Genomic DNA, 113,457 nt, shown 5'->3' on the forward strand with positions numbered 1-113,457 from the left:
GCCGACGTCATCGCCAAAGTGCCCGCCATCGAATCCGCCCTCGGCACCCGCCCCGGCGCCGTCCGCGTCGAACAAGACCCCGCCCACGCCGGCCGTTGCACCATGCGCGTGCTCGCCATCGACCCACACGCCGGCGCCATCCCCTGGCCCGGCCCCACCACACGAACCCTGGCCGACCCGATCGAACTCGGCGTCTTCGAGGACGCGACACCTGTCCGCATCCCGTTGCTACGCCGACACGCACTTATCGGCGGCACTACCGACTCCGGCAAGAGCGGCGTACTCAACGTCGTCCTCGGCAACCTGGTCGCCTGCGAAGACGTCGTGCTCTGGGGCATCGATCTCAAAGGCGGCATGGAACTCCGGCCCTGGGCACCCTGCCTCGCCAGACTCGCCACCACGCCCGACGAAGCGACTCAACTGCTCGCCGACGCCGTCAGCGTGCTCGACGCCCGCGCGCACGCCTCCAGCCACGACAACACCCGCGTCTGGGAGCCCAGCCCTAAAGCTCCCGCGCTAGTGATCGTCATCGACGAGTACGCCGAACTCGCCGACACTGCACCAGCCGCAGTCATCCACGCCGAATCCATCGCCCGACGCGGACGCGCGGTCGCCGTCGACCTGCTCGCCGCCACTCAACGCCCGACGCAGAAGGCCATGGGCGGGGGAGCGCTGCGCTCCCAGATGAGCGTCCGCGTCTGCCTCCGCGTTCGTGAACGCCGCGACGTCGACCTCATCCTCGACAAAGGCATGCTCACCGCCGGCTGGCACGCCCATTCCCTCGACGCACCCGGCAAGTTCTACGTTCTCGCCGACGGCCACAACCAACCCCGCCGCGCCCGCGCCTACCTCGTCACCGATGACCACGTCCGCGACACCGTCACTCGCTACGCCGACCAGCGACCCGACCTCGACCCGCTCTCGCGCGCAGCACTCGACCGACAACCGAAGGCCATCGACCCACCCCGTGCCCAGCCGTCCGACCCGGAACGCACGCTCACCATGGCCCTCGACCAGGCACCCGACGGCGGCCTGACCGTGCCCGAACTCATCGACCTCACCGGCATGAAACGCACCTGGATCTACGACCGCCTCCAAGCCCTCGCCGCCGCCGGCCGCGCCCAGCAAGTCACCCGCGGCCACTGGCGAGCCTGACCCGAACGTCCGCGCGGACGTCCGTCCGTCACGCGCGCGTCTGCGCACATCAACGCGCGGACGGACAACGGACGGACGACCGCGCGGACACTCCGAAGCGAGCAGAAGGGAGGCCCGACGATCACCACCGAAGACCTAACCACTGAGGGGAGAAATCGCAGCATACGAACCGCCATGACACTCGAAATCAAGAATGGCCAGCTCAAGACGTCCCTAGAAGTCCCGCTCTCCGATACTGCCGCAGATGCGCTGTGGCGCATCATCCAGCGAGCCCGGAACACTCGGCAGACATGAGGTTCGCCTTCTACGGACGTGTGTCGACCGAAGACCAGCAGGACCCGCAAGCCTCCAAGGCCTGGCAGCTCTCACGAGCCCGCAGCCTCATCGAACCGACAGGCGGCGAGATCGTCACACAGTTCTTCGACGTCGGCCTGTCGCGGTCGCTGCCATGGAAGCGACGCTCGGAAGCGCTCCGGCTGCTCGACGCGATCAAGAGCGCCGGCCGCGACTTCGACGCCGTGGTCATCGGTGAACCGCAACGCGCCTTCTACGGCAGCCAGTTCGGCATGACCTTCCCGGTCTTCGTGCACTATGGCGTCGGACTCTGGGTGCCGGAGGTCGGTGGCGCCATCGACCCCGGTTCCGACGCCCACGATCTCGTCATGGCGCTCTACGGCGGCATGAGCAAAGGCGAACGCAACCGCATCAAAATCCGCGTCCGCTCCGCGATGAAGGCACAGACCGAGCTCGAAGGGCGATTCCTGGGCGGGCGCCCGCCCTACGGCTACCGGTTCGCCGACGCCGGCCCGCATCCCAACCCCGCCAAAGCCGCTCAAGGCAAGCGACTGCAACGCCTCGACCCCGACCCGGTCACCGCACCGGTCGTCGAGCGGATCTTCACCGAATACGTCGCCGGTCGCGGCATGACCTCGATCGCCCGCGGCCTCACCCAGGACGGCATCCCCTGCCCCTCCGCATACGACCGCGCCCGCAACCCGCACCGCAGCAACGAGGTATGGGAGACCTCCGCCATCCGCGCGATCCTGCTCAACCCGCGCTACACCGGTCACCAGGTGTGGAACAAACAGCGCACCGACGAAGTCCTCCTCGACGTCGAAGACATCGCCCTGGGCCACGAGAACCGGCACCGCTGGAACGACCCCAGCGACTGGATCTGGTCAAAGACCCAAGCCCACAAGCCGATCATCACCACCGACCTCTACGAGCGCGCACAACAGAAGATCAAGACACGAGGCGCGCTCGGCGAGATCGGACGTGCACCACGACGAAGCGTGCGCCCCTACCTCTTCCGGGGCCTCATCACCTGCGGCATCTGCGGTCGCAACATGGTTGGCAACCCCAACCACGACAAGCTCTACTACCGCTGCAAGGCGTCCCGCGACTACGTGCGCCAACACCAGATCGAGCACCCGCCCGTGCTCTACCTGCGCGAGGACATCATCACCGAGCCCATCGACCGCTTCCTCCAGCAGGAACTACAAGGCGACACGCTCACGACGAACCTGCGCGCAATGGCCGACGCCCAATACCGAGCCGACCTCGCAGCGCATTCCGCCGACGATGAGGCAGACAACCTTGCCCGGACGATCGAGGACTGCGATGCCAAGATCGAGCGCTACCGAGCCGCCCTCGACGCCGGCGGCGACCCGGTACTCATCGCCGGCTGGATCACCGAGACATCAGCCATCCGCGCCGCTGCGGCCACGACAGCCCGGCTCAGCACCGCACCGCCACAACGACTCACCGACGACCAGATCACCGCGATCGTCGACAGCCTCGGCGGGCTGCTCAAGATCCTCCGCAAGGCCGATCCGAGAGACAAAGCCGAACTCTATAGCCGTCTCGGACTGCGCATGACCTACCAACCAGGCCCAGAAACACTGAAGGCCGAGATCGTCTCCGACGACTTCGGCCGTGTGCTTAATGTGTGTCCGAGGGGGGACTTGAACCCCCACGCCCTATACGGGCACTAGCACCTCAAGCTAGCGCGTCTGCCATTCCGCCACCCGGACCTGCTGGCGAAGAACCTAACAACCCCCGACCGCGCCCTCAAGCAGGGGGCCCACCCGACGCCCCCGGGTCTCGTGATAATGCCTCCAGGCCGTCCAGGATCAGGTCCAGGCCGAACGTTACCTCCGGCTCTCCGGGGTGCCCGCCCGATGCCACAATTCTGGTCAATTCGGCCATGTGGGGGAAGCCTTCCAGGAGGTGCAGGTGTGCCCCCGCCACCTCCGCATAGTCCTTCTGCTCTATCGGGAAGCTCAGCTTTCGCAGGGTGAAGCCGTAGATGAAGCTGTCCATCGTGTTCCACGCATGATCCGCCAAGCCCCAGGAGAAGCCTGCATCCCGCAGGACGCCGAGGGTGAAGTCGATGTAGCGGATCATCGCGGGGCCCGAGTTGGTGCGGGACATCAGCAGCGCCGGGGCCCACGGATGGCGCATCAGGACCTCGTGGGCGGCCAGGCCGCGCTGCCGCATCGCTGACTTCCAGTCCCCGGTCACGGCCGGGAGGGTGATTTCGCTGATCACCAGGTCGGTGATGCCGGCCAGGACGGCGTCCTTGTTGGCGACGTGGCGATAGAGGGACATCGCTTCGACGCCCAGGGACTGGCCGAGGCGGCGCATGCTGAGTGCTTCGGTTCCGCCTGCGTCTGCCAAGGTCAAAGCCGCATTGAGTACGCGTTCCGCGCTCAAAGTTCTGCCTGTCATCGATCCGTCCCGGGTGGGGGTTGCGTTCGCCTGTCACTGTAGCTTACAACGTAAGCTTACGGTGTAAGCAGGAGTGGAGGAAGCATGCGGGCGCTGGTGCAGAGCGGGTTCGGTTCGCCGGGTCAGGTCGTGCTCAGGGAGGTGGTGACTCCGGAGCCGGGGGTTGGAGAGGTGCTTGTTCGGGTGCACGCGGTCGGGCTCAATGCGGCTGATCGTCTGATGTTGCGCGGTTTTCCGTACGCAATCCGGGTTGGAGCCGGCGGCTTCCGCAGGCCGCGCCCGGGGTTCGTGGCCGGGCGCGCGCTGGCCGGCCGGGTTGTTGAGAAGGGTGAAGGGGTGACCGAATTCGACATCGGTGACGACGTGTTCGGGGAGCAGGCGGGCGCGCTTGCTGAAATCGTCCGGGTGCCGGCGGGACTACTCGCGCGTAAACCCGTCGAGTTGAGCTTCGTCGAGGCGGCGGCGCTGCCGTTGGGTGGGACAACCGCACTTCAGACGCTTCGGGATGCCATCCGGATTCAGGCCGGGCAGCGATTGCTCGTGACGGGGGCGGCTGGCGGGATCGGGACGTTCGCGGTGCAGATCGCCAAGAGCATGGGTGCGCACGTGACAGCTGAATGCGCTGGCCGCAACGTCGACAGACTGAAAGCGATCGGGGCCGACGAGGTCCGGGACTATGCGGCGGCGGGTGGACCGGGGGAGGGGTACGACGCGATCTTCGACCTTGCCGGGAACCACTCGATCAAGGAATTGCGAGGTGCTCTGAATCCTGGCGGTGTGCTGGCGCTGTCGGTGGGCACGGGCGGCCGGCTGCTGGGTCCCGCGCGCCGGATCCTGGGAGCGAGTGTCACCGGCTTGTTCTCGGATCGGCGGTTGAAGACGCTGGTAGGCCGCCCGAACAGGACTGACTTACAGGAAATATCGGAAATGTCGGTTAGGCCGGTCATCGACTCCGTCTATTCGTTCGAGGACGCGGCTGAGGCGATGGACCGGATCGATCGAGGAAAGATCGCCGGGAAGGTCGTCGTGGAGGTCGTGCCGGCGGGCTGAGGGACGGGCGGGCTGAGAGACCGGCAGGCTGAGAGACCGGTGCGCCGCTTCAGCCGAACGGAGAATGCGGCCCTCTACCGGCGGGGAATCGCCCCGGAATGATGCGAGAATGCCGCCATGGACGACCTGCGAACCAAAACTGAGGATGAGGTCCGGACCGATGCCGTGATCAGCCGCCGGGGGTTCTTCGGGCGGACGGTCGGACTCGCCGGTGCCGCCGGGGTGCTGCTGGCGCTCACCGGCTGCCCGGGTGGCGACGGAGATGACGACGACGGTGACGACGGGGACGACGACGACTAGAACTTCGGGGCGTCCGGCGCCTCCAGCAGGCCCAGCCGGAGCGCGGTCATCAGGGCTTGGGCCCGGTTGGCCGCGCCGAGCTTCTCGTACAGCTTGGACATGTGCGTCTTCGCCGTCGACTCGGAGACGAACAGCTGCTTGGCGATCCCGGCCACGCTCATGCCGTCCGCGAGCAGCCGCAGCACCTGCGCCTCGCGAGGGGACAGCTGCGGCCCGGACGGGGCGAGCCGGCGCTTCATCGCCTCGGCCATGTCGGCTGCGGTGAACGCGTTCGGCGCCACCGCTGCGTGGCGGGCGGCGGCCACCACCTCCTCGGCGGTCGCGGTCTTGGGGACGAACGCGCTGGCACCGGCTTCGAGGGCGCCGAACAGTTGGTCGTCACCGGCGTACATGGTGAGCACCACGATGGCCATCCGCGCACTGTGCCGGCGGATCGCCCGGGTGGCCTCGAGCCCGCTGCCGTCGGGCAGTCGCAAATCCATGATCATGACATCGGGCTGGAGCATGGCGGCCAGCCGAACCGCCTCGGCGGCGGTCGCGGCCTCACCGATGATGACGAACTGCCGGTCCCGCCCGAACGCGTGCCGCAGCCCGCGCCGGATCAGGTCGTGGTCGTCCACGATGACAACGGTGGTGCGGCCGTCGGAAGCGCGGGGCGGGGTGGGCGACCACTCAGCCGACGGCGGACCCGACTGGGCCGGGAGCTGTGCTGTCAGGTCGCGGCGCTGGGCTGACCGGGGTGGCGGTTGAGCGGAGGGCGGCGACCCCTGGGCTGACCGGGGTGGCGGTTGAGCGGAGGGCGGCGACCCCTGGGCTGATCGGGGTGGCGGCTGGGTTGACCTGGGTGGCGGCTGGGCTGACCGGGGTGGCGACCCCTGAGCTGACCGGGGCGACCTCTCACCCGACGATCCCGGCGGCGGGGACAGGGACGGCGGCGGGGACAGCGACAGCGGCGGGGAGGGTGGCGGTGACGACGGCGGTGGGGATGGGGCAGGGCGTGGTTGGGCCGGTGCCGTGGTCGCAGCCGGTAAGCGAAGTCCCATCCTGGCCCCGTTCGTAGGCTTCTGTCAGCCTATCCCCGCCCGCCACCGAGAAACGACGTGTCAGCGTGGTGTTACCAGACCAAGGTCGTACGCGACGATCGTCGCCTGCACCCGGTCCCGTGCTCCGATCTTCGCCAGCAGCGCGTTGACGTGCGCTTTGACGGTGCCGGTCCCGATGCCGAGGACGTCGCCGATCTCCGCGTTGGACAGGCCGCCGGCGAGTTGGACGAGCACCTCCCGTTCACGCGGGGTGAGCAGGGTGAGTCGCGGATCGTCCGGCTGGGCGGACGACACCGTACCGCGGGCGAACGCGTCGATCAGCCGCCGCGTGACGGTGGGGCTGAGCATCGCGTCGCCGCCGGCCACGACACGGATCGCGGCGACCAGTTCGGCCGGGTCGGAGTCCTTCAGCAGGAAACCGGAGGCGCCGGCGCGCAGGGCCTGAAATACGTACGCGTCCTGATGAAAAGTGGTCAGCACCAGAACCCGGGGAGCTGTCGTCTCGGCGGTGAGGCGGGCCGTCGCGGTCAAACCGTCCATTCCGGGCATCCGTACGTCCATCAGCACGACATCCGCCCCCACCCGAGCCGTCAGCTCCAGGGCGCTCTGACCGTCACCGGCCTCGCCCACGACCTCCATGTCGCCCTGCGAGGCAACGATGGCGCACAGCCCAGCGCGCACCATGAGCTGGTCGTCAACGACGATCACCCGAATGGCGATGACGACACCTCCGGCGACGGCTTGTCCGCGCTTCCCAGATCATCGAGCAGCTCACGCATGGCGGCCAGGGCACCCTTCCCGGCCTCGAGCACCCCGTCCAGATCCGCGCGTTCGGCGGCGAGCGGCACCCGCGCGGCATGCGACAGAACAGCGGCGTGCAGTCCGGCGGCCACCCGGGCTCGCTCGTCGCGGGTGCGGAGTTCGGCCTGTGCGGTGACGGCCACGACCGCGCCCTCCTCCCGCTCGAGTCGTCGCTGCCGGCGCCGCCGCGTCGCACGCCCGGCCAGCCAGGCGGCACCCATCGGCAGCGCCAGAATCACCGCGGCGATCACCGTCAGGAACCCGGCCGCGATCACGAACATGATCGGTCCGAGCCGGGGCTGTCCGAGATTGACCAGCACGGACAGCGTCAGCGCGGTATTGACGAGGGAGACGACCGGGGCGATCCACGTCAGCCCGGGGCGGGAACCACGGGAGGCGACGGCGTAGACGGCGGCCAGATCGGCGCCCACGCTGAACAGGAACAGGTAGGTGTCCTCGTCGCTCATCACGCCGGTGACCAGCAGCAACGGCCCCAGCCAGGTGGTGGCCGTGACGATCGCGAACACCAGCCACGGCGCGCGCCGCCGCCACATCAGGGGCGCGGCGTGGGCGATCACGGCAAGCAGCACGAGCGCGGTCGCGGCCGGGGACTCGGTCGCCAGACCGGCGACGCCGGCCAACGGCAGGGCCAAAGTGATCATAGCCAGCGCGGCGTCCAGCACGGCCTGGCTGCGGAGCAGGCTCCTTTTCAGGGGTACGCGCAAAGCACGCGGAAACACAGCCCGCACCCGCCATCCACCCCCGTCACGCGGCCCCGCCTCCACCGTCCCGCCCAGCGCCACCGCCCGCTCCCGCATCCCCGCGATCCCACGCCCCCCACCGAGCCCGGCCGTCCCTTGCTTGGCTGTCGCCGTCCCGGCCGGGCCGTTGTCCTCCACCACCAGCTCGATCTCCGTCGCTCGGCGAGTCAGCCCGATCCGAACCGTGGCCCCCGGCGCGTAGCGCAACGTGTTCGTCAGCGCCTCCCGAGCAATCCCGCGCACCGCCTCAGCGACCCCCGCCGGCGCACCCACCAGCTCCGCCTCACCCATGCCCGGCGGTTGCGCCCCGGCTGTGCCTGGCGGTTGTTGCTCGGCTGTGCCTGGCGGTTGCTCCCCGGCTGTGCCTGGGGGTCGGCCGCCTGTGCCTGGGGGTCGGCCGGCTGTGCCCGGCGGTTGCTCCCCGGCTGTGCCCGGCGGTTGGTTCCCGGCTGTGCCCGGCGGTTGGTTCCCGGCTGTGCCTGGTGGCGGTTCCTCGGTGAGGTCGAGGAGGACTGTTTGGCCCAGGTGGCGGAAGTCGTCGGCCAGGTCGGACAGGGTGGGGGTGGGGTCGGGGGTGAGTTCGCCGTAGGGGAGTACCGCCACCAGGCGTCGCAGGTCGGTCAGGGCCTCATGGCCCGTGCGGGCGGCGAAAGTCAGGGCCTCGGTGCGCAGTTCGGGGCGTTGGGTGCCGAGGAATTGGGCGGCTGAGGCCTGTACCACGATGGAGGTCAGGTGGTGGGCGGTGACGTCGTGCAGTTCGCGGGCCAGGCGGCGGCGTTCCACCTCGGCGGCCTCGTGGCGGGCGCGTTCGGCTTCGGCGAGGCGGCGGGCGGCGGCTTCGCGGTCGGCCAGCCAGCGGTGACGGATGCGACCGGCGGCGGCGACGATGCCGTACGTGGCGCCGCCCACGACGACGTCCAGCGGGTCCGAGCCGGTGAGCAGGACGTCGGTGACCTGCCAGAGGGTGAGTCCGGCGACGGCCAGCGCGGTGGTGCGGCGGGAGCAGTGGGCGGACAGGGTGAACAGGGCCACCAGGTCGGCCAGTGACATGACCAGGAGGGTGTCGCCGGGGACGAAGAAGACCTGCTCGGGTGCTATCCAGCCGCTCAGCGTGACGGCGGCGGTCACGGTGACGAGGACGGCCACGGGGCGGTTCCGGCGCAGGAGCAGGGCAGCCGTGATCACGAGGATGAGCAGGACGAGTGCGGTCACCCGTACGGTAAAAGGCTGCGTGAGAGAAACGCCTGGCCAGACCACCAACTGGGTTGCCGCCAGCAGTGTCGGCGGCAACCAGATCCCCCAGCGTGCCATCGCCGGACAGCTTACGGGTAAGGCGGTCTATACCTCAGGGTAGAGACGGGAATCCGGCTCCGGCCGGATGTCCGCGGCGGGCGCGGTGGCCAGACTTCGAGCATGCTGAATTCGCCGCCGCCGCTCACTCCCTATCACCGGCTCGCCCGCACCGCCTCGCACCGCTGGTGGCGCCCGGTGCTCGGCACGCTCTTCATTCTCGGGGCCGCGGTCGTCCTGATCGTCGGGTTCGTCCTGGTCACCGCACTGATCGGCTGGCTGGCGGGACGGCCCGAGGTGGACGGCATGCCCAGTTTCGGGCCGCTGGCCGACCTGGCCCTGTCGTTCGCGAGCATCGCGCTCCTGCTGCCGGTCGTGCTGCTGGCGGCGTGGTGGATCCAGCGGCGGCCGCCGGGGACGCTGTCGTCGGTGACCGGGCGGCTGCGGTGGCGCTGGCTGGGGATCTGCCTGCCGGTGGCGTTCGTGGCGATCGTGCTCTTTCTCGGGGGCGGGCTGGGTCTGGCGGCTGTCACGGGCACGGACACCGGGCTGGGTGATCCACTCGCGGGGTGGGGGACGTTCCTGGTCTCGACGTCGGTGCTGCTGCTGGTGGTGCCGTTCCAGGCGGCGGCGGAGGAGTACCTGACGCGGGGCTGGCTCCTGCAGGGCGTGGGGGTGTGGTTCGTGGCGCCGTGGGTGCCGATCGCGGTGCAGGCGCTGGTGTTCGCGGCGCTGCACGGGTGGGGGACGCCGTGGGGCTTCGCGGACCTGCTGATCTTCGGGGTGGTGGCCGGGTGGCTGACGGTGCGTACCGGCGGGCTGGAGGCGGCGGTCGCCCTGCACGTGATGAACAACCTGGTCAGCACGGTCATGGCCGCGGCGTGGAACGACCTCGGGGTGGACGAGACGGCGGCGGACATGCCCTGGCAGTTCGCGGTGGTGGATCTGCCGGTTCTGGTGGGGTTCGCGGTGGTGATCCTGTGGCTGGCGCGGCGCCACGGACTCTCGACGGCGACTGCCGCGCAGCCTCGTGAGCTGGTCTTAGCCGGGTCTTAGCGTTCGCACAGCGTGGCGATATCCGCGGTCGGGTGATCGTGAGCGGGTCAGATCGACTGGGAGGTTGGAAAAGATGAACAAGCGTACGCGGACCGGTGTGGTTGTCGCGGTGGGGGCGCTGGCGGTGATGGGGGTCGCGGGGACGGCTCTCGCCGGGGACACCAGCCCGTCGGTGTCGGCGAGCCCGTCGGACGACTCGGTCACGAGCTCGCCCTCGCCGTCGTCCACGTCCTCTTCCTCGCCGTCGTCCGGACCGTCGGCTTCGGCGGCGGGTGGGATCAGCCTCGAGGATGCCAAGGCGATCGCGCTGCGAGCGGCCGGTGGGGGTTACGTCGAGGACACCGAGCGGGAGACGGAGCACGGGCGTCAGGTGTGGGACGTGGAGGTCGTCAACAGCGGCGTCGAGCACGACATCGACGTGGACCTGAACACCGGCGAGGTGCTGCGCCACAAGCAGGACGACGACAACGACCGGGGCCGGGACGACAGCGACGACGACGATGACAACGGTGGTGACCGTCATGGTGGCCGCGATGACCGTGACGACGACTGATCATCGGTAGGGGAGAGGGCGCATCCCGAGGGTGCGCCCTCTCTTATTGCTCCGGCCGGGGAACGGGCTGGAACGCCACATCGGTCACGTCGGCGGCCAGCTCGGTGAAGTCGGTGCCGTAGGCGGCGGGCTCGACCACCCGCAGCACCAGCGCGAACGGCCGGTCGGCGCCGTAGGTGCGGCCGAGCTCCGGGTGGTTCGCGGCGAGGTAGCGGGCGGCGGCCAGGTTGCTGCCCGCGCTCAGGCCGCCGAGGAAGAACACCGGGTGCCCGCCGGCCGGTCCCCAGAACCGGGCGAGCAGGACGTAGCTGGTCTCGGGGCTGAGAACGTACTCGGTGTCGCCGACCGTGAACGACATTCGGCGCTTTCCCTCGTCGAAGTACTCGTATGTCACGCCGCGCAGGATCGTGCGCACGTGGGTGGCGCTGCGCGGGCTCGCCTCGCCCGGGCCGCCCACGCAGAACTCGGTGAGCCGTCCGATCTCGCCGGACGGCTGGTTGTCGCCGACCCGGTCGGCGTGCGCGCCGCACTCCCGGGCGATGGTCGCCAGCTCGACCAGCGCGGCGACGTCGCGGCGGTGGACGCTGAACTCGCGCGGCGACGACGCGTGCCGGGACACCACCAGCAGGCAGCTCCCTCCGGCGGTGAGGCCGAAGAAGGCACGTTCCCGGTTCAGTTTGCGGCGGCGTACGAGGAACCCCGCGAGCCAGACGGCCGTACCGGCGATGACGCTCGCCAGCAGATTGATCAGAAGGTCGCCCACGCCATGATGATTGCCGATCCCGTCGACGCGCCGTCGAGCGGACCGGTGCGGGAAGCGACGATCATGTGGACGTCGCGAGCCAGGGCTCGATCAGGGCGGGGTCGGCGACGAAGGCGGTCACCCGGGCACGTTCGTCCGGGGTCAGGCCGAGGACGCGCAGGCGTCCGCCCCACTCCGGCACGCGGTCCGGTTCGTCGAGTGCCAGCGAGAGTTCGATGAGCGCGGCCAGTGCCATCGCCTGCTCGACGGCCGGGGCGTCCGGGTTGCGGCGCAGGCCCGAGTTCAGCGCGCGGAACGCGGCGCGGTCGTCGGTCTTGAACTCGCGCAGGATCCGCGCGTTGTCGAGGACCTTGGCGAGGCCGGTGAGCTGCTTCGACCCGCCGTACTCCAGGCCCTCGGGCTCGTCGCGCCGGATGAAGACGATCGAGTTGCCGGACGGGTCCATGACGGTGAAGCGGGAGGCACCGGCCCGGTAGCGCGTGATGCGCGGCAGCCCTTTCGACAGGACCTTGCCGTAGGTGCCGCGCATGGCCTCGGTGAAAGCCGAGTGATAGGGGGCGACGTCGTCCACCATCACCAGGCAGCCGCCGGTCCGCTCCTGAGCGGCGTCGGCACCCTCCGCCGGCCGCCCGTAGTGCAGCTCGAAACCACTCCAGCGAAAGGCCAGATAAAGGTACGGCCGATGCTGCTCCCAGGTCACCCGGAAGCCGAGGGCACGCCAGAAGGTCAGCGTCTCCTCCGGCGCGAGGCAGGGCAGCAGCGGCACGATCGTCTCGTTCGGTCGAACCGGTTCGGCGGTCATCGTCGGCACCTCGGTCGCTCGGCGGCAGTGGCGAGGCCGAAGTCTTCCCGAACGTCGTGAAGTGCGCATATAGGTTGGCACAAACCTGCGCTGACCTGTCAGGAGGTGGGGAGACGCAACCGGACCACGGCGCCGCCCCCCGGGGCGCCGGTGATCTCGAACCGGGTGGCGATCCGGCGGGCGATGTCGAGGCCCAGCCCGGTGGACCCGCCCGCCGACGCGCCCCGGCGAGCCGCGGACGGGGCGAACCCCGGGCCCGCGTCGGCGATCTCCAGGACGCCGTCCGTGCTGAGGGTCACCGAGAGGGCGGTCCCGTCGGGCGTGTGCGCGAACACGTTCCCCAGCAGCGCGTCCAGGGCCGCCGCCAGATCCTCGCCCGAGACCGCCACCGGTACGGGCTCCGCTTCCGGCGGGAGGGCACGCGACAGCGCCCGCCCGGTGTCCTCGGCCAGCACAGCCCAGAACGCGACCCGGTCCCGCACCACGGCCGCCGCGTCGCACGACGCCACGGCCGGCGCCACGTCCCTGCGGCGCGCCTGCTGGATTACCGCGGTGACAGCGCGCGCGACCTGATCAGCAGCGGACGCGACGCGCGCGGATTCCTCCGGATCCCGGAGTGATTCGGCCTCCAGGCGCAGCGCCGTCAGCGGCGTCCGCAGCCGATGCGAGAGATCAGCGATCTGTTCCCGCTCGGCGGCGAGTAACTCCTGGATGCGGCTGGCCAAATGGTTGAGCGCGCCCGCCACCTCCCGCAGCTCGCGCGGGCCGGACGGATCGGCGCGGGCCGTCAACTCCGCCCCGGCCAGGCGATGTGACACCTCGGAGAGCTGGGTGATCGGCGCCGTGATCGTGCGGGCCAGGCGGTCGGCGACGAGCAGGCCGAGCAGCACGAGGGCCAGGCCGAGGGCGGCGAGGGTGAGCCAGGCGCGGGTCACGCCGCGGGTCAGCTCGGCGTCGGTGACGACGGTGCGCACCACGGTGGTACCGCCGGCGCCGAGGACGGGGACGGCGACTTCCTGACCATCATCGGTCACCACGGTCAGGGCGCGTCCGCTTTCCGCGGCGAGGCGGACCGCGGCGGTGGGCGCGGCGGGCGTGCCGAGCACGCTTTCGTCGGGCAGAAAAACCGTCACGGGTACGGGCTGAGCCGTCACCGCCAACCGTAATGCCGTCACGTCCCCCGCCCCGGCGACCGGCACGATGGTCTGCACCACGTCGTCCGCGCGGCTCAGCGCCCGGTCCTCGGCCACCTGCCGCACCAGGACCGCGAGCGGCACGAGGAAGGCCAGCAGCACGAGCAGCGTCGTCCCGGCCACCAGCAGCGTGAGGCGCTGTCTCATGCCGGCTCGCTCAGACGTACGCCGACGCCCCGCACCGTGTGCAGATAACGCGGCTCCTGAGCGGTCTCGCCCAGTTTGCGGCGCAGCCAGGAGAGGTGGACGTCGACCGTCTTGTCGGCGCCTCCGTACGGGACCTGCCACACCTCGCTCAGCAGCTCCCGCTTCGTCACCACCTGGCCGGGCCGCTGGGCGAGATGGTGCAGCAGGTCGAACTCGCGCGGGCTGAGCTCGACCTCGGCGCCGTCGAGCGTGACGGTACGCGCGGCCGGATCGATCCGCAGACCGCCCACATTCAGCTCCGGCGCCTGCCCAGCCGTGTCCGCCCCGCGCCGCAGTACCGCACGGACACGCGCGTCGAGCTGGGCCGCGGTGAACGGCTTCACCACGTAGTCGTCGGCGCCCGCGTCCAGGAGCCGTACCATCTCGGTCTCCTCGTCCCGGGCGGTGGCCACGATTACCGGCGTCCGGCTGACCGCCCGCAGCATCCGCAACAGCTCGCGCCCGTCGAGGTCGGGCAGGCCCAGGTCGAGGACGATCAGGTCGGGGCGCTCGGCGAGGGCGGTCTGCAGGCCCTCCATGGCGGCACCGGCGGCGGCCACCGCGTGGCCGCGTTCGCGGAGAGCCCGCAGCAGGTTGTTGCGGATCGCGGGGTCGTCCTCGATGAGCAGCAGTCGGGCCACGTGCTGCACGTTATCCGGGGTCAGGGCCGTCCCGGTAAGTTCTTAACCGTCCCTTATCCCTGCCGGGTGCTCGCCTTAGCGCGCCCCGCCCCATAGTTGACGGTGTGCGAATCTTCGACCGCCGACCGCTGCTGATCATCGCGGGCTGGCTGCTCGCGGCCGCGCTCGCGGTGGCCGTCGGCGTCGTGGGCATCGGCCTCGTCGGCGCCGGCCTGACCTCCCGCCAGGGCGCCCCGATCACCGAGACCCAGGCCGAACGCGAACTCACCGCCCTCCGCGCCTCAGCCCAGGCCGCCGCCGCGCCCGGCACCGCCACCAGCCGCGGCCCCGGCGAAAGCGCCGGCCCAGGCGGCGACCCGGGCGCCGGATCGAGCGCGGGCCCAGGTGTCGGGTCGAGTGCCGGCCCGGGATCCACGCCCTCCGGGTCATCGAACGCCACCGTTGGGAACGCGAGCAAGTCCTTCCCCACCCGTGGCGGCACCGTGGTCGCGGACTGCTCCCGCATCATCTCGATGTCCCCGGCCCAGGGCTTCGCCGTCCACGAGCAGGACGACGACGAGGGCGAGTTCCGCTCGTCGACCGACCCGCACGACCGCATCGAGGTCGACCTGGAGTGCGTCGCCGGGCTCCCGGAATTGCGCGTCCAGGCGAAGATCGAGGACTGAGGCCCGCGCCAGGCCGGTGACGGGGTCACCGGCCGCTCACCGGGACAGGTTGCGCGCCGTCTCGAAGAGGATGGAGTCCACCCATTTGGTGTGGCTGGGGTTCTCCACCATCGAGCATCGCCGGAAGGTTGCCTCGACGAGGCGGGGACCACGCGCGGCGCGAAGGTGCCGGTCGAGGATGGCCCGGCATTCCTGGCCGACGTCAGAAACGCGGTCGTCCTTGACGAGGTCAGCCTTGTTGATCGCGACGGTGAGCGACCTGAGCCTGTTGTGGTCCCGGGCAGCGTTGGCCCAGCGCTGGTCCAGCCGGCCGATGAAGTGCTCGAGCCAGGTGGCGGTGGCCATCGGGTCGCCCGCCCTGTGCAGCGGCGCCGATGCGTCGAGCACGATGACGATCGCATGCGGGTTGATGTCGAAGACAGGCTCCGACTGATCGGGAAGTAGGCCGGGGAGATCAACGAGATTTCTGACGATCATCTCGAGATTGCGCCGTTCGCCGATGGCGACATCGAATCGCCCGCTGGCCGAGGCGGAATACGTGGTCGGCGTTTCGTGGGCGTGTTCGAACGCTCCGTAGTGCAGGTAGTCGGCGAACGTCGTCTTTCCCGATCGCGCCGGCCCGGCAACCGTGATGGTTCGCCCATTGATCATCGATCGGAGCAGCCTCATTCCGGCCGGGGCCCCTCGTTCCACAACCAATCGTGCCGCTGCTACCGCCGGCCCGATCTCAGAACCAGTCATTCCGTCCTCGCAAATTGATCAGCGGTAGGTCTGCCGGCGTCACCGGGGAGTTCGGGAAATGAGCCCTCGAGGTGACTGCAAATCACGCTAGAGGCCGTCAGGTGGGGCATCCAGCGGGAGTTGTCCACCAACGGTGGACAACTCGGCTGTGGACGGCCGCAGGTCCACTCGGCGTGGATCCGCCGGTCCTCGAGCGGCGCGTACATTGGCCGCCATGGTTGAGGACGACGACGTCGACGACGTCAGCGCAGTGAATCTTGAAGAATTGGAAGGCCGGGTCATGGGTGCCGCCGTCCGGCACGCCAACTCCGCCTCTCTGGCGTGGCCCTACGCCGCCGAGTCGCACGACTCAGCCGATTTTGCCGTGCGCCGGGCAATTGTCCAGGCCGCCGGCGGAGCAAGATTCACCATCGAGGAGCCGATATTCGGCAACGCCGACCCGGAGTACTCGTTGTTGATGGTCAGGTCCGCGATCAAGGTCAAGGAATCGGCCGAGAAGACCCTGAATCAATTGGTTGCCGAGGCCAAGCGGGCCGGTGCCACGTGGCAGGACATCGGAGACGCCATGGGCACGGGCAAGACGGCCGCGCAGAAACGTTTCGGCGCTTCGGTCCCCAGCAACCGAGATCTCGAGGTGGAGATCCTCCGAGGCGCCATGGCGCGCGGGGCGATCGCGGGCTGGTCGGGATTTCTGGACCCGCCGGAGGACGAAGAGGGCGACCCGTCCCCCATGTACATGCTCTATTTCTCCTTTCAGAGGCTGCTGCGGCTGTTCATGCAGATCGAGGATTATGGTGCGAAGGTTTCGGAGATAATCGAGGAGTACGACCTCGACTACCGCAAGGGGCTCGACGTCGGGATGCGCGACAAGCTCGTGTCGATCTATGTGAGCCTGCGTGACGCCTGCCGTCTTCTCGTGCGGGAGGACGTGATGAGATCCGCGCAGATAGATCTCGATGACGGCCGCGGCGGGGCATCCGACCTCTCCGTCCACGTCCACCTCTGCAAGGCGACGGTGGACGCCCTGATCGCCCGCAGGTACCTGGAGATCGCGCTCAAGAATTTCTACCGCGATCTGGAGCCCTTCGCTGACAGCCTCATCGAGGCGGGCAGAAGCATGCAGTCCTGCGCCCAGATACTCTTCCTGCCCCAATGCCAGCAGTTCCTCGGAGTGATCAAGCAGACGCTCATGGACAACGACGAGTGGTTCGAGTCCGAGAAGACGAGCCACGAGGACCCTGACGTGATCGCTGAGCGGAGCCAGCGGTTGTGGCGCGCCTACTACCGCAACGACGAACAGGCGTTGAAGGAGATCGCCGAGGAGCTCAAGCTCTGGCGAAACCGGGGCGAGGAGTCGGCCTGACAAGGGCTGGCACCATGAACCACACGATGATCGTGACCAAGCGGGCGGCGAGCGATGTACACCCGAGAGGAACGGCGATGTTCGCGACGCGTACGAAAAAAGGGTTTTTGTCCTTGATGGTGGTCGCTGTCGTGGCCGGGGTGGTCTGGTTCGTGCTGCGGCCCGGTGCGGAACCGATCCCGGCCGGGCAGGCGCGTGACCTGGCCGCGCGCGTCACCCCGATGATCGAGCAGAAGCTGACTGCGGAGTGGCTCGGCGGCGCGGCCGGTCAGCGGGTGGCCTGTGCTGTGCGGCCGTTCGGCGTCGAGCCGCGTGAGGGTGAGGCCGAGACGGCCTATGTGTGGACGCTCTGCGCCACGCTCGGCACCGAGGTCCGCTCGGAGTCGTCGGTTCCGATGGCGGTGCACCTGGACACCGGGAGCATCGAGGCGCCCAGCGAGGGTGGATACGGTGAGCAGATCGAGCGGATCTTCCCCGAGCGGCTGCACGACGAAGCCACCGGTACCGAGCTCGTCGCCGGGCTGGACGCGGTCCTGGAGCAGCGGATTCTCAGTCTGGATCGTCCCTGACCCGGGCCACCAGCTGCGTCGGGTTGACGAATCGCAGCGCCACCACCAGCAGAACGAGCATCATCGCGCAGTAGATGACGGCCATCGCGTCGACCGACTGCTGTGCGCGGATGCCGGCCGCTGACATCGAGTAGAACAGCGCCACCACCAGCGTCTGCGAGTCCGGGCCGGCGGTCAGGAACGTCAGCTCGAACATGCCGACCGTGCGGACCACGACCAGGATCGCGGACGCGAGGATGCCGGGGATCAGCAGCGGGGCGAGAATGCGCAAGAACACGTGACGGGTACGGGCACCGTGCACCCGGGCCGCACGCTCGACAGCCGGGTCGATCTGCTCGATGAACGGTGTCATCGTGAGGATCACGAACGGGATCGACGGGACCAGGTTGGCCAGCACGACACCGGAGAGGTGACCCGCGAGGCCGTATTTGTAGAGCACCGTCGCCAGCGGGATGCCGTAGGTGATCGGCGGCATCAGGATCGGCAGCAGGAACAGCAGGAACAGGATCCGGTTGCCGGGGAAAGCACGACGGGCCAGAACGTACGCGGCGGGCACTCCGACCAGGACCGAGATGCCGGCCACGAGCAGGCAGACGACGAGCGTGACCGTGAGTACGGGAAGCAGCGTGAAGTCGTCCCAGGCCTGGCCGTACCACTGGGTGGTGTACGCCTCCGGCAGCCACGAGTCGAACCAGCGCAGCCCGAACGAGTTGACCACGACCGAGCCGATGACGCCCGCCAGGCCGAGGAAGAAGATGACGACCGCGCCCCAGACGAGCCAGGCCGCGGGGCTGGCGACGATGGCGCGGCGGGGGCGGGCGGCGGCGCGTGGGGAGTCGAGATTCATCCCTTTCCTCCCGCTGTGGAGCCGGTGTAGAGCAGAGATCGCAACCCCAGGACGATCGCGATCACGATCAGCTCGACGAGGCCCATGATGATCGCCGCGGCCGACGCGGCGGCGTAGTCGTAGCGCACGTAGGCCGCCTCGTAGGCGGCGATCGAGATGACCCGGGTGGTTCCGGACGGGTCGCCGACCAGGATCGCCGACGGGAACACGCTGAACGCGAGCACGAACGTCAGGCAGAACGTGGTGGCCAGCCCGGGTGCCAGCAGCGGCAGGGTGATCCGGAAGAACCGCTGCCGCCAGCCCGCGCCGAGGGTGGCGGCGGCCCGTTCCAGGCTCGGGTCGATCCCGGACAGGTACGAGAGAACGAGCAGGAACGCGAACGGGAAGCCGGTGATCACCAGGGAGAGGAACACTCCCCAGTAGTTGTTGGTGAGGCGTACCGGGGTGTCGGTCAGGCCGGTCGTGAGCAGGAAACGGTTGAACCAGCCGGCCGGGCCGAGGAAGTTGAGCAGCCCTTCGGCGGTGAGCACGGTGCCCAGGGTGATCGGCACGACGAGGACCGTGGTGAGGACGCGTTTGCCGCGGAACCGGCCGCGCATCCGGTACGCGATCGGCACCGAGGCCAGGACGTTGAGCAGTGCGGCGGGCAGCGCGATGTACAGCGTGGTCGCGATCGTGTCGCGCTGGTAGGCGTCGGTGAAGAACGCCTGGTACGCGGCGAGCACCCCACCCTCGGCGGGCTGCAGGGAGACGGCCAGGCCGTAGCCGAACGGGTAGATGAACAGCGCGACGACGAAGACGGTGGCCGGGACGAGCAGGAGCATCTGGGTGTCGACGCCGCGCTCGGCCAGGCGGTGGCGCAGCGCCACTGTCGAGGCGGTCACGGTGCGTCCCCCGGGAAGATCAGCAGATGCTCGGACGGGAACCCGATCCGCACCTTGTCGCCGGGTGCCAGGCGCTGGCCGGTGCGCAGGTGGATGACCAGACCGGCGGAAGTGCGCACCTCCGCGGTGAACTCGCGACCCTGGTACTCGACGACCTCGACGGTCGCCTCCAGGTCGCCGGTCAGCGTGACGTCCTCGGGGCGGATGCCGGCCACGACCCGGGACCCGTCGCTGACCTCGCCGACGACGGTGCCGTTCAGGCGTACCCCCAAAGAATCGAGCGTTGCGGAAGCCGCTCCGGAAGCGTGACCCGGCAGCAGATTGCGGAAGCCCATGAAATCGGCGACGTGCCGGTTGGCGGGACGCGCGTGCACCTCCTCCGGGCTGCCGATCTGCTGCACGCGCCCGGACCGCAGCAGCACCAGGCGGTCCGCGAGTGACAGCGCCTCCTCCTGGTCGTGCGTGACATAGACCGTGGTCAGGCCGAGTGTCTGGTGCAGCCGGCGGATCTCGGTGCGCATCTCCAGGCGCAGCTTCGCGTCGAGGTTGGAGAGCGGCTCGTCCATCAGCACCAGCGACGGCTCCACCACGATCGCGCGGGCGATCGCCACCCGCTGCTGCTGCCCGCCGGAGAGCTGACCGGGCAGCTTCGTGGCGTGTTCCTCGAGGTGGACGAGACGGATCGCCTCGGCGGTGCGGCTGCGTGCCTCGGAACGCGCGACTTTGCGCATCTGCAGACCGAAAGAGACGTTTTTCTGGACGGACATGTGCGGGAACAGCGCGTAATTTTGGAACACCATGCCGAACCCGCGTTTTTCGACAGGCAGCGTGTCCAGGCGTTCGCCGTCGCGCCAGATGCTGCCGCCGGTCAGCGGGAGCAGGCCGGCGAGGCAGTTCAGCGCGGTGGACTTGCCGCAGCCGGACGGGCCCAGCAGGGCGATGAACTCGCCCCGCCGGATCTCCAGGTTCAGGTCCACCAGGGCGTCCGCACCGGCGAACCGGCGGGTGACACCGTCCAGGCGGAGGGTCTCGAAGCGGGTCACTTCTTCACCTTCGAGCCGCCGATCTCCCGGTCCCAGCGGTCGAACGCGGCGACCAGGTCCTTCGCGTCCAGCGGCACCTCGGTGGGGTTGTCGGCGATGAGCTGCTCGTACTCGGGGCGGCCGAACTCGGCGAGCGCGGCCTGGCTGTCGGCGGGCGCCATCGACAGCGGCACGTCCTTGATCGCCGGGCCGGGGTAGAAGTAGCCCTTGTCGTACGCCTTGGCCTGCTGCTCCGGGGTGAGCATCCAGTTGAGCAGGGAGAGCACGGCGGCCTGCTTGTCGGTCGACGTGCCCTTCGGTACGACGCCGTAGTGCGCGTCGGTCACCCAGTGGAACCCCTCGAGGGTGCCGGTCTTCGCCTCCTTGGGGACGGTGCCGAGAACCCGCGGGTTGATGTCCCAGCCGGTGGTCGAGGCGATGATCTTCGCGGAGCCGTTGGCCAGGTTCTTCATCGTGTCGGTGGTGCCGGACGGGTAGAGCGTGATGTAGGCGTCGAGCTCCTTCAGGTACGCCCACGTCTTTGACCAGCCGTTGACCGGGTCCTTCGGGTTCGTGTCGCCGAGCAGGTAGGGCAGGCCCATCAGGAAGGTGCGGCCGGGGCCCGAGTTGGAGGGGCGGGCGTACTGGACGGCGCCGGGGTTCGCTTTCGCGTACGCAAGAAGCTCTTCGGTGTTCTTCGGGGGTGTCGGCACGTTCTTGGGCAGATATTCGATCAGCGGCCCGGAGGGGTAGTAGGTGACCGTGACGCCGAAGTCGCCGGCGAGCTTCTGCATGGCGGCGGCACCCGGAAGATAGTTCTGCATGCCGGTCAGCCGTGCGGCGTGGGTGGGCAGCAGTTGTGCCCAGAGTTGCTGGTCGATGCCGCCGGCCAGGCCGTCCACACCGGTCAGGACGAGGTCGATGTCGACTCGGCCCGCGTCCTGCTGAGCTTTGACCTTGCCGACGAGTTCCGGGGCGGTGGCCTTGGTGTAAGTAGCCTTCTCCACTACATCCGGATTTTTCGCAATAAAGTCGTCTATCATGCCCTGGGTCAGCTGGAGGTTGCCCGCTACGTCCAGGACGTTGAGGGTCACCGGCTTCGTCGGCTTGCCGGGCACGGGGCCGCTGTCGGACACTTCGGATTTTTCCGGTGGGGAGCAGGCGCTGACCAGGGCGACTGCGGCACCGAGAGTGAGGAACTGGCGTCTGCTGGACGGCATGGTGGACTCCTTCAATCGTGGAGCGGGCCGGTGGAACCGCGCACTATCAACTGCGTGGGGAGAACGCGCCGGGCGGGCCGTTCCTGCTCGGCGGCCATCGACTCCAGGAGCAGCTCCACGGCGGCCCGGCCGATCTGCTCCTTGGCGATGGCGACGGTGGTCAGGCCGGGATGGACGAGCCCGGCCAGCAGGATGTCGTCGAAGCCGATCACGCTGATCCGCTCCGGCACGGCGATGCCCCGGGCGGCGAAACGGTTGAACAGGCCGAGGGCGATCAGGTCGTTGTAGGCGATCACGGCGGTGGCCGGCGACGCGACGACCAGGTCGGCGACGGCGGTGCCGCCCTCGACTGTCGGCGCGGTGTTGCCGGCCTCGATCAGGTCCATGTCGTGTGCCGCGGTGGCGCTGCGCAGGCCGCGCAGCCGGTCCCGGTTCGACCACGAGGTCCGGGGCCCCGCGACGTACGCGATCCGGCGGTGCCCGAGCGCGTGCAGATGCGCCACCGCCTGGCGCATCCCGTCCGCGCTGTCCGCGGTCACCGACGGGAACGGGGTGATCCGCCGGTTCAGCACCACGATCGGCGCCTGCCCGGCAAACGCTTTCAGCTCGTCGTCAGAAGCGCGCGGCGAGCAGAGCAGGAACCCGTCGACCTGCTTGGTGAGCGCCCGGATCAGCGGCACCTCGAGCGCCGGGTCCTCGTCGGTGTCGCTCAGGAACACCGCGTAGTCGGCCCGGCGCGCCTGCGTCTGGATCGCCTTCACCACGGACGGGAAGAACGGGTTGGCCAGATCCGGCAGGACCACGCCGATGTTCCCGGTGCGGCCGGTGATCAGGCTGCGCGCGGCCCGGTTCGGGTAGTAGCCGAGGTCGCGGGCGGCGGTCTCGACCCGCTCCCGCGTCTCCGGGCGCACCTGGTCGGGATTGGCCAGCGCCCGGCAGACCGAGGACTGCGAAACCCCGGCCAGCCGTGCCACATCCTTGATCGTCACCGTCATGGCCACTGATCTTTCGACGCACATCGATGGATGCTGGCCAGTCTGGAATCGTTTCCGGAATATTGTCAAGCGATGATGATCAATGGCTTTAGTTGATCTTCACGTCCGGGTGGACGGTATTGTCGCAGTTCGGGCGGCGCGTTGATGACGTGGCGTACGCGTGTGGTAGCGGAGGCGGTACTGCCATGGCAGAATCAGACCGGTCAATAGCAGCGACTGGTTTGTCGCACACCGGAAGGCCGGCCAGTGAGCGACGTGCTCAGCTGACCTTGGCGCCGCCGAACTCGACGTCGCTGTCGCAGGAACCTGACTGGCTCGCGCGGCGGCTTCTGGAGGCGGGGAGAAGCAGTGACTGACTCAAGCTGGTCCGACGCTGTCTGGCGCAAGAGCTCGCGAAGTGTCGGCGGCGGCGAATGCGTGGAAGTGGCCGTCAAGGGTGGTGAGGTGGCCGTTCGGGACTCCAAGAGTCCCGATGGTCCTATGCTGATCTTCTCGCTCGTGGCTTGGCGATCTTTTATCGAATGGATCGCGGAGGAGGGCGAAGGATCGCGTCCGTGATCCTTCGCCGCCCTGCCACGATCAATTCATTTCTTTGATCACCGAGTTCAGGAACTCGTTCAGTGCTGAGCGGGCAATGGCAGCCGACTCCAGCTGGTAGAACTCATCCTTGTAGTTGGCGATGACCTCGCTGGACTCCCGCGTCGCGCGGGTGCCCAGGAAGAGCAGCTCGTCATCCTCCGGGTCGGGGAACTCGAGGAGGGTGAACGACCCCTGCATTCCGAAATGGAGTCCGTGCCGGAACGGCAGGATCTGGATGCTGAACCGCGGATTCTCGTTCACCGCCTGGAGATGTTTCAGCTGTCGCACCATGATCCGTGCATCGCCCGGTGTGGCGCCCACCCAGCGGCGGACGACAGCCTCGTCCAGGATGAAGAACATCTCCGGCGCGTCTTCGCGGTCGAGGATGCTTTGCCGCTGCATGCGGGCGTCTGTCTGGCGTTCGACGTCTCGCTCGGTCAGGTCTTTGGTGGCGAAGGCCTGGTTGACGGTACGTGCGTACTCCTCGGTCTGCAGCAGGCCGGGCACCAGAAGTGGTTCCGTCCGCCGCAGCAACGACGCTGAACTCTCGTAGCTCAGGTATGCCATGAACTCCGGGTACAGCACGTCGCGGTACTGACTCCAGGTCTGCTGCCGGCGGCCCTGCTGTGCCATCGCGATGAACGTGGTGATCGTCTCCGGATCCGCGATTCCGTAATGATCGAGAAGTGCGCGTAGGTCGGTCTGGGAGATGCCGACCTGGCCGTTCTCGATGCGGAGCAGTTTGGACGGGGACCAGCCGAGTTCGTCCGCAACCTGTTTCTGAGTCAGTCTCGCTTCTGATCTTGCCCGCCGAAGTTCCACCCTCAAGCGGCGCCGCTGCACAGTCGGGTCCGTCTGCTGCTCCATGTCTAAATAGTCCCTCGTCTGGGAAGCGAAAAGTCCGATTGGTATTGATATCGGCTGCGTTAGTTGCAGATGGTGAGTGTCAAGCTGCTACATGCAGTCGGGGAGTAGCAAACAGGAAGTGCCCGACGTACTGTAGCAACAGGCAGTCAGACTGCTACGTGCAACCCGCTACCTGCAAGCAGCGACACACTGATTGCGGCCTCCCCTTGAGGTTAGTTCTCGACCCGGGTGGAAACCGCACGAAAATGGAACTTCTGGTCGGCCAGACCCCCACTCGACGCCGGCAGCGGTTCCGCGAGGTGCCCAGCATCAAGATCCGGAGCGCGCGCGTGTCCAGGACGCCACCACCCGAGCGAGATCCGAGGCCCGCGGCTGACAGCACGCCGCGGGTTCCCGCGCGCAGATCCGGCCGGCGCCAGCTGGCGGCGGAGAGAATGCTCCCGGCTCGGCGACTCACCAGTCGCCGAGCCGTCGTCGATCAGGCCCGGACCTCGCCGCCCGCACCCGAGCAGCAGCCCGCGGGCTGGCGCGCGATTCCGGTTCGTGCGCCGGCCGCACGACCCACCCTGCCCTCGCCGCGCGGCCCGGCCGCCCTCGTGACCGTCCTCGACTTCATGGAACGTGCGACCGCCCGCGCCACCTCGCTCGGCCAGCTGCTGGTCGTGTTCACCTGTTACGGCATGTTCCTGCTCGTTCTGCCGGTGGCCGGCGCGGCCTACGTCGCCGGCCGGCTCCTCGGTGTCGCCTCCTGGCCGGGCATGGCGTCGGTCGGCCTGCTGGCGACCGCCGGCGGTAGCGCCCTCTTCGTGCGCCGCTGGCAGCAGAACGTACCCGCCGGCCCGGCCCCCGGCGGCGCACCCGCCGAGACCAACCCCGCGGCCGGCGCGCCCACCGGGATCAACGCCGCGATCGCCGGGATCAACCCCGCGGCCGGCGCACCCGCCGAGATCAACCCCGGTCAGGAGATGCGGTTGTCCGAGGCGACCGCCGCCGGCGATCCGGTGGCCGGCGATCCGGAGGGCCGCGTGTCCGGCGATGGCTGAAGGGCCCGGGTGACGAGCCGGGCGACCACCGGCTGTGCGGCCCAGGCGCCCAGTGTCGAACCGATCACGGCGCTGGCACAGACGATCGCCACCGCCCAGGCGCCCGGCGCGTCGCTCAGCGTCCGGATGGCGACCGCCGACAGAAGCAGCGCCGTCGCCGCCAGGGTGCCGGCCACGGTGAGGCCGACCAGAGTGATGAGCGTCAGGGAAATCCGGCGGTCCGGCACGAATATCACCCCCTCGCACCTGCGATTCAACTAGCCGGTGCGGCCGGAAGGCCACCCCAGGGCGGGTTATTGCCCCTATGGTGCGGAAGTGTTTCTGGACTTGCCGGTCCATTTTCGGCGGGCCACAGTCGGAGCCATGAACGACTACTACCTGCTGGGGCGCTCCGGCCTGCGTGTCAGCCGCCTTGCTCTCGGCACCATGAACTTCGGCGTCGGCGGGTTTCACGCCGCCTACGGCAGGACCGCCGACGAGGCCGAGCCGATCCTCCGTCGCTATCTCGACGCGGGCGGCAACCTGATCGACACCGCCGACTTCTACACCGCCGGTGAGAGCGAGCGCATCCTCGGCTCCCTGATCGCGAAGGCTGGTGCCCGCGACCGGGTCGTGCTCACCAGCAAGTTCACCAACACGGTCGACCCGTCGGACCCGAACGCCGGCGGCAACGGCCGCAAGCACATGATCCGCGCGCTGGAGGACTCGCTGCGCCGGCTCGGCACCGACCACCTCGACCTGTACCTGCTGCACACCTGGGACCGGATCACCCCGGTCGAGGAGGTGGCGCGCACGTTCGACGACCTGATCCGGGCCGGGAAGATCCGCTACGCCGGACTCTCCGACGTGCCCGCCTGGTACGCCGCCACCGCGCAGAGCCTGCTCCCGATGGTGACCGTGCAACTGCCGTACTCTCTGCTGGACCGCGCCATCGAACCGGAGTTCACCGCGATGGCGCAGACTCTCGGGATGGGCATCACCGCGTGGAGCCCGCTCGCCGGCGGCCTCCTGACCGGAAAATACCGGCGCGACGAGGCCGGAGTCTCGGGCGCGGGCCGTCTGGACGGCAGCCCGGCACCCACCGGCCACGACTGGCGGGTGATCGACGCCCTCACGACGGTCGCCGCGGACATCGGCCGCCCGATGTCCCAGGTGGCGCTCAACTGGGTCGTCACCCAGCCCGGTGTGGCCTCCGCCGTCGTCGGTGCCAGCAGCGTCGCCCAGCTCGACAGCAACCTGGCAGCGCTCGACTTCGAGATTCCGGCCGCCGCACGCCGTACCCTCGACGAAGCCGCCGCCCGGCCACTGCCCAAGCCGTACTCGATGTTCACCCCCGAGTACCAGTCCTGGATCGTCAGCCCGGGGCTCACCATCGGCGACAAACCGGCCGGGTACGCCCCACCCGTGGTCAACCCGGGTGTCCGCCAGTGACTCTCCCTGGGGCGGCACCAGGGTCTCCAGGCGCATGGTGTGCTCAGGCCAGAACGGCCACCGAACCGAGGAGCTCGAAATGGTCGACTTCAAGATCGAGGTAGTGGTCCTGCCGGTCGCGGACGTGGACCGCGCCAAGGAGTTCTACACCCGGATAGGTTTCCGCGAGGACGTCGACTACTCCGGCCCGGCCGGCTTCCGCGTCGTCCACTTCACCCCGCCCGGATCGGCCGCGTCGATCCTGATCGGCTCCGGGGTCACCGACGCCGCACCCGGCTCGTCCCAGGGCGTACACATCATCGTCGACGACATCGAAGCCGCCCGCGCCCACCTGGCCTCCGCCGGCGTGGACGTCAGCGAGGTCTTCCACGACGCCGGCGGCGTCTTCCACCACGCCGGCACCACCGCCCGCGTCCCCGGCCCGCACCCGGAACGCCGCTCCTACGGCTCGTTCCTCTCCTTCACCGACCCCGACGGCAACCTCTTCTTCCTCCAGGAGGTCACCGACCGCCTCCCGGGCAGAATCGGCCAGGTCGTCTACGGCTCGGTGGCCGAGGTCGAATCGGCCCTGCGCGACGCCGCGGCCGCACACGGCGTCTACGAGAAGGAACAACTCGGCGGCAAGTTCGACGAGAACTGGCCGGCCTGGTATGCCGCACACATGGCCAGATCAGCCGGCCTGACTGCCTGACGATCACCGAGATGCCTCCCGCTCTTTCGCGGGGGGCATTCTCCTTTCCCGGTACGCGTTTTCGTGCTCTGCCGCCCCGAGACCCGCGACCACCCCGGCCCACCAGGCCGCCAGGCGACCTACGGCGCCCTGCCGGTGGTCAAGGGACAACCGCGTCGGGCGATTCCGTCCCCGAGCAAGGTGATCAAACCCGCGAGCCTCAAGCGGCCGGGATCTCCCGGGTGAGTGACGCTATGTGGTCGATGACGGTGTCCAGGGCGACTTCCAACGGTCGAACGGTGCGGTGGATCTGGGTCATGAGGAGGCCGCCTTGCAGGGCGGTCAGCAGGGCCAGGGCCAGGTCGCCGGGGTCGCCGTCGAGGTCTCCGCGGCGGTGCATGGTGGTGAGGCCGGCGCGGATGGCGTTCTCCCAGCGGAGATAACCGGAGGCGACCGCGAGCCGTGCGTCGGGGTTGTTCTCGGCTGTCTGGCTGCCGATGGTCCCGATCGGGCAGCCGCCACGGCACTGCATTCGTTTCTGGTTTTCGACCAGCAGGTCTCGCCAGGCGCGCAGGCCGCCGATCGTGTCGAGGCGGTCGATGTGTGGTGTCTGCAGGTCGAGGATCGCCTCGGTCTGGTAGTCGATGACCGCGAGCAGAAGTGCCTGCTTGTCGGCGAAGTAGTGGTAGATCTGCGAGCTGCTGGCTCCCGTGGCGGCGCGGAGTTCCTCCATGGTCGTCTCGGTGATGCCCTGCTCATACATGAGCTGTGCGGCCGCTGCGACGATCCGGCGGCGGGTTTCGGCGCCCTTGGCGGTGAGCTGTTTCGCGGTCACGGGGGGACACCCTAGCGCATTTTGGATTGGACAATCCATTTTTCGCCGATGATTCTGGGCTGCGCAATCCATTTCGACCCCGAGGAAGGTCTGATCGTGGAGCTCACTGGCAAGATCGCACTCATCACCGGCGCGACCGGCGGCATCGGCGGCGCCGCGGCTCGGCTGCTGGCGGCCCGCGGCGCGCACGTCGTAGCGTCGGGCCGCGACCGGCAGCGCGGCGCGGCGCTGGTCAAGGAAATCGCGGAGTCCGGCGGCACCGCGAGGTTCCTCGCCGCCGATCTGGGCGATGTCGAGTCGCTGCACCACCTGGCCGCTGCCGCGGGCGAGGTCGACGTCCTGGTCAACAACGCCGCGCTGTTCCCGGTCGCGCCGACGACGGAGCAGGAGGCCGCTGACCTGGACGAGGCTTTCGGCGCGAATGTTCGAGCGCCGTACCTGCTCACCGCAGCCCTGGTCCCGGCGATGGTCGCGAAGGGAGCGGGCAGCATCATCAACGTCAGCACGATGGCCGCCAGCGTGGGCATGCCGGGCCTGTCGGCCTACAGCGCGACCAAGGGCGCGCTGGAGGCGCTCACCCGAACCTGGGCGGCGGAGTTCAGCCCGGCCGGGGTACGGGTGAACACGGTGTCACCGGGGCCGACCCGCACCGACATGGTGATGCTGACCATGGGTGAGGAGGGAGCCGCGCAGGTGGCGGGCACCACGCTGCTGAAGCGGCTGGCGGCGCCGGAGGAGATCGCGGAGGTCATCGCGTTCCTCGCGTCCGACCGCTCCGGCTTCATGACCGGCGCGACGGTCGCCGTCGACGCGGGGCGAACGGCGATCTGACGCCACGGTGGGGGCCGCGCGAGGCCCCCACCGGGTTCGGCCCTGCCGGCCCGTCAGACCTGGGCCAGGCCGCCGTCGACGAACAGTTCGGCACCGTGGACGAAGCTGGAGTCGGCGGCGGCAAGGAAGAGTACGGCTCGGGCGATCTCGTCGGGGGTACCGAAGCGGCCGATCGGCACCATGCCGGCGACGGCAGCGCGTACCTCGTCGGGAATGTGGTCGAAGGTGGCGGTGTCGATCGGGCCGGGGCTGATCAGGTTGACCCGGATGTGCCGCGGGGCCAGTTCCGCGGTCCAGGTGCGGGCGAACGACCGCAGCGCCGCCTTGCTGGCGGAGTACACGGTGCTGCCGGGCACACCTTTGATCGCCCCCGCGCTGCTGTTGAGGATGACGGAGGCGCCATCGGTCATCATCGGCAGCAGGTTCTGCACGGTGAACAGCATGCCGCGGACGTTGACGCCGAAGACCCGGTCGAAGGAGTCCCCGGTGACCGCGGACAGCGGCTCGCCGAGCTCACCGATCCCAGCGCTGGCGAACAGCACGTCGAGGCGGCCGTGCCCGGTCCGCACCGCGTCGGCGAGACGGGCGAGATCCTCAAGATCGCCGGCGTCCCCGCGCACGCCGGTGACCGCGGGGCCCAGTTCGGCGACCGCCGCGTCGAGGCGGTCCTTGCGCCGGCCGGTCAGATAGACATGGGCGCCCTCGGCGACGAACAGCCTCGCCGTCGCCAGGGCCATACCGGAGGTCGCACCGGTGATGACGGCGACCTTTCCCTCGAGCTTGCCCATCAGATGATTCCTTTCTGGTGATCGTCGAGCGCGCGCCCGACGAGAGTGCCGAAGAGTGCGGTCTGGGTGCGCCGGGTGAGCAGGTGTCGCCCGATCAGGTCGGAGATCCGGTTGGCGGAGCCGGGAATGACCAGCGGACCGCGGCCGAGCCGGCGCAGCGAGGCCCGTACGACCTGGTCGGGGGTCATGAGCGGCAGCGGCACCCGGGTGAAGTCGATGCCTTCGGCGTTCTCGATGCCCTCGGTGCGGGTGGGGCCGGGCGCGACAGTGAGCACGTCGACGCCGGTGCCGCGCAGTTCGTGATGCAGGGCTTGGCCGAGCGACGCCAGGTAGGCCTTCGCGGCGGCGTAGTTCGCCGAGTAGGGCACGGCCGCGAACCCGGCCGCGGACGAGAGCAGGATCAGCGCCCCGCGTCGGCGGGCCACGAGGCGGCGGCCGTAGTGGTGGGTCAACTGCATCGGCACGGTCAGATCGAGGTGCAGCAGCGACGACTCTGCGGCGAGCGACTGGGACAGGAAGGGCCCGGAGGTGACGACGCCGGCGCTGGCGACCAGCACGCTGATGTCCAGGTGCTCGGTCCGACGGGTCAGCTCGGCGATCGCGTCCTCGGCGGCCAGGTCGACGGCGGCGACCTCGGTGGCGACGCCGTGCTGCTCGGTGAGCCGGTCAGCCAGGTCGTCGAGCCGCTCCTTGCGGCGGGCCACCAGCACCAGATCCAGGCCGGCCGCGGCCATCTGGGCCGCGAACTCGGCGCCGATGCCGGACGAGGCGCCGGTGATCAGCGCGTAGCCGCCATACCGATTGCGTAGATCTCGTTTCATCACTCACCCTAGTTTCGTAGCGATCACTAGAAAACTAGGTCGGCACGGCCAGGGTCGTCAAGGAGTAAGCTAGCGATCGCTTTGAAATGGGGGTTGGGGATGCCGGGTGGACGACCTCGCGGCTTCGACGAGGACGCGGCGCTGGAGGCGGCCATGAATCTGTTCTGGCAGCAGGGCTACGAAGCGACCGGGGTGGCCGAGCTGACCAGGGCGATGGGCATCACGCCGCCGTCCCTGTACGCCTTCTTCGGCAACAAGGACGAGGTTTTCCGGCGCGCCGTCGACCGGTACGTGGCCGGCCCGGCCCGGCATCTGGCCGACGCGTTCTCGCAGCCGACCGCCCGCGGTGTCGCGGAACACCTGCTGCGGGGCATGATCGCGCTGGCCGCCGGCGACGGCACCCCGCCGGGCTGCCTGACGGTCAACGGCGCCCTGACCCGCTCGGCGCGCAACCAGAAGGCGTACGAGGACCTGGCCGGCCGCCGCCAGGCGGGCGAACGCCTGCTGGCGCGCCGCCTCGAGCAGGCCGATCCCGGTGAGCTGCCACCGGGGCAGTCGCCGCAGGCCCTCGCCCGGTACCTGTTCGCGCTGAGCTACGGATTCGCCGTGCAGGCCGCCGGCGGCGCCGTCGCCGGCGAACTGCACGAGGCCGCCGACGCGGCATTGAGCCAATGGCCCGCGGTTCGCACCTGAGCGTTGACCGCGAGGATCGAGACGACCGCCGACGGCTGCTGACAGGGAGGTGACGACGGTGGAGTTCACACGGCTGGGACGGACCGGGTTGCGGGTGAGTCGCGTCGGGCTCGGGTGTATGAGTTACGGGGACGCGGCGGCCGGGATGCACGGGTGGACGCTGGACGAGGAGGCCTCGGCTTCGTTCTTCCGGCAGGCCGTCGAGCTGGGTGTGACGTTCTGGGACACCGCGAACGTCTACCAGGGTGGCACCTCGGAGGAGTTCGCCGGGCGGGCGATCGGCCGGTTCGCCCGGCGGGAGGAGATCGTGCTGGCCACGAAGGTCAGCGGGAGGATGCACGACGGGCCGGGTGGTGCGGGGCTGTCGCGGAAGGCGATTCTCGAGCAGGCCGAGGCGTCGCTGCGGCGGCTGGGGACCGACTACATCGACGTCTACTACGTGCACCGGTTCGATCCGGAGACGCCGGTCGAGGAGACCATGCGGGCGCTCGACGACCTGGTCCGGGCGGGCAAGGTGCGTTATCTCGGGGCGTCGTCGATGTGGGCGTGGCAGTTCGCGAAGATGCAGCACGCCGCCGTGCTCAACGGGTGGACGGCGTTCTCGGCGATGCAGGACCAGTACAACGTGCTCAAGCGCGAGGAGGAGCGGGACATGATCCCGATGTGCCTCGACCAGGGTGTCGGGCTGACGCCGTACTCGCCGCTGGCGAAGGGGCGCGCCGCGCGTCCCTGGGGCGCGCCGACGGCCCGCTCGTCGTCGGACGCCGTCGCCAGGGCATTTGACCGGGACGCCGACGAGGCGGTGGTGAACGCGGTCGAGAAGGTGGCCACCGGGCGGGGCGTCGCGATGGCTCAGGTGGCGCTGGCCTGGGTGCTGTCCAAGCCGGTCGTCTCGTGCCCGATCGTCGGCGCCACCAAGCCGCACCACCTGGCCGACGCGGTCGCCGCGCTCGGCCTGCGCCTCACCGAGGACGAGATCACCGCGTTGGAGGCGCCCTACCGGCCGCAGGACAACTACTGGTGGTGAGGGCCAGGGACTGTCCCTGGGGCGAGCACGCGCGCTGCCGGCCGACCATTTCCCCATGCCCATCGACTATCAGCTCGAGGTGATCGTCCTGCCGGTCGCCGACGTGGACCGGGCCCGGGAGTTCTACCGGCGGATCGGGTTCCGGGAGGACCTCGACTACGTCGGCGGAGCGGACTTCCGGGTCGTGCACTTCACGCCGCCCGGGTCGCACTGCTCGATCGTGGTGGGCACCGGCATCGGCACGGCGGCACCCGGCTCGGTGGAGAACGTGCACCTGGTCGTCCGGGACATCGAGGAGGCACGTGCCGACCTGGTCGCCCGGGGCGTCGAGGTCAGCGAGATCTTCCACGACGCGGACGGGGTGTTCCATCACGCGGGCGAGCAGAAGCGGGTGCCGGGGCTCTATCCGGGCCGGCCGTCGTACGGCTCGTTCGCCTCGTTCACCGACCCCGACGGCAACGGCTTCCTGCTCCAGGAGGTCACCGAGCGCGCGCCGGGGAGAATGGGACCGTGGTGACGCGCAAGGGACGGCTGACCCGGTCCCGGATCGTCGACGGCGCGGCCGCCGAGATCCGCGAGCGCGGTGTCGACGAGGTGCGCCTCGAGGACGTGATGGCGCGGACCCGGACCAGCAAGAGCCAGATCTTCCACTACTTCCCGGACGGCAAGGAGGCGCTGCTGATCGCGGTCGCCGAGTACGAGGCCGACCGCGTGATCGACGACCAGCAGCCGATGCTCGGCGACCTGACGTCGTGGCCGGCCCTCCAGGCGTGGCGGGACCGGGTGATCGAGCGATACCGGGAGCAGGGCCCGCAGTGCCCGCTGACCGTGTTGCTCGGGTCGGTGGGCAGGCGCACCCCGGCCGCGCAGCAGATCGTGATCAGGTTGATGGAGCGGTGGCAGTCGGCTATCCGCGACGGGATCCTCGCGATGCAACAGAAACACGAGATCAGCGAAGACGTGGATGCGGATCGCGCCGCGGCCGCCATGCTCGCCGGTATTCAGGGCGGGGTGCTCCTGTTGATCACCACCGGGAGCACGGACCACCTGGAAGCGGCGCTCGACGTGACGATCGGAGCATTACGTGGATAGGGCCGCCGTCGTCTGCACCGACCTGTCGTTCTCCTGGCCGGATGACACGCCGGTCTTCGACGGCCTCTCCGTCGCGTTCCCCGGCGGGCGCACCGGTCTGGTCGCCGCCAACGGGGCCGGCAAGTCGACGCTGCTCCGGCTGATCGCGGGTGAGCTCAGCCCGGCCGCCGGGACGATCACCGTCGAGGGTGTGCTCGGCTACCTGCCGCAGCACCTGCCGTTCGCCGAGGAGCAGGACCGGACCGTCGGCCGGGTCCTCGGCGTCGACCGGATCGTCGCCGCCCTGCACGCCATCGAGTCCGGTGACGTGGCCGAGGAGCACTTCGCCGTGGTCGGCGACGACTGGGACGTGGAGGAGCGCACCCGCGCCGAACTCGACCGGCTGGGCCTCGGCGACGTCACCCTCGACCGGCGGCTCGGTACGCTCAGCGGCGGCCAGGTGATCTCCCTGGGCCTCGCCGCCGAGCTGCTCAAACGGCCGGGTGTGCTGCTGCTCGACGAACCGACCAACAACCTGGACCGGGACGCCCGGGAGCGGCTGATCGCGGTCCTGCGGGCCTGGACCGGGTGCCTGGTCGTGGTCAGCCACGACCGGGAGCTGCTCGACGAGATGGACCGGATCGCGGCCCTGGAGAACGGCGAGGTCCGCTGGTTCGGCGGCAACCACACCGAGTACGAGCAGGCCGTACGGGCCGAGCGGGAGAACGCCGAGCAGCGTCTCCGTACCGCTGAACAAGATCTCAAAAGGCAGAAGCGGGAGGCGCAGCAGGCGCGGGAGCGGGCAGCCCGCCGGGCGTCGACCGCGTCGCGCAACCTCGCCGACGCCGGGCTGGCCCGCATCCACGCCGGCAACCTGAAGCGCAACGCCCAGGTGTCGGCGGCACGCGGCGCGGACACCCACGCCAACCGGGTGCAGCAGGCGCAGGTCCGGGCCCAGGAGGCCGGGTGGGCGGCGCGGCAGGAGGACCGGATCGTGCTGGAGCTGCCGGAGACCACGGTGCCGGCCGGCCGGACCGTGTTCCACGGCGAGGGGCTGCGCGCCGAGTACGACGGGCGGACCGTCTTCGAAGGGGTCGATCTCACCGTCCGGGGACCCGAGCGGATAGCGTTGACCGGCGCGAACGGTGCCGGCAAGTCCAGCCTCCTGCGGTTGATCCGGAGTGCGGGTGGCGTGCGCACCGCGTACGTCTCCCAGCGCCTGGATCTCCTCGACGCAGGCCGCACCGTCGCGGAGAACCTTGCCCATTTCGCCCCCCACCTGGCCGGCGCCGAGCGGATGAACCTCCTGGCCCGCTTCCTGTTCCGGGGCCTGGGGGCCCACCTGCCGGCGGCGGTCCTCTCCGGTGGCGAACGTCTCAGGGCGACGCTGGCGTGCGTGCTCTACGCCGAGCCGGCGCCGCACCTGCTGCTGCTCGACGAGCCGACCAACAACCTCGACCTGGTCAGCGTGGGTCAGCTGGTGAGCGCGCTGACCGCATACCGGGGAGCGTTCGTCGTGGTCAGCCACGACGAGCGGTTCCTCGCGGAGATCGGGGTGGAACGCAGGCTCCGACTGGCCGACGGGGTGCTCCAGGCCGTGTAGCGTCCCGGAGTCGTGGGGATCGAGTTGCGGGGGCGCCGCCGGGAGCGGGAGGCGCTGGACCGCCTGCTGCGTGACGTGCGGGCGGGTCAGAGCCGGGTGCTGGTGCTGAGGGGCGAGCCGGGTACGGGCAAGACCGCCCTGCTGGACTACGCCGCCGAGCAGGCACCGGCCGGGCGGGTGGTCCGCGCCGCCGGGGTCGAGCCGGAGACCGAACTCGCCTATTCGGCGCTCCAGCAACTCTGCGCGCCCCTGCTCGAACACCTCGACCGGCTGCCCGAACCGCAGCGCGACGCCCTGTCCACCGCGTTCGGTCTCAGCGCCGGCCGCCCGCCGGAGGCGCTGATCGTCGGCCTGGCCGTGCTCGGGCTGCTCGCCGAGGCGGCGTCGGACCGGCCGCTGGTCTGCGTGGTCGACGACGCGCAGTGGCTGGACCGGATGTCCGAGGTGATCCTCACGTTCGTCGCCCGGCGGCTCGACTCCGAGTCGGTCGCGCTGATCTTCGGTGCGCGCGGCTTCGACGACCGGCTGCTCGGCGGCCTGCCGTCGATGACCGTGGAGGGCCTGCCCGAGGCGGACGCCCGCGCGCTGCTCGACTCGGTGCTGCCCGGCCTCGTCGACGACCGGGTACGGGACCGGATCGTCGCCGAGACCCGCGGCAACCCGCTCGCGCTGCTCGAACTGCCCCGCGACCTCACGCCGGCCGAACTGGCGTTCGGGTTCGGGACGCCCTCCGCGGACCCGGTGGCGAACCGAGTCGAAGAGGGCTTCCAGCGGCGCATCGCCGGGCTGCCGGAGGAGAGCCGGACGCTTCTGCTCGCCGCGGCGGTCGAGCCCGTCGGGGACGTACCCCTGCTGTGGCATGCCGCCGAACGGCTCGGCATCGCCCCCGAGGCCGCCGCACCCGCCGAGGCCGCGGGCCTGATCGAGATCGGCGCCCGGGTCCGCTTCCGGCACCCTCTCGTCCGCTCGGCGGCCCGGCACTCGGCCGGCGCTCCCGAGTTGCGGGAGGTGCACCGTGCCCTGGCCGAGGTGACCGACGCGGAGCAGGACCCGGACCGCCGGGCGTGGCATCGCGCGCACGCGGCGGCCGGACCCGACGAGGAGGTCGCCGCCGAACTGGAACGCTCGGCGGACCGGGCGCTGTCGCGCGGTGGCCGGGCGGCGGCCGCGGCGTTCCTGGAACGCGCGGCCGAGCTCACGCTGGACCCGCGCGCCCGTTCGGTACGGCTGCTGGCGGCGGCGAGGGCCCGGTTCTCGGCGGGGGCGATCGGGGACGTGCCGGATCTGCTGGCGGCTGCGGAGATCGGCCCGCTCGACGCGATGCAGCGGGCCGAGGTGGAGCGGTTGCGGGCGCGGGTGGCGTTCGCGGCCAACTCGGGCAGGTCGGCGGTCCGGCCCCTGCTCGACGCGGCACAGCGACTGGCGGGCCTGGACTCGGCGGCGGCCCGGGAGACGTACCTCTCGGCGATCGGCGCGGCGCTGAACGCCGGCCGGCTGGGTGGGGACGACCTGGATCTCGCGGTCTCGTCGGCCGCGTCCGTCGCACCCGGCGACGACGCCGCGGGCCGGCTGCTGGCCGGCCTGATCACGTGGAAGAACTCGGGTCACGCCGCAGCCGTCCCCCTGTTCACAGCGGCTCTGGAGGTGGCGCCGGACGCCGATCCCGACCTGCTCTGGCTCTCCGGCCTGCTCGTCCACGAGGTCTGGGACGACGTGCGGTTCCTGACCCTGACGGAACGGGCGATCACCTTCGCCCGGGAGAACGGTGTTCTGTCGGTACTGCCGGCGGCGCTGGCGTTCCGGGCCACGGCGCTGATCTACGCCGGGCGGTTCGCGGACGCGTCCGCCCTGGTGGACGAGGCGGCGGCCATCGTGTCGCCGTCGCCGCATCCGGCCTCGGCGGTGATCCTGGCGGCGCACCGCGGGCGGGTGTCACCGGCCCTGGAGATGATCGACGAGCTGGTCGCGTCGTCCGACGGGGTGGGGTGGCTGCTCAGCGTCGCCGACTATTGCCGGGCGGTGCTGTTCAACGGGGCGGGCGACTACGCGGCGGCGTTGAAGGCGGCACGCGAGGCAGCATCCTATGAGGATTTAGCGGTTTATCAGTGGGCGCTGGGCGAGATGGTGGAGGCGGCGGCCCGGTCCGGTGATCGCGATGCCGCCGCCGACGCCCGGTCCCGGCTCGTGGCCCGGACGAGTGTGGTGTCGACGCCGTGGGCGCGCGGGACGCAGGCGCTGGCCGATGCCCTGGCCGGCGTACCCTCGGACGCCGAGTCCCACTTCGCCGAGGCCGTCACGCTCCTGGGATCGACCCGCCTGGGACTGCAGACCGCCCGGGCCCGCCTCCTCTTCGGGGAATGGTTGCGCCGCGAGAACCGGCGCGGCGAGGCGCGGGACCAGCTGCGTGCCGCGCATGACGCTTTCACGACAATGGGAGCAGAGGGGTACGCGGAACGCGCCGGCCGCGAACTGATGGCGACCGGTGAGACGGTACGCAAGCGGGTCAGCGGCGTGCGGGAGGAGCTGACCTCGCAGGAGGCGCAGATCGCGCGGCTGGCGGCGGCCGGGCGGACGAACCCGGAGATCGGCGCGGTGCTGTTCCTGAGCCCGCGCACGGTGGAGTGGCACCTGCGAAAGATCTTCACCAAGCTGGGCGTGACCTCCCGCCGCGAGCTGCCCGGGGACATGTCCACCCGACCGGTGTGATCACCCACCGGCGGAAGCTGTCCAGGACAGGTCCGCCCGCCGCAAGGAGATCATCACTATGAATGTAGGATTCGCCGTGACGGAGATTCGACACCCCTTTGGGTGATGGCGTGTGTTGTCCGCCATTTTTGACGAGTGCTACCCTGCATCACTAATGCCGCAGCGTCAAACCATGCCTTCTCGTAATTGGGTGCACAGAGAATGGCGGAGCCTGATCTCGATTCCGGCGCTGAGGGAAAGAAACTTCCTACGGAGAAGGAGGTGTTCAAGGAGAAACTCGGCGACAAGCTGACCAGCTTCACGGTCTGGACCCTGGGGCTGCCGGTTGTGCTGCTCGTGCTCGGTGGCCTGCTGAACGTCGAGGCTGTCAAGGTGCAGAACCTCTACACCTTGAACATTGGAATTCTGCTGTCCGGCTTCGGTGAAGCGCTTACGCAGGGCAACAAACATCATCGCCAAATGCATATTTCACTCGGCGTGAATGCGGGTGCGATGATATACTTGGTGCTGGCTTGGGCTTTGTCGGCATCCGGTTCGAACGACATTCAGTTCTTCGAGAACTGGGGAAGTGCCATCGTCGCCACCGTGATCACGGCGGCTGCGACGACGGTAAATATCATGATCGGCGTCAGCAGGGATGCCGAGGCGGAGGTTGCGCGATGGAAATAGCCGCCCTCGTCGCCCTCGTGGCTGTGGCGTCTGCCGGTGTGTCGTTGATTCTCGCGGTCATAGCGGCGTTGAGCGTGACCCGGGATGCGAACCTGGCCAGACGTGACTACCTCGACGTCCTCCTCAAGGTGCTGGGCCGGGCCTCACGACCGGGCAAGTCGAAAGCGCCCGACTAGCGGTAGAGGTGGGCCAGCGCCAATGCGCTCTCCCGCATCATGTCCCGTAACTCGGCCGGTTCCAGGACCTCGATGTCCGCGCCCAGCTTGAGGAACTCGGGGTGGGCGTGTCTGATCGACTCGATGGGCAGGTCCACCGTGGTCCAGCCGTCCGGGTCGGGCGGGCCCAGGTTGCTCTGTGCCTCACGTGCCATGGCCCGGGTCATCAGATAGGGGATCCGGTCCAGGGCGGCCGGCGACAGCCGCACCGTCGCCACGTCCCGGTGCAGGCGGCGTTCGAACTCCGCGGCCCACTGCGCCCAGACCGCCGCGAGATCGAAGTCCTCGGGCCGTTCGAAGGTCTCGTCCGAGACCGAGAGGTCCAGGATCGTCGCCACGCGATACGTCCGCACATCGTCCTCGACGCGGGCGACGAAATACCAGACGCCGGCCTTCAGCACGATCCCGAGCGGCTCGATCTCGCGGTCCACCTCGTGCGGGGCGCGCCACCGCCGGTACCGCATCCGGCAGCGCCGCCGGTCCCACACCGCGGAGGCCAGGGCGGCCAGGAAGGGGTGGGTCTCGGTTTCCCGGAACCAGCCGGCCGGGTCCAGGTGGAAGCGGTCGCGGATCTCGCCGACGTGGCGGTTGAGGCGGGCGGGCAGGGCGGCGCGGAGTTTCAGTTCGGCCGTGGTCAGGACGGCGCCCAGGCCCAGCTCGGCGGCGGCGTCGGGCACGCCGGCCAGGAAGATCGAGCCGGCCTCCTGCGGGGTGAGGCCGGTGAGCCGTGTGCGGTAGCCGTCCAGCAGCTGATATCCGCCGCCGGCACCCAACTCGGCGTAGACCGGGACGCCCGCGGCGCCGAGCGCCTCGATGTCGCGGTAGACCGTGCGGACCGAGACCTCCAAGTCGTCGGCGATCTGCTGCGCGGTGAGCCGGCCGCGGTCCTGCAAAAGCAGTAGGAGCGAGAGCAATCGGCTTGCACGCATGCGGGAAGACTGACACAGGATGTCAGTCTCGGCCAGCAGAGTGGGCGGTGAACGTACCGAAGGGATCGAGAAAATGTCTGCAATCGCGAAATATGCCGGGTTCTCGCTGGACTGCGACGACCCGGTGGCGCTGGCCGGCTTCTACAGCGAACTGCTGGGGGAGGAGGTCACCTACAGCAGCGACGAGTTCGTCTTCCTGGGCGGGGCCAACCTGGGATTCGTGAAGGTGGAGAAGTATGTGGCGCCGACCTGGCCGCAGCCGGACGTCCCCAAGCAGGCGCACCTCGAGCTGGGCGTCGAGGATCTGGACGCCGGTGAGGCCGCGGTGATCGCCGCCGGTGCGACGAAGCCCGAGTTCCAGCCGCAGCCGGACCGGTGGCGGGTGCTGCTCGACCCGGCCGGTCACCCGTTCTGCATCAGCGCGTCGATCTGAGGACCTGCCGGGAGGCGGCCACGGGGCGCCTCCCGGCAACTCGATCACCGCAGCGAGGTGGCCTCCGGAAGCGGGCTGTCCGAGAAGGCGGTGTGAAGCATGGCGTCCCACAACATCAGCTTGCCGCCGGTCCAGGACTCCAGCGCCAGCGCGCGCCCCGACTCCGGATCGATCACGAGGCGCTGCTGCGACATCGCGCCGCTGTCGCCGCGCCGGCTGTAACCGACCGCGATCCCGCCGCGCCCGAGCGGATCCGTCACCGTGCCGACCCGGTCCAGGCGGGGGAGTCCGGCGAGCATCCGGTACGCGGCCGCCCGCACCCCCGGCGACGTCGGCAGGTCCAGCGTCAGCCCCACCCCGGCATAGAACAGGTATTCGTCGCGATTCCCGTCGCGGTGCCACTGGAGGAGCTTCGTCTTGAGCTGATCCGGATCGGACGGCAGCGCCGCGAGTTCGGCCATGGAACGTTCCTGGCCCGCCAGCAGGAAGGTGTGCCGGCCCCGCATGGGTCGAGCCGTCCAGGTGCCTGATTCATCCCGGAAATACCCGCTGCTCGGATCGCTGTCGCGCACCGCGAACCACCGCTCCTCCACAAGTCGGCGCCCTTCGCCGCCGTGCTCGGCCCGGATCACCCAGTAGCGCCCGGTTCGCTGCGGTGCGGCCTCCGCCCGGGAAGCCGCCGCGAGAAGCAGGTCGGTGGCCGGCTCTTCCGCGGCCGGCATCTTCGTGACCGGGCTCGGGTCAGGCTGGGCGAGAACGGTCACCCCCACCGCAACTGCCGCGGCCATCGCGACACCCGCCACCGCGAGGCGGCGCACGCGCTTGCGGGGTCGTTCTTCATTCCGGGGGTACGCCATGAGCACACCCGGATCGACCGGAGGCGAATCCGGCTCGAGCCGGTCCGGCCGTGCTTCTGTCAGGGCGCGCATGGTGTCCCGGTGCTTGCTCATCGGCTGTACTCCTGAACATCGAGGGCAAGGTCGTGACGAGCCTGTTCGAGCCGCCGCCGGGCACGGTGCAGCCGCACGAGGTAGGTGGCCGCCGAGCATCCGACGACCCGCGCCGCGGCACGGGTGTCGAGCCCGTGCCACGCCACGAGCGTCAGCAGTTCCCGGTCGTCCTCGCCGAGCGTGGCCAGGGCCGCCAGCATCGTGGCCCGGTCGGTGACGCCGTCGGCGATGTCCGCCTGCGCCTCCCGCACCCAGCACCGCAACTCCGCGGCGATGCTCGCCTGCCGCACCTGCTCCCGGAACCGCTCGCGAACCACGTTCCGGGCGACACCGAGCAGCCAGGGCAGCGCCGCGTCCGGCACCACGTCGAGCCGCCGCCACGCCGTCAGGAAGGTGTCACCCACCACGTCGTCGGCGAGTTCCCGCCCCGCGCGGCTCACCGCGTACGCGTGAACCTGCCGGTGGCAGTCCCGATAGATCGCGGTGAACCGCCGCCTGTCGTCGTCGGGCTCTCCCGCTCCCATCCGCTCTCCTCCGCGCCGAACCGTCTCGTCACGAGGTAATGAGCTCCGGCCACGGATTCTTACCCGCCGACGCGGAGAGTTTCGGCCAGGCGGCGGTGGCGGCGCAGAGCTGACTCCACCGGGACGATCACCGCCACCGCGGCCAGGAACAACACCGCCACCGCGGCCAGCAGCAGCCACGGCGGGGCGGTGGCCGGTGCGCCGACCTGGAAGGTGAGACGGTTCAGGACGAGCGGGCCCAGGGTCAGGTGCGCCAGCAGGACGCCCAGCAGCGGTCCCGCCACGGCGGCGATCGCGGTGGCCGGGACGACCTCACCCGCGGCCACGCGGCGGGCCTCCCCCGGGCGCAGGCCCAGGGTGCGCAGGCGGGTCAGCGTGAGCCAGCGGCCGGGTGCGCCCGCGGCGGCCCCCAGGGCCAGGGCGAGGAGGCCGAGGGCGAGCAGGACGGCGGCGGTCGCGGTGGCCAGGTTCAGCAGGCCGGCCACGAGCGGGGAGTCGCGGCGGTCGGCCAGGACGGCGGAGCGGAGGACCACGGTGGCGGGTACGTCGGCGGCGGTGGCGGCCGGTGCGGCGCCGGGTCCGGTCAGCCACACCGTGTTGGGTGTGGTGGGCAGGCCGGCGGTGGCCAGCGTCGCGGCGTCGACGAGGACGACGTCGGGGGAGCCGCCGACCGGTGGTGCGGTGCCCACGGCGATCAGGGGTATCGGATCGCCGGTCTCGCGGAGCAGGTCGAAGGCGACTCCGGGACGCAGGCCGCCGTTGCTGGAGAGGACCAGGGCGGGGACCGGGCCGGGGCCGGTCAGCCGGGTCAGGGCGGGTTCGGCGGGGAGCGGGGTGTCGGCGAGCAGGCGGGCGAAGGCTGCGGTGTCCACGGCGATCAGGACGGGGGCGACGGTGTCCTCGTCGGTGGCGAAACGTTCGGTGTCGGAGACCAGCCCGGCCACGGCGTGGCGGACACCCGGCTGATCAGCCAGGCGGCCGGCGATCTCGGTGAAGGACTGATCGGCGTCGGGCCGGCCGTCGAGGCGTGCTTCGCCGCCGGTGGAGCGCCAGGCGCCGTCGGCCAGCCCGGCGGACACGGTGCTCTGCACGGTGAGGGCGAAGCAGGCCAGGGTGGCGCAGCTGATCAGGGCCAGGACCGGGAGGGCGCGGCGGGAGGTGGCAGCGGCGCGGGCGGCGCCGAAGACGGCCAGGGGGCGGGTGGAGCGCAGGGCGGCGCGGAGTGCCATGGCCGTGCCGATGGGAAGCAGGCGCAGCAGGATCAGGGCCGCGACCAGCGCGCCCAGCGTGGGTGCGCTGACCGGCAGGCCGGCGGCGCTGTCCGGGGAGGCCGCGTCCGGCGGCAGTACGCCGCGCTGGTGCAGGGCGACGAAGGCGGCGGCCGCGGCCGCCACCACCGCGATCTCGGCGGCGGCGCGGCGCAGCAGCGCGGTGTGCCGGGTCCAGCGGCGGGCGGCGCGGTTGGCGGGGACACGGCGGTCCCGGGTGGCGCGGGCGGCGGCCAGGACGCCGAAGACCGGGCCGGCCAGGGCGGCGGTGAGCGCGACCGGCAGGACCCACTGCCAGGAGACGGTGCCGGTGAGAAGGGCGGCGAGCGATACGCCGATCAGGGCACCGGCGAACGCCACAGCTGTCGCCTCGAGCAGCAGTTCGGCGCCGATGGCGGCGAGGCCGGCGCCGCGCTGGCGGGCCACGGCCAGGGCGGGGGTGCGGCGCCGGACCAGCAGGTCGGCGGCGAGCAGCAGGACCAGCACGGCTCCGGCCAGCAGGGCGGTGAGCAGGACCGAGGCCTGGGCGGAGGCGGCCTCGATCTGGTACGCGACCTGCCGCAGCACCGAGTCCAGCTGGGTGTTCCACGCCGGCGTCGAGTCCTCGCTGCCGGAGGTCGCCGACTCCGCCTTCAGCGCGACCGCCTTCGACGCGATGGAGCGGGCGGCGTCCCAGGTCAGTGTCTCCGGGTCGGGGGAGAGGACGACCGAGCGCCGGAACGTGTCGTCGTCGAAGGCGAGACGGGCGTCCGGCAGCGACTCGGCGGAGAGCAGGCCGCCGAACCGGTTGACCCCTCTGCCGTCCGCGTCGCCGAGCGGCTGCAGGATCCACGGGGTGAGCCGCCACGCCGGGTCGGCCGGGTCGTCGGGGCGGAAGATGCCGCTGACCCGTACCAGCTTGGGGTTCTTCAGCTCGTCCTTGAGGCGGATGCGGTCGCCGGGCGCGGCACCGAGGCCCGCGGCGACCGTCTCGGAGAGGCCCACCTCGACCAGCCAGGGCGGGCCCTCGTACGGTGCCTCCACCCGCTCGTCGGGCACGACCGCGCCGGGCGCCTCGCCCTCGACCCAGGTGACCGCGGGGCCGCCGGCGGCGTCGAGGTACGCGTACCGGAACGTGCGCGGCGCGTCCCCGTCGGTGACGCTGAGGATCGGGCTGGTCGCGGTGATGAGCGGGTTGCGCAGGACGGCGTCCAGCCCGCCGCCGAGATCCTCCAGGGAGCGGTCCCGGAACCCGCGCAGGTCCTCGGCGAGTGCCGGGTTGCGGCGCCGGCCGGTCTGCGTCCAGTCCGGCTCCCAGGCGGCCGACACGGTGACGTCGGCGCTGCTGCCGGCGACGCGGACGGCCTCCCGGACGGCCTGGTCGGCGGTGCTGCGGAGCAGGCCGGGCACCGCGGCGGCGAGGACGCCGACCAGGGCCACGACGGCCGCGCACAGCGCCAGGGAACCGGCGTCGGCACGGGCGCGCCCCACGATGCTGGGCCAGTGCGGTCGGGTCATGAGGTCACTCGCAGGTGTGCGGCGTCGGCCCGGCTCGCCTGGACGACGACGACCAGGCTCACGGACAGGCTGCAGACGGCCAGGAGCAGGAGGACAAGGCCGGTCTCGGTGAGCCAGGGCCAGACCGGGACCACGTCCGGCACCGGGGCCGCGCCGGTGGCCGAGCGGATCAGGAACGGTGCCACCAGGCGGGTGCCGAGGGCGCCCACGAGAGCGCCGGCCAGGACCATCGGGAGCAGGAGGACGGCGTGCTGGCCCAGGAGAGTTCGGCGTACCTCGCGGCGTGTCATGCCCAGGCCGCGCAGCCGGGCCACCTCGACGGCGCGGGCGCGCAGGTCGCAGGTCACGTGCAGGAGGATTCCGGCCAGCAGGAGGGCCAGGGCCGCCGGCACCAGCAGGCGCAGCGCCGCGGGGAGTACCGACGGGACCGGGCCGGAGCTCAGCCGGGTGATCTCGCCGGTGCGGGTGGCGACCGGGCCCAGGTGCAGGTCGGCGCCGTCGCCGGCGGGGTTGCCGACCCACCAGGCGTCGATCGGGTAGTCGAGTTCGCCGCGCATGATCAGCGCCCGGGAGAGCGTGTCGATGTCGGCCAGGACGGCGGCGACGCCGGGGGCCGACGGGACGGCCGGGACGACGCCCTTGACGACGACGGGGATGGACGTGGTGTCCACGGAGACGTTCAGGTTGTCGCCGGGTGCCGCACTGACCTCACTGGCGAAACGCTCGGAGATCACCACCGGCACCGGGCCCGGGTCGGTGAACGCGGTGGCGACCAGCTCGCGGGCGGACGCCTCCTGCGGGCCGCCGAGCTGAACAGTCGCGGTCAGCCGCATGCTGGTGGCGGCGCCGTCGGGGGTGAGCTCGACGGTCGGTTCCAGCAGCTGCTCGGGCTCCGGCGGGGCGGAGCCGGCGGTCCACGGCTGGGCGGGCGCGGTGCCGGGAACGGTCACGGTGGCGCTCACCGCGCTCGAGCCGAACGCGTCCCAGCTGATCGCGTTTCCGCTGATCGGCATCGTGACGCCGACCATGCGCAGTCCGGCCATCGGAGCGCATCCCGAAATCCGGTGCGCGCGGCCGTCCAGCGGCAGCGGCGTACTCGAACACGCGGCGCGCAGACCCGTCGAGTCCTCGATCAGGAAGCGGGGTGTCGCCATGAGGTCGGCGCTCGCCGTACCCCGGAAGACGAAATCGGCCCCGGCGGCCACCTCGATGCCCGGCGCACCCGCGGGCGCTGCGAGTGCCGCACCCACCGACGCCCAGTCGCGGCCGCTGTCCAGCCTGCCCCGGAGCACCTGGCCGGCGCGAGCGGTGTCGATGGCCACCATGCGGGGTGGTTCGCCGTTGCCGCCCAGCCACTGGCCGACCGACATGCCGCGGTCGGCGACCGGGCTCACCGTTCCGCCGGTGGACTCGCGTACCGCCTCGCCCTGACCGGCGGTCGGAGCGGTGGCCAGGGTCAGTGCCAGGTCGGTGCCCACGGCGAGATCCGCCTGGTCGTGCTGGGAACGGGTCCACGTGGCGTCGAACGCCACGCCGAACGTCGCGGCCGCGCAGGCCAGCGTGATCAGCAACCCGGCGGCGGTGGCCTGTGGGCGGCGGGCCGCCTCGGCGATCGCGAGGGGCAGCGACAGGCCACCGGCCCGGCGGGCCAGGCGGTCGGCGGCGGCGAGGGCCGGTGGGACCAGGCGCAGCGCCAGGGCGGCTCCGGCGGTGAGCAGCAGGGCCGGTGCGAGGACGCGGACGGTGTCCACGCGCGGGTCCGAGCCGCCGGGTTGGGAGCGCAGCTGCCACCAGCCGCCCACCGCCAGCGCCACCAGGAGCAGGTCGGCGCCGGAGCGGGCCAGCAGGTCACGGCGGGTACGGTCGCCGGCCGGTGTCGCCGGGCGGATCGCGCGGACCACCAGCAGGACGGCCAGGGCGGCCGCGCCGGCCAGGACCGTGACAACCTGGGTGGCGGTGGGTGCGGGCGGTGCGGCGAGGCCGGCGCCGGCCAGCGGTTGCAGCCGGGTGAGTGCGGAGTGCAGCATCGCCGACCCGGGTATCGCGATCGCCGACGCCACCAGCGCCAGGGCACCCGCCTCGGCCGTCGCGACCAGCGCGAACCGTGCCGTGCTGGTACCCATCGCGGAGAGCAGCGCGGTCTCGCCCGCCCGCACCTCGGCGGTGAGCCGGCCGGCCAGGGCCAGCGCGGTGCCGGTCAGGACCAGGCCGAGTACGGCGATCGCCAGCACCGCCCCGTTGGTGACCTGCTGCTGATCGCGGGCCGCGACCATGGTGGCCGGCCACCGGGACGCGACACGTTCGATCTCGATCCGGTCGCCGAGGATCCGGGCCAGCCGGGCGTCCGCGTCACCCACGGACCGGGTCACCGCGGTCAGGTCGTCGCCGTCCGGGTCGGACAGGTCGGGCCGGGCGGTGATCTCCAGCCGGGTGATCGCGGAGCCCGTGACCAGCAACTCGTCGAGGGGCAGAAGGAACGGGCCGTACGCGCGGTACGGCTCCATCGCGCCGCCGTCGCTGAAGGCCGGGTCGTAGCCGGCGCCCTCGAGAATGTCGCGATCCCAGCCGGCGCCGGCCAGCGGGCGCACCACGCCGACGACCGTCACGGCGATCGGCGGGGCCGGGTCGCGGCCGGCCTCCTCGCCGAGCTGGACCCGGCGGCCCGGTCTCAGGTTCAGCTGGCGGGCGGTGGACTCCAGCACGACGCTCTCACCGGCCGCACGCGGCCAGCGCCCGGCTGTCAGGGCCGCCCGTTCCGGCAGGTCGTCGACGCCGGAGAGGTACGCCCGCGCGGTCCCGGAGCCGGGCAGATGCCGCATCACCGAGGACGCCCGGCCGGCCGTGGACGCGGCGAACGGCGTGAGCGTGTCGATCAGCAGTTGGCGGGTGTCCAGGTAGACAGAACGCGCGTTCTGTCTACCGATGGTGACCGTGTACGCGGTGACCTCGACATCCTCCGGAACCGCCCGGGACGCCGCCTCCTCCAGTGCCCGGTCCCCGGTACGCGTGACCAGCAGCGCACACACGCCGAGCAGAGTGGCACCCACCGTGACCACGGCCAGCAACGACACGAGGAGCTGCCACTGCGCCCGGGTCCGGCCGCCCAGCAGCGTCAGCACTCCACGAGCCGCCCGTCGCTGATCTGGATCACCCGGTCGGCCAGCGCCATCATCAGCGGGTCGTGCGTCGCGACCAGAACGGTGACGCCCTCCGACTCGACGACTCCGCGCAGCAGCGCCATCACCGAGCGGCCGGTCTCCGCGTCCAGCTGGCCGGTCGGCTCGTCGGCGATCAGCAGCCGGGGCGAGGCGGCCAGGGAGCGCGCGATCGCCACCCGCTGCTGCTGCCCGCCGGACAGCTCGCCGGGGCGCTGCTCGGCGTGGTCACCGAGCCCGACCAGGTCCAGCAGCAGCTTGACGCGGCGCTCGCGGTCCGCGGCCGGCGTGCGGGCCAGCCGCAGCGGCGCCCCGATGTTCTCGGCGGCGGAGAGCACCGGGATCAGGCCGAACGTCTGGAAGATGTACGACAGCTTCTCCCGGCGCAGCCGCGACAGCCCGTCCTCGTCGAGGCCGGTGACGTCCTCGCCGTCCACGACGACCGTGCCGGCGCTCGGGCGGTCCAGCCCACCGATCAGGTTGAGCAGTGTGGTCTTGCCGGAGCCGGAGCGGCCGACCAGCGCGACCATGGTGCCCGGCTCGACGTCGAACGTCACGTCCTGGACGGCGTGCACGTCCCCGAAACTGCGGCTGACACCGCGGACGCTGAGGATCATGCGTCCGGCCGCATCGTCACGTGGTCGGCCTCCAGGGCCAGCCGTACGCGCCGGGTCAGCTGGAGCGCCTCCCGGTACTCGCGGGGGATCTGCACCCGCCCGGCCCGGTCCATCACCGCGTACTCCTCAGCGATCACGTGGGTGCCGCCGTCCTCCGCTGTGGCGGTGCGGCGCAGCACCTCGCTGCTGGTCCGGCCGTCCCGGATCGCCACGGTCCGCTCCACCTGGCCGCTCACCTCCGGGTCGTGGGTCACCACCACGACGGTCACCCCGAACTCCCGGTTGACGTGCCGCAGCGCCTCGAACACCTGCGCCGACGTGGTGGTGTCCAACTCGCCGGTGGGCTCGTCGGCCAGCAGCACCCGCGGCTGATTGGCGAGGGCCACCGCGATCGCGACCCGCTGCTGCTGCCCGCCGGACATCTCCGCCGGGCGCCGGTCCGCGCAGTCGGCGACACCGAGCGCGTCGAGCAGTTCCCCGCTGCGCGCTCTTCGCTTGCGTGCCGGGGTGCCGGCCGCCGCCATCGGCAGGTCAACGACCTGGCGCGCGGTCAGATAGGGCACCAGATTGCTTGCCGTCTGCTGCCGGACGAACCCGACGGTGTGCCGCCGGTAGCGCACCCGGTCGGTCCGCGACATCCCCAGCAGGTCCGACCCGTCGACCCGGGCGCGGCCGGCGGTGGGCGCGTCGATCCCGGCCAGGATCGAGAGCAGTGTGGACTTGCCGGAGCCGGACGCGCCGACCACGGCCACCATCTCGCCGCCGTCCACGGTCAGGTCGAGGCCCTGCAGCGCCTGGACCTCGATCGATCCGGTTTGATAGATCCGCACCAGGTTCTCGCAGGCGATCAACGAGTCGGTCATCTGCTTGTGTCTCCCCGTGTCATCCCCGTCAATGGGTGCTGTGCCGCGAAGAATGCTCGCTCTCGCCCTGGCCGGTTACCTGCTGACCACCTGGGCCTGGTCCCTGTTGGCTCCACTCGCCCCGTTGCTGGGCGACAGCTTAAGCCTGACTCCGATCATGCAGGCAATGGTGGTCGCGCTCCCGGTCGTGGTCGGTGCCCTCAGCCGCATCCCGGCGGGCGCGCTGAGCGACCGGTTCGGCGCCCGCACCGCGTTCCTGACGATCATCGTAATGACGATCGTCGCTCTGCTGGTGCTGGCGTATGCCGGGCGGCAGTCGGCGCAGGCCCTGCTGGGTGCGTCGGTGCTGCTGGGCGTGGCCGGTGGCACGTTCGCGGCGGCCGTGCCGTTCGTGAGCGGGTGGTTCCCGGAGAGGCGCGGCCTGGCGATCGGGATCCTGGGCCTGGGACTCTGCGGCAGCGCGGTCGGGGGCGTCACGGCAGTGCGGCTCGCTGAAGCGTACGGAATGAAGGCTCCCTTCCTGGCCACCGCGCTGACGCTTGCCCTCCTCGGTCTCCTCGTCGCCGTCACCATGCGCGACGCCCCGCACGCACCCCGCGCCGCGACCGGCATCGGGGCCGGCCTGATTGCCGCGATGCGGCTTCCCGTCACCAGAAAAGCCCTTCTCTGGTACGCGGTGGGCTTCGCGATTTTCGTCGCCTCCTCCACCGCGCTCCCGGTCTACCTCGACCACGCCTACCACCTCCCGGCCGCGCGCTCCGGCGACGTGATGGCCGGCTTCGTCCTGCTCGCGGTCCTGACCCGCCCCCTCGGAGGCTGGCTCGCCGACCACTTCGGCCCGGCCCGCCCGCTGGTCCTGGGATATGCCGCGGCCCTGGCCGTGCTGGTCGTGCAGGCCTGGACGCCCCCACTCCCGGTACTCCTCGGACTGGTCCTCCCGGTCCTGGCGGTGACCATGGGCATGACCAGCACGGCGGTCCTCGCCCAGGTGAGCGGCACGGCCCCGCCGGTGCTGGTCGGCCTGATCACCGGCCTGATCAGCGCGGCGGGCGGCCTGACCGGCTTCGCGACACCCCTGATGCTGGCCGCGTCCTATCAGCGGACGGGAACCTACGGCCCGGGTTACGCGGTGCTCGCGGCAGCGGCGGCGCTCGCGCTGACGACAGCGCTCCGGACGATGCGGGAGCCCCAGCCGTCCCCGTCGCGAAGCCCATCGCCGGTCACGACGTCGGAACCATGAGCCGCGCTCCCCACACGCCCACCGCCTCCCACGCCCACCGCCTCCCACGCCTACCGGCCTCACACGGGCGCCGCCTCCCACGCCCACTGCCTCACACGGGCACCGCCTCACACGGGCACCGCCTCACACGGGCACCGCCTCGCACGGGCGCCGGCCTCGCACGGGCGCCGGCCCTACACGGGCGCCGGCCGGTGGGTGATCGTTTTGGCGGGGCGGCGGTCGGGTATGTGGCGTTTCTGCTGATTCCCGCTGAGGTGGGGAGCCGCGAGAGGAGACGTCATGCCGGAGCAGAGACTTCCCGACGATCCAGACAAGTATCCGCCGCTCGATCCCGGAGCGCCGATTCCTGACGATCCGGGGGAATTGTCGCCGGACAGCCCGGACCCGCTGCCGCCACCACCCACCGAGCCGATGCCGGTCGAGCCGGTGCCCGCCGAGCCGGTGGTCAACCCGGACGAGCCGGTCCCCGAGCCGGCCTAGCACGGTCGCCGGCAGACCTTGGGCGCGCCCGCCGCCTCGGAGCGGCTCACGTTCCCAAGGTCGCCGGGAGCACCAAGATCTTGGGCGCGCCCGCCGCGTTCGGGCGACTTGAACGCCCGAGGTCGGCGGGGTGCGGGGAGGGTGTGTGGCTACGGGAGCCAGACTGCGCGGACGGCTTCGGCGAGGGATCGGCCCTGGTGGAGGCCGGCTCGGGCGGAGGGGCCGCGGCGGCTCTGGCTCATGAAGTTGGGGCCGAAGGCTTCCAGGGAGGCCTCGTCGGGCTCGATCAGGACGGCATGCGCGGCGCCGGTGGAGGTCATCTCGGCCAGGATGCGGTCGCGGTCGAGGGCGGCCATCGGGGCGATCACGACGAGGTGCTCGGCGCCGGCGGCCAGGTCGGCGCCGGCGCCCAGGCGTACGCCGCCGTCCATGTAGCGGCGGCCGTCGATGGTGATCGGTGGCATCAGGCCGGGCACGGCGCAGCTGGCGGCCACGGCGAGTTCGACGGGCACGCCGGACGAGGCGCCGAAGACCACGTCCCGGCCGTCGGCGGTGTCGACGGCGGTGATCCGCAGGTCGCGGCCGGTGGGCCAGGACCTGCCGGGCAGCAGTGACGCGATCCGGGCGACGTAGGCGTCCTCGGCCGTCGTGGTGGCGGCCAGGGCGAACTCGCCGACCCGGATCCGGGACTGCTGGGCGGGAACGGCCGGGTCGGCGAGGACGGCGAGCGCGGTGATCGCACGGCTCATGCTGCCGTCACCGCCGGAGGTCCGGGGCGCCCGTTCCGCCGGTATCTGCTCCTCGAGCGCCACCGCCGCCTCCAGGTCGCCGCCGGAGGCCACGAGGGTGCCGACTACCGATCCCGCCGACGTGCCGATCACGACGTCGGCGTCGGCGACCGGCACCCCGGAGCGCAGCAGGCCGCAGAGCACACCGAGTTCCCACGCGATACCGGTGACGCCGCCGCCACCCAGAACCAGAGCCTTGGTCACGTACCGGAAGGTAACACCCGCCTCAGAACGCCGCCTCGTACAGCTCGCGCAGCCCGGGCGAGTCCGCCTCGCCGCTGTAGCCACAGATCAGCACGTCACCGCCGGACGAGGCGACGAGGTAATCCTTTCCGGTCTCGAACCTGCCGCTGCCCATCATGGTCTCCGAGGAGCCGCCGGCCTGGCCGACGCGGGCGAGCCCGGCGGGTGCGCCCTTGTAGACGTGCGTGATCGCGAGGGTCACGGTGCGGCCGTCGATCCCGCTGACGGTGCCGGCGAAGACGAAGTCGGTGTCCTGGGTGAGGTGCTCCGGCTTGGGCTCGGCGCACTTGGCCAGGACGCCGCCGGGCATTGTCAGGTCGACGGCGGAGGCGGAGGTCGTGGCGGAGGTGGGAGTCGTGGCGGAGGGCTGAGCCACCACAGGTCCGACTTCCACGGATCTTTCCGGGCGAAACGCCGCCCAGCCGAGGCCCGCCGCAGCGAGCCCGAGCACGACAGCGAGAGCCGGGACGAGGCGCCGGCGCGAGGTGCGGGGAGTGGCGGTGTCGCCGGGAGAGGCGGTGTCGCGGGGAGTGGCGGTTGCGGTCATGGCGTGCTCCGAGAGGTGCGTGATCCGGGCGGGAGACACCGGTGGCAACCCCGCCGCCGGGTCTGCGTTCCGCAAGCGGGCGCGCAGATCGCCGTCAGGGCGCTGATCGTCGTCGGTCATGGGCGTCTCCCTTCTGTCGGCTCCTCATGTCCGGAGACCGCGCCGGTCTTTCGCAGCTGATCGCGGAGTTTGCGCTTGGCGCGGTGCAGCCGGATGTGCGCCGCGTTCGCCGACACGCCGAGAACCACCGCGATCTCACCGGGCGCGAGGTCCTCCCAGGCCCACAGGCGCAGCACCTCCGCGTCCTCCGCACGCAGGGCGCCGAGCGCCGCCCCGAGATCTTCGTCGGGCAGGCTCGGACCGTAGGTCACGCTGGGTGGTGGGTCGAGCTGCCAGATCCGGGCGAGCAGGCGCGCTCGGCGACGGCGGGCACGCTCAGCGTTGGCAAGACAGAGACGAGCGATTGCGTACGCCCAAAGCACCTCGGCCCCGGCCGGCATCTCGTCCACACGCCGCCAGCAGACGAGCAGCGTCTCCGACAGCACGTCATCAGCCGTCGCCGCATCCGTCCGCCGAGCCAGATAACGGCGCACCGCGTCGATGACCGCCGGCGCGGCAGTCTCGAAGCGCCGCCGACGATCATCCGGAGCAAGGCGATCATCCGCAGTCACAGGGTCCACCCTCGCTCATGTCCGGCAGCGGGCGGACTCTTTCACCCCGAATTCGTTGATCGACGACTATCCCTAGATCGTGCCAACGGGGGTCGATTTCACAGGAACTTCATAGGTGTCCGATTTGGATGGCCCGGCAGCGGCCGGATCAGCGCCGGCCGCCTTGACGGGAAGGAAGTCATGACTGACCCGACGAACCATCGTCGCCGCCGCACGCGCTGGCTGACCGCCGGTGCCGTGACGGGCGCGCTGGTCCTCACCGCCGCCGGTGTGGGCGTCGCTCAGGCCGCGGCCAGCCCGCCGCCGCTCAACTTCGTGGCCGCGACCTCGCAGATCACGGCGGAGCGGTACGAGTACGACGGCGAGGTGTGGCTCTACTTCGACCTGGGCCTGCACGTGATCGCCGGCAAGGACCCGCTCGAGATCTGGGCCAAGCGCACCGGGTACGACAAGCCGATCACCGCCGAGCGGACGGTCGTGCAGAACGGCAAGAAGAAGAAGGTGGCGCTGCCGTCCGGCATGGTCGCCGACTTCAACGGTCTCAAGGACTTCACGAAGATCACCATCAAGGACGAGGCGGGCAACACGGTCGCCGACTACTCGACGGCGTTCTGCGGCAACAGCTACTCGTCGGCGCGGACCCGGCCGGACGCCCCCGCGACGAACCCGTACCCGACCGGTTGCGGCGGGTACAACCCGTTCACGCTCGGCGCGGTCTGGGGCATCCAGGCCGGCTGGAACGCGCAGGTGCCGGACCAGCCCGAGTACCGGCGCGACGAGCAGCAGCCGTTCGACCTGAAGCCGGGCAAGTACACCGCCACGGCCAGCGTGAACCCGGTGTACCAACAGTACTTCGGCATCCCGTCGGGTTCGAGCAGCGCGACCGTCGGCATCACCGTCGTGGACGCGAACGTCGAGGGTGAGGGTGCCGCGCTCAAGGCCATGAAGGCCGAGGCCAAGGAGGAGCCGGCCGCGGTGCCGCCGCTGGCCGACGAGCACGCACTGCACGCCGGTCAGGGTGACGCCGCGCGACAGGTGTCGTCGTACCTGCCGGAGTTCCGCGCGCCGGCCAAGCGCCCGACCTCGCTGCTCAAGGCCGCTCCGTCGAGCGGGCCGAAGCCGGACCTGAAGTCGCTGCCGGCCTGGGGCATCTCGCTGTCCCAGGACGAGGACAAGTGGTACGTCAACTTCGGCGCCACGGTCTGGAACGCGGGCACCTCGCCGCTGCTGGTCGACGGGTTCCGTCGCACCGGCACGGACAGCGCTCTGATGGACGCGTACCAGTACTACTTCGACTCCAAGGGCAACCAGGTCGGCTCGAAGCAGGCCGGGACCATGGAGTGGGACGCCCGCGAGGGTCACAAGCACTGGCACTTCACCGACTTCGCGCAGTACAACCTGCTCTCGTCGGACCAGAAGCTGGCCGTGCGCAGCGGCAAGGAGGCGTTCTGCCTCGCCAACACGGACGCGGTGGACTACACGATCACCGGTGCGAAGTGGCGTCCGGAGAACACCAGCCTGGAGACCTCCTGCGGCGCCGACACCGTGGTGGCGGTGCGTGAGGTGCTCGACATCGGCAACGGTGACACCTACAGCCAGGACCGGCCGGGTCAGTCGTTCGAGATCACCGATCTGCCGAACGGCACCTACTACATCCAGACGCTGGCCAACCCGGAGAAGAAGCTCGGCGAGCTGAGCACCACGAACAACTCGTCGCTGCGGCAGATCGTTCTCGGTGGCACGCCGGAGGAGCGGACGCTGACCGTTCCGCCGGTGTTCGGCATCGAGGGCTAGCAGGAAACCGGTTTTACCGCCTCGGCCCGTGGATCTCGCGGTGTAACCGCTCCATCCGCTGGTCGAGGCGGGCCGCGTCCTCGGCCGCCTCGGCCAGTTCGGCGCGCAGCGCGGCCGGCACCTCGGGGTCGTGCTTGTAGTAGATCTTGTGTTCGAGGCTGGCCCAGAAGTCCATCGCCACTGTCCGGATCTGGACCTCCACCGGCACCGCGACGACCCGGTCGGACATGAAGACCGGAACCTCCACGATAAGGTGCAGGCTGCGGTAGCCGTTCGGTTTCGGCTTGGCGATGTAGTCCTTCTTCACCACCAGGTTGACGTCCGGCTGGCGGGTCAGCATGTCCGCCACCGTGTAGACGTCCGAGGTGAAGCTGCAGACGATCCGGATGCCGGCGATGTCCCGGATCCGCGAGCGCAGATCGTCGTAGGTGAGCGGGCAGCCGAGCCGCCGGGCTTTCGCGGTGAGGCTCGCCGGGGTCTTCAGGCGCGGGCTGACGTGCTCGATCGGGTTGCCTCGGCCACGGTGGGTGAGCTCCTCGGCCAGGATCGAGATCTTCGTGTTGATCTCGGCGAGCCCGAACTTGTACACCATCATGAAGTGGTTCAGGTCGGCGTACTGGTGTGCGAGGACCAGGGCCGCCGCGTCAGCGTCCCGGTGGACGATCTGCCCCGGTTCGGGATGGTCGGTCATCATCAGTGCCCATGGTTGCGCATGGCGGGTCGCTTGCGCTCCTTTTATTCGGTACGAGTGATCCGCGTCTTGGAAGCGATTACGGGGCGATGGGCCTACACCGCGGCCTGGCCGGTGGGTCCGGGCCGACGCGCGCCCGCCGGGCATGAACGTGGCCGGCGGGCACGAAAGCTCATCGCAGCAGCGCGGGCATCGCCTCGGCCAGCATTTCACGCCACTCCGGTAGCGGTGCGACACCGGTACCGGCCCAGCGGTCGTGTCCGAGCACGCTGTAGGCGGGCCGTTTCGCGGGGCGGACGAACCTGTCACTGGTCGTCGGACGGATCCGCTCGGGGTCGAGGCCGGCCTCGGCGAACGCGGCGCGGGCCAGGCCGAACCACGTCGTCGACCCCGCCGCCGTGCCGTGGTAGGCGCCCGGCGCGGCCCGGCCGTCGAGTGCCGCCCCGGCGAGCGCGACGACCTGCTGGGCCAGGGCGAACGACCAGGTGGGCGGGCCCTGCTGGTCGTCGACCACGTCCAGGGTCTCGCGGTCGGCGGCCAGTCGCAGCATCGTCTTGACGAAGTTCGGCCCGTGCTCGCCGTAGAGCCAGGCGGTCCGCACCACATACCCACCGGCGTTCAGCACCGCCCGCTCACCGGCCGCCTTGCTCCGCCCGTACGCGTTGACCGGCGCCTGCGGCGCGTCCTCGGGGTAGGGCGTGTTCGCCTGCCCGTCGAACACATAATCAGTAGATATGTGGATAAGTCGCTTTCCTGCTGCCTGGGCGAGGTTGGCGGCGCCGTGACCGTTGACCGCCGTGGCGGCCTCCTCGTCGGACTCCGCACCGTCCACGTTCGTCCAGGCCGCGGCATTGATCACGAAATCAGCACCGGCCACGGCGGCCGCGGTCGCCGCCGGGTCCGTGATGTCCAGGTCCGCCCGGGTGAGGGCGACGACGTCCTCGCCGGCCAGGACTGTCCGCAGGTCCTGGCCGAGCATCCCGCCGGCCCCGGTGATCAGCCAGCGCATCAGAGACCGGCCCGGGACTTGAGCGGCTCCCACCAGGCGCGGTTCTCCCGGTACCAGGTGACGGTCGAGGCCAGGCCCTGTTCGAGGGTGATCTGCGGCGCGTACCCGAGCTCGTTGCCGATCTTCGTGATGTCCAGCGAGTAGCGGCGGTCGTGGCCCTTGCGGTCGGCGACCGGGCGCACCATGTCCCAGTCCGCGCCGCACGCCTCGAGGAGGCGGCCGGTGAGCTCCCTGTTGGTCAGTTCGGTGCCGCCGCCGATGTTGTAGACCTCGCCGGCCCGGCCCTTCTCCAGGACCATCTGGATACCCCGGCAGTGATCGGAGACGTGCAGCCAGTCACGGATGTTGCCGCCGTCGCCGTAGAGCGGGACCGGCTTGCCGTCGAGCAGGTTGGTCACGAACAGCGGGATGACCTTCTCCGGGAACTGGTGGTCGCCGTAGTTGTTGGAGCACCGGGTGACGACGACGTCCATGCCGTGCGTGCGGTGGGCGGCGAGGGCCATCAGGTCGGAGCCGGCCTTGGAGGCGGCGTAGGGCGAGTTCGGGGCCAGGGGCCACTCCTCGGTCCACGAGCCCTCGTCGATCGACCCGTACACCTCATCGGTGGAAACATGAACGAATCGGCCAACTCCGGCTTTCCGGGCAGCGTCCAACAGGGCCTGCGTTCCGAGCACGTTGGTGGTGACGAACGGCATAGCACCGGAAATGGACCGGTCCACGTGGGATTCGGCGGCGAAATGCACCACCGCGTCATGTCCCGGAAGCAGTTCGTTCAACAGGTCAGAATCGGAAATGTCCCCCTGGACGAATCGTAGTCGGGGATCCGACACCGGCAGGTTGTCGCGATTCCCCGAATAGGACAACAGATCCAGAACGGTCACCGAGGCACCGGTCGCACCCGCGTACTCGTCCTGCAAGAGGGCCCTGACGTAGGACGAACCGATGAAACCGGCACCGCCGGTCACTAAAATCTGCACGACTGGCGAGTGTAGATGCTGGCGCCCCACCTTTAGGGTCGCCCGGTGCGCGGAATTCTGTTGGCCGGTGGGACCGGCTCGAGGCTCTGGCCGATCACCATGGCCATGTCCAAACAGCTCATGCCGATCTTCGACAAGCCGATGGTGTACTACCCACTCACCACCCTCGTGTCGGCCGGGATCCGCGAGATCCTGGTGATCACGACACCCGAGGACCAGCCTCACTTCCAGCGACTGCTCGGTGACGGAAGCCGCTTCGGGCTGGCGCTTTCCTACGCGGTTCAGCCCGAACCGGACGGCATCGCGCAGGCCTTCCGGATCGGCGCCGAGTTCATCGGTGACGAGCCCGTCGCGCTGATCCTGGGCGACAACATCTTCCACGGCGTCGGCCTGGGCCGGCAGCTCGCGCGGTTCGGCGAGCCGGGCGGCGGGCGCGTGTTCGCGTACCCGGTGGCCGACCCGGAGCGCTACGGCGTGGTCGAGTTCGACCGGGACGGCAGGGTGCTGTCGATCGAGGAGAAGCCCGAAAAGCCTAAATCCCGTTATGTCGTACCTGGTCTGTATTTCTACGATGCCGATGTGGTCCAGATCGCCGACAAGCTGGAGCCCAGCGCGCGCGGCGAACTGGAGATCACCGCGGTGAACGAGGAGTATCGGCGCCGGGGTCGGCTCGACGTGACCGTCCTGGAGCGTGGCACGGTGTGGCTGGACACCGGCACATTCCAATCGATGGTGCAGGCGTCCGAGTACGTGCGGGTGATCGAGGAGCGTCAGGGTTTGAAGATCGGGTGCGTGGAGGAGGCCGCCTGGCGGCTCGGCTTCATCTCCGACGAGCAGTTGCGTGACCTGGCCGAGCCGCTGCTGAAGAGCGGCTACGGGCAGTACCTTCTCCGCCTTCTCGACGAGGAGGCCCGGTGAAGATCAGGCCGTTGACGATCGAGGGTGCCTGGGAGGTCACGCCGGCGCAGCACGGCGACTCCCGCGGGACCTTCCTGGAGTGGTACCGGTTCGACGCGCTCGCCGAGGCCGTCGGCCACCCGCTGGACCTGGCCCAGGCCAACCTCTCCACCTCGGCGCGGGGGGTGGTCCGCGGCATCCACTTCGCGGATGTGCCACCCGGTCAGGCCAAGTACGTCACCTGCGTGTCCGGAGCGGTACTCGACGTGATCGTGGACATCCGCGCCGGGTCGCCGACGTTCGGCGCCTGGGAGGCGGTCCGCCTCGACGACACCGACCGCCGCGCGGTCTATCTCGCCGAAGGGCTCGGGCACGGGTTCTGCGCGCTGACCGAGGGGGCCACGGTGGCCTATCTCTGCTCAGCCACGTACCGTCCCGGCCACGAGCACGGGATCCACCCGCTGGACCCGGAGCTGAACATCACCTGGCCGGTCGGCGAACCATTGCTCTCCGGCAAGGACGCGGTCGCACCGACCCTGGCCGAGGCCGGGGAGAGCGGGCTCCTGCCGTCGTACGACACATGTGTTTCGTACGGCAAACAGCTTCAGTCGGGATGATTACAATCGATGGTCCCCAATGGACTATTGCGCGTGACAGTTCCGTGTAGTAAGCGACTGACCACCGTTCGCAGTTCCGCTGCACCTTTTGTTCAGCACATCCTCCGAACCGACAATCGGATCGAACGGAAGGGTGTAGCGCGACAGGGGTACGGTTCAGCAGTCTGTCCTGTGTGTCCCGTGGGTTACCTCCGCGGGAAGATTTTGACCGGTCCGTGCTTGGGGGCGCGGGCCGCGGGTAGCCGCGGTCGATGACGGGGGCGAGGCGTGCAGACAACCGAACAAGTGGCGACCCTGGACCTCAGCGAGACAGCACTGCAGCTCAGGACCCGGACGCGGGCGAGTGAGACCCGTGCCGGGTGGCAGAGCAGGTACGCGAGGACCCTCTATCTCATCGACTTCGTGGTCGGGCTCGGCGCGGCGTCGGCCGGCCTGATCCTGCGGTTCGGCTCAGCCGGTGGCCAACCGTATATGCGTGACTACCTATTGTTGACTTTGTTGTTTCCGGTCGTCTGGATGGCGTGCCTCGCGGTGAACCGGGCCTATGAGCCCCGTCACCTGTTCGTCGGCACCGACGAGTACGCCCGGGTATTCCGATCAGGATTGGCGCTCACGGCCGGACTGGCCATTGTTTCCTTTGCGTTCGACCTCCGTTTGGCCCGGGGGTACGTGCTCATCGCCGTGCCCGTCCTCATTTCCGTCAACCTCCTCGCCCGGTACGCGTTCCGGCAGACGTTGCACCGTTCGTGGGCGCACGGTGACCGGCTGCACCGGGTCATTCTGGTCGGCCACGAACGCGCGGTCATCGACATGACCCGCCGCCTGCGCCGGGAGAACTATCACGGTCTCGGCGTGATCGGCGCGTGCCTGCCGCCCGGCATCACCCGCACCCGGCTCACCCCGGGCCTCCCGCCGGTGTACGGCACGTTCGACGGGATCGCCTCGGCGGTCACCCGCTCCGATGCGGACACCGTCGTGGTGCTCTCCTGCCCGGAGATCGACGGCGCGATGCTGCGCCGCCTGGCCTGGCAGCTGGAGCGCGACGAGATCGACCTGATCGTGGCCAGCACGCTGGTCGACGTGGCCGGTGACCGCACCACGATCCGCCCGGTCGACGGCCTGCCGATGCTGCACGTCGAGCACCCGCGGCTCAAGGGCAGCGCCCGGATCATCAAGAACCTCTTCGACCGGCTCGGAGCGCTGTTCCTGCTGGTCATGCTCTCGCCGATCCTGCTGGTCCTGGCGTCACTGGTGTGGTTCGGGCCGGGCGGCCGTGGCCCGGCGATCTTCCAGCAGGAGCGGGTCGGCAAGGACGGCCGGCCGTTCATGCTCTACAAGTTCCGCACGATGGTGGTCAACGCCGAGGCGCGCCTGCAGGAGCTGCGCAACCTCAACGACACCGACGGCGAGCTGTTCAAGATGCGCAACGACCCCCGGGTCACCCCGGTGGGCACCTGGCTGCGGCGCTTCTCGCTCGACGAGCTGCCCCAGCTGGTGAACGTGCTGAAGGGCGACATGTCGCTCGTCGGGCCGCGCCCGCCGCTGGCCCGCGAGGTCGCCGGTTACCCGGCCGACATGCTGCGCCGTCTCGTGGTCAAGCCGGGCCTCACCGGCCTGTGGCAGGTCTCCGGCCGCTCCGACCTGTCGTGGGAGGAGTCGATCCGGCTCGACCTGACCTACGTGGAGAACTGGTCGCTCGCCATGGACGTGGCCATCATGTTCCGCACCGTCAGCGCGGTGGTCCGCAGCTCGGGAGCCTACTGAGAATGAAACTCACCGTCATCGGCACCGGATATCTCGGTGCCACCCACGCTATCTGCATGGCCGTGATGGGCTACGACGTCGTGGGAGTCGACGTCGACCCGGAGAAGATCGACCGGCTCAACTCGGGCGAGGTCCCGTTCTTCGAGCCGGGCCTGCCGGAGCTGCTCACCAAGGCCCTCGAGTCGGGGCGGCTGCGGTTCACCACGAGCTTCGAAGAGGCGGCGGCGTTCGGCGACGTGCACTTCATCTGCGTCGGGACACCGCAGAAGCCCGGCTCCGAGGCGGCCGACCTGACGTACGTCGACTCGGCCGTGGACTCGCTCGCCGTACATCTTCGTCGCCGTGCCTTGGTGGTGGGGAAATCCACCGTGCCGGTGGGCACCGCCGCGCGCCTCGCGAAGCGTGTCCGTGAGCTGGCGCCGGCCGGTGACGACATCGAGCTGGCCTGGAACCCGGAGTTCCTGCGCGAGGGCTTCGCCGTCGACGACACGATGAAGCCCGACCGGATGGTCTTCGGCGTCACCTCCGCGTGGGCCGAGGAGCAGCTGCGCGCCGCGTTCCGCCCGGTGCTCGCCCAGGGCGTCCCGGTGAAGGTCACCGACCTGCAGACGGCCGAGCTGGTCAAGGTCGCCGCCAACTCGTTCCTCGCCACCAAGATCTCCTACATCAACGCGATGGCCGAGATCTGCGAGGTCACCGGCGCCGACGTGCACGACCTGGCCGAGGCGCTCGCCTACGACGAACGGATCGGCGGCAAGTTCCTGCGGCCCGGTCTCGGCTTCGGCGGCGGCTGCCTGCCCAAGGACATCCGCGCCTTCGCCCACCGCGCCGAGGAGCTCGGCGTCGGCCAGGCCGTCGGCTTCCTCCGCGAGATCGACGGCATCAACCGCCGCCGCCGCGCCCGCACCGTCGACCTGGTCGTCGAACTCTGCGACGGCGACGTCAGCGGGAAGCGGATCGCGGCGCTGGGCGCGGCCTTCAAGCCGAACTCCGACGACATCCGCGACGCACCGGCGCTGGACGTGGCCGCGACCCTGCGCACGATGGGCGCGGACGTGGTGGTCTTCGACCCGGCCGCGATGGACAACGCGCGGCGGGTGCATCCCGAGCTGGAATACGGCACGAGCGCCCTGGACGCCGCTCGCGGCGCGGACGTGGTCGTGCTGCTCACCGAGTGGAACGAGTTCCGCGAGATCGAGCCGCCGGCGATGGCCGCGGTGGTCACCCAGCCCAAGATCGTCGACGGCCGCCACGCGCTCGACCCGGTCCGGTGGCGCGCCGCCGGCTGGGAGTACCGGGCGCTCGGCCGTCCCTGACCCGCACGAGAAGGGCCACCCCGCCGGGGTGGCCCTTTTCGGTCAGGACTTCAGGGATGCCGCGTCGCGCTGGACGGTTTCCGGGCCGGGCAGCTCGCGCAGCCTGGACGGGCTCAGCAGGGCCCGCGTGGCCATCCTGCTGGGAACCTTGCCCAGTGCGGCCCGGCTCGCCTCACGCAGCAGCAGGGACGCCCAGAAGCCGGCGGTGAGCACCCGGTTGTGGCGGCGGCCGTAGAGGCGGACCTTGTTGAGGGTCAGCAGCGTCCAGAGGGCAGGCGAGACCTTGGAGTCGCCCTCCAGGTGGATCGCCTTGGCGGCGGGGGAGAAGCGGGTGACCAGGCCGGCGTCGCGGGCGCGCAGGGCGAAGTCGGTCTCCTCGGAGTAGAGGAAGAAGGACTCGTCCCAGGGCGCGACGCGCTCCCAGCACTCGGCGCTGATCAGGACGGTCGAACCCTCGGCCCAGTCGGTGACGGTCTCGTTCGCGTACCGGCTCTCGTCGGTGACCATCTCGCCGAGCGCGGCGACGCGGCCGGCCCGGACGGCGCCCAGGAAGGCGTCGCCGAGGACGCGGCGGGCGGCCGGCTCGCGGCGCATCGTGTGGATGAGGTCGCCGTCGCCGTCGACCAGCAGCGGGACGGCGATGCCGGTGCCCTCCTTGCGCAGCACGCCGAGCAGGGTGCGGATGCAGCCGGGGGTGAGGCGGACGTCGGGGTTGAGCACGAGGACGGCGGTGAACGGACCGGCCTTGGCGACGGCGGCGTTGATGCCCGCGGCGTACCCGGCGTTGCGTCCCATCTCGACCACGGTGGCGTCCGGCGCCAGACGGCGTACCGCGCCCACCGAGTCGTCCGCCGAGGCGTTGTCGGCGATCGTCAGGTGCCAGCCGACGCCCTCGAGGCCCGGGGCGAGCGAGGCGATCAGATCCGGGAGCAACCGCTCGCTGTTGTAGGTGACGGCGACAACCGCCACGGTCTCGGATTGCATCACGGGGATCATCCTGCCGTCCCGCCCGCACGGCCGGTACGCCCGGTCGGCCGAGCCGACTGTCGGAAACCGGCACCCCGGTGCGGCGCGGCCGTTTCGTACCTCCGAAAGGACGGTGTGTACCGGCCGTTCGGCGACCGGATGGATCAGGTCAGCTCTGGACCGTATCCGCCGACAGGATCGAAAACCTCGCGGGGCGAATCGATGTCGGTTTGCCGATTGGCTGCGGGGATCACGATCAGCAGGATCACGTCATGTTTGGGCGCCGAACTCTCTTCGTCCTGCTCCTCGTCGTGGCGGCCTTGTTCGTGCCGTCCGCCGCGTCGGCCGACCCGTGCGCGCCGGTCGTGAACCCGGTCGCCTGTGAGAACACCAAGACGGGCACGCCCCGGACCACGTGGGACGTCACCGGTTCCGGCAGCGCCGCGCTGCAGGGCTTCACCACCGAGATGAGCGTCAACGTCGGCGAGACCGTCCGCTTCAAGGTGGACTCGTCGGCCGCGTCGTACCGGCTGGACATCTACCGGATGGGCTACTACGGCGGCAACGGCGCGCGGCTCATCACGACGGTGAACCCGGTGGGGCAGCAGAACCAGCCGGACTGCGTGTCGGACCCGACGACCGGGCTGGTCGACTGCGGGAACTGGGCGGTCTCCGCGTCCTGGCCGGTGCCGTCCACCGCGGTCTCCGGCATCTACTTCGCCCGGCTCGTGCGCACCGACGGCACCAGCGGCGCCAGCCACGTCGTCTTCGTGGTGCGCGACGACGCGAGCCGCTCGGACCTGGTGTTCCAGACGTCGGACACGACCTGGCAGGCGTACAACACGTACGGCGGGAACAGCCTGTACGTCGGGTCGCCGGCGGGGCGCGCGTACAAGGTGAGCTACAACCGGCCGGTGACGACCCGCGGCACCGGGCCGGAGGACGCGGTCTTCAACGCCGAGTACCCGATGGTGCGGTTCCTGGAGGCCAACGGGTACGACGTCAGCTACCTCTCCGGCGTCGACACCGATCGGCGCGGCGCCCTGCTGCGCAACCACAAGGCGTTCCTGTCCGTGGGGCACGACGAGTACTGGTCGGGCCAGCAGCGGGCGAACGTCGAGGCGGCCCGGGACGCGGGTGTGCACCTGGCGTTCTTCAGCGGCAACGAGGTGTTCTGGAAGACCCGCTGGGAGACCAGTGTGGACGGTTCGGGTACGCCGTACCGGACCCTGGTCTGCTACAAGGAGACCCACGCGAACGCGACGATCGACCCGAGCAGCGAGTGGACCGGCACCTGGCGTGACCCGCGGTTCAGCCCGCCCAAGAACGGCGGGCGGCCGGAGAACGGGCTCACCGGTACGGCGTTCGAGGTCAACTCCGGGACGGTGAGCCTGCAGGTCCCGGCGGCCGACGGCAAGATGCGACTGTGGCGGGGCACGACCGTGGCGACACAGGCCGCGGGCGCCACCGCCTCCCTCGGCACCGGCACGCTCGGCTACGAGTGGGACGAGGACCTGGTCAACGCCGCGCGACCGCAGGGGCTGATCCGCCTCTCCACCACGAACGCCAGCGGTGTGGAGATCCTCACCGACAACGGTTCGACGTACGTCAGCGGCAGCGCCACCCACAACCTGACGCTGTACCGCGCGGCCAGCGGCGCGCTGGTCTTCGGCGCCGGCACCGTGCAGTGGTCGTGGGGCCTGGACAGCAACCACGACCGCGGCTCCGGCGCGGCGAGCACGCCGATGCGCCAGGCGACGGTGAACCTGTTCGCGGACATGGGCGCGCAGCCGGCCACGATCCAGTCGGGCCTGACCGCGGCCACGGCGTCCACCGACACCACGGCGCCCACCACGGCGATCACCTCGCCCGCGGCCGGGGCGATCGTGTCGGCGGGTGCGCGGGTCACCGCCACCGGCACCGCGGCCGACGTCGGCGGCGTGGTCGGCGGAGTCGAGGTCTCGATCGACGGCGGCACGACCTGGCGGCCCGCCACCGGGCGGGGGACCTGGACGTACGCGTTCACGCCGACGGTCACCGGCACGGTGGAGATCCGTGCGCGGGCGATCGACGACAGCGCCCGCATCGGCACGGCCACGACCCGGTCGATCACGGTCGGGCAGCGCGCCTGCCCGTGCAGCCTGTGGACGCCGGACGAGGCGCCCACGACGATCGACCCGGACACCTCGGGCACCGAGATCGGCGTGAAGTTCCGGTCGGACGTGGCCGGCCGGGTGACCGCGCTGCGCTTCTACAAGGGGCCGGGCAACACCGGTACGCACGTCGGCAAGCTGTGGAGCGCCACCGGCACTCAGCTGGCCAGCGTGACGTTCACCAACGAGACGTCGACGGGCTGGCAGCAGGCCAACCTGTCCACGCCGGTGACGCTGACCCCGGGCGCGACCTACGTGGCGTCGTACTACGCTCCCGTCGGCCGATACGCCGGAGATGTTGGGTATTTCGCGAATAATGGTGTCGATAGTGGGCCATTGCACGCGTTGCGGGACGGGGTGGATGGCGCGAACGGCGTCTACCGGTTCGGCAGTGGGTTCCCGACGCTGGCGTGGGAGTCGGCGAACTACTGGGTGGACGTGGTGTTCACGACCGACGGGGGTTCGCCGGACACGACGGCTCCGACGGTCAGTGCGCGTACCCCGGCGGCCGGGGCGACCGGGGTGGCGACGGGATCGGCCGTCACCGCCACCTTCAGTGAGCCGGTGGTGTCGGGGAGCGCGGCCGTCTCGCTGACCGGGCCGTCGGGTTCGGTCGCCGGCTCGGTGGCGTTCGACTCCGCGGCGTCGCGGGTCACGTTCACGCCGGCCGCTGCCTTGGCGGCGTCGACCACGTACACGGCCACAGTGTCCGGTGCAAGAGACACCTCCGGAAATGTCATGGCAAATGCTTCCTGGACGTTCACCACGGCGGCGGTGTCCAGCGGGCCGAACTGCCCGTGCTCGGTGTGGCCGGCGTCGGCGGTGCCGGGCACGCCCGCCGACACCGACAACTCGGCGGTCGAACTCGGCATGAAGTTCCGCGCCGACGTCTCCGGCCTGGTCACCGGGGTGCGGTTCTACAAGGGCTCCGGCAACACCGGCACGCACGTCGGCAAGCTGTGGTCCAGCAGCGGTCAGCTCCTGGCCAGCGTGACCTTCGGCTCGGAGACGTCGACCGGCTGGCAGCAGGTGGCCTTCGCGTCGCCGGTGGCGGTCACGGCCGGCACCACCTACGTCGTGTCCTACTACGCGCCGGTCGGCCGGTACGCGGCCGACCACAGCTTCTTCGCGAGCGCCGGCGTCGACAACGGGCCGCTGCACGCGCTTCGCGCCGGGGTGGACGGCGGCAACGGCGTCTACCGCTACGGGACCGGCGGTGGTTTCCCCACCGACTCCTGGGAGTCGACCAACTACTGGGTGGACGTCGTGTTCACCACGGGCAGCTGAGGACCGCGCATGCCACTTCCAAGAATCCGTTCGTTCCTGTTGTGCCTGACGCTGGTCGCGGCGGTGCTCGCCGTCACCCCGCCGACGACGGCGTCGGCCGCGACCTGCCCGTGCACGATCTTCCCCGCCACAGCGGTGCCGGCCGTGGCCGCCGACACCGACAACTCGGCCGTCGAGCTGGGTGTCAAGTTCCGCTCGGACGTCGCCGGCCAGATCACCGGGATCCGGTTCTACAAGGGTTCCGGCAACTCCGGCACGCACGTCGGCAACCTGTGGACCTCGGCCGGCGCGAACCTGGGCTCGGTCACGTTCACCGGGGAGACCACGACCGGCTGGCAGACGGCGACCTTCGCCAGCCCGATCCCGGTCAGCGCCGGCACCACCTACATCGCCTCCTACTTCGCACCCAACGGCCGGTACTCCTCGGACACCGCCGGCTTCGCGTCGGCGGGGGTGGACAACGAGCCGCTGCACGCGCTGCGTGACGGGGTGGACGGGCCGAACGGCATCTACAGATACGGCGGTGGCTTCCCGACGGACTCGTGGCAGGCCACCAACTACTGGGTGGACGTGGTGTTCACGACCAGCACGGCGGACACCACGCCGCCGGCGGTCACCGGGACCAGCCCCGCTGCCGGTGCGACCGGTGTGCCGGTGGGTAACGCGATCAGTGCTGTCTTCAGTGAGGCGGTGTCGTCCACCGCGCTCTCGATCCCCTCGGTGACCGGGACGACGGCGTACGACGCGGGTAGCCGGACGCTGACGTTCACGCCGTCCGCGCCGCTCGCGGCATCGACGACGTACACGGCAACAGTTTCCGGCGCCCGGGACGGTTCCGGAAATGTCATGACACCGGTGTCGTGGTCGTTCACCACCGGGACGTCCTCCGGGTCCGGATGCCCGTGCTCGATCTGGGCGGCCACCGCGACACCGGCAACCGTGACCGTCAGCGACAACTCGGCGGTGGAACTCGGCGTGCGGTTCCGGACCGGGACGGCCGGGTACGTCACCGGCCTCAAGTTCTACAAGGGCAGCCGCAACACCGGGACGCACACCGGGTCGCTCTGGACCAACACCGGCACCCGGCTGGCGACCGTGACGTTCAGCGGCGAGAGCGCGTCGGGCTGGCAGACCATGACGCTGCCCGGCCCGGTCCCGGTGACGGCGAACACGACGTACGTGGCGTCGTACCACACCGACACCGGCTTCTACTCGGTCACCGCCAACGGGTTCGGCTCCGCGGTGACCCGTGGACCGCTGACCGCTCTGGCCAACGGCACCGACGGCGGCAACGGCGTGTACCGGTACGGCGCGAGCGGCTTCCCGAGCAGCACGTACCAGGCCACGAACTACTGGGTCGACGTGGTGTTCGACAGCAGCGCCGTGGACACGGTCGCACCGACGCTGACGGCGCGGGCGCCCTCGGCCGGCGCGACCGGAGTGTCGACGACCGCCCCGGTCACCGCGAGCTTCAGCGAGCCGGTCTCCGCGGCCACGATCAGCCTGACCGGCCCGTCCGGTGCCGTCGCCGGTGGCCTCACCTACGACGCGGGCACCATGACGGCGTCGTTCGCCCCGTCCGCCGCGCTCGCCACCTCGACCGCCTACACCGCGACGGTCAGCGGCGCCCGGGACTCCTCGGGCAACGTGATGGCACCGGTGACCTGGTCGTTCACGACCGCGGCACCGCCACCGCCGCCACCGGACCAGGGACCGGGCGGCCCGGTGCTCGTGATCAAGTCGGCGGTCTCCGGCGCCAGCGGGTTCACGAGTTTCGCCGCCGAGGTGCTGCGCGCCGAGGGTCTCAACGAGTTCGCGACCGTGGACCTCTCCGCGGTCACCCCGGCCGTGCTCGGCCAGTACGACGTGGTCCTGCTCGGCTCGACACCGCTGACGGCGGCCCAGGTCACCATGTTCACGACCTGGGTCACCGGCGGCGGCAACCTGGTGACGTTCCGGCCGGACAAGCAGCTCGCCGGTCTGCTCGGCCTGACCTCGACCACCGGCACCCTCGCCGAGGGATACCTGCGGGTGGACACGGCGACGGCGCCGGGCGCGGGCATCACCGGGCAGACCATCCAGTACCACGGCACCGCCGACCGGTACACCCTGGCCGGGGCGCGGGCGGTCGCCACGCTGTACTCCAACGGCACGACGGCCACCACCAACCCGGCGCTGACCCTGGTCGACGTCGGCACCGCGGGCGGCCAGGCGGCGGCGTTCACCTTCGACCTGCCGCGGTCGCTGGTCTACACCCGTCAGGGAAACCCGGCGTGGCAGCAGCAGAACCGGGACAACCGGCCGCCGATCCGCTCCAACGACCTCTACTTCGGCGGTAGCGCCACCGACTGGGTCGACCTCACCAAGGTCGCCGTGCCGCAGGCCGACGAGCAGCAGCGCCTCCTCGCGAACCTGATCGGGACGATGAACCTCGACCGCAAGCCGCTGCCGAAGTTCTGGTACTTCCCGCGCAGCCTCAAGGCGGTCGTCGTGGCGACCGGTGACGACCACGCCACCGGTGGCACGGCGGGCCGGTTCGACCAGTACCTGGCGAACAGCCCGGCCGGGTGCGTGGTGGACGAGTGGCAGTGCCCGAGGTTCAGCTCGTACATCTTCCCGGACACGGCGCTGAGCAACACGCAGGCGGCGTCGTACCAGTCGCGCGGGTTCGAGGTGGGCCTGCACGTCAACACGAACTGCGCCGACTACACGCCGGCGTCGCTGGCCAACACGTACTCCGGGCAGCTCGCGACGTGGCGGGCCAAGTACAACTCGGTGCGGTCGCCGGTCACCAACCGTACGCACTGCATCGTCTGGTCGGACTGGTCCAGCCAGGCGTCGGTGGCGCTGTCCAACGGCATCCGGCTCGACACCAACTACTACTACTGGCCGGGGGAGTGGGTCGCGGACCGGCCCGGCTTCATGACCGGCTCCGGGATGCCGATGCGCTTCGCGGACGTGAACGGCGGCCTGATCGACGTCTACCAGGCGGCGACGCAGATGACCGACGAGTCGGGCCAGAGCTACCCGTTCACGACGAACGCCCTGCTGGACGCGGCTCTGGGCGCGACCGGTTACTACGGTGCGTTCACGGCGAACATGCACACCGACTACGCCACCACCTACGACAGTGACCAGGTGCTGGCCTCGGCGCAGAGCCGCGGCGTACCGGTGATCAGCGGCCAGCAGCTGCTGACCTGGGTGGACGGCCGGAACGCGTCGTCGTACTCGAACCTCGCCTGGTCCGGGAACAACCTGTCGTTCTCGGTCAACGTGGGCACCGGCGCCAACGGCCTGACCGGCATGGTGCCGACCGCCGGGCCGGCCGGGCGCACGCTGACGACGCTGACCCGGGGCGGCACCGCGGTGCCGTTCACCCGGAGCACGATCAAGGGCGTCGAGTACGCGATGTTCACTGCCGCACCGGGCGCCTACGTGGCCGGTTACGGAGGAACGGCCCTGGCGGTCTCCTCGTCGGCGACGGCGTCGGAGTCCACCGCGGCGACCGGCCGCCTGGCCGCCGGCGAGCCGGCGGCCGCCGCGGACCGGAGCGCACCCGGCACCTCCGCGATCGCGGTCACGGCGCGCCCGGACGGCACCGCCGAGGTGGAGTGGCGCACGACCGAGTCCGCCGCGGCGACACTGCTGGTCGGAGCGTCTCCCGACACCCTCGCGTCGTGGCCCGCCGACCGTGGCGGCACCCGGCACAGCGCGGTGGTGACCCGTCTCCAGCCGAACACCACCTATCACTACCGGGTGCGGAGCGTGGACCCGGCGGGGAACGTCACGACGTGGCCGGCGCTCTCCAAGCCGCCCGCGACGTTCGTCTCCGCGGCGGTGGGCGTCGCCGACCACACGGCGCCGCAGCTGAGGACCGGCGTGGAGAAGCGCACGACGGTCACCGACGACGGGTTGCGGCTGGCCGGCAGCGCCCGCTCCGGCAGCCACGTGTCGCGGGTGCTGGACGCTCAGCAGATGGTCCGCTGGGACCGGCTCAGCTACCAGGCGTCGGTCCCGGCGGGCGCGACGGTGCGACTCTTCGTCCGCACGGGCAGCACCTCGACGCCCGACGCGACCTGGAGTGACTGGAGCGCGGTGACGCAGGGTGGGGCCGTCAAGGGCGGGTCACGCTACGCGCAGTACCGGGTGGAGCTGACCCGCACCCGCGGCGGCGACACCCCGTTCCTGCACGGCGTAGGCATCACCTCCGACGGCAGGCTCATCGAAGCCCCCACCGAGCGATAGCAGCAGAACAGACCTTGGGCGCCGAGACCGGTCCTGACCGGCTTCGGCGCCCAAAGTCTGTGAGTTTCGCGGGACCACTGACTGGGCGCGCAAGGCGCGTTGCGGCCGTGCGTGGGCAGGGTGTCGCGGGTTATGTGTGGCCACAGAGCACGATTGCGCGTAAATCTGAGAAAGAGTGACCAGACGCTCAGCGCAAGCGTTTGACGGCGCCTACTGCCTCCAGTTTGAGGCGGGTTAGGACGCCCGGGCCGACCAGGGCCTCGGCGCGCAGGGAGTCCACTGTGTCCTCGCGGCGCAGGCTGTAGCGGGGCTGTAGCCAGGCGTCGGAGCGGGCCTTGCGGCGGTCGCTGGTGAAGACGCGGGTGTAGCCCAGGCGGCGCATGCGGGTGAGAAGTTCGCGGTCGTAGCGGCCCAGGGGGCAGGCGGCCTGGTCGACGGGGACGCCGGCCACGTCGGAGAGGCGGTCGCGGGCCAGGACCAACTCGTCGTGGGCCTCGGTGTCGGTCATGCCGCGCCAGGGGCGGTGCCACATGCCGTGGGTGCCGATGCGCATGCCGCTGCGGTGCAGGAGGCGGACGGCCTCGGCGTCCAGGCTGCCGGCGGACTCCAGGCGTGAGGAGAGCACGAAGAAGTCGGCGGTGAGGCCGCGTTCCACCAGCGCCGGCAGGCCGATCTCGACGTCGGAGGTGTTGCCGTCGTCGAAGCTGATGCGGACGTTCGGCCAGGCGCGGATCTCGTCGAGGACCGCGTGGAACAGGTCCTCGGAGATCCAGTAGCGGTCCTCGCCCGGCTCCAGCTCGCGCTGCGGCGTGCCGATGCCGTGGAAGCAGATGTTGATGATGTCGCCGTTCTGCATGACTTCCTATCGCCTCGCGGCGGGTTCGGTCCGGGAGGACTCGTCGCGTCCCCAGGTTGAGGTGGCGCCGGTGCGTTTCGCGGCCATGCCGGCGTAGACGGTGATGCCGACGTAGGCGACGGCGGCGGGTGCCAGCCAGGGCTTGGGCAGCACCACGTCGCGCAGCCAGGACATCCGGGCGGCGGGGCGGACCGGCACGGTGACCTCGCCGCGTGCGGCCGCGGCGCGCATGGCGGCGTTGCCGCCGCGGACCCGGATCAGGCGGCGGACCAGATCTCCGGTGCGGCGCGGGGTGGCGACACGAGCGGAGTACGACGTGACGTGCTTCTTCTCGGCGGTCTCGAACTGGGAGTCGAGGAAGAGATCGTCGGCGACGAGTTCCGGGAAGGTCCCGAACCGGGAGCGTCCCTCCTCGGAGAGCGCCACCACGCCACGGCCGAACAGCCCGTCGCGGAAGACCGGCAGCCGGCCGTGCACCGCGAAGTACGCCTTGACCAGCAGCGGGCGCCCGGTGAGCACCAGTTTGCGGCCGACCGTGGCGGCGGGCGCGGTCTCCAGGGCCTCGGTCAGCGCGCGGGCCGCGGCGGTGGTCAGCACGATGTCGGCGTCCAGGTAGACGCGCGGGAAGCCGATCGCGACCTCGTCGCCGGCGTTGAGCGCGTTCGCCTTGCCGGGCCGGGCCAGGTCCAGGACGCGCACCCCGGGCCGGGCACCGGCGATCTTGACGGTGTCGTCGGTGCAGCCGTTGGCGACCACGGTGATGTCGAACTCGCCCGGCTTCGCGTCGTCCAGGAGCGCGTCCAGGCAGCGGCCGATGACCGCGGCCTCGTTGTGTGCCGCGATGACGATGCTGGTCACGCCTGATCCGCCCGGGTGGTCTCGTCGGAGCTCGTTCGCTGGCGCGGGATGCGGGGCTGCGCGGGCAGCCGCTTGGCGAGCAGCCGCTGGAAGACCGCGGCGTACGGGCCGGACTGGTGCTCCCAGGAGAGCAGGCTCAGGAACCGGTCGCGGCCGAGCTTGCGCATCTGCCGGCGCCGCTCCGGGTCGTCGAGCAGCTCGTTCAGCACGGTGGCGAACTCCTCGGGTGTGCCGTTCGGCACGTACGCGCCGGCGTCGCCGAGCGTGCGGCGGGTCTCGATGCCGTCGGCGGCGACCACCGGCAGGCCCCGGCCCACGTACTCGACGGTCTTGGCCATCGTGGAGAGCTGGTTCATCCGGGTCGGCAGGTCGGGCTGGATGGCGACGGTGGCCTCGCGCAGCACCGAGTCGACGGACGGGCCGTCCAGCCAGCCGGTGAGCTCGACCACGTCCTCCAGGCCCTTCTCGGCCACCAGGGCCTTCACTGAGGGCATGCTCTCGCCGTCGCCGGCCAGGACCACCTTCCAGCCGCCGCGCCCGCGGAGCCGGACCAGTTCGTCGGCGGCGAGCACGACGCCCTCGACGTTGTCCTGCGGGCCGAAGACGCCCAGGTAGACGACGCGCAGGTGGCCGTCCGGCGCGGCGGTCTCCTCCGGGTCGCCGTCGACGGCGATCTCCTTGAGCGAGGGGCCGTTGCGGACGACGGTCACCCTGTCCGGCTGCACGCCCTTGCGTACCGCGTTGTCCTTGAACGACTGGTTGGTGGCGACCACCTCGGTGGCCGTCCGCAGCGTCAGCCACTCCATCGCGTTGAGGACCCGCAGCACCCACTTGTTGGGCTCGCCGCCGCCCCGCGAGATGTAGACCTCGGGGCACAGGTCGTGGTGGTCGAAGACCCAGGGCCGGCCGATCGCGCGCAGCAGCAGCGCGAGGGGCCAGTAGACGTCGGGCGGGTTGCAGACCTGGACGGCGTGGGCGCGGCCGGCGAGGACCTCGCCGATCAGGCGGATCGCGATGCAGAGGAAGGACCAGCCGAACTCGACCGCGAAGGTGAGCACGCCGCTGCCGTAGACCTTGACCGGGTACGGCTTGAGGCGAGTGTTCCGGCTGCCCGGCAGGACGCGGAGGCTCTTGTCGCCGCGGGGAGCGATGACGGTGACTTCGAAGCCTTTTTCCTCCAAAGTCAGACATTCCCGGATTACCCGGCGATCCCGCTCCGCCGGAAGATTGGCGATGAGGATCGTGACGTGCGGTTTTCCGGCCATTGTGGTGTCCGTCTCCTTTGTTCCAGCACCGGACTCTGAAAGACACTGTCGGATCGGGCGAGGCGGGAGCAACCGGCTGACCGGGCGGCGCCGGGTCATCCGTTTAATCAGGAGTGGTTCTTGACGGGCAAAACGGGTTTGCCCCTTTCAGTACCATGATCCAGTTTGGGGGGAGATGCTGGATGTTACTTGGTGGCTTTTGGTCCGAATTGACGGGGGTCATCACCAGCCATTGACATCGGCGAAAGCCCATGTCAGTTTTCGGACACGTGACTGAGTGGCCACCGATACGGTCCGGTCGGACAGATGCCTAAGATCGGTGGTGGATGGACGACCGGCCTTAGAGTCGGGAAGGGTCGTCACCGCAACCGGAGTTGATGAGAGGGAAACCGTGGACCTCTGGGACCTCACCAGGCTGCTGCTCCGCCGGTGGTACTTCGCCGTGCCGATGCTGCTGGTCACGGTTGGTGCGGTGGTGCTTGCCGCCAAATCGGTGGCGCCCGACTACAAGGCCATGGGCTACATGCAGTTGATCCCGGCGCCCAGCGCCGGCAAGCAGCCCGACCCCAAGGCCAAGCCCAAGCCGGCCAACCCCTGGCTGGACCTGGGATACGCCGCGCTGGGCAATGCCGCCGCCATCACCGTGACCGACCCGACGAACATCGAGAAGCTCGACAAGGAGGGCCTGTCCGACAGCGTCACCGTCGTGCTCAGTGAGCGGACCCCGCTCTTCGAGATCGAGGTGATCGGTGACAGCGAGCAGCAGGCCACCGCGACCGTGCAGCGGGTCATCAAGCTGCTGCAGGACGACATCGCGTCCAAGCAGAAGCAGTACGGTGCTCTCGAAGAGGACACCATCTCGACGCTGGTGATCAACGACGGCAGCGCGCCGCTGCAGGACACCGGCATGCGCAAGCGGGTGCTCATCGTGGCCGCCGGTCTCGGCGTGCTGGTGACCACCGCTTCGACGATCATCCTGGACTACTGGCTGCGCCGGCGGTCGCGGTCCGACGACGACGAGCAGGACTCGTCCGGCACGACCGAGCCGGTGGCGACCGGCAAGTCGCAGCCGATCCGCGGGAGCCTGTCCGACAACGCGGAGAAGACGCAGGTCCTGCGGCCGCAGCCGCGGCAGACCAACGGCTTCTCGGCCGAGCGCAACGGGTCCGGGGTCAAGTCCCGGGCGGCTGTCCACCCGGCCGGCCGGGCGCCGAAGAGCGCGCCCCAGGAGGAGTCCGTGGACGCCACCATCGTTCTTCCGTCGCCGTCCTACCCGCAGCGCCCCGGCAAGCGGGCCTGACCGGCTGTTCCTCGACCGTTCGGCTGAGCGGCCGCCCGATCCTCGGGCTGTCCTGGGCCTCCTACGGCCATTCCAGTCTGGATTGGCGGACCACGTCGCGTAACCGACAGGCTCCTGTGTGGAAATCCGGCGACACGTTACGTTCGTCCTGCTCTTCCGGCGACTCGTGCCCGTCGATGGCGGTGCACCGTGAAAGGGGTAACGGGTGACCCCAACACCCATGGCGATGGCATCGCAGATGCTTCGCACCGCGCGGGAGCGTCGTGACCTGGCCGGCAGGCGTCCGCCCCGGTTCGGCACCGGCGACGACGCCGGCGGGCCGCCGAGGGTCTACTACCTGTCGCCCGACCTGGACAAGCCGAGCGGCGGGGTCCGCAACATCTACCGCCACGCCGACGTGCTGAACACCCTCGGCATCGAGGCCGCGGTGGTGCACTCGCGCAGCGGGTTCCGATGCACCTGGTTCGCCAACGAGACCCGCGTCGAGGCGGCCGCCGACGTCCGGCTGCGCCCGCGTGACGTGCTGGTCGTGACCGAGTGGCACGGGCCGTGGCTGCACGCGCTCCCCGCCGGGGTCCGGAAGATCGTGTTCAACCAGGGGCCGTACTGCACGTTCGACGCCACGCCGTATTCCGGGAGCGGCGCCGGTGCGCCGTACGCCGGGGTCGAGGGCCTGGAGGGTCTGCTGACCGTCTCCGAGGACGGCGAGCGGCTGCTGCGCTGGACGTTCCCGTCGCTTCCGGTCCACCGGGCGCGCCCCGTCGTCGACCGGGCGGTCTTCCACCCGGGCAGCGGGCCGCGCGAGCGCCGGATCGGTTACCTGTCCCGCGGGCGCCGGGCGGAGGAGCGCGAGATGCTCCTGCACATGCTCCGGTCGCGGGGCGTGCCGGCGGGCTGGGAGCTGACCCCGATCAGCGGATCGGAGGCGCAGGTCGCCGCCGCGATGCGGGAGTGCGCGATCTTCCTGTCCTTCGGCTTCCGGGAGGGCTTCGGCCTGCCACCGGCCGAGGCGATGGCGAGCGGCTGCTACGTCGTGGGCTACACCTCGCTGGGCGGTGCCGAGTTCTTCGACCCGGCGTACTGCACGCCGGTGCCGGAGTGCGACCTGTTCGCGTACGGCGAGGCCATCGAGGACGCGATGCGGCGTTACCAGGAGAATCCGGGCGAGATGGACGCGGCGCGGCTCAAGGCGTCGGCCGCGATCCTCGGCCGCTACGACGTCGAGGGCCTGACCGGCGATCTGTCCACCTTCTACTCCGCGCTGCTGACGCCGGCCGCTTAGAAGTTCGACCGATATGAGCCAATCGACGATGCCGGCGGAGCATCCGGTCGACCTCGAACCGTCGCTGATCGCTCCGAATCTGTACTCCTCGCGCCGGGCCTCCCTGCGCCTCGACGTCGCCGCGATCTGCAGCGTGGTCATCGTCCTGCTGTACTGCATCCCGGCGCCGCTGATCGTCCCGCAGATGACGTTCGCCGGGCGGCCGGCGCTGCTGCTCTCGCTCTGCCTGTTCGCGTGGTGGTTCATCGCGCGGCTGAGCCCGTCGCTGCTGCTGGTCGGCCGGCAGCCGCTGCGCTGGGTCGCGCTGTTCTACCTGATGTCGATACTGCTGTCGTACATCGCCGGTCTGGTGCGCGGCCTGCCGACGCTGGAGGCGAACCGGCAGGACTTCACGCTGCTGATGACGTTCGAGTTCCTCGGGCTCATGCTGATGGCCGCCGACGGCATCCCGAACTGGGGCCGGCTGCGCACGGTGCTGAAGGTCCTGGTCTGCTCGGCCGCGTTCATGGCGTTCCTCGGCATCCTGCAGTCGATTTTCGCGTACGACGTGACGCAGTGGCTGGTCGTGCCGGGGCTGGAACTGAAGGGCACGCTCACCGACTTCCAGGCGCGTGGTGAGGGCGGGCGGTTCCGGGTCGCCTCGACGACCGTGCACTCCATCGAGTTCAGCGCGGTGCTGGCGATGGTGATGCCGTACGCCATCCACTTCGCCCGATTCGCCCGGTCCAAGGCGGCCCGTCGCTTCTACAGCCTGCTGACGTTCGTCATCGCGGGCGCCGTGCCGATGGCGATCTCGCGTACCGGCATCCTGGCCCTCGGCATCTCGATGATCATCATGTTCATCCTGGCCTGGAACTGGCGGTTCCGGTACAACTTCCTGATCCTGGCCGCCGGCCTCACCGGTGTGCTGGTGGTGGGCCGCCCCGGCCTGCTCGGCACGCTGCGCTCGATGTTCCTCTGGGCCGACGCCGACCCCAGCGTCGACGGCCGCACCGAGGACTACGCGCACGTCGCCGCGTGGTTCTCCCAGCGGCCCTGGCTGGGCCGGGGCCCGGGCACCCTGATCCCCGACCTCTACATGATCCTGGACAACCAGTGGCTGCTCACGCTGGTCACCGGCGGGATCGTCGGCGTGGTCGCGCTGGCGGCACTGCACCTCACGGGCCTGTGGCTCGCGGTGACGGGACTCCGCAGATCCACCTCGGAGGAGGACCGCCACCTGTGCGCGGCCCTCGTCTCCACTCAGATCCTCGCGATCCTCGTGGCCCTGACCTTCGACTCGCTGGGCTTCACGACGTTCTCGTTCACCCTCGCGCTGCTCACCGGGGTGTGCGGAGCGGTCTGGCGCCTGACCCACCCGACTCGAACCGTCCGGACGTCCACGGTGCGACGTCTCCTCGAGTAACACGACTTTGGAAGGCTGATGGAAGTTCGATGGTGACGAGAACCCGACCGCAACCCCTCCGCGGGCGGCCACGGGTCTCCGTGGTGGTTCCCTGTTACAACTACGGCCATTTCCTGCCGGAATGCGTGCAGGGTGTGCTGCGCCAGGACGGCGTGGACGTCGACGTGCTGATCGTCGACGACTGCTCGCCGGACGGCAGCGCCGAGGTGGCCCGGCGGCTCGCCGCCGAGGATCCACGGGTACGCGTGATCGCGCACGAGGTCAACGCCGGTCACATCGCCACCTACAACGAGGGCCTGGCCGCCGTCGACGGTGACTACGTGGTGCTGCTCTCCGCCGACGATCTGGTCACGCCCGGTTCGTTCCGGCGCGCGACGGCGCTGATGGAGGCGCACCCCGAGGTCGTCATGGTGCACGGCTTCGCGCGGACGTTCACCGACGTGCCGCCACCGCCGCGGACCTCGGTCAAGTCGTGGACGGTGTGGCCCGGCGCGGAGTGGATCGGCCGGGTGTGCCGGGCCGGTGGCAACCCGGTGGCCACACCCGAGGTGATGCTGCGCAACGAGACGATGCGCAAGCTCGGCGGGTACGACACGCGGGCGCCGCACGCCGGTGACTTCCTGATGTGGCTGCGCGCCGCGGCGCTCGGCGGCATCGGCCGCCTCAACGGGGTGGACCAGGCGTACTACCGGGTGCACGGCAACAACATGCACACGTCCCAGTTCGCCGGCGCGGACACCGATCTGCGCAAGCGGCACGAGGCTTTCGAGATCTTCTTCGACGAGGACGCCGGCGGTGTGCCGGACGTCGACGGGCTTCGCAGCGCCGCGAGCCTCGCCGTGGCCCGGGAGGCGCTGGCCATCGCCTGCTCCCTCCTCGAGGCCGGGCCGTCGGAGGACGACAGGGCCCTGGCCGGGCGGCTGGTCACGCTGGCGGAGGAGCTCTATCCGCCGGCGGCTTCGAGCAAACTGCGGCAACGGTACGGGCGACTGGCGCAGCGCGACGCGGAGGGCAAGGGTCCTCGCGTCCCGCGCGGCGTCAGCGCCTTCAACAAGCGGGTACGCGATCACGTCGAGTGGCGGCGCTGGCGGCGTAACGGAGTAGAAAGCGCGGTGAAGCTGCCATGAGCGGCCCCGACCACGACGAGGACGACGTCATCGTCCTGTCCGGTCTGACGAAGCTGTACGAACCGACCCCGAAGTGGATGCGTGCCTTCGCGCGCTCGCACCTCACCCAGCCGATCAAGGCGCTCGACGGCATCGACCTGGTCGTCCGGGCCGGCGAGATCTGCGCCGTGGTCGGCCCGAACGGCGCCGGCAAGACCACCCTGTTCCGGATCATCATCGGTCTCACCGAGGCGACCTCCGGGCACGGCAGCGTGCTCGGCCTCGACGTGGCCCGTGAGTCCGAGCAGATCCGCCAGGTGGTGGGCTGGATGCCCGCCGAGGATCGCAGCCTGCTGATGCGCGCCACGGTCCGGGAGAACCTGCAGCTGCACGGCCGGCTCCAGGGCATGACGCCGAAGGAGCTCGAGGCGCGGATCCCGTACGTTCTGGAGACGGTCAACCTGACCCCGCAGACGGACGTGGTCATCGCCAGCCTCTCGGCCGGCATGAAGGCACGGGTCCGCCTGGCCCGGGCCCTGCTGCCCGGCCCCCGCGCGCTGATCCTGGACGAGCCGACCGGCGCCGTCGACCCGATCGCCGCGCACGGCCTGCTCAACCTGATCATGGACCTGGTCAAGCAGGAGCGCCTCGCGGTGCTGATCTCCTCGCACCGCCTGGAGGAGATCGAGGCGCTGCAGTCCAAGGCGCTGCTCATGGACGGTGGCCGGATCAAGTACTCCGGCGACCTGGACAGCCTGCGCCGGCAGTGGGACCGGCCGCAGCTGGAGCTCGTCCTGGCCACCGAGGCGGACGCCCGCCTGGTCGCCGACGGGCTGCGCGCGCAGGGCCTGGAGGTCACCGTCGACGGCCTCACCCTGACCTGCCAGCTGGCCGGCGACCTGACCATCGGCGCCGTCCTCGGCCGCCTCGGCGGCGCGGCCGCGTCGATCCAGCACATCCGGGAGACACCCATGCCCCTGCGGGACCTCATCGCCCACGTCTACAAGCTGAACCCGGCTGCCGGGGGTGCCGCGTGACGACGGCGCACGTGTACCCCAGCGCGGTGCGCAACCGCAGCCGGTCGCGCAAGGTGGTCGACACACTCGGCGCCTACATCCGGCTCGACCTGGTCGAGGAGCGGATGTTCCCGGCGACCAGCATCATGCGATACATCGCCGTGGTCTTCCCGGTGCTGCTGTACTTCTACCAGAGCTCGTTCCTGGGAGCCGGTCCCGAGGTCTTCGCGGTGATGCTGATCGGCACCGCGGTGACGGCCGGTCTGCAGGACGCGCTCACCCAGCTGACCGCGCGGCTCAACTTCGCCATGGAGCGCGGCACCCTGGAGACCTACCTGGTCGAGCCGGTGCCGTGGGTGCTGATCCCGATCGCCATGAACCTGTGGCGCAGCTTCACCGGCGGCCTGCTGGCCTGCTTCATGATCTTCGTGGGCTGGCTGCTGGGCATGCCGATCGACCCGGCCGGCATCCCGCTCGGGCTGGTCGTGCTCTTCCTCGGCATCCTGGCCTGCAACGCCCTGGGCACCCTGGCGGCCAGCTTCCTGGTGCTCTTCAAGCGCGGTGACCCGGTGGTCATGCTGTTCCACCTGGCGGCCAGCGTGCTCGGTGGCGCGCTGTTCCCGGTGAGCACGCTGCCGGACTGGATCCGGTGGGCCAGCTACCTGATCCCGCACACCTATGTGATCAGCGCCGAGCGCCAGCTGCTGATGCCCACGCCGCCCGCCGGCGAGCTGAGTGTCGGCCTCTCGATCGTCGCGCTGACCGTCATGTGTGTGGTGATGCTCACCGGCGGCCTGTTCATTTTCGACCGGTCGCTGCGGCTCGCCCGCAAGCTCGGGATCCTCAGCATTTAAGGAACACGTAAGACTCCCTGAAGAAAATGGCCCCGGCATCCGCCGGGGCCATTTCAGGTTGTCCAGAAATCAGCAGTCGTTGAGCTTCTTGGTCTCCTTGAGGATCACGCCGCGGTCGAAGTCGAACGTGACCTCGGCGTTGCCCGACCAGTCGCCGATCTTCGAGCAGTCGACGTCGATCGGGCCGTACTCCGCGCTCTTGGTGACGATCTTGTTGCCGGTCACCGTGGGGAACGACCCACCGGACAGCCGCAGCGCGTAGCCGCCGCCGGCCAGCACGTTGTCCTTGACCGTGCCGCCCGCGTTGTCCTGGTCCGGGATGAAGATCGGCGAGGTCGGGCAGTCGTCGCCGCGCTGGTCGATGGTGTTGTGCCGGATCGTCGCGGTGGGACCGCCGTAGCCCTGGATGCCGTCACCGTGCGGGTCGACCGACTGGCACATGCCGGCCGGCACGGCCAGCTGCGCGTACGAGTCCTCGATGATGACCTGGCCGGCACCGGAGAAGCTGCTCGCGCCGACGCGCCAGCCCTCCATCCGGTTCATCACCTTGCAGCGGCGGCAGGTGTAGTTGGCGACACCGAACGCGTACTGCTGGTTGCTGGAGACGCCCTCACCGGGCTTCGGCACGACCTCGGTGTCCTCGATCGTCAAGTGCCCGAAGATCTTGTCACCCAGGAAGTTGTCGATGGTGCCGTAGACCCGGGTGCGGCGGATCGTCACGTCCGCGGCCTTCACGTAGATGCTGCCGGTGACGAGCTGGTCGGAGATGACCGCGCCGGCCTTCGTGACGGTCAGGTCGCCCTCGACCGTCTTCTTGGGCGACCAGCCGGCCGGCACGCCGGTGCAGGACTCGGTGGGGTACGACGGGAGGACGCAGTCGCCCTTCGCCACCGCCTTCGTGGTCGTGCCGCTGGTGGGCTTCTTCGACGTGGGACCGGACGCGGACGCGGAGATCGGCGCGGAGGCCGAGGCGGACGCGGAGGCGGTGGCCGCGGAGGGCGGGATCGACTGCAGCGGTGCGGGCTGCCCGTCGGGAGCGGGCTGCGTCGTGTCGGCCTGCGCCGCGTTCTCCGGCGTGGCGTCGTCGCGTCCGGTCGAATACCAGGTGAATCCGACGGCAATCAGAATTACCACACCGAACGCCGAGCAAACGGTGACGGCCCGGCGCAATCGGGTTCCGGTGAACAGGTTACGGCGGTGCTTCATTACGGGGTGCTCCTCGAGTCAGTCAGCTGACCGGCTCGGACGATAATACGTATCCGGGCGGCCGATGGAGCACCCTGTTCAGGTCAATGTGGAATGTGGCACGGATAGCTCGTGCCAAATGGTGATTTGAAGTGCGGCGCGATGACCGGAATCTGACAGATGTCGCCTCTGCGCATACCGCGGAACGCGATGTCAAGCGGCTGTTCGGGTCGGAGCGCGGGTCCGGTCAGGACCGCCCGCGCGAAGATCGGTCCGAACCTATGACAATATCTGGCACAACGGCCTGTCCCGCGGACGCGGACGATATCGTCGTGCGGCAGGTTCCACGGTAAATGTCAGGGAGTACAAGTGACCGACCGCGTCGGCTTTGTCCGATGGGCCGTCTGATGGCAGTCCGGGTCGAGCCCATCACCACCGTCGACGTTCCCGCGGTGGCCCGGTTTCTGCACACCAATCTCAACAGCCGTGTCCCGGCGGACGCCTGGGAGCGGGCGGTGCAGGTGCCCTGGAAGGCACCGGCACCCAACCACGGCTTCCTGCTCCGCGACGACGAGGGCTCGGTGGTCGGCGCCTACCTGGCGTTCTACTCCGAGCGGACGATCCGCGGCGAGATACGCCGGTTCTGCAACCTCGGCGCCTGGTGCGTGCTCCCGGAACAGCGGTTCCACAGCCTCAAGCTGCTGAAGGCGCTGCTCAAGCAGGAGGGGTACGAGTTCACCGACCTGTCGCCGAGCGGCAACGTCGTGCCGATGAACACCCGCCTGGGCTTCACGTCGCTGGACACCGCCACCGCGGTCGCCCCGAACCTGCCCTGGGCCGGCCTCGGCCGGGTCAGCGCCGACCCGGCGGTGCTGGAGCGCACGCTGACCGGCGACGATCTGCAGATCTACCGCGACCACGCCGGTACGGCGGCCGCGAAGCACGTGGTGCTGACCCGCGGCGACCGGTACTGCTACGTGATCTTCCGCACCGACCGCCGCAAGAACCTGCCGTTCTTCGCCTCGGTGCTGTACGTCAGTGACCCGGAGCTGTTCCGGGCGATGCGGCGCCGGTTCCAGAGTCACCTGCTGACCCGGCACGGGATCCTCGCCATGCTGGCCGAGACCCGGGTGACCGGTTCGGTTCCCGCACTGTCGCGGATGCTCGGGAACCCGCGCCGCAAGATGTTCCTGAGCGCCGACCTGACCGAGCGCGACATCGACTACCTCTACAGCGAGCTGACCTGCCTGAGCTGGTGACGGCAGCCGGCGCACCACCGACACACCGATGAGGGAAAACCGACAGATGCGCATCCGATTGCACGACCTGCTGGCCGGTGCCGCCGGCCGGTCCGGCGACGCCCCGGCTGTGACGTACCGCGACGACACCCTGACCTACGCCGAGCTCTGGCGCGACGTGCGGTCCGCCGGCGCCGGGCTGCGGGATCTGGGTCTCGCCCGCGGCGAACGGGTCGCGGTCTATCTCGACAAGCGGATAGAAACGGTCACCGCGATCTTCGCCACGTCGGCCGCGGGCGGCGTGTTCGTCCCGGTCAACCCGGTGCTGCGGGCCCGGCAGGTGGCCTACATCCTCGCCGACTGCGACGTGCGCGTGCTGGTCACCACGGCCGAGCGCCTCGAAGCCCTCGGCGAGGAGCTGGAGCAGGTCAAGTCCCTGGAGCGGATCATCCTGGTCGGCGGGGGAGAGGCCGGCGGCCGGCTCCCGGTGACCGCCTGGGACGACCTGCTCACCGGCGGCGACCTGCCGGAGAGCCCGGCGATCGACCTCGACATGGCGGCGATCCTCTACACCTCGGGCAGCACCGGCAAGCCGAAGGGCGTGGTGCTCTCGCACCGCAACATGCTGTCCGGCGCGGAGAGCGTCAGCTCGTACCTGGAGATGACCTCGAACGAGGTCGTGCTGGCCGCGCTGCCGCTCAGCTTCGACGCCGGGTTCAGCCAGCTGACCACGTCGTTCGCGGTCGGCGCGCACGTCGTGCTGGTCAACTACCTGCTGGCCCGCGACGTGGTGCGGCTCTGCACGAAGCACGGCGTCACCGGCCTGACGTGCGTACCTCCGCTCTGGATCCAGCTCGTCGAGCAGGACTGGCCGGAGGAGACCGGCCGCCGGCTGCGCTACTTCGCCAACACCGGCGGGCGGATGCCGAAGACCACCCTGGACCGCCTGCGCGCGATCTTCCCGGCGGCCCGGCCCTACCTGATGTACGGGCTCACCGAGGCGTTCCGCTCGACGTTCCTGGACCCGGCCGAGGTGGACCGCCGTCCCGACTCGATCGGCAAGGCCATCCCGAACGCGGAGATCCTCGTGCTGCGCCCGGACGGCAGCGTCTGCGACCCGGGCGAGGAGGGCGAGCTGGTGCACCGTGGCGCCCTGGTGGCCCTCGGCTACTGGAACGACCCGCAGCGCACCGCCGAGCGGTTCAAGCCGCTGCCGGGCGCGGAGGGCGCGCTCAACACCGAGCTGGCGGTCTTCTCCGGCGACTCGGTGGTCCGTGACGAGGAGGGCTTCCTCTACTTCGTGGGCCGCACCGACGAGATGATCAAGACCTCCGGCTACCGGGTGAGCCCGACCGAGATCGAGGAGGTCGCGTACGCCACCGGCCTGGTCCGGGACGCGGTCGCGCTCGGCGTGGCGGACTCGAAGCTGGGCCAGAAGATCGTGCTGATCGTCAGCCCGGCCGGCGAGGGCGACCTCGACACCGACGCGGTGAAGGCCGCGTTCAAGCGGGAGCTCCCGCTCTACATGCTGCCCAAGGACGTGCTGGTACGCCCGGAGCTGCCGCGCTCGCCCAACGGCAAGTTCGACCGCAATCTGCTACGTCAGGAGTTGGGCGCGTGACCGGGTTCGAGCAGATCGACGGCAGGCTGGCGGTCGGCGGGGTTCCGGTCGACCGGCTCGCCGAGCGCGTCGGCGGCACGCCGTTCTTCGCGTACGACCGGCGGCTGCTGACCGAGCGGGTCGCCCTGCTGCGCGCGGCGCTGCCGTCGGACGTGCAGCTCAGCTACGCGGTCAAGGCGAACCCGATGCCAGCCGTGGTGCAGCACATGAGCGGCCTGGTCGACTCGTTCGACGTCGCCTCGTCGATCGAGATGGGCGTCGCGCTGGACACCCCGATGCCGGCCAACCGGGTCAGCTTCGCCGGGCCCGGCAAGACCGACGCCGAGCTGCGCCAGGCGGTCGCCGCGGGCGTGACGATCGAGCTGGAGTCGGAGAACGAGGCCGCCCGGATCGTCGCGACCGGCTCGGCCCTGGGTATCCGCCCGCGGGTCGCCGTGCGCGTCAACCCGGACTTCGCGGTCAAAGGCTCCGGCATGCGCATGGGCGGCGGGCCGCAGCAGTTCGGCGTGGACGCGGAACGCGTGCCGGCGCTGCTCAAGGAGCTGGCCGGGGCCGACCTGGAGGTGCTGGGCTTCCACATCTTCGCCGGGTCGCAGAACCTGCGTGCCGAGATCATCGCCGAGGCTCAGCGGCGGACCGTGGAGCTGATGCTGCGGCTGGCCGGCGACGCGCCGGAGCCGGTCCGCTACCTCAATCTGGGTGGTGGGTTCGGGATCCCGTACACCGACCGGGACAGCCCTCTCGACCTGGCCGCGATCGGCGCCAACCTGACCGAGCTGATGCGCGACGAGGTGCGCCCCCGCTTCCCCGACACCCGCGTGGTGATCGAGCTGGGCCGTTTCCTGGTCGGCGAGGCCGGTGTCTACGTGACCAAGGTGATCGACCGCAAGGTGTCGCGCGGTAAGACGTACCTGGTCGTCGACGGCGGCCTGCACCACCAGCTCGCCGCGTCCGGCAACTTCGGCCAGGTGATCCGCCGCAACTACCCGATCGCGGTCGCCAACCGGATCGACCAGGAGCCGGCCGAGCAGGTCACCGTGGTCGGCTGCCTCTGCACCCCGCTCGACCTGCTGGGCGACAACGTCACGCTGCCCGAGGCCAATGTGGGCGACCTCATCGTCCTCTACCAGGCCGGCGCGTACGGCCTCACCGCCAGCCCCACCGCTTTCCTGAGCCACCCGGCGCCCGCCGAGGTGCTCCTGTGACACTCTCCGGAGGTAAGTAGATGGCCCTGACCGGTACCACGATCGACGACGTCAAGGCGGTGCTGGTGTCCGTCCTCGGCATCGAGGACCGCGCCGCGACGATCGACGCCGGCACCCAGCTCCTCGGCAACCTGCCCGAGCTGGACTCGATGGCGGTGCTGGAGCTGGTCGCCGCCCTCGAGGAGCGGTTCGGCGTGACGATCGACGACGACGAGGTGACCGCCGACGTGTTCGACACCCTCAAGTCCCTCGCCGCGCTGATCGACTCCAAGCTCTGAGTCTCCAGCGTCTTCGGTAGCAAAGAAGGCCCTCACCTTTCGGTGAGGGCCTTCTTCTTGGTCAGCCGGTCAGTTGTTCGGCTTGAACTTCACATCCACCCAGAAGTTGTGGTTCGTGATCGTCTGGGGGAATCCGTCGCCCGGCCGGTAGACGCCGCCGCGGGTCTCCACGTGCAGCGGAGGCGCGTCGAGGCCCTGGGAGGCGAACTGGTTGAGGTTCACCGCGTAGCGGCCCGCAGAGGACCAGTACGCGACCGTGTACGTCTCACCCGGGGTGATGTCGACCGCCGGGCTGAACGTCACGGACTGCCAGCCGGACGCCGTCTCGCTCGTGAACGGCGCGCTGGCGATGGGTGCGCCGGCGCTGTTGTAGAGCGTGCCGGTGTGGATACCGGTGTTCTGCGGGCCCTTGTAGAACCGCATCCCGGTCGCCTTGCCGGCGACGTCCGAGGTGAACTTGACGCCCACCGTGATGGAGTCGTTGTCGTCCCAGTTGGCGTGGTCCGGAGTGGCGTCCGCCGCGAAGATCCCGACCGTGCTGCCGTCCGGCGGCGTGGTCGGGTCCGGGTCCGGATCCGGGCCGGCGTCCGGCACGAACAGCGGGTCGACCCAGTAGTTGGTCGCGCCGTACGAGCTCGTCGGCCACGCGTTGGCCCCGTACCGGTAGACGCCGTTGGCGGTCGTCGCCGGCGTGGTCAGCGATCCCCGCGTCCACAGCGAGTTGAAGAACCCCGGTGTGGCCGAGTAGTGACCGTTGGGCGCGTAGTACGACACCGTGTACGTCGTCCCGGCGGTCACCGTGACGGCCGCGTCGAACCGGACGCTCTGCCAGCCCGACCCGGTCTCACCGGAGAACGTGGCGCGGGCCATGACGCCGCCGGTCGGCGACCACAGCGTGCCGGTGTGCGTGCCGTTGTTGCCCGGTCCCTGCCAGAAGCGCACCCCGACCACCTTGCCGTTCGTGGTGGGGATGAACTTCACGCCCAGTTCGATCGCGCTGTTGTCGCTGTCGGCGGCCACCTGCGGTACGGCGTCGTCGGCGAACAGCGTGTCGATCTGCGCCGTGGCGTCCGTGGTGAACGACCACACCGTCGGCTCGTCACTCGGCGTGCCGCCGGTGTCGCTGGCCAGCACCGTCGCCGTGTACTTGGTGGAGGCCTCCAGCGGGACGCTCGGCGAGAACGTGACCCGCCGGTCGTCCGCGTCGTAGGAGAACCCACCCGGCACCGTGACACCCGCGGCCGACTTCAGGCCGAACTCGATCGAGTCGTGGTCGAGCGGCCGGCTGAACTTCACCGACGGCTCGGCGCTGAGCGGGACGACAGTGGCGTTGTTCACCGGCGAGAGCGACACCGGCGCCGGGGCACCCTTGTCGCTGGAGATGAACATGACGTCCACGTAGTAGTTCGTGTCGTTGTACGAGTGGGTCGGGAAACCCGCGTTGTACGCGAACACGCCGTTGCCCTGCGCCTGCGTGGACTTCGCCACGTTCAGCGGCGACGAGTCCACCCCGGTCAGGCTGAACGCCGAGCCGTCGGCCGCGTAGTGCCCGTTGGGGGCGGTGTACGAGGCCACGTACACGGTGTTCTTGCTGATCGGCTCGGGGTCTTCGAAGGTCAGCCTCTGCCAGCCCGCGCTCGTCTCGTTGGAGAACGTGCCGGTGGCGAGCCGGTCGCCGTCGGCCGACCAGAGGCTGCCGGTGTGCGAACCGGTGTTGCCGGCGCCCTTGTAGAACCGGATGCCGGTGATGTAGCCGTCGTCGGTGGCCTTGAACCGGATGCCCGGCTCGATCGCCGCGGTGTCGTCGACCGCCGGGTTCGCCGGCACCTTGTTGCCGAAGATCGTCGTCGGACCGGTCAGCTTCAGGTTCAGGACCGTCGACGGCTCCTGGATGTTGGCGCTGTCGTCGATGCCGCGAACCCGGACCGCCTGCAGCCCGGCGCCGCTGGTGTAGAAGCTGTACGACCAGGACGTGGTCCCGTCGGCCGGGTGCCAGGTGGCGCCCGAGTCGGTGGAGACCTCGACACCCGCGACCTTGCCGCCGCCGGCGTCGGTGGCGGTGCCCTGCAGGGTGACCTGCGAGCCGTTGGTCACCTTCGCGTTGTTCGCCGGGCTCGTCACGGTCACGGCCGGCGCCTGCGTGTCGGTGGACTGGATCGCGGCGTCCAGGTTGCTCATCCGCGTCGCCGGCTGCGAACCCATGTCGGCGAGCAGGTTGACGGTGGCCTGCTGCATCCGCTCGTCGGCCGGCTGGGGGTCGACGCCGTCGTGCTTCTGGTCCAGGCCCCAGGCCCACTGCACGGTGCCCGCGCCGAAGACCAGGGCGCCGCTGGCGGCCTTGTACAGCGTCAGGTGGTGCGTGGTGGTGCCGGCCAGGGTGACGTTGCCGAAGTCCTGCAGGTATTCCGGCGTGGGGCCGGTCGTGGTGGACATCCGGATCAGGCCCGGCGGGCGGAAGCCGTTGTCCAGGTCCTCGTCCGACTCGTAACCGACGGTGTGCGGCGCCAGCGTGGCCGTCGTGTCGGCGGCCATGTTCTCCAGGCCGGTGTTGCGCCACAGGCGCAGCTTGCCCTGCGCGGCCGGCACCTGCAGGGCCAGGTCGGTGTAGTTGGCCATGTACAACTGGCCGGTCAGAGCGTTCTCCGGCAGGCCGGCACCCTGTTCCTGGGTGGCGAACCGCGGGTCACGCCAGGTGCCCGTCCACTCCGGGGAGGTGTCGTCGATCTTCGCCTTGCCCCAGGTCTCCTTGTAGCAGACCAGCGTCCGGTACGGGGTGCCCGCGCCGTCCTTGCTGGTCTCCCAGCGGGTCCGCCAGTAGACCTCGTTGCCGCTGAAGAACGCCAGGTTCACGCCGGCGTCGCGGGCGGCCTCGACGTTGGCGCGCTGCGCCCCCGACCAGTACTCGTCGTGACCGACGGAGAGGAACGTCTTGTGGTTCTTGATCAGCTCACCGTGACGGTCGGTGTCGACGTCGGTCGTGTAGCTCACGTCGTACCCGTTGCGCTCCAGGAACCGCAGCATCGGGTACTCGTTGCTGAACAGGAAGTCGCGGCCGTGGTCCGAGCCCCGGGTCGCGAACGGCCGGTTGTAGCTGATCTTCAGGGCGCGGCCGTTGACCGGCGCCTGGTAGAAGTCGGCGCCGCCGTACAGGTTGTACGCCTGCCAGGTCGCGTCCGACGTCTTGAAGTACAGGTCCGAGTGGCTGCTGTCGTTGCGCACCACGAAGGTGATGTGACTCGCCTCGGTCGTGGTGATGTCCGTGCGCTTGAGCCGCGCGATGTAGATGCCCGACACCTGCGCCTGCGGGACGTTCCAGTGCGCGGAGACGTGCCAGTTGCCGCAGTCGAGCAGCTGGAGGTCCTCGTCGGTGATGCAGTTCTCCGGCTGCGGCGCGGTCGAGGTCGGCGTGACGTCGGTGATGAAACGGGCGCCGTCGCCGTCGTACCAGCCGAGCCGGTACACCTTGATCGAGTAGGAGGAGCCCTCCGACTTGATCTTGAAGTCGATCCGCTGGCCCGCGTTCACGCTGATGTCAGTGGCGAAGCCCTGGATCGTGTGGTCACCGGCGCCGTCGATCTCCCACTCGGAGGGATCGTTGCCCGCCTGGGCGTTCTCACAGACGATCGGATTGGTGCCGCAGGTCTCCGCGGCGGCGGGCGTCGAGCCGCCGATCAGCGAGGCCGCGACCAGAACCGCGGCGACGAAACCAGCGAGGAGAGGGCGCCGGTGTCGTCGGCTGATCGCACGTAACATTTCTGACATCGGGGCGCCGGCTGCCCCTGGTACCACCGGCTCCGCCCCCTGTTTGTCCATTTCTGCCGGACACCAACCTTTCAAAAGGGAATCAACTCGCACGATTCGCCGGTGGAAGCCCGGATGTGCGTTGTGAAAATAGAAGATCGAGCGGTGCTCAAACATCGGTGAGGGCTGCCGAAGTGGACGCCGCCCGGTGATAGTGGATCATCCGTTCGGTCGGCCACTTCGCATAAGTGGCCCCTTACCTCATCGGACGACCGCCGGTGACCACGCGTCGCTGATCAGCACTTCCGGCTTTCCGGACCCGTCGGCCGGCACCTTCCAGACATCACTGGAGGCCGAGCCGTCGGTCTTGCGGGACAGGCCGTAGAGGACGGTCGAGTCGTCCAGCCACTCGGCCTGGTCGTCGATGCTGCGGGTCTCCGCCAATTCGATCTCCGTTCCGGTCCGGAGATCGTAAACGGCCAGCCTCCACTTGCCGGCGGGCAGGTCGCCGTGCTTCTTGAAGGCGATCCGGGTCCGGTCGGGGGAGAGCGACGGGCACTCCACGTCGCTGCGGATCGAGGTGACCGTCCGCTTGCTCAGGCTGCCCTCGACGAGCCAGGTCCTGCCGCCGGACGCGGCCGTGGCGAAGAAGCGGTCGTTGTCGCCGGCGAACGTGACGCCCCACAGGTTCTTGTCCGCGGCGGTGATCACCTTGCCGTCGACGACCAGCTTGAACTTCTCGATGTCGCCGACCACCTCACCGTCGGTGCGGGTCACCACGGTCCTGGTGGAGAACTGTCCGGGGTTGGCGTAGGAGTCGCCGTAGACGAACGTCGTGGTCGCGACCAGCGAGCCGTCGCCGGACAGTCGGGCGCGGCTGGGCAGGCCGGTCAGCGGGAGGTCCCGTGTGTCGTTCCAGCTCGGATCCAGCAGTTTGGACTGATAAGTCGTGACAAGTCCGCGTTTAGCGGAAAGGCAGATGGCGTCGGCTGTCGTGGCGTACACCCGCTCGCAAGAGGCCGGAGTGAACGCCCTCGGGCCGTCCGGAGCGGTCAGCGGCACCACCGCGACGCGACCGTAGTTCTCGCCCAGCGCGTTGCTGCGGAACACGATGTGCGGCTGGGTGCGCAGCGACTGCAGATCGCCGCCCTGGGCGACCTGTGGTGCCGAAGCCAGCGTCTCCGCCTGGGTCTTTCGAACATTCCAGACATATCCTCCGGCTCCGGCTAGAGCCAGGAGGAGGATCGACAGCAGGGTGGCGACGCGAGCCCGGCTGTTCACGCGTCCGCCTCGACGCCGCGCAGCAGCCATGCCACCGCGGGTATCGCGGCCGTCAGCAGGCCGGCGAAGAGCAGCAGTGAGGACGCCGGGCCCTGCAGGCTCCAGAGCAGACCGAACGTCAGCGACGAGGCGAACCGGGCCAGCGCCACCACGGTCTGCGCCGCGGCGATGCCGCTGCCCCGGGCCTCGGCCGGGACCAGGCGGCTGACCAGCGCCGGCAGGACACCGTCGGTGGCCGCGTAGAAGACGCCGAGCAGCATCAGGACGACCAGCGTCAGCCCGAGACCGCCGGACGGCAGCGCGGCGAGCAGGTAGCACGCGAGCAGGGCGCCGTGCCCGGCGACGAGCACGCGGGCGCGGCCCACCCGGTCGGCCAGCCGGCCCAGGGGCACGGCGAGGGCGAGGTACGCGACGTTCGTGCCGACGTAGAGCAGCGGAAAGTAGACGGCGGCGAAGTCGTCGCGCTCCTGCAGTGACAGGTAGAGGAAACCGTCACCGACTGTCAGCAGCCCGAGCACCCCGGCGGCGATCAGCGGGCGGCGCAGCCGGCGGCCGGCCACCGCCCGGAACGTGCGCCGCAGACCGATCCGCGCGGTACCGGCGGCGGTGCGCAGGTTCGGTACGAACAGGACCAGGACCGCCACACCCACGATGGCGAACGCGAACGACACCACCCAGATCGAGTCGTAGCTGCCCGGCACGGCGGCGAGCAGCGCGAACGCGACGAGCGGGCCGAGCGCGGCGCCGATCGTGTCCAGGGTGCGGTGCACGCCGAACGCGCGGCCGAGCATCTTGGGGTCGGACGCCTCGGCGATCAGCGCGTCGCGCGGGGCGGTGCGCAGCCCCTTGCCCAGGCGGTCGACGGTCACCACGGCGGTGATCGCGGCGAAGCCGGTCGCCACGAGCATGGCGATGCGACTGAGCGCGGACGCGCCGTACCCGAGAACCGCCACCCACTTCGGCTGGCCCCCGCGATCGCCGGCGTAGCCGCCGGCGATCCGCAGGAAAGCGCTGACGCCCTGGTACATGCCGTCCAGGAAGCCGTACGCCACCGGGCTGAGCCCGACCGCGGCGGTGAGATACAGCGGGAGGACCGACGCCACCATCTCCGACGACACGTCGGTCAGCAGGCTCACCACGCCGAGCAGTACGACCGTCGACGAGACCCGCCGGATGGTTGTCCCGGACTTTCCCGAGTCGGATCCCGGCCGGTCTCGCAAACTTACATACATGGTGCGTTCTTCCTGATCAGGGCGTGGTGACGCTCGGTGCCGGAGTCTGCACCGGGCGGGTCTTGCTGCCGGAGAACAGCCGCATCGCGGGCGTCTCCACGATCCGGTACAGCGCCCAGGCGCCCAGCATGGACAGCGCCAGCATGGCGAGTGCCACGAGCATTCCGCCGGGGTGCGAGAAGCCCTCCCCGCCGAGCGCCCGCTCGACGATCCGGATCGCGAGCTGGTGCACCAGGTAGAAGGCGAACGAAATCTCACCCAGCCAGATCATCGTGCGGCGCCGCAGGAACGAGCTGGTGCCGTTGAGGTCGCTGACCGCGACGGCGGGGATCAGCAGCGCGAGCGGGATGACGGTGCCGGCCACGTACGAGAAGCCGAGCGGAAGGAAGCCGGAGGCGAAGTACGCGGCGACGGCGAGCAGGGCGGCCGGCACCACGGTGAGCCGGATCCACAGACCGTCGCGCACGATGCGGGCCAGCAGGATGCCGACGACGAACTCCAGCATGCGCACCGGCGGGCTGACGTAGATGAACCAGTACCGCAGATCCTCCGGCAGGCCCAGCGCCACGGCCGGCATCAGGCACACCGCCGCCAGCACGGCACCGGTCAGCGGCCACAGCCACTGCCGGGGCAGCCGGTCGACGGCCCGCAGGATCAGCGGGAAGCAGAGGTAGAAGAAGGCCTCGCAGGAGAGCGACCAGCTCGGGGTGTTCAGGCCGTAGAAGACCGCCTCGTCGGGCACCCAGGCCTGCAGCAGGAGCAGGTTGGCCGCCACCGACCAGACCGTGACAGCGGTGCCGGCGACGAGCACGACCGCGAGCGCGAACAGCGCCGTCGCCAGGTGGTTCGGGTACACCTTCGCCGCGCGGCGCCGCCAGAAACGCCGCATGGTGTCGCCGGGACGGGCCGACCAGCAGAGCACGAAGCCGCTCAGGATGAAGAAGAACGAGACACCCGTCGCGCCCTGCCGGAACACCTCGTCCAGCACCGCGGGTACGCCGCCGTCCTCCGCGAAGAGGCCGGCGACGGACACGTGGAAACCGAAGACGGCGAACGCCGCGATGAACCGCAGACCGGTCAGCGAGGGAAGCCGGCGGTCACCGTCGGTAGCTACCGCGGCGTAGGCCATCTGACAGTCCTCCTCAGGACGCGCGCAGCGCCTTGGCCAGCTCCTCGGCCACCCGGGCCTGCTGGTCCGCGGTGATCTGCGGGTAGATCGGGAGCGACAGGATCTCCGGCGCGACGGCCTCGGCGTTCGGGTAGGAACCGTCCAGGCCGGCGAAGGCGCCGGTCTTGTGCACGGGGATCGGGTAGTGGATCGCGGCGCCGACGCCGGCGGCGTTGAGCTGTGCCAGCACCTCGTCGCGGCGGGCCACGCGGACACAGTAGATGTGCCACACGTGCTCGTTGCCCTCAAGCGTCTCCGGCAGCACCACGTCCAGGTCCGCCAGCAGCTCGTGGTAGCGGGCGGCGGCGGCGCGGCGGCGCTCGTTCCAGCCGGCCAGCCGGGCCAGCTTGGCGCGCAGCACGACCGCCTGCAGCCCGTCCAGGCGGCTGTTCACGCCGACCAGGTCGTGGTGGTACTTGCGCAGGCCGCCGTGGCTGCCCAGCGTCCGTACCGTGGTGGCCCACTGTTCGGAGGCGGTGGTCACCGCGCCGGCGTCGCCGTAGGCACCCAGGTTCTTGCCCGGGTAGAAGCTGGTCGCGGCGATGCCGTCCACGCCGGAACCGATGCCGTGCCGGGTGGCGCCCTGCGACTGCGCGGCGTCCTCGACGATGGCGATGTCACGGCCCGCGAGGCCGGCGCGGAGCTGGTCCACCGGGGCGAGCTGGCCATAGAGGTGGACCGGCGCGATCGCGCGGGTGGCCGGGGTGACCGCGGCGAGAGCCGCTTCGACATCGATGAGATAGGTACGCGGGTCGCAGTCGACCAGCACGACCCTGCCGCCGGTCCGCGCGACCGCTTCGGCGGTGGCGATGAACGTGTTGGCCGGCAGGATCACCTCGGTGCCCGGGCCGACGCCGACCGCCCGGAACGCCAGCTCCAGGGCGTCGGTGCCGTTGGCCACGCCGATGCAGTGCGGCAGGCCGGAGAAGGCCGCGTACTCCTGCTCGAACGCCGCCACCTCGGCACCGCCGATGAAGGCGGTCTCGGCGATGATGCGCTTGAAACCGGCCTCGACCTCCTCGGCCACCTCCGCGTGGGCGGCGGCCAGGTCGACGAGCGGAATCCTGGTCATTGAGCTAACTCCTCAGCTTTCCGCAGCAGACGGGCCGGGTTGCCGGCCCAGATCTCACCCGGGGGCACGTCGTGCAGCACGACGGAGCCCATGCCGACCAGGGCCCAGTCGCCCACGGTCACGCCCTCCCGGATCAGGGCGCCGGAGCCCACATAGGCGCCGGTCTTCAAGACAGCACTGCCACCGAGGCGTACGCCCGACGCGATGGTGACGTAGTCGCTCACCCGGTCGTCGTGGGTGAGCACGGCCTGCGGCATGACGGCCACGTGCGCTCCCACGGTGACGTCGGCGGTCAGCACGGTTCCGGCGAGCAGGACGCTGCCCGTTCCGACGGTGCTGCCGGCACCCACCACGGCGGTGGGGTGCACGACCGTGGCGTACCGGTCCTCGGGCAGGCCGAGGCGTTCGACGATGCGCCGCCGGGCGGTGAAGTTGCGCGGGTTGCCCACGCACACCACGACCGCGGCGTCCCGCTTGAGCACGCTGTCGACCGGGCCGAGGATCGGCAGGCCCGCGCGGACGGTGCCGTGCAGGGCCGGGTCGTCGTCGACGAAGCCGAGCACGTTCCACCCCGCCGGGGCGGCGGCCGCGGCGGTCTCCCGCGCGAAGCCGCCGGCCCCGACGATGATGAGGTCTTTCACCGTACGGCCAGCTCGCGCAGCACGCCGACGATGTGGTCCTGGTCGTCCTCCGTGAGCCTGTGGTGCAGCGGGAGGATCAGCGAGTCGCGGGTGATCCGCTCGGTCACCGGCAGCGGTGCCGGGGTGACGTCGGCGTACGCCGGCTCCAGGTGTGCGGCCATGATGCCGCGACGGGCCGAGACACCCTTGGCGGCCAGCTCCGTGAGGACCTCGTCGCGGCTCACCCTGAAGCCGTCGAGCAGGACCCAGAAGGACTGGTAGTTGGTCTGGCCGTGTGCGGGGTCGCGTACCGGGACGAGGCCGTCGATGTCCGACAGCAACTCCTGGTAGCGGGCCGCCAGCGCGCGCCGCTGCGCGACCAGGCCGGGCAGGCGGCCGAGCTGCACCAGGCCGACCGCGGCCTGGATGTCGGTCATCCGGTAGTTGTAGGCGGTCTCCAGGTACGCCTCCAGCACCGGCTGCTTGCTGGCGTGCCGGTCGGCGGCGGACACGTTCATGCCGTGCTCGCGCAGCCGCTTGAGGCGGACGGCGGCCTCCGGGTCGTCGACGGTCACCATGCCGCCCTCACCCGTGGTGATCAGCTTCCGGGGGTGGAACGACCACGCGGCGACCCGTGCACCGGTTCCGGCGGGCTGGCCGTACGCCGTGGAACCCGCCGCGCAGGCGGCGTCCTCGACCAGGCCGACGCCCCACCCGTCCGCGGCCTTGCGCAGCGCGGCGGTGTCGAACGGCACGCCGCCCTGGTGCACCGCGATGACCGCGCGGGTCCGCTCGGTGCGCACCGCGTCGATCGTCTCCACGGTGAGGTTGCCGGTGGCCAGGTCGACGTCGGCGAAGACCGGGGTCGCGCCCACGTAGCGGACCGCGTTCGCGGTGGCGATGAACGACAGCGACGGGACGATCACCTCGTCGCCGGGCTTGATGTCGAGCAGCACCAGCGCCAGGTGCAGGCCGGTGGTGCAGGAGGAGACCGCGACACCGTGACCGGCGCCGACAGCGGCCGCGAACTCAGTCTCGAATCGGGCGACACGCGGTCCCTGCGCGACCCAGCCGGAGCGGATCGCCTCGGCGGCGGCCTGCGCCTCCTCCTCGCCCAGCTGCGGAATCATCACCGGAATCACTTGGACGACCGCCACCAGTCGACGAGGCCCGCGAGGCCCTCGTTGAGGGTGAGCTCGGGCTTCCAGCCCAGCTTCTGCTCGGCCGCGGTGATGTCGGCCAGGCGGCGGGTGACACCGTTGACCGCGCGGGCCGGGCCGTGTTCCGGCTCGAGGTCCGACTTCATCACCGCGGACAGCGCCGCGGCCAGCTCCTTGAGGCTGGTCTCGGTGTTGCTGGCGATGTTGAAGACCTCGTCGGTGACGTCCGCGCGGGCGGCCAGGATGTTGGCTCTGGCGATGTCCGCCACGTGCACGAAGTCCATGGTGGCCAGGCCGTCGCCGAGGATCAGCGGGGGAGTGCCCGACTCGATGCGCTCCATCCAGCGGATCAGCACCTCGGTGTAGAGGCCGTAGATGTCCATCCGCGGCCCGTACACGTTGAAGTAGCGCAGCGCGACGTAGTCCAGGCCCTTCATGGCGTGGAAGCTGCGCAGCGTCGCCTCGTTGAACGCCTTCGCCGCGCCGTAGAACGTGTCGTTGTTGTAAGGGTGGTGGCGCTCCGTGGTCGGGAACTCCTCGGCCAGCCCGTACACCGACGCCGACGAGGAGGCGACGAGCTTCTTGACGCCGGCCTCGGCCGCCGCCTCGATCACGTTGAACGTGCCGTCGACCAGCACCTCGTTGGCGAGCCGTGGCTCCTCCGCGCACTGCGTGATCCGGATCGCGGCCAGGTGGAAGACCAGGTCCTTGCCGGCCGTCACCTCCCGGACCAGCTCGACGTCGCGGATGTCGCCCTCGACCAGCCGCACCGGGCCGTTCTCCAGCGCCCAGGCGAGGTTGTCCCGCCGGCCGCGGACGAAGTTGTCCAGGACGACGATCTCGGCGGCGCCGCCGCGGACCAGTTCGTCCACGACGTGCGAGCCGATCGTGCCCGCACCGCCGGTGACGAGAGCGCTCGCGCCCTCGATCTGTACCCCAGTCACGCCATGTGCCCTTCGTCCAGCTTGATCATGGTTCCGCCCTCGGCCAGGCTGCGCGAGGCAGCCTGCAGGATCTCCAGCACCCGCAGCCCGGACCGTCCGTCGGTGAGCGCGGGAGTGCCGGTCGTGATGGCCCGCCCGAACTCATCGACCATCGTGCGCAACGCCTCCCGCTCGGTCAGCGCCGGGGCCACCATGTCGCCGGACCGGTACGAGATGAGGATGTCGCGCCGCTGCTCGTCTCCCAGCTCGTCCGGCGAGGCCACGTCGACACCGCGGTCGTAGAGGGAAAGCCGCTGGCTGGGGTTGAGGTCGTCCCACACGAGAGTCCGCTTGGAACCGCCGACGATCGTGGTGCGGACCTTCACCGGGGACAGCCAGTTCACGTGGATGTGCGCGATCGCGCCGTTGCTCAGCTGCAGCGTGAGATATGCCACGCAGGCCCGCCCGGCGCCGATCCCGTCGGCACCGTGCGCGGCCACCGCGACCGGGCGGACCGCCGGCGGCAGCACGAAGTCGAGAATCGACAGGTCGTGCGGCGCGAGGTCCCACACCACGTCGATGTCACGCTGGACCAGGCCCAGGTTGATCCGCACCGAGTCCAGGAAGTTCAGCTCGCCCAGCTCGCCGGCGTGCAGCAACTCGCGGATGCGCAGCACCGCCGGGGTGTAGCAGTAGGTGTGGTCGCACATCAGCGTCAGCCCGCGGCGGTCGGCCTCCTCGACGAGCTGGCGGCCCTCGTCGAAGGTGGCCGCGAGCGGCTTCTCGACGAGCACGTGCTTGCCGGCCTTGAGCGCGGCCATCGCCACCGGCAGGTGCGTGCCGGCCGGTGTGGCGATCGCCACGGCGTCGACCTCGGGGTCGGCGAGGACCTCGTCGAGGTCGGCGGAGACCTGGACCGTCGAGTAACCGCCGAGCACACGCTTGGCCCGGTCGACGTCGAGGTCGCACAGCCACTGGAGGCGGAACGACGGGCTGCCCTGGAAGTTGCGGACGAGGTTGGGGCCCCAGTAACCGGCCCCGACGACAGCGATTCCGATCGGCTTGTCGTTCTTGGTCTGCTTGTCGGGCGGCGGAGGAGTCACTGACATCCGTTTCGTTCTGGAAGCCGCGGCTTCGTCGGTGGTCCTTACGTCCGGGGATGGCCACGTCGACGTCGATCGTGCACGGTGGAGGGATGCGGGACGCGGTCGGCCGGAACGCTATCGATACGACGCCACCCGCCGCCAGATCGCTGACGGAATTCCGGCGAAGCCGGGAGGGTGAAGCGATACCTTCGGCCATTGCCGGTGCGCCTTGTGGTCAGCGGCCATGCCGACCAACGGACCGACTTGGCCGCACAGGTCGGCTACCCGACACCGATCCGAACATGATCATGATTACTCTGGCGGGGTTTCCCGCTCGGCTGCCCGGAGAGGTTCGTTATGACCGCATTTGAGGGTGTCACTGTCGCTCCGACCGCCGATGTCGACCCGAGGGCGACGATCGGTGCCGGCACCCGGATCTGGCATCTCGCCCAGATTCGCGAGGATGCGGTCCTGGGATCCGGCTGCAACATCGGCCGGGGCGCGTACGTGGGCCCCGGCGTGATCGCCGGCTCCAACGTGAAGCTGCAGAACCACGCCCTGGTGTACGAGCCCGCCCGCCTCGGCGACGGCGTCTTCGTCGGCCCGGCGGCCGTGCTCACCAACGACGAGTACCCGCGCGCGGTCACCCCGGACGGCCGGCTCAAGGGCGGGGACGACTGGACGGCCGTCGGCGTGACCATCGGGGACGGCGCGTCGATCGGGGCGCGGGCCGTGTGCATCGCGCCGGTGACGGTGGGCCGGTGGGCGCTGGTGGCGGCGGGTGCGGTGGTGACCAAGGACGTTCCGGACTTCGCGCTGGTGGTGGGGGTTCCCGCACGGCGGGTCGGTTGGGTGGGGCGGGCCGGGCATCCGCTGACCGCCAAGGGCGACGGGGTGTGGGTCTGCCCGGAGACCGGTGCGGAGTACGTCGAGCGCGACGGGTCGCTGACCGAGTCGGAGTGAATCAGGGAGAGGGGCCTGGCTGCGCGGAGGAACCCGGTGCCGACCCGACGGCCGGCGGTGTCGACAGCGCCTCATCCACCGCCGCCAGCAACTCGACCGCGGTGAACGGTTTCTGGACGATCCGGGTGGCATCCCCGATGTCGTAGCGGCGGCGCAGTTCGGCGTCGCTGTAGCCGGACATGAACAGCACGCGCAGGCCCGGGTGCCGGTCCCGGAGATCGTCGGCCAGGGCGGGGCCGGGCCGCCCGCGCAGGACGATGTCGGTGATCAGCAGGGACGCGTCGTCCAGCGTGGAGGCGGCCAGATTCTCCTCGCTGAGGGCGGTGGTCCGGTAACCGTGCTCGCGCAGGATGCGAATCACCAGGTCGCGTACGTAATCCTCGTCCTCGATGACCGCGATGCGCTCCCCGTGGCCATGGGCCGGCCCGGTCTCGAGGCACTCGGCCGGCGCGGTCGCCGGTTCGGACACCAGCGGGAGCAGGATCTCGAAGGTGGTGCCGATGCCCAGCGTGGAGTCCACGCCGATGGTGCCGCCGGCGTCGCCGACGATGCCGTACACGGTGGCCAGCCCGAGCCCGGTGCCGCGGTCGGCGGGCTTCGTGGTGAAGAACGGTTCGAAGAGGCGGTCGCGGACCTCGGGGGTCATGCCGGTGCCGGTGTCGCTGACGGTGAGCCGGGCCTGCGCGCCGGCGCGACTGGTTTCGATCACCACGACGCCGCCGTCGGGCATCGCGTCCCGGGCGTTGATGACCAGGTTGAGCAGGATCTGGTCGAGGCGCCCGCGGTTGGCGCGGACCGGCAGCGGGTGCGAGTGGGTACGGCACACCATGCGGATGTTGGCGCCGATGCTGCGGCTGAGCAGCTCGCCGGAGCAGGTGATCGAGTCGTTCAGGTCGACGATCTCCACCTCGGTCGGTTCCCGCTTGGCGAACAGCAGCAGCTGGCCGGTGAGCGAGCGGGCGCGGTCGGCGGCGTCGCGGATGCGGGCCAGGTCGTCGGCGCCGTCCGGGGTGATCTCGTCGGCCAGGAAGTCGGCGTAGTTCAGGATGATCGCGAGCAGGTTGTTGAAGTCGTGCGCGACGCCACCGGCCAGCTGGCCGAGGCTCTCCAGGCGGGCGGCGCGCGCCGATCGCTCGGCCGCCAGCTTCTGATCGGTGATGTCCCGCTCGGTGGCCGCCGCCGCGACGACGTTGCCGAGTTCGTCGCGGATCGGTGAGACGGTGACCGAGACGACGCGCTCGCTGCCGTCGCGGCAGATCCGGCGGGTCTCGTCGAGGCGGATCTGCCGGCCGTCGGCCAGTTCGGCGAGCGCCTGGTCCAGGGCGTGCCGGCGCTCGGGCGGGATGACCTTGGCGAACCGGCTGCCGATCACCTCGTCCGCGGTGTAGCCGTAGAGGCGCTCGGCGCCGCCGTTCCACGAGGTGACGACGCCGTCGAGACGGCTCACGATGATCGCGTCGGCGGACTGCTCGGCGAAGGCCACCAGCATCTCGCGCTCGCGTGCGGCGCCGGCCTGCCCGCGCGCCAGGGCGCGGTGGTGCCGGGCGACCGCCCAGCTGATCACCGTGATCGTGACCACCACGACCAGCCGCAGGAACTGGTCCAGCGTGCCGAGCAGGCCCTGCCAGGTGGAGATGGTGAAGGCGGTGGCCAGCGCGTAGCCGCCGACGAGCAGGACCGCTGAGGGGTTGGACGAGGTGGCGGCGAGAGCCGGGCCCAGCGCGAGCATGCCGAACACGAGCATCCGCGGCGGCGCGGCCGCCGAGAGGAGGGCGAGGACGGTCACGACGGCCACCGACACCAGTACAGACACCGGCCTCAGAAGCCTCACACCGAAACGGTAAGCCTGCCGGGGGCCGGGAATCGGCGATTTCGGTCTCAAGCCCTATGCAACTAGTTGCATACTGTTCTAGCCTTCCTCCATGTTCACGGACTCACTGTCGCTGCCGGTGATCGCTGCGCCGATGTTTCTCTGCTCCGGCCCCGACCTGGTGATCGCTCAGTGCCGGGCCGGCGTCGTCGGCTCGTTCCCGGCCCTCAACGCCCGCCCGGCGAGCCTGCTCGGCGAGTGGCTGGACCGGATCAAGGCCGAGACGGGCGGCGCGCCGTTCGCGGTGAACCAGATCGTGCACCGGTCGAACCGCCGTCTCGAGGAGGACATGGCGGTGATCGTCGAGCACCGCGTGCCGATCGTGATCACGTCACTGGGTGCCCGCCCGGAGATCAACGACGCGGTTCATTCGTACGGTGGGACAGTTCTGCACGACGTGATCAGCAACGAGTTCGCGCACAAGGCGATCGACAAGGGCGCGGACGGCATCATCGCGGTGGCCGCGGGCGCCGGTGGCCACGCCGGGACGCAGTCGCCCTTCGCGCTGCTCCAGGAGATCCGCGCCTGGTTCGACGGCCCGCTCGTGCTCTCCGGCGCCATCGCGCACGGCCGCTCGATCCTGGCCGCGCAGGCCGCCGGGGCCGATCTGGCGTACGTGGGCAGCGCGTTCCTGTCGACGACCGAGGCGACGCTGTCACCGGAGTACCGCGAGATGATCGTCGCGAGCAGCGCCAAGGACATCGTGTACAGCAACCTGTTCACCGGGGTGCACGGCAACTACCTGCGGGGGAGCATCGAGGCGGCCGGTCTCGACCCGGCGAACCTGCCCGTGTCGGATCCGTCCGCGATGGACTTCGGAGCCACCAAGGCCTGGCGTGACATCTGGGGCGCCGGTCAGGGCATCGGCGCACTCGACGCCGTTGTGTCCACAGAAGAACTGATAAATCGGTTCAAGGTTGAATATAAGGTAGCAAGGGATCGGTTGGTCGGCGTGACCACAAGCCCCGCATCGGCAGCACCATGAACATCGTCCGGCCTCACCGCACTCACCTCGCACGATTTGACATGTCTGACCGCACAAACGCCCGCGCGGCGGCGGCGGTTACGCATACGGTGACCTTGTGAGAGGTGCACGACTCGCCGACCTCAGCGTCAAGATCAGGATCCTCGCCGCGGTGGCGGCGGCCGCGGTGGTCGCCCTGATCGTGGGGATCACCGGGCTGACCGGGCTCAGTGAGAGCAGCAGCTCGGCTCAGCTGATCTACACGAGCAACGTCTCCAGCATCAAAGCGGTCGGCCAGATCAAGGCCGCCGTCGCGCAGACCCGGCTGGACGTCGCGCTCCAGGCCCTCTCGGCGGACAAGGCCGGCACCGAGAAGTACGCCGCCGCCTACACCGAGGACCTGAAGACCTTCGACGCCGCGATGGCCGCCTATCGTGCGAGCGCCCCCGCCGGTGACCCGGCCACCATCGACCATCTCGCGCAGCAGTGGCAGGACTTCGCGACGATCGCCACCGAGAAGCTGATCCCCACCGGCGCCAGGAACGACCTGGTCACCTGGGCGAAGATCCGGGACGCCGAGGTCGTCCCGGTCATGGAGGCCGTCTATCAGGACGTCGAGGAACTGGACGGCACCGAGACCGCCGACGCGGCCAGGAACGCCGGAACGGCGAAGTCCGGGTACGAGAACGGCCGCGTCATGGCGATCACCATCCTGGTCGTCGGCATCCTGCTGGCGCTGGCCATCGGATGGTTCGTCGCGGCCGGCATCGTCCGTTCGCTCACCACGGTGAAGGACGTGTGCGACGCCCTGGCGCGGGGCGACCTGACCCACACCACCGGATTGACCTCCCGCGACGAGACGGGCCGGATGGGGCAGTCGCTGGACACCGCGATGGCCTCGCTGCGCGAGACGGTCACCACCATCGAGGGGTCGGCCGCGTCCCTGGCCGGAGCGTCGGAGCAGATGACCGGCACGGCCGCGCAGATCGCCGCCTCCGCGCAGGAGGCCTCGGAACAGTCGCAGACCGTCTCCAGCGCGGCCGAGGAGATCTCCCGCAGCGTCGACACCGTCTCGGCGGGCAGCGAGGAGATGGGTGCCTCGATCCGTGAGATCTCGCAGAACGCCAGCGAGGCGGCTCAGGTCGCGGCGGAGGCGGTCAGTCTCGCCTCGGTCACCACGACCACCATGAGCAAGCTCGGCGAGTCGTCGGCGGAGATCGGCAACGTGATCAAGACGATCACCTCGATCGCCGAGCAGACCAACCTGCTCGCGCTCAACGCCACCATCGAGGCAGCCCGGGCCGGCGAGATGGGCAAGGGCTTCGCGGTGGTGGCCTCCGAGGTCAAGGACCTGGCCCAGGAGACGGCACGGGCCACGGAGGACATCTCCCGCCGGGTCGAGGCGATCCAGGCCGACACCGAGGGCGCGGTCGGCGCGATCGAGAAGATATCCGAGGTGATCGCCCGGATCAGCGACTTCCAGACGACCATCGCGTCCGCGGTCGAGGAGCAGACCGCCACCACCGCGGAGATGAACCGCAGCGTCTCGGAGGCCGCCACCGGCACCGGCGAGATCTCGCGCAGCATCACCGGTGTCGCGCAGGCCGCGCAGAACACCAGCCAGGGAGTCGCCGAGACCCAGCAGGCCATCTCCGAACTGGCCCGGATGTCCACCGACCTGAGTGGCCTCGTTTCCCGATTCCGGGTCTGATTCGCCCGCCGTTCGGGCGACCCGGGGCGGGTCGGTCGCCCGGTGATCGCCGCTCTTCGGTCCCACCTGGCTTTAGCTCAGTGCCTGAGCAAATCCCGCGTGCAAGGGTTGCCGACGGAACCGGCTGATCATGGACGGAGCACAGGCAGTGAATATCGAGACGGCCCTGAAGGAAGCGATGGCCATCGAGGGCGCTATCGGTGTGGCGCTCGTGGACTACACCAGCGGCCTGACGCTGGGTGTCGCCGGCGGCGGCGCGACCATGGACATGAACGTCGCGGCGGCCGGCAACACCGACGTGATCCGGGCCAAGGTGCGCACCCTCGAACTACTCGGGATGCAGGACGGCATCGAGGACATCCTGATCACCCTCGACTCGCAGTACCACGTGATCCGCCTGCTGCAGCAGAAGCGCCACGGCGACGCGTTCTTCCTCTACCTGTCGCTCGACAAGGCCCGCGCCAACCTGGGACTGGCCCGCCACCAGCTCCGCAAGATCGAGGCGGAACTCGACGTATGACAGCGCACGCCGAACTCGCCGCCCTGCGTCACCAGGTGCCGGGTGTCCTGGGCTGCGTGGTGGCCGGTGTGGACGGGCTGCTCATCCTGCACGACACCCCCCAGTCGTCCACCGAGCCGCACGACGTCGCGGCCCTCGCCGCCGGTGCGCACGGCATCAGCCGCACCACCGGCGCGGTGCTCGGCCAGGGCGGGTTCTCCGAGGTCACCATCCACAACCAGAACGGGTACCTCGCGGTTTACGCCATCGGTGAGCTCGCGCTGCTCATCGTCATCGGCGACGGCGGCCTGAACATCGCCCGCCTGCACCTGGAAGCCCGCCCGGTGGTCGCCCGGCTGGCCGGCCTGCTCCAGCTGCGCACCGCGAATCCCTAGAGTTCCCACTCCGCTGTCCCCTGGTTGCCGTCGGGCATGATGCTGATCCGGAGCCGGACCAGCTGGGAACGATCGAAGCTGACGATCTGGTCGGCGTCGCGGTCCGGCTCGAGCCTGAGCCACGCGAACGGTGTGGCGATCGACGGTATCCACCTGAAGCGCTCGACGGCGCCCCAGGCGACGGGCCGCACGTCGAGCCCCTGAACGTCGGTGCCGGCATATTCGAAGTGCAGCCGGAACGTCTCCCGGGGCTGAACGCCCGGCTGCTGCCGTCCGGCCTGACTGTTCGTGGCCCGCGTGGCGGTCACCTTGACCAGCTTCCCCGGGCCGCTGGAGAGGATCGCGCTCTCGCCGAGCACGCCGTTCCAGCACGCCGGGAAGCCGAGCTCGCCCGGCGGGATGACGACTCCCGCCGGGGTGGACGGAAACGCGTACCACGGCAGCGGCTCGTCCACCATCACGCAGGGCGCCGTCGGCGGCGGGGGCGACGGCGAGGCGGACGGCGAGACCGGCGGAGCCACGGGCGCGACTTCCGAGACCGGCGTGGAGCGTCCGGCGACCACGATGATCACCACAGCGACCACTGCCAGGACCACAACGCCGGCCAGCACGGCCATCCGGCGCCCAGCACCCACCGCGGCGGGCTCACCCGGCTCCTGCGGGAGTGCCACCGGAGCCACCACCGCGGCCGGCTGCGGTTCTTCAGCCACCGTCCGCCGCCGCGTGGCCCGCGCCGCGACCACCGCGCCGGCCGCGAACACCACCGCGACGACGGGCGCCCACGACCGGACACGGCGTCCCCACGGCGAGCTCACCTCTGTCCGATCGACTCCGCACGGCCCGCGCTTAGAAGTCGGTGATCAGCCCGCTCGAGTAGGCGTAGGCGATCGCCCGTGGCCGGTCCCGCAGGCCGAGCTTGTCCAGCGCCCGCCCCAGGTGCGTCTTGACGGTGGTCTCGCCCAGGTGCAACCGCGCCGCGATCTCGAGGTTGGACAGGCCGCGGCCGACCAGCGCGAGAACCTCCGCCTCGCGCGGGGTGAGCAGGTCCAGCGCCGGGTCGCGGGTCCGTGCCTGCGGGGTGCCCGCATAACGGGTGATCACCCGCGGGACCACCGCCGGGTCGAGCAGCCCGCGCCCGGCGGCCACCTCGCGCAGCGCGTCCAGCAGCTGCTCGGGCGGGGAGACCTTGAGCAGGAAACCGGCGACTCCGGCCCGCAGCGCGCCGTCGACCAGCACCTCCTCGTCGAACGTGGTGAGCACCAGCACGCGCACCGCGGGATGCTCCCGCCCGATCCGCTGCGCCGCGCCGATCCCGTCGAGACCAGGCATCCGCGCGTCCATCAGCACCACGTCCGGCGTGAGCTGCCCGGCCAGCCGGACCGCCTCGTTGCCGTCGGCCGCCTCGCCGACCACCTCCATGTCCGGTTCGTCGGAGAGCAGCATGCGCAGGCCGGCCCGCACGATCGCCTCGTCGTCCGCGAGCAGCACCCGGATCATCGCGCCCCCTCGGTCACGGGGAACGTCGCGGCCACCTCATAGCCACCCTCGTCACGCGGCCCGGTCCGCAGCTCCCCGCCGAACAGCCCCACCCGCTCACGCATCCCGAGCAGTCCATGACCGCCCGGATTCTGGGTGGTCCCGCTGCCGTCGTCGGTCACGGTCAGATCAACCCCATTTCTTCGGTACGCCACGACGACCGCCGCCTTCCGCGCGGCAGCGTGTTTCAGGACGTTGGTGAGCGCCTCCTGCACCACCCGGTAGGCCGACATGTCCAGGGCCGCCGGCAGCGCCACCGGCTCACCGGTGACCGTCAGCTCCACCTCGAGCCCCGCCCCGCGGACGTGCTCGAGAAGATCGTCGAGCCGGCGCAGCGACGGCGCCGGCCCGAGCCCGTCCGTGTCGTCCGGGCGCAGCAGCCCGACCACCCGGCGGATCTCCTCGACGCTGCGCCGGCCCAGCTCCTCCACCTGAGCCAGCGCGTCCCGCTCCACCGGCCGGTCGGACAGGCGGCGGCGCAGCACCCCGGCCTGCATGGTCATCACACTGACCGTGTGCGCGACGGCGTCGTGCAGCTCACGCGAGATCCGGGCGCGCTCCTCGTCCACCGCGGCACGGGCCCGCGCCTCGCGCTCGCGGGCCAGCTCGGCGGCGAGCTCGGCGAGCTGCGCGGACCGGATCTGCTCGCGGCGCAGCAGCGCGCCGACGGTCCAGCCGAACGCCTGCAGCACCCCGAAGAAGACGAACTCCCACGAGGTCTCGCCGTTGAGGTAGAGCGCGGCGGCCGGCACCAGCCAGGCGATCAGGGCGGCGGGCACGGTCCGGCGGGCCGGTTCGCGGAAGGCCGCGTACGCCACCAGGACCAGCTGGGCGATCAGCTGGGCGCCCCCGACGCCGGGCAGGCCCAGCACGGCCGTGTAGGGCACCACGAGCACGGCCAGCACCATCGCGGTGACCGGCAGGAACGCGGCGAGAGGGAAGCAGGCGAACAGCACCAGCGCGGCGCTGATCTCGCCCCAGCCCGGCCCGTCCGGCACCTTGGCGCCGGTCATCTCGGCCACCGCCACAGCGGCCCAGATCCCTCCGGCGATCACGCCGGTAACGAGCCTGCGCACCCGCGCCTCCCTTCTCCGTGTGCGCTCGACCGTAGTGGCCCGGCCGCCGGAGCGGATCGGCCCAGGGAATGACGGCTTGTCCTACCCCGGGACCACCCCCGGACTACATCCGCCGCCCGCCGGTCGCAGCGTGATCGGACTCGCGCGACGATCCGCGGCACGGTGGTCGTTCCCTAGCTTTCTGTCCCATGACGAACCCGATCCTGAACCGCCTCGCCGGCGGCGCCCTGCTCGCCACCCCCGTGCTGCTGTTCGGCGCGATGCTCACCTCGCCGCCGCAGGCCGACGACTCGCCGGCCGGATACATCAGCTCGCTCGCCGAGGACTGGGGCCGGTCGATCCTGTCGGCGAACCTCTTCCACTACTACTGGGTGGCGATCGCGCTGGCCGTCCCCGCGGCGATCACGCTGCTGCGCGGTGACCGCGGGCGGGTGCTCACCACGGTCGGTGTGGTGGCCACCGCGTTCGGCGCGATTCAGATGTCCGGGGTGCTCTTCGCGGACTGGATGAACGCGGCGATGCCGTCGGCCGTCACGCTCGACCAGGCCGTTGCGGTGTTCACGAAGATCAACGACGACCCGTCGATGATCCTCTGGCTGCGCACCGGGGTGATCCTCGGCATCGTCATGCCGGCGGTCCTGATGGCGGGGCTGGCCCGCAACGGCGTGATCGGCTGGTGGGCGGCGCCGGTCGCGCTGCTGCCGATGATCGCCGGGCCGGTCGCGGGCGGAATGATCACGCCGGTGGCGGGGAGCCTGGTGGGCGCGCTGTGCTGTGCGCCGCTGGCGCTGGTGGGCCTCCGGCTGATGCGGCGAGCGGCCACGCCGGCCGTTTCGGTGCCGGAGCTCGCGCCGATCGGCTCACCATTGACGAGTAACGACCGATAATTCGGATATGCGGAATCTCTGGGGGCCACCGTGGCGCGAGCGTGCGCCCCGGTGGCTTCTGGGCGTCGTGGTGCTGCTCCACACGGCCGTCTGCGTGCTCGCCGACCTGGGCCAGGTGAGCCAGGACAGCGTGTTCGCCCAGGCCGTCGGCGGTGCCGCCTACCTGCTCCCGGGGCTGCTCGTGGCGACGTGCGCCCGGCGTACCCCCGCTTTGTCCCTGCTTGCCGCAGGCATGCTCGCCTTCGCCGCCGGCGAGTTCTACTGGACCCTGTTCGTCCAGCAGCTCAGTCCGGAACCGCTGGTCACCCCCGCCGACGGGCTGTGGCTGGTGTTTTATCCGTGCTTCGCCGGCGCCCTCGTGCTCCTGCTGCGGCGCCGCCTGCCCCGGCTCAGCATGCCGGCCTGGCTGGACGGGGTGATCGCGGCCGGCGCGGTCTCGTCACTGGTCTCCGTGCCCGTGCTGGCCGCCGTCGAGCCGGCGCCGCACGCCACCGTCGTCGGGATCCTGGTCAACGCGGCCTATCCGGTGGCCGACATCGCCGTGGCCGGCTGCCTGCTCGGTGCCTGGGCGCTGGCCGGCTGGCGCGCCGACCGGGTGTTCCAGCTGCTGATGACCGGCATGGGCCTGTTCGCCGTGGCCGACGTGGTCTACATGGTGCTGCTGTGGCAGGCGGTCGCGACGCCGGCCTCGCTCGAGCTGATGTGGACCTACGGGCTGGCCCTGATGGCGCTCGCCGCCGGGCGGGCGCACCGGATCCCGCATCCCGGCGGCCGCCGGTCCGGCGTGTGGGTGAGCACCGCGATCCCCTCCGGCCTGGCCCTGATCAGCCTGGGCCTGCTGCTGTACGCGGCGATCGCCGAGCACGCCGTCGAACCGATCAGCAGCCTGCTCGCCGCTGTCGCGATCACCGCGGCGATCGTCCGGATGATGGTCAGCGTCCGCGCCGCCGCGGCGCTCGGCGCCGCACGCCGGCAGGCGCGCACCGACGAGCTGACCGGTCTGGCGAACCGCCGGCTCTTCATCGAGCGCCTGGACGAACAGCTCGACGGTGACAGTTGCGGTGTCGCCGTGGCCTTCGTCGACCTGGACCGCTTCAAGGAGGTCAACGACAGCTTCGGCCACGACGTCGGCGACAGCCTGCTGCGGCTGGTCGGTGCACGGATGAGCGACTCGATCGACAAGCCGGTCATGCTGGCCCGCCTCGGCGGCGACGAGTTCGGCCTGATCATGCCCGGGATGGGCCGGGAGGAGGCCGGTGAGGTCGTCGGAGCCGTGCTGCGTACGCTGCGCGAGCCGTTCGCCCTCCCCGAGGTCGACCTGCACGTCGACGCGAGCATCGGCATCGCGGTCTGCCCCGACGACGGCACCGACCGCTCCACCCTGCTGCGCCGCGCCGACGTCGCCATGTACGCCGCCAAGACCGGCCACGGCGGCCCCGCGTTCGCCACCGGCCTGGACGACCACGCGCGCGCCCGCCTCACCATGCTCGAGGAACTGCGCGCCGGCCTCGGCCGCGACGAACTGGTCCTGCACTACCAGCCCAAGGTCACCGCGGACCCGTCCCGCCGGGTGTGCGGCGTCGAGGCGCTGGTCCGCTGGCAGCACCCGGCGCGCGGCCTCGTCTACCCGGACGCCTTCCTCTACACCGCCGAGTCCGCCGACCTGATGAACCGGATCACCGCGATCGTGCTCGACCTGGCCTGCCGCCAGATCCGCACCTGGCACGACGACGGCCTGCCCGTCTCGGTGGCCGTCAACCTCTCGGTCTCCAACCTGCGCGACCCGTCCTTCCCTGCGCAGGTCGCCGCGCTGCTCGGCCGGTACGGCCTGCCCGCGCACACCCTGGAGCTGGAGGTCACCGAGAGTGTGCTGATGACTGACGCGGACACCGCGCTCGCCCAGCTGTCCGCGCTGCGCGAGATGGGGATCCGCCTGGCGCTCGACGACTACGGCACGGGCTACTCCAGCCTCAGCTACCTGCGGGTCCTGCCGGTGGACGACCTGAAGCTGGACCGCTCCTTCGTCAGCCGGTGCACGACCGACCCGCGCAGCGCCGCCATCGTGCACAGCACGATCCAGCTGGCACACCGGCTTGGCATGAGCGTCGTGGCCGAGGGCGTCGAGGATCTGGAGATCCTCGACCGGCTGCAGGGCTACGGCTGCGACCTGGCGCAGGGGTACGGCATCGCCCGCCCCCACGACGCCGCGACCACCACACGGTGGCTGCGGGAGCAGGCGCTGATCTCGGTCGCCGCTGACTGAGCCTTTTTCAACGTGGCGAGGGCCTCGCTTGCCGCCGCTGGACAGCGGCCCGGCAGCATCGGGCCCGATGCCAGGTTGAAAATTGCTCATTGAGATTGCGGGGTTTTGGTTCGATCGGCGCCATGCACACGGAGATCCTGGTCGCCGAGGACAACCCCAAGCAGGCCGATCTGGCCGGCGCCTACCTGCGCCGGGAGGGGCACCGCGTGACCTGCGTGGGTGACGGCGACGCGGTGCTCGAGCTGTGCAGCAAGCAGAAGCCGGACCTGGTCGTCCTGGACGTGATGATGCCGAAGCTGGACGGCGTGACCGTCTGCCGGGTGCTGCGGGCCCAGTCGGACGTCCCGATCCTGATGCTGACCGCCCGCACCGCCGAGGACGACATCCTGCGCGGGCTGGACGCGGGCGCCGACGACTACCTGACCAAGCCGTACAGCCCGCGCGAGCTGGCCGCCCGGGTTCGCGCGCTGCTGCGCCGGTCGGGAGCGCTGAAGGCGCAGGACTCCGCGGTGCTGCGCATCGGCGACCTGGAGGTGGACTCCGGCCGCTTCGAGGTGCGTGTCGAGGGGCGGCCGGTGGTGCTGACCGCCAAGGAGTTCGGGATCCTCGAGGTGCTGGCCGCCGCGCCGGGCCGGGCGTTCACCCGCGGGCAGATCATCGAGAAGGCGTTCGGCTTCGACCGGTACGTGCTGGAGCGCACCGTCGACGCCCACGTCATGAACCTGCGCCGCAAGCTCGGCGAGGACTCCGGGCGGTACGTGCAGACCGTCTACGGCCGCGGCTACCGGCTCGTCGAACAGCCGTGAGCTTCCGCGTCCGCGTGTTCCTGCTGGTGGCGCTGGTTGCCCTCGGCGCGACCGCCGCCACCGTGTTCATCACGCTCCGGCAGGCCGGCAACCAGGTGCGCGAGGCGGCGTCGGCGTCGCGCGAGACCACCGATCTGATCCGCGAGCGGCTGCGCGAGCACGCCTGGCGCAACGGCACCTGGGAGGGCGTCGCCGACACCGTCCGCGTGCTGCGGGAACAGACCGGCCAGCGGATCCGGCTCGTCGACCAGGGCAGCGAGGTGATCGTGGACACCGATCACTTCGACAAGCGGGCCAGCCGCCCGCCGGGGTCGATCGCGATGTTCGTCGACCCGCTGCCCGCACTGATCATGCCGCCCGGCCAGGCCGACCCGCGCGGTTTCACGCTCGCCGCGATCGACACGTACCGCACGGAGAACGTCCGGGCCGCCTGCGTCTTCCGGCTCGGTTACCACCAGACCGCGCTCGCCGGCGCCGACGGGATCCTGCGGCACAGCGTCACCGACGACACCGCGGATCCGGAGATGCTCGAGGGGTGCCGGCCGCCGCGGACGCCGGACTACCTGAAACGCAACGACGCCGCCCAGGTCGCCCGGTGCGCCGACGTGACGTGCCTGCGGGAAGTCTTCCGGCAGCAGATCACCGACGGCCGGTTCGCGCCGACGCCGCTGCTGCTGACCGTCGGTGCCGGCGACGAGCCGGTCAGCGTCCTGGACGCCGGTCCGATGCTGGCGACGGCGGCTGTGGTGGCGGTGCTGGTCATCGCGGGCGCGCTGCTGATCAGCCGGCGGGTGCTCAGCCCGATCGGCACGCTCACCACCGCGGCGCGGCGGCTGGCCGGGGGCGAGCGCGGCGGGCGGGTGCCGGACGACGGGCGCGACGAGCTGGCGGAACTGGCTCGCGCGTTCAATCAGATGACCGATTCGGTTCGCGCCGCGGAGGAGAACCAGCGGCGGCTCATCGCGGATGTCGCGCACGAGTTGCGCACGCCGCTGGCGAACCTGCGCGGCTACCTGGAGGCCATGCAGGACGGTGTCATGGAGCCGTCGGCGGATCTGTTCGCGTCCCTGCACGACGAGGTGATCCTCTATCAGCGCATCGTCGACGACCTGCAGGAACTGGCGCTGGCCGAGGCGGGCGCGCTGGTCTATCACCGCGCGCCGGCCGATCTCGCCGAGCTGATGGAGACGGCGCGGACGGCGCATCGTGCGGCGGCCGACGCCGCCGGGGTGCGTCTCGTGGTCCAGGCGGACGGGCCGGTGGTGGCCGAGGCCGATGCTGACCGCATCCGGCAGGCGGTGGGCAACCTGGTGGGTAACGCTTTGCGTGCCACTCCCGAGGGAGGATCAATTTTTCTGTACGCCGGAAGCGCCGGCGATCGTGCGGTGTTGCGTGTCCGCGACACCGGTGCGGGCATCGCCCCGGAACACCTCCCGCTGGTCTTCGACCGCCTGTGGCGTGCCGACCCGGCGCGCGGGCGCGACACCGGTGGCAGCGGTCTGGGCCTGGCGATCGTCCGGCAGATAATCCGGGATCACGGCGGCGAGGTGTCGGTGCGCAGCACCCTCGGCGAAGGCACCACCTTCGCGCTGACCCTGCCCATGACCAGCGATTTGAGCACTGGAGAGAACGTTCGTTCTGCCAGCCGGTGCACGGCCCAGGCGGCACAGAGCAGCACGAGCACGGCGGCGGGCAGCAGCACCTCGGCGGGCAGTCCGGTGTAGTCGTACGCGGTGCGGATCAGGCTGTACCCGATCCGCTGGTGCAGCAGGTAGAACGGGTAGGTCAGGGCGCCGGCGGTCGCCAGCCACGCGACGTTCCAGTGGTCGGTGTGCCCGAGCGCGATGGCCGTCAGCACGAGGACGGCCAGCGTGATGATCAGCAGCGACGGTGCGGGCGGCACCACGAACCCGGGGTGCAGGTCCGCGGTGCGGTCGATGACGCGGGGCACGGACAGGAGCCAGCCGCCGACCACGAGTGCCCACAGCCAGGGGGTGGCGCCGAAGCGGCGCATCAGGCACAGCGCCAGGCCGATCACGAAGTACGGCGCGAACCTCGGCATGACGACCGGCTCGGTCCACAGGGGGAGCAGCGGGCCGGCGGCGGCCAGGAACAGCCAGACGGTGGCGAACGCGGCGACCCTGCGGTACGTCAGTCCCCACATGACGATCAGCAGGAAGAGCAGGTAGAACCGGAGTTCGGCCCAGAGTGTCCAGTAGACCGTGTCGACCAGCGGCAGGCCGGCCGGCTCCGCGAGCATGGTGAGGTTCACCGCGATCACGGATTTGTCCGGAATCCCGGTTACCGGAACGCCGGTGCTGACCGGCAGCAGCGTC

At 70.5% G+C, this 113,457-nt stretch carries 101 protein-coding genes, 1 tRNA gene and 1 pseudogene (1 of these 103 only partly in view); 51 read left to right on the plus strand and 52 right to left on the minus strand.

Annotation, left to right across the window (positions count from 1 at the left end):
• Positions 1-1,155, plus strand: a 1,155-nt coding sequence (locus AB0M02_RS23625; RefSeq protein ID WP_364230021.1) for an FtsK/SpoIIIE domain-containing protein, incomplete at its 5' end; no start/stop codon positions are given.
• 290 nt (positions 1,156-1,445) lie between these two features.
• Positions 1,446-3,149 (plus strand): recombinase family protein, encoded by a 1,704-nt coding sequence (locus AB0M02_RS23630; protein ID WP_364230553.1) that lies wholly within the window; start codon positions 1,446-1,448, stop codon positions 3,147-3,149.
• Here AB0M02_RS23630 and AB0M02_RS23635 read toward each other — a convergent pair.
• Positions 3,105-3,188: transfer RNA gene (locus tag AB0M02_RS23635), tRNA-Leu, on the minus strand. The two genes, AB0M02_RS23630 and AB0M02_RS23635, sit on opposite strands and share 45 nt — an antisense overlap.
• Positions 3,189-3,225: 37 nt before the next feature.
• Positions 3,226-3,885, minus strand: a complete 660-nt coding sequence (locus tag AB0M02_RS23640) for a TetR/AcrR family transcriptional regulator C-terminal domain-containing protein (RefSeq protein ID WP_364230023.1) — start codon at positions 3,883-3,885, stop codon at positions 3,226-3,228.
• 84 nt (positions 3,886-3,969) lie between these two features.
• Between AB0M02_RS23640 and AB0M02_RS23645 the strand changes: the two genes are divergently transcribed.
• Both AB0M02_RS23645 and AB0M02_RS23650 read left to right on the plus strand, forming a co-directional pair.
• Positions 3,970-4,935, plus strand: a complete 966-nt coding sequence (locus AB0M02_RS23645; RefSeq protein WP_364230024.1) for an NAD(P)-dependent alcohol dehydrogenase — start codon at positions 3,970-3,972, stop codon at positions 4,933-4,935.
• A gap of 117 nt (positions 4,936-5,052) precedes the next feature.
• Entirely contained in the window at positions 5,053-5,235 is a 183-nt protein-coding gene (locus AB0M02_RS23650) for a hypothetical protein (protein ID WP_364230026.1), read from the plus strand.
• On the opposite strand, the gene AB0M02_RS23655 is transcribed toward AB0M02_RS23650, so the two are convergent.
• The 3 genes from AB0M02_RS23655 to AB0M02_RS23665 all read right to left on the minus strand — a co-directional run bounded on the left by AB0M02_RS23655 (position 5,232) and on the right by AB0M02_RS23665 (position 9,052).
• Positions 5,232-5,855, minus strand: a complete 624-nt coding sequence (locus AB0M02_RS23655; protein ID WP_364230028.1) for a response regulator transcription factor — start codon at positions 5,853-5,855, stop codon at positions 5,232-5,234. The genes AB0M02_RS23650 and AB0M02_RS23655 overlap by 4 nt on opposite strands.
• Before the next feature lie 483 nt (positions 5,856-6,338).
• The gene (locus AB0M02_RS23660; protein WP_364230556.1) at positions 6,339-6,998 is read right to left on the minus strand and encodes a response regulator transcription factor; all 660 of its coding nucleotides are present in this window, start codon (positions 6,996-6,998) and stop codon (positions 6,339-6,341) included.
• Complete coding sequence (locus AB0M02_RS23665; protein ID WP_364230029.1) at positions 6,983-9,052, minus strand: histidine kinase; 2,070 nt, start codon at positions 9,050-9,052, stop codon at positions 6,983-6,985. Before AB0M02_RS23665 ends, AB0M02_RS23660 begins: the two co-directional genes overlap by 16 nt.
• A 201-nt stretch (positions 9,053-9,253) precedes the next feature.
• On the opposite strand from AB0M02_RS23665, the gene AB0M02_RS23670 reads away from it, so the two are divergent.
• Together AB0M02_RS23670 and AB0M02_RS23675 are read left to right on the plus strand one after the other, a co-directional pair.
• Positions 9,254-10,186, plus strand: coding sequence for a CPBP family intramembrane glutamic endopeptidase (locus AB0M02_RS23670; RefSeq protein ID WP_364230030.1), 933 nt, complete (start codon positions 9,254-9,256; stop codon positions 10,184-10,186).
• Positions 10,187-10,259: 73 nt separating this feature from the next.
• Positions 10,260-10,739: a PepSY domain-containing protein gene (locus AB0M02_RS23675; RefSeq protein ID WP_364230031.1), complete on the plus strand. Its 480-nt coding sequence runs from the start codon at positions 10,260-10,262 to the stop codon at positions 10,737-10,739.
• A 43-nt stretch (positions 10,740-10,782) separates the two neighbouring features.
• Here the strand turns inward: AB0M02_RS23675 and AB0M02_RS23680 are convergent, their stop codons facing one another.
• The 4 genes from AB0M02_RS23680 to AB0M02_RS23695 form a co-directional block, all read right to left on the minus strand.
• Entirely contained in the window at positions 10,783-11,502 is a 720-nt protein-coding gene (locus tag AB0M02_RS23680; protein ID WP_364230033.1) for a hypothetical protein, read from the minus strand.
• Between the two features lie 61 nt (positions 11,503-11,563).
• The gene (locus AB0M02_RS23685; RefSeq protein ID WP_364230035.1) at positions 11,564-12,304 is read right to left on the minus strand and encodes a glyoxalase; all 741 of its coding nucleotides are present in this window, start codon (positions 12,302-12,304) and stop codon (positions 11,564-11,566) included.
• Positions 12,305-12,402: 98 nt separating this feature from the next.
• Complete coding sequence (locus AB0M02_RS23690; protein WP_364230036.1) at positions 12,403-13,644, minus strand: HAMP domain-containing sensor histidine kinase; 1,242 nt, start codon at positions 13,642-13,644, stop codon at positions 12,403-12,405.
• The gene (locus AB0M02_RS23695) at positions 13,641-14,324 is read right to left on the minus strand and encodes a response regulator transcription factor (RefSeq protein ID WP_364230038.1); all 684 of its coding nucleotides are present in this window, start codon (positions 14,322-14,324) and stop codon (positions 13,641-13,643) included. The genes AB0M02_RS23690 and AB0M02_RS23695 overlap by 4 nt, the downstream gene beginning before the upstream one ends.
• Before the next feature lie 104 nt (positions 14,325-14,428).
• Between AB0M02_RS23695 and AB0M02_RS23700 the strand changes: the two genes are divergently transcribed.
• Positions 14,429-14,989 carry a hypothetical protein gene (locus AB0M02_RS23700; RefSeq protein ID WP_364230040.1) on the plus strand — a complete coding sequence of 187 codons (561 nt, stop codon included), beginning with the start codon at positions 14,429-14,431 and terminating at the stop codon, positions 14,987-14,989.
• A gap of 36 nt (positions 14,990-15,025) precedes the next feature.
• On the opposite strand, the gene AB0M02_RS23705 is transcribed toward AB0M02_RS23700, so the two are convergent.
• On the minus strand, positions 15,026-15,658 hold the full coding sequence (locus AB0M02_RS23705) for a GTPase domain-containing protein (protein ID WP_364230042.1): 633 nt from the start codon (positions 15,656-15,658) through the stop codon (positions 15,026-15,028).
• 286 nt (positions 15,659-15,944) lie between these two features.
• Here AB0M02_RS23705 and AB0M02_RS23710 point away from each other — a divergent pair, with 286 nt between their 5' ends.
• Positions 15,945-17,093, plus strand: coding sequence for a hypothetical protein (locus AB0M02_RS23710; protein ID WP_364230043.1), 1,149 nt, complete (start codon positions 15,945-15,947; stop codon positions 17,091-17,093).
• 116 nt (positions 17,094-17,209) lie between these two features.
• Positions 17,210-17,662: a hypothetical protein gene (locus AB0M02_RS23715; RefSeq protein ID WP_364230044.1), complete on the plus strand. Its 453-nt coding sequence runs from the start codon at positions 17,210-17,212 to the stop codon at positions 17,660-17,662.
• Here AB0M02_RS23715 and AB0M02_RS23720 read toward each other — a convergent pair.
• The 5 genes from AB0M02_RS23720 to AB0M02_RS23740 are packed head-to-tail and all read right to left on the minus strand — an operon-like array spanning position 17,643 to position 22,630.
• Entirely contained in the window at positions 17,643-18,509 is an 867-nt protein-coding gene (locus AB0M02_RS23720) for an ABC transporter permease subunit (protein ID WP_364230046.1), read from the minus strand. The genes AB0M02_RS23715 and AB0M02_RS23720 overlap by 20 nt on opposite strands.
• Positions 18,506-19,393 carry an ABC transporter permease subunit gene (locus tag AB0M02_RS23725; protein WP_364230048.1) on the minus strand — a complete coding sequence of 296 codons (888 nt, stop codon included), beginning with the start codon at positions 19,391-19,393 and terminating at the stop codon, positions 18,506-18,508. Before AB0M02_RS23725 ends, AB0M02_RS23720 begins: the two co-directional genes overlap by 4 nt.
• Positions 19,390-20,436, minus strand: coding sequence for an ABC transporter ATP-binding protein (locus AB0M02_RS23730; protein WP_364230050.1), 1,047 nt, complete (start codon positions 20,434-20,436; stop codon positions 19,390-19,392). Before AB0M02_RS23730 ends, AB0M02_RS23725 begins: the two co-directional genes overlap by 4 nt.
• Positions 20,433-21,635 carry an extracellular solute-binding protein gene (locus AB0M02_RS23735; RefSeq protein ID WP_364230052.1) on the minus strand — a complete coding sequence of 401 codons (1,203 nt, stop codon included), beginning with the start codon at positions 21,633-21,635 and terminating at the stop codon, positions 20,433-20,435. The genes AB0M02_RS23730 and AB0M02_RS23735 overlap by 4 nt, the downstream gene beginning before the upstream one ends.
• Positions 21,636-21,646: 11 nt before the next feature.
• Positions 21,647-22,630, minus strand: a complete 984-nt coding sequence (locus tag AB0M02_RS23740; protein WP_364230054.1) for a LacI family DNA-binding transcriptional regulator — start codon at positions 22,628-22,630, stop codon at positions 21,647-21,649.
• 348 nt (positions 22,631-22,978) lie between these two features.
• On the opposite strand from AB0M02_RS23740, the gene AB0M02_RS23745 reads away from it, so the two are divergent.
• Positions 22,979-23,188 carry a DUF397 domain-containing protein gene (locus AB0M02_RS23745; protein WP_364230056.1) on the plus strand — a complete coding sequence of 70 codons (210 nt, stop codon included), beginning with the start codon at positions 22,979-22,981 and terminating at the stop codon, positions 23,186-23,188.
• A 21-nt stretch (positions 23,189-23,209) separates the two neighbouring features.
• Here AB0M02_RS23745 and AB0M02_RS23750 read toward each other — a convergent pair whose 3' ends face one another.
• Complete coding sequence (locus AB0M02_RS23750; RefSeq protein ID WP_364230057.1) at positions 23,210-24,076, minus strand: helix-turn-helix transcriptional regulator; 867 nt, start codon at positions 24,074-24,076, stop codon at positions 23,210-23,212.
• A gap of 434 nt (positions 24,077-24,510) precedes the next feature.
• Here AB0M02_RS23750 and AB0M02_RS23755 point away from each other — a divergent pair, with 434 nt between their 5' ends.
• Entirely contained in the window at positions 24,511-25,119 is a 609-nt protein-coding gene (locus tag AB0M02_RS23755; protein WP_364230058.1) for a hypothetical protein, read from the plus strand.
• Here the strand turns inward: AB0M02_RS23755 and AB0M02_RS23760 are convergent.
• On the minus strand, positions 25,035-25,346 hold the full coding sequence (locus AB0M02_RS23760; protein WP_364230060.1) for a hypothetical protein: 312 nt from the start codon (positions 25,344-25,346) through the stop codon (positions 25,035-25,037). The two genes, AB0M02_RS23755 and AB0M02_RS23760, sit on opposite strands and share 85 nt — an antisense overlap.
• Positions 25,347-25,482: 136 nt before the next feature.
• On the opposite strand from AB0M02_RS23760, the gene AB0M02_RS23765 reads away from it, so the two are divergent.
• Both AB0M02_RS23765 and AB0M02_RS23770 read left to right on the plus strand, forming a co-directional pair.
• On the plus strand, positions 25,483-26,550 hold the full coding sequence (locus AB0M02_RS23765; RefSeq protein ID WP_364230062.1) for an aldo/keto reductase: 1,068 nt from the start codon (positions 25,483-25,485) through the stop codon (positions 26,548-26,550).
• 79 nt (positions 26,551-26,629) lie between these two features.
• Positions 26,630-27,241, plus strand: coding sequence for a VOC family protein (locus tag AB0M02_RS23770; RefSeq protein ID WP_364230064.1), 612 nt, complete (start codon positions 26,630-26,632; stop codon positions 27,239-27,241).
• Between the two features lie 199 nt (positions 27,242-27,440).
• On the opposite strand, the gene AB0M02_RS23775 is transcribed toward AB0M02_RS23770, so the two are convergent.
• Positions 27,441-28,055, minus strand: a complete 615-nt coding sequence (locus AB0M02_RS23775) for a TetR/AcrR family transcriptional regulator (RefSeq protein ID WP_364230066.1) — start codon at positions 28,053-28,055, stop codon at positions 27,441-27,443.
• Positions 28,056-28,151: 96 nt separating this feature from the next.
• Here AB0M02_RS23775 and AB0M02_RS23780 point away from each other — a divergent pair, with 96 nt between their 5' ends.
• Positions 28,152-28,886: an SDR family oxidoreductase gene (locus AB0M02_RS23780; protein ID WP_364230068.1), complete on the plus strand. Its 735-nt coding sequence runs from the start codon at positions 28,152-28,154 to the stop codon at positions 28,884-28,886.
• Between the two features lie 53 nt (positions 28,887-28,939).
• Here the strand turns inward: AB0M02_RS23780 and AB0M02_RS23785 are convergent, their stop codons facing one another.
• Both AB0M02_RS23785 and AB0M02_RS23790 read right to left on the minus strand, forming a co-directional pair.
• Positions 28,940-29,674: an SDR family oxidoreductase gene (locus AB0M02_RS23785; RefSeq protein WP_364230070.1), complete on the minus strand. Its 735-nt coding sequence runs from the start codon at positions 29,672-29,674 to the stop codon at positions 28,940-28,942.
• Positions 29,674-30,495: an SDR family NAD(P)-dependent oxidoreductase gene (locus AB0M02_RS23790; protein WP_364230072.1), complete on the minus strand. Its 822-nt coding sequence runs from the start codon at positions 30,493-30,495 to the stop codon at positions 29,674-29,676. Before AB0M02_RS23790 ends, AB0M02_RS23785 begins: the two co-directional genes overlap by 1 nt.
• Positions 30,496-30,594: 99 nt before the next feature.
• On the opposite strand from AB0M02_RS23790, the gene AB0M02_RS23795 reads away from it, so the two are divergent.
• The 8 genes from AB0M02_RS23795 (at position 30,595) to AB0M02_RS23830 (ending at position 38,440) form a co-directional block, all read left to right on the plus strand.
• Positions 30,595-31,188, plus strand: coding sequence for a TetR/AcrR family transcriptional regulator (locus AB0M02_RS23795; RefSeq protein WP_364230074.1), 594 nt, complete (start codon positions 30,595-30,597; stop codon positions 31,186-31,188).
• A 58-nt stretch (positions 31,189-31,246) separates the two neighbouring features.
• Positions 31,247-32,215: an aldo/keto reductase gene (locus tag AB0M02_RS23800; RefSeq protein WP_364230076.1), complete on the plus strand. Its 969-nt coding sequence runs from the start codon at positions 31,247-31,249 to the stop codon at positions 32,213-32,215.
• Between the two features lie 55 nt (positions 32,216-32,270).
• On the plus strand, positions 32,271-32,732 hold the full coding sequence (locus tag AB0M02_RS23805) for a VOC family protein (protein WP_364230078.1): 462 nt from the start codon (positions 32,271-32,273) through the stop codon (positions 32,730-32,732).
• On the plus strand, positions 32,726-33,307 hold the full coding sequence (locus AB0M02_RS23810) for a TetR/AcrR family transcriptional regulator (RefSeq protein ID WP_364230079.1): 582 nt from the start codon (positions 32,726-32,728) through the stop codon (positions 33,305-33,307). The genes AB0M02_RS23805 and AB0M02_RS23810 overlap by 7 nt, the downstream gene beginning before the upstream one ends.
• A complete protein-coding gene (locus AB0M02_RS23815; RefSeq protein ID WP_364230081.1) occupies positions 33,300-34,889 on the plus strand; it encodes an ABC-F family ATP-binding cassette domain-containing protein in 1,590 nt (529 codons plus the stop codon). Before AB0M02_RS23810 ends, AB0M02_RS23815 begins: the two co-directional genes overlap by 8 nt.
• Before the next feature lie 12 nt (positions 34,890-34,901).
• Entirely contained in the window at positions 34,902-37,595 is a 2,694-nt protein-coding gene (locus AB0M02_RS23820) for a BREX system ATP-binding domain-containing protein (protein ID WP_364230082.1), read from the plus strand.
• 201 nt (positions 37,596-37,796) lie between these two features.
• Complete coding sequence (locus AB0M02_RS23825) at positions 37,797-38,264, plus strand: hypothetical protein (protein ID WP_364230084.1); 468 nt, start codon at positions 37,797-37,799, stop codon at positions 38,262-38,264.
• Entirely contained in the window at positions 38,255-38,440 is a 186-nt protein-coding gene (locus AB0M02_RS23830; RefSeq protein WP_364230086.1) for a hypothetical protein, read from the plus strand. The genes AB0M02_RS23825 and AB0M02_RS23830 overlap by 10 nt, the downstream gene beginning before the upstream one ends.
• Here AB0M02_RS23830 and AB0M02_RS23835 read toward each other — a convergent pair.
• On the minus strand, positions 38,437-39,408 hold the full coding sequence (locus AB0M02_RS23835) for a WYL domain-containing protein (RefSeq protein WP_364230088.1): 972 nt from the start codon (positions 39,406-39,408) through the stop codon (positions 38,437-38,439). The genes AB0M02_RS23830 and AB0M02_RS23835 overlap by 4 nt on opposite strands.
• Before the next feature lie 73 nt (positions 39,409-39,481).
• On the opposite strand from AB0M02_RS23835, the gene AB0M02_RS23840 reads away from it, so the two are divergent.
• Positions 39,482-39,841, plus strand: coding sequence for a VOC family protein (locus AB0M02_RS23840; RefSeq protein WP_364230090.1), 360 nt, complete (start codon positions 39,482-39,484; stop codon positions 39,839-39,841).
• 44 nt (positions 39,842-39,885) lie between these two features.
• Here the strand turns inward: AB0M02_RS23840 and AB0M02_RS23845 are convergent, their stop codons facing one another.
• From AB0M02_RS23845 to AB0M02_RS23870, 6 genes are read right to left on the minus strand one after another with little or no spacing between them, the layout of a single operon-like run.
• On the minus strand, positions 39,886-40,791 hold the full coding sequence (locus tag AB0M02_RS23845; RefSeq protein ID WP_364230091.1) for a CU044_5270 family protein: 906 nt from the start codon (positions 40,789-40,791) through the stop codon (positions 39,886-39,888).
• Entirely contained in the window at positions 40,788-41,315 is a 528-nt protein-coding gene (locus AB0M02_RS23850) for an RNA polymerase sigma factor (protein WP_364230093.1), read from the minus strand. Before AB0M02_RS23850 ends, AB0M02_RS23845 begins: the two co-directional genes overlap by 4 nt.
• 59 nt (positions 41,316-41,374) lie before the next feature.
• A complete protein-coding gene (locus tag AB0M02_RS23855) occupies positions 41,375-44,080 on the minus strand; it encodes an ABC transporter permease (RefSeq protein ID WP_364230095.1) in 2,706 nt (901 codons plus the stop codon).
• Positions 44,077-47,199, minus strand: coding sequence for an FtsX-like permease family protein (locus AB0M02_RS23860; protein ID WP_364230097.1), 3,123 nt, complete (start codon positions 47,197-47,199; stop codon positions 44,077-44,079). Before AB0M02_RS23860 ends, AB0M02_RS23855 begins: the two co-directional genes overlap by 4 nt.
• Positions 47,193-47,852, minus strand: a complete 660-nt coding sequence (locus AB0M02_RS23865) for an ABC transporter ATP-binding protein (protein ID WP_364230099.1) — start codon at positions 47,850-47,852, stop codon at positions 47,193-47,195. Before AB0M02_RS23865 ends, AB0M02_RS23860 begins: the two co-directional genes overlap by 7 nt.
• Complete coding sequence (locus AB0M02_RS23870) at positions 47,849-48,715, minus strand: ABC transporter ATP-binding protein (RefSeq protein ID WP_364230100.1); 867 nt, start codon at positions 48,713-48,715, stop codon at positions 47,849-47,851. The genes AB0M02_RS23865 and AB0M02_RS23870 overlap by 4 nt, the downstream gene beginning before the upstream one ends.
• 52 nt (positions 48,716-48,767) lie before the next feature.
• Here AB0M02_RS23870 and AB0M02_RS23875 point away from each other — a divergent pair, with 52 nt between their 5' ends.
• Both AB0M02_RS23875 and AB0M02_RS23880 read left to right on the plus strand, forming a co-directional pair.
• On the plus strand, positions 48,768-49,955 hold the full coding sequence (locus tag AB0M02_RS23875) for an MFS transporter (protein ID WP_364230102.1): 1,188 nt from the start codon (positions 48,768-48,770) through the stop codon (positions 49,953-49,955).
• A gap of 279 nt (positions 49,956-50,234) precedes the next feature.
• Positions 50,235-50,435, plus strand: coding sequence for a hypothetical protein (locus tag AB0M02_RS23880; protein ID WP_364230103.1), 201 nt, complete (start codon positions 50,235-50,237; stop codon positions 50,433-50,435).
• A 149-nt stretch (positions 50,436-50,584) separates the two neighbouring features.
• On the opposite strand, the gene AB0M02_RS23885 is transcribed toward AB0M02_RS23880, so the two are convergent.
• Genes AB0M02_RS23885 through AB0M02_RS23895 form a run of 3 tightly spaced genes read right to left on the minus strand, consistent with a single transcriptional unit; the run spans position 50,585 to position 52,684 of the window.
• Complete coding sequence (locus AB0M02_RS23885; RefSeq protein WP_364230105.1) at positions 50,585-51,427, minus strand: patatin-like phospholipase family protein; 843 nt, start codon at positions 51,425-51,427, stop codon at positions 50,585-50,587.
• Positions 51,428-51,449: 22 nt separating this feature from the next.
• Positions 51,450-52,133 (minus strand): hypothetical protein, encoded by a 684-nt coding sequence (locus AB0M02_RS23890; RefSeq protein WP_364230107.1) that lies wholly within the window; start codon positions 52,131-52,133, stop codon positions 51,450-51,452.
• Entirely contained in the window at positions 52,130-52,684 is a 555-nt protein-coding gene (locus tag AB0M02_RS23895) for an RNA polymerase sigma factor (RefSeq protein ID WP_364230108.1), read from the minus strand. Before AB0M02_RS23895 ends, AB0M02_RS23890 begins: the two co-directional genes overlap by 4 nt.
• A gap of 180 nt (positions 52,685-52,864) precedes the next feature.
• Between AB0M02_RS23895 and AB0M02_RS23900 the strand changes: the two genes are divergently transcribed.
• Positions 52,865-54,478: a lysyl oxidase family protein gene (locus AB0M02_RS23900; RefSeq protein WP_364230110.1), complete on the plus strand. Its 1,614-nt coding sequence runs from the start codon at positions 52,865-52,867 to the stop codon at positions 54,476-54,478.
• 13 nt (positions 54,479-54,491) lie between these two features.
• Here AB0M02_RS23900 and AB0M02_RS23905 read toward each other — a convergent pair whose 3' ends face one another.
• The 3 genes from AB0M02_RS23905 to rfbB form a co-directional block, all read right to left on the minus strand.
• Positions 54,492-55,172 carry a GTP pyrophosphokinase family protein gene (locus AB0M02_RS23905; protein ID WP_364230112.1) on the minus strand — a complete coding sequence of 227 codons (681 nt, stop codon included), beginning with the start codon at positions 55,170-55,172 and terminating at the stop codon, positions 54,492-54,494.
• Between the two features lie 169 nt (positions 55,173-55,341).
• Positions 55,342-56,178, minus strand: coding sequence for a dTDP-4-dehydrorhamnose reductase (gene rfbD, locus AB0M02_RS23910; RefSeq protein WP_364230114.1), 837 nt, complete (start codon positions 56,176-56,178; stop codon positions 55,342-55,344).
• A complete protein-coding gene (rfbB, locus tag AB0M02_RS23915) occupies positions 56,178-57,155 on the minus strand; it encodes a dTDP-glucose 4,6-dehydratase (RefSeq protein ID WP_364230116.1) in 978 nt (325 codons plus the stop codon). Before rfbB ends, rfbD begins: the two co-directional genes overlap by 1 nt.
• A 45-nt stretch (positions 57,156-57,200) precedes the next feature.
• On the opposite strand from rfbB, the gene rfbA reads away from it, so the two are divergent.
• From rfbA to AB0M02_RS23935, 4 genes are all read left to right on the plus strand, one after another.
• Positions 57,201-58,073, plus strand: coding sequence for a glucose-1-phosphate thymidylyltransferase RfbA (gene rfbA, locus AB0M02_RS23920; protein ID WP_364230118.1), 873 nt, complete (start codon positions 57,201-57,203; stop codon positions 58,071-58,073).
• On the plus strand, positions 58,070-58,669 hold the full coding sequence (gene rfbC, locus AB0M02_RS23925) for a dTDP-4-dehydrorhamnose 3,5-epimerase (RefSeq protein ID WP_364230120.1): 600 nt from the start codon (positions 58,070-58,072) through the stop codon (positions 58,667-58,669). Before rfbA ends, rfbC begins: the two co-directional genes overlap by 4 nt.
• 285 nt (positions 58,670-58,954) lie before the next feature.
• Complete coding sequence (locus tag AB0M02_RS23930; RefSeq protein WP_364230121.1) at positions 58,955-60,433, plus strand: sugar transferase; 1,479 nt, start codon at positions 58,955-58,957, stop codon at positions 60,431-60,433.
• 2 nt (positions 60,434-60,435) lie between these two features.
• A complete protein-coding gene (locus AB0M02_RS23935; protein ID WP_364230123.1) occupies positions 60,436-61,749 on the plus strand; it encodes a UDP-glucose/GDP-mannose dehydrogenase family protein in 1,314 nt (437 codons plus the stop codon).
• Between the two features lie 42 nt (positions 61,750-61,791).
• Here AB0M02_RS23935 and AB0M02_RS23940 read toward each other — a convergent pair whose 3' ends face one another.
• On the minus strand, positions 61,792-62,733 hold the full coding sequence (locus AB0M02_RS23940; protein ID WP_364230559.1) for a glycosyltransferase family 2 protein: 942 nt from the start codon (positions 62,731-62,733) through the stop codon (positions 61,792-61,794).
• A 254-nt stretch (positions 62,734-62,987) separates the two neighbouring features.
• Between AB0M02_RS23940 and AB0M02_RS23945 the strand changes: the two genes are divergently transcribed.
• Entirely contained in the window at positions 62,988-66,155 is a 3,168-nt protein-coding gene (locus AB0M02_RS23945) for a N,N-dimethylformamidase beta subunit family domain-containing protein (protein WP_364230125.1), read from the plus strand.
• 9 nt (positions 66,156-66,164) lie between these two features.
• Positions 66,165-70,400, plus strand: coding sequence for a DUF4082 domain-containing protein (locus tag AB0M02_RS23950; RefSeq protein ID WP_364230127.1), 4,236 nt, complete (start codon positions 66,165-66,167; stop codon positions 70,398-70,400).
• Between the two features lie 187 nt (positions 70,401-70,587).
• Here AB0M02_RS23950 and AB0M02_RS23955 read toward each other — a convergent pair whose 3' ends face one another.
• From AB0M02_RS23955 to AB0M02_RS23965, 3 genes are read right to left on the minus strand one after another with little or no spacing between them, the layout of a single operon-like run.
• The gene (locus AB0M02_RS23955; protein WP_364230129.1) at positions 70,588-71,256 is read right to left on the minus strand and encodes a polysaccharide deacetylase family protein; all 669 of its coding nucleotides are present in this window, start codon (positions 71,254-71,256) and stop codon (positions 70,588-70,590) included.
• Positions 71,257-71,262: 6 nt separating this feature from the next.
• The gene (locus tag AB0M02_RS23960; protein ID WP_364230131.1) at positions 71,263-72,114 is read right to left on the minus strand and encodes a glycosyltransferase; all 852 of its coding nucleotides are present in this window, start codon (positions 72,112-72,114) and stop codon (positions 71,263-71,265) included.
• Complete coding sequence (locus AB0M02_RS23965; RefSeq protein WP_364230133.1) at positions 72,111-73,379, minus strand: glycosyltransferase family 4 protein; 1,269 nt, start codon at positions 73,377-73,379, stop codon at positions 72,111-72,113. Before AB0M02_RS23965 ends, AB0M02_RS23960 begins: the two co-directional genes overlap by 4 nt.
• 391 nt (positions 73,380-73,770) lie before the next feature.
• Here AB0M02_RS23965 and AB0M02_RS23970 point away from each other — a divergent pair, with 391 nt between their 5' ends.
• The 6 genes from AB0M02_RS23970 to AB0M02_RS23995 all read left to right on the plus strand — a co-directional run bounded on the left by AB0M02_RS23970 (position 73,771) and on the right by AB0M02_RS23995 (position 80,342).
• Entirely contained in the window at positions 73,771-74,679 is a 909-nt protein-coding gene (locus AB0M02_RS23970; RefSeq protein ID WP_364230135.1) for a hypothetical protein, read from the plus strand.
• Positions 74,680-74,884: 205 nt separating this feature from the next.
• Positions 74,885-75,961 carry a glycosyltransferase gene (locus AB0M02_RS23975; RefSeq protein WP_364230137.1) on the plus strand — a complete coding sequence of 359 codons (1,077 nt, stop codon included), beginning with the start codon at positions 74,885-74,887 and terminating at the stop codon, positions 75,959-75,961.
• 13 nt (positions 75,962-75,974) lie between these two features.
• Positions 75,975-77,366 (plus strand): O-antigen ligase family protein, encoded by a 1,392-nt coding sequence (locus AB0M02_RS23980; RefSeq protein WP_364230139.1) that lies wholly within the window; start codon positions 75,975-75,977, stop codon positions 77,364-77,366.
• 80 nt (positions 77,367-77,446) lie between these two features.
• Entirely contained in the window at positions 77,447-78,493 is a 1,047-nt protein-coding gene (locus AB0M02_RS23985; RefSeq protein ID WP_364230141.1) for a glycosyltransferase family 2 protein, read from the plus strand.
• Entirely contained in the window at positions 78,490-79,509 is a 1,020-nt protein-coding gene (locus tag AB0M02_RS23990) for an ABC transporter ATP-binding protein (protein WP_364230142.1), read from the plus strand. Before AB0M02_RS23985 ends, AB0M02_RS23990 begins: the two co-directional genes overlap by 4 nt.
• Positions 79,506-80,342, plus strand: coding sequence for an ABC transporter permease (locus AB0M02_RS23995; protein ID WP_364230144.1), 837 nt, complete (start codon positions 79,506-79,508; stop codon positions 80,340-80,342). The genes AB0M02_RS23990 and AB0M02_RS23995 overlap by 4 nt, the downstream gene beginning before the upstream one ends.
• A 69-nt stretch (positions 80,343-80,411) precedes the next feature.
• Here the strand turns inward: AB0M02_RS23995 and AB0M02_RS24000 are convergent, their stop codons facing one another.
• Positions 80,412-81,548, minus strand: coding sequence for a hypothetical protein (locus AB0M02_RS24000; protein WP_364230146.1), 1,137 nt, complete (start codon positions 81,546-81,548; stop codon positions 80,412-80,414).
• Positions 81,549-81,922: 374 nt separating this feature from the next.
• On the opposite strand from AB0M02_RS24000, the gene AB0M02_RS24005 reads away from it, so the two are divergent.
• The 4 genes from AB0M02_RS24005 to AB0M02_RS24020 are packed head-to-tail and all read left to right on the plus strand — an operon-like array spanning position 81,923 to position 85,869.
• On the plus strand, positions 81,923-82,786 hold the full coding sequence (locus AB0M02_RS24005; protein WP_364230148.1) for a hypothetical protein: 864 nt from the start codon (positions 81,923-81,925) through the stop codon (positions 82,784-82,786).
• Positions 82,787-82,832: 46 nt separating this feature from the next.
• A complete protein-coding gene (locus AB0M02_RS24010) occupies positions 82,833-84,386 on the plus strand; it encodes an acyl-CoA ligase (AMP-forming), exosortase A system-associated (RefSeq protein ID WP_364230150.1) in 1,554 nt (517 codons plus the stop codon).
• Positions 84,383-85,591: a pyridoxal-dependent decarboxylase, exosortase A system-associated gene (locus AB0M02_RS24015; RefSeq protein WP_364230152.1), complete on the plus strand. Its 1,209-nt coding sequence runs from the start codon at positions 84,383-84,385 to the stop codon at positions 85,589-85,591. The genes AB0M02_RS24010 and AB0M02_RS24015 overlap by 4 nt, the downstream gene beginning before the upstream one ends.
• Positions 85,592-85,611: 20 nt before the next feature.
• Entirely contained in the window at positions 85,612-85,869 is a 258-nt protein-coding gene (locus AB0M02_RS24020; RefSeq protein WP_364230154.1) for an acyl carrier protein, read from the plus strand.
• Positions 85,870-85,938: 69 nt separating this feature from the next.
• Here AB0M02_RS24020 and AB0M02_RS24025 read toward each other — a convergent pair whose 3' ends face one another.
• The 9 genes from AB0M02_RS24025 to AB0M02_RS24065 all read right to left on the minus strand — a co-directional run bounded on the left by AB0M02_RS24025 (position 85,939) and on the right by AB0M02_RS24065 (position 98,175).
• Positions 85,939-89,622: a DUF4082 domain-containing protein gene (locus AB0M02_RS24025; RefSeq protein WP_364230156.1), complete on the minus strand. Its 3,684-nt coding sequence runs from the start codon at positions 89,620-89,622 to the stop codon at positions 85,939-85,941.
• A gap of 249 nt (positions 89,623-89,871) precedes the next feature.
• Positions 89,872-90,891: a hypothetical protein gene (locus AB0M02_RS24030; RefSeq protein WP_364230158.1), complete on the minus strand. Its 1,020-nt coding sequence runs from the start codon at positions 90,889-90,891 to the stop codon at positions 89,872-89,874.
• Positions 90,888-92,123, minus strand: a complete 1,236-nt coding sequence (locus AB0M02_RS24035; RefSeq protein ID WP_364230160.1) for an MFS transporter — start codon at positions 92,121-92,123, stop codon at positions 90,888-90,890. The genes AB0M02_RS24030 and AB0M02_RS24035 overlap by 4 nt, the downstream gene beginning before the upstream one ends.
• A 16-nt stretch (positions 92,124-92,139) precedes the next feature.
• A complete protein-coding gene (locus AB0M02_RS24040; RefSeq protein ID WP_364230161.1) occupies positions 92,140-93,252 on the minus strand; it encodes an acyltransferase in 1,113 nt (370 codons plus the stop codon).
• Between the two features lie 13 nt (positions 93,253-93,265).
• Positions 93,266-94,363 (minus strand): DegT/DnrJ/EryC1/StrS family aminotransferase, encoded by a 1,098-nt coding sequence (locus AB0M02_RS24045; protein WP_364230163.1) that lies wholly within the window; start codon positions 94,361-94,363, stop codon positions 93,266-93,268.
• Complete coding sequence (locus tag AB0M02_RS24050; RefSeq protein ID WP_364230166.1) at positions 94,360-95,004, minus strand: acetyltransferase; 645 nt, start codon at positions 95,002-95,004, stop codon at positions 94,360-94,362. The genes AB0M02_RS24045 and AB0M02_RS24050 overlap by 4 nt, the downstream gene beginning before the upstream one ends.
• Complete coding sequence (locus AB0M02_RS24055; protein WP_364230561.1) at positions 95,001-96,113, minus strand: DegT/DnrJ/EryC1/StrS family aminotransferase; 1,113 nt, start codon at positions 96,111-96,113, stop codon at positions 95,001-95,003. The genes AB0M02_RS24050 and AB0M02_RS24055 overlap by 4 nt, the downstream gene beginning before the upstream one ends.
• An 8-nt stretch (positions 96,114-96,121) precedes the next feature.
• Complete coding sequence (locus AB0M02_RS24060; protein WP_364230168.1) at positions 96,122-97,087, minus strand: NAD-dependent epimerase/dehydratase family protein; 966 nt, start codon at positions 97,085-97,087, stop codon at positions 96,122-96,124.
• Complete coding sequence (locus AB0M02_RS24065; protein WP_364230170.1) at positions 97,084-98,175, minus strand: Gfo/Idh/MocA family oxidoreductase; 1,092 nt, start codon at positions 98,173-98,175, stop codon at positions 97,084-97,086. The genes AB0M02_RS24060 and AB0M02_RS24065 overlap by 4 nt, the downstream gene beginning before the upstream one ends.
• Before the next feature lie 333 nt (positions 98,176-98,508).
• On the opposite strand from AB0M02_RS24065, the gene AB0M02_RS24070 reads away from it, so the two are divergent.
• A complete protein-coding gene (locus AB0M02_RS24070) occupies positions 98,509-99,114 on the plus strand; it encodes an acyltransferase (RefSeq protein ID WP_364230172.1) in 606 nt (201 codons plus the stop codon).
• Position 99,115: 1 nt separating this feature from the next.
• Here AB0M02_RS24070 and AB0M02_RS24075 read toward each other — a convergent pair whose 3' ends face one another.
• Positions 99,116-100,945, minus strand: a complete 1,830-nt coding sequence (locus AB0M02_RS24075) for a PAS domain S-box protein (RefSeq protein ID WP_364230174.1) — start codon at positions 100,943-100,945, stop codon at positions 99,116-99,118.
• Between the two features lie 91 nt (positions 100,946-101,036).
• On the opposite strand from AB0M02_RS24075, the gene AB0M02_RS24080 reads away from it, so the two are divergent.
• The 4 genes from AB0M02_RS24080 to AB0M02_RS24095 all read left to right on the plus strand — a co-directional run bounded on the left by AB0M02_RS24080 (position 101,037) and on the right by AB0M02_RS24095 (position 104,553).
• Positions 101,037-101,969 carry a nitronate monooxygenase family protein gene (locus tag AB0M02_RS24080; RefSeq protein WP_364230177.1) on the plus strand — a complete coding sequence of 311 codons (933 nt, stop codon included), beginning with the start codon at positions 101,037-101,039 and terminating at the stop codon, positions 101,967-101,969.
• Positions 101,970-102,066: 97 nt separating this feature from the next.
• Positions 102,067-103,659 carry a methyl-accepting chemotaxis protein gene (locus tag AB0M02_RS24085; RefSeq protein WP_364230180.1) on the plus strand — a complete coding sequence of 531 codons (1,593 nt, stop codon included), beginning with the start codon at positions 102,067-102,069 and terminating at the stop codon, positions 103,657-103,659.
• Positions 103,660-103,789: 130 nt separating this feature from the next.
• A complete protein-coding gene (locus AB0M02_RS24090) occupies positions 103,790-104,179 on the plus strand; it encodes a hypothetical protein (protein ID WP_364230183.1) in 390 nt (129 codons plus the stop codon).
• A complete protein-coding gene (locus AB0M02_RS24095; RefSeq protein WP_364230184.1) occupies positions 104,176-104,553 on the plus strand; it encodes a roadblock/LC7 domain-containing protein in 378 nt (125 codons plus the stop codon). Before AB0M02_RS24090 ends, AB0M02_RS24095 begins: the two co-directional genes overlap by 4 nt.
• On the opposite strand, the gene AB0M02_RS24100 is transcribed toward AB0M02_RS24095, so the two are convergent.
• Genes AB0M02_RS24100 through AB0M02_RS24110 form a run of 3 tightly spaced genes read right to left on the minus strand, consistent with a single transcriptional unit; the run spans position 104,550 to position 107,165 of the window.
• On the minus strand, positions 104,550-105,368 hold the full coding sequence (locus AB0M02_RS24100) for a hypothetical protein (protein ID WP_364230187.1): 819 nt from the start codon (positions 105,366-105,368) through the stop codon (positions 104,550-104,552). The genes AB0M02_RS24095 and AB0M02_RS24100 overlap by 4 nt on opposite strands.
• 31 nt (positions 105,369-105,399) lie before the next feature.
• Complete coding sequence (locus AB0M02_RS24105) at positions 105,400-106,050, minus strand: response regulator transcription factor (protein WP_364230189.1); 651 nt, start codon at positions 106,048-106,050, stop codon at positions 105,400-105,402.
• Positions 106,047-107,165: a sensor histidine kinase gene (locus tag AB0M02_RS24110; protein ID WP_364230190.1), complete on the minus strand. Its 1,119-nt coding sequence runs from the start codon at positions 107,163-107,165 to the stop codon at positions 106,047-106,049. The genes AB0M02_RS24105 and AB0M02_RS24110 overlap by 4 nt, the downstream gene beginning before the upstream one ends.
• Before the next feature lie 188 nt (positions 107,166-107,353).
• Between AB0M02_RS24110 and AB0M02_RS24115 the strand changes: the two genes are divergently transcribed.
• From AB0M02_RS24115 to AB0M02_RS24130, 4 genes are all read left to right on the plus strand, one after another.
• Entirely contained in the window at positions 107,354-108,052 is a 699-nt protein-coding gene (locus AB0M02_RS24115; protein WP_364230192.1) for a hypothetical protein, read from the plus strand.
• 7 nt (positions 108,053-108,059) lie between these two features.
• Positions 108,060-110,315: a bifunctional diguanylate cyclase/phosphodiesterase gene (locus AB0M02_RS24120; protein ID WP_364230195.1), complete on the plus strand. Its 2,256-nt coding sequence runs from the start codon at positions 108,060-108,062 to the stop codon at positions 110,313-110,315.
• 122 nt (positions 110,316-110,437) lie between these two features.
• On the plus strand, positions 110,438-111,121 hold the full coding sequence (locus tag AB0M02_RS24125; protein WP_364230198.1) for a response regulator transcription factor: 684 nt from the start codon (positions 110,438-110,440) through the stop codon (positions 111,119-111,121).
• A gap of 725 nt (positions 111,122-111,846) precedes the next feature.
• Positions 111,847-112,845 (plus strand): ATP-binding protein, encoded by a 999-nt coding sequence (locus AB0M02_RS24130; protein WP_364230564.1) that lies wholly within the window; start codon positions 111,847-111,849, stop codon positions 112,843-112,845.
• Here AB0M02_RS24130 and AB0M02_RS24135 read toward each other — a convergent pair.
• A pseudogene (locus AB0M02_RS24135) lies at positions 112,842-113,457 on the minus strand (acyltransferase) (its annotated part continues 392 nt past the right edge of the window); the annotation flags it as partial. The gene AB0M02_RS24130 and the pseudogene AB0M02_RS24135 sit on opposite strands and share 4 nt — an antisense overlap.

Source organism: Actinoplanes sp. NPDC051861 (assembly GCF_040681145.1).
In the GTDB taxonomy this organism is placed as follows: domain Bacteria; phylum Actinomycetota; class Actinomycetes; order Mycobacteriales; family Micromonosporaceae; genus Actinoplanes.

Excerpts from the sequence above, each read along its gene's own strand:
- AB0M02_RS24130 (WP_364230564.1), top strand. The coding sequence starts at position 111,847 with ATGCTGGCGACGGCGGCTGTGGTGGCGGTGCTGGTCATCGCGGGCGCG.
- AB0M02_RS23690 (WP_364230036.1), bottom strand. The coding sequence starts at position 13,644 with ATGAGACAGCGCCTCACGCTGCTGGTGGCCGGGACGACGCTGCTCGTG.
- AB0M02_RS23980 (WP_364230139.1), top strand. The coding sequence starts at position 75,975 with ATGAGCCAATCGACGATGCCGGCGGAGCATCCGGTCGACCTCGAACCG.
- AB0M02_RS24125 (WP_364230198.1), top strand. The coding sequence starts at position 110,438 with ATGCACACGGAGATCCTGGTCGCCGAGGACAACCCCAAGCAGGCCGAT.
- AB0M02_RS23770 (WP_364230064.1), top strand. The coding sequence starts at position 26,630 with ATGGTCGACTTCAAGATCGAGGTAGTGGTCCTGCCGGTCGCGGACGTG.
- AB0M02_RS23675 (WP_364230031.1), top strand. The coding sequence starts at position 10,260 with ATGAACAAGCGTACGCGGACCGGTGTGGTTGTCGCGGTGGGGGCGCTG.
- AB0M02_RS24080 (WP_364230177.1), top strand. The coding sequence starts at position 101,037 with ATGTTCACGGACTCACTGTCGCTGCCGGTGATCGCTGCGCCGATGTTT.
- AB0M02_RS24035 (WP_364230160.1), bottom strand. The coding sequence starts at position 92,123 with ATGTATGTAAGTTTGCGAGACCGGCCGGGATCCGACTCGGGAAAGTCC.
- AB0M02_RS24010 (WP_364230150.1), top strand. The coding sequence starts at position 82,833 with ATGCGCATCCGATTGCACGACCTGCTGGCCGGTGCCGCCGGCCGGTCC.
- AB0M02_RS23935 (WP_364230123.1), top strand. The coding sequence starts at position 60,436 with ATGAAACTCACCGTCATCGGCACCGGATATCTCGGTGCCACCCACGCT.
- AB0M02_RS23785 (WP_364230070.1), bottom strand. The coding sequence starts at position 29,674 with ATGGGCAAGCTCGAGGGAAAGGTCGCCGTCATCACCGGTGCGACCTCC.
- AB0M02_RS23990 (WP_364230142.1), top strand. The coding sequence starts at position 78,490 with ATGAGCGGCCCCGACCACGACGAGGACGACGTCATCGTCCTGTCCGGT.
- AB0M02_RS24040 (WP_364230161.1), bottom strand. The coding sequence starts at position 93,252 with ATGGCCTACGCCGCGGTAGCTACCGACGGTGACCGCCGGCTTCCCTCG.
- AB0M02_RS23870 (WP_364230100.1), bottom strand. The coding sequence starts at position 48,715 with ATGACCGACTCGTTGATCGCCTGCGAGAACCTGGTGCGGATCTATCAA.
- AB0M02_RS23845 (WP_364230091.1), bottom strand. The coding sequence starts at position 40,791 with ATGAGCAAGCACCGGGACACCATGCGCGCCCTGACAGAAGCACGGCCG.
- AB0M02_RS23720 (WP_364230046.1), bottom strand. The coding sequence starts at position 18,509 with ATGAATCTCGACTCCCCACGCGCCGCCGCCCGCCCCCGCCGCGCCATC.
- AB0M02_RS23950 (WP_364230127.1), top strand. The coding sequence starts at position 66,165 with ATGCCACTTCCAAGAATCCGTTCGTTCCTGTTGTGCCTGACGCTGGTC.
- AB0M02_RS24055 (WP_364230561.1), bottom strand. The coding sequence starts at position 96,113 with ATGATTCCGCAGCTGGGCGAGGAGGAGGCGCAGGCCGCCGCCGAGGCG.
- AB0M02_RS23905 (WP_364230112.1), bottom strand. The coding sequence starts at position 55,172 with ATGATGACCGACCATCCCGAACCGGGGCAGATCGTCCACCGGGACGCT.
- AB0M02_RS23880 (WP_364230103.1), top strand. The coding sequence starts at position 50,235 with ATGCCGGAGCAGAGACTTCCCGACGATCCAGACAAGTATCCGCCGCTC.
- AB0M02_RS23705 (WP_364230042.1), bottom strand. The coding sequence starts at position 15,658 with ATGAGGCTGCTCCGATCGATGATCAATGGGCGAACCATCACGGTTGCC.
- AB0M02_RS24105 (WP_364230189.1), bottom strand. The coding sequence starts at position 106,050 with ATGATCCGGGTGCTGCTCGCGGACGACGAGGCGATCGTGCGGGCCGGC.
- AB0M02_RS23875 (WP_364230102.1), top strand. The coding sequence starts at position 48,768 with ATGCTCGCTCTCGCCCTGGCCGGTTACCTGCTGACCACCTGGGCCTGG.
- AB0M02_RS24025 (WP_364230156.1), bottom strand. The coding sequence starts at position 89,622 with ATGTTACGTGCGATCAGCCGACGACACCGGCGCCCTCTCCTCGCTGGT.
- AB0M02_RS23740 (WP_364230054.1), bottom strand. The coding sequence starts at position 22,630 with ATGACGGTGACGATCAAGGATGTGGCACGGCTGGCCGGGGTTTCGCAG.
- AB0M02_RS23640 (WP_364230023.1), bottom strand. The coding sequence starts at position 3,885 with ATGACAGGCAGAACTTTGAGCGCGGAACGCGTACTCAATGCGGCTTTG.
- AB0M02_RS23825 (WP_364230084.1), top strand. The coding sequence starts at position 37,797 with ATGGCGGAGCCTGATCTCGATTCCGGCGCTGAGGGAAAGAAACTTCCT.
- AB0M02_RS23945 (WP_364230125.1), top strand. The coding sequence starts at position 62,988 with ATGTTTGGGCGCCGAACTCTCTTCGTCCTGCTCCTCGTCGTGGCGGCC.
- AB0M02_RS24000 (WP_364230146.1), bottom strand. The coding sequence starts at position 81,548 with ATGAAGCACCGCCGTAACCTGTTCACCGGAACCCGATTGCGCCGGGCC.
- AB0M02_RS24020 (WP_364230154.1), top strand. The coding sequence starts at position 85,612 with ATGGCCCTGACCGGTACCACGATCGACGACGTCAAGGCGGTGCTGGTG.
- rfbD (WP_364230114.1), bottom strand. The coding sequence starts at position 56,178 with ATGCGCTGGCTGATCACCGGGGCCGGCGGGATGCTCGGCCAGGACCTG.
- AB0M02_RS23890 (WP_364230107.1), bottom strand. The coding sequence starts at position 52,133 with ATGACCGACGACGATCAGCGCCCTGACGGCGATCTGCGCGCCCGCTTG.
- AB0M02_RS23835 (WP_364230088.1), bottom strand. The coding sequence starts at position 39,408 with ATGCGTGCAAGCCGATTGCTCTCGCTCCTACTGCTTTTGCAGGACCGC.
- AB0M02_RS23965 (WP_364230133.1), bottom strand. The coding sequence starts at position 73,379 with ATGGCCGGAAAACCGCACGTCACGATCCTCATCGCCAATCTTCCGGCG.
- AB0M02_RS23750 (WP_364230057.1), bottom strand. The coding sequence starts at position 24,076 with ATGGAGCAGCAGACGGACCCGACTGTGCAGCGGCGCCGCTTGAGGGTG.
- AB0M02_RS23670 (WP_364230030.1), top strand. The coding sequence starts at position 9,254 with ATGCTGAATTCGCCGCCGCCGCTCACTCCCTATCACCGGCTCGCCCGC.
- AB0M02_RS23840 (WP_364230090.1), top strand. The coding sequence starts at position 39,482 with ATGTCTGCAATCGCGAAATATGCCGGGTTCTCGCTGGACTGCGACGAC.
- AB0M02_RS24070 (WP_364230172.1), top strand. The coding sequence starts at position 98,509 with ATGACCGCATTTGAGGGTGTCACTGTCGCTCCGACCGCCGATGTCGAC.
- AB0M02_RS23940 (WP_364230559.1), bottom strand. The coding sequence starts at position 62,733 with ATGCAATCCGAGACCGTGGCGGTTGTCGCCGTCACCTACAACAGCGAG.
- AB0M02_RS23900 (WP_364230110.1), top strand. The coding sequence starts at position 52,865 with ATGACTGACCCGACGAACCATCGTCGCCGCCGCACGCGCTGGCTGACC.
- AB0M02_RS24095 (WP_364230184.1), top strand. The coding sequence starts at position 104,176 with ATGACAGCGCACGCCGAACTCGCCGCCCTGCGTCACCAGGTGCCGGGT.
- AB0M02_RS23805 (WP_364230078.1), top strand. The coding sequence starts at position 32,271 with ATGCCCATCGACTATCAGCTCGAGGTGATCGTCCTGCCGGTCGCCGAC.
- AB0M02_RS23955 (WP_364230129.1), bottom strand. The coding sequence starts at position 71,256 with ATGCAGAACGGCGACATCATCAACATCTGCTTCCACGGCATCGGCACG.
- AB0M02_RS24065 (WP_364230170.1), bottom strand. The coding sequence starts at position 98,175 with ATGTCAGTGACTCCTCCGCCGCCCGACAAGCAGACCAAGAACGACAAG.
- AB0M02_RS23645 (WP_364230024.1), top strand. The coding sequence starts at position 3,970 with ATGCGGGCGCTGGTGCAGAGCGGGTTCGGTTCGCCGGGTCAGGTCGTG.
- AB0M02_RS23790 (WP_364230072.1), bottom strand. The coding sequence starts at position 30,495 with ATGAAACGAGATCTACGCAATCGGTATGGCGGCTACGCGCTGATCACC.
- AB0M02_RS23795 (WP_364230074.1), top strand. The coding sequence starts at position 30,595 with ATGCCGGGTGGACGACCTCGCGGCTTCGACGAGGACGCGGCGCTGGAG.
- AB0M02_RS23630 (WP_364230553.1), top strand. The coding sequence starts at position 1,446 with ATGAGGTTCGCCTTCTACGGACGTGTGTCGACCGAAGACCAGCAGGAC.
- AB0M02_RS23830 (WP_364230086.1), top strand. The coding sequence starts at position 38,255 with ATGGAAATAGCCGCCCTCGTCGCCCTCGTGGCTGTGGCGTCTGCCGGT.
- AB0M02_RS23715 (WP_364230044.1), top strand. The coding sequence starts at position 17,210 with ATGGTGGTCGCTGTCGTGGCCGGGGTGGTCTGGTTCGTGCTGCGGCCC.
- AB0M02_RS24090 (WP_364230183.1), top strand. The coding sequence starts at position 103,790 with ATGGACGGAGCACAGGCAGTGAATATCGAGACGGCCCTGAAGGAAGCG.
- AB0M02_RS23710 (WP_364230043.1), top strand. The coding sequence starts at position 15,945 with ATGGTTGAGGACGACGACGTCGACGACGTCAGCGCAGTGAATCTTGAA.
- AB0M02_RS23735 (WP_364230052.1), bottom strand. The coding sequence starts at position 21,635 with ATGCCGTCCAGCAGACGCCAGTTCCTCACTCTCGGTGCCGCAGTCGCC.
- AB0M02_RS23865 (WP_364230099.1), bottom strand. The coding sequence starts at position 47,852 with ATGATCCTCAGCGTCCGCGGTGTCAGCCGCAGTTTCGGGGACGTGCAC.
- AB0M02_RS23850 (WP_364230093.1), bottom strand. The coding sequence starts at position 41,315 with ATGGGAGCGGGAGAGCCCGACGACGACAGGCGGCGGTTCACCGCGATC.
- AB0M02_RS24045 (WP_364230163.1), bottom strand. The coding sequence starts at position 94,363 with ATGACCAGGATTCCGCTCGTCGACCTGGCCGCCGCCCACGCGGAGGTG.
- AB0M02_RS23650 (WP_364230026.1), top strand. The coding sequence starts at position 5,053 with ATGGACGACCTGCGAACCAAAACTGAGGATGAGGTCCGGACCGATGCC.
- AB0M02_RS24115 (WP_364230192.1), top strand. The coding sequence starts at position 107,354 with ATGACGAACCCGATCCTGAACCGCCTCGCCGGCGGCGCCCTGCTCGCC.
- AB0M02_RS23765 (WP_364230062.1), top strand. The coding sequence starts at position 25,483 with ATGAACGACTACTACCTGCTGGGGCGCTCCGGCCTGCGTGTCAGCCGC.
- AB0M02_RS24005 (WP_364230148.1), top strand. The coding sequence starts at position 81,923 with ATGGGCCGTCTGATGGCAGTCCGGGTCGAGCCCATCACCACCGTCGAC.
- AB0M02_RS23755 (WP_364230058.1), top strand. The coding sequence starts at position 24,511 with ATGCTCCCGGCTCGGCGACTCACCAGTCGCCGAGCCGTCGTCGATCAG.
- AB0M02_RS23855 (WP_364230095.1), bottom strand. The coding sequence starts at position 44,080 with ATGACCCGACCGCACTGGCCCAGCATCGTGGGGCGCGCCCGTGCCGAC.
- AB0M02_RS24120 (WP_364230195.1), top strand. The coding sequence starts at position 108,060 with ATGCGGAATCTCTGGGGGCCACCGTGGCGCGAGCGTGCGCCCCGGTGG.
- AB0M02_RS23685 (WP_364230035.1), bottom strand. The coding sequence starts at position 12,304 with ATGACCGCCGAACCGGTTCGACCGAACGAGACGATCGTGCCGCTGCTG.